This window comes from Pseudogulbenkiania sp. FW507-F1 (assembly GCF_058781125.1).
This window is the reverse complement of the sequence record NZ_JBYSWM010000014.1, coordinates 1-98,563: the sequence shown is the minus strand read 5'-3', so window position 1 is coordinate 98,563 and position 98,563 is coordinate 1. Positions and strand designations below refer to the sequence as shown.

Below are 98,563 nucleotides of genomic sequence, written 5' to 3'. Positions count from 1 at the left end.
TGAGCAGCATCTGCAGGCTGTAGAACAGCAGCAGCATGATCACCAGGTCGGGCACGCTGCGGATCAGCGTGGTGTAGCCGGTGGCGAGGCCGCGCAACAGGCGGCTGCCGGACAACTTGGAACTGGCGCCGACGAGTCCGATCAGCACCGACGCCAGCATCGACAACAGCGCCAGCTTGATCGTCATCCAGGTGCCGCTCGCAATCAGCGGGCCAAAGCCTTGCAGCAGCATGGCTTACTCCTTTACATGGTTAGCGATGGCGCGGCGGCCGCCGCCCATCCGCCATGGTGGTCATCACGCCGCAATGGCTCGACCCCGGTCAGGGGCGTGATGGCGCCCCTGACCGGGTCGATCGGCCCCGCCCGTGTGGGGCGGCGCCGCACTCGCAGCCGCGTGGAACCGCTCAGTGATAGATGTCGAAGGTGAAGTACTTCTTGGCCAGGCGCTGGTAGGTGCCGTCCTGGTGGATCGCGGCGAGTGCCTGGTTGATCTGCTGGCGCAGGTCGGCGTCGTCCTTGCGCAGGCCGATCGCGGTGCCGGTGCCGAGGATCTTGGCGTCGTTCACTTCCGGTCCGGCGAAGGCGAAGCCGTTGCCGCGCGCGGTTCTCAGGAAGCCGACGTCGGCCTGCACCGCGTCCTGCAGCGAGGCGTCGAGGCGGCCCGACACCAGGTCGGACAGCACCAGGTCCTGGTTCTGGTACGGCACCACGTTCACGCCCTTGGGCTCCCAGTGCACCTTGGCGTAGGCTTCCTGGGTCGAGCCCTGCTCGACGCCGATGCGCTTGCCGCGCAGCGACTCCGGGGTCGGCTGCAGCGGTGCGCCCTTCTTGGCGATCATGCGCACCGGCGAGTTGTACATCTTGTCGGAGAAGGCGATCTGCTCGGCGCGCTTCTCGGTGACCGACAGCGCCGACAGGATGCCGTCGAACTTCTTGGCCTTGAGCGCCGGGATCATGCCGTCGAAGTCGTTCTCGACCCACACGCATTTGGCTTTCAGTTTCTCGCAGATGGCATTGCCCAGGTCGATGTCGAAGCCGGTCAGCTTGCCGTCGGCGGCTTTCGATTCGAACGGGGCGTAACTGGCATCGACGCCGAAGCGAATGACCTTCCAGTCCTTGGCGAACACGCCGCTGGAGGCCAGGGCGAGGCAAACGGCGAGGGTGAGTTTCTTCATGGGCTATGTCTCCGTAGACAGCTGAGTGCAATGGGCCGAGGCGGGCGGCCTGGGCCGGGATACGGCCATCCGGCGTGCGCCGCGCGGCTGGCCATCATGCCGCCACTCTTGCGTTGGATCGGCTAAATGTATAGACAAATCTAAGAGCGAAGCCGGCGCGGCGCAATCGCTTTTTTGCAGAGGCCCTGCTCATCGCCAGGAGAGAAAGTGGGGTGAACACCGCGTCGGCAGGTCGCGGCTTGGCCGAAAAATTCAGACGGCATGGCGTTGGTTGGTGTTGTTTATCCTTCTTTATCAAAGATTTGACGGCGTTTTTTCCATGGTGTGGCGAAGGCGGGCTCGCCGTGCCTGCCGCGGCGGCGAAAATCGCGCATCCCTTTGTGGCTTATCTACGACAGCGCGGTCGCCGCGCCGGGTGAAATATTGTATAGACATAGTCAGATCCGACCCGGGCGGCGCCGCGGGGCGGGACAACGTGGCCCGGAATCCGGTCGCAGAGGGTGATGGACACCTTCGCGGGGCTTGACTTGGAGCGCGGCTGTGATTGAATGTATATACAACTATCGGAGCCTTTCGCCATGACCCGTCCCCCTCTGCACGGTGACAGCCTGTGGATCAACGTCCGCCTGGCCACCCTCGACCCGCGCCACCCCGCGCCCTACGGCGCGCTGGACGCGCACGCCCTGCTGGTGCGCGACGGCCGCATCGCCGCCATCGTGCCGCAGGCCTGGATCGACCTGGCCGCCTTCGCCGGCGAGGTGATCGACGGCGCGGGGCGCTGGCTGACGCCGGGGCTGATCGACTGCCACACCCACCTGGTGTACGGCGGCAACCGCGCCGCCGAGTGGGAGAAGCGTCTCACCGGCGTGCCCTACCAGCAGATCGCCGCCGAGGGCGGCGGCATCGTCTCCACGGTGTGCGCCACGCGCGCGCTGGACGAGGAGGCGCTGGCCGCGCTGAGCCTGCCGCGCCTGAAGGCGCTGATGCAGGAGGGGGTGACCACGGTCGAGATCAAGTCGGGTTACGGCCTGACGCTGGCGGACGAGCTGAAGCAGCTCGGGGCGGCGCGCCGGCTGGCGGCGGGGCTGCCGGTGGAGGTGGCGCCGACCTTGCTGGCGGCGCACGCGGTGCCGCCGGAGTTCGCCGGCGACGCCGACGGCTACATCGAGCACGTGGTGGACGTGATCCTGCCGGCCGCGGCGCAACAAGGGTTGGCCGAAGCGGTGGACGTGTTCTGCGAGGGGGTGGGCTTCAGCCCGGCGCAGGCGCGGCGCGTGTTCGACGCCGCGCGGCAGCACGGTCTCAAGGTGAAGGGCCACGTCGAGCAGCTCTCCAATTTGCACGGCGCGGCGCTGGTGGCGGAATACCACGGGCTGTCGGCCGACCACATCGAATACCTCGACGACGCCGGGGTGGACGCGCTCAAGGCCGCCGGCACCGTCGCGGTGCTGCTGCCGGGTGCCTACTACTTCCTGCGCGAAACGCAGCAGCCGCCGGTGGCCAAGCTGCGCGCCGCCGGCGTGCCGATGGCAGTGTCCACCGACCTCAACCCCGGCACCAGCCCGTTCGCCTCGCTGCGGCTGGCGCTGAACCAGGCCTGCGTGCTGTTCGGCCTGACCCCGGAAGAGGCGCTCGCCGGCGCCACCCGCCACGCCGCGCAGGCGCTGGGGCGGGGCGCCACGCACGGCAGGTTGGCCGAAGGCTGCGTCGCCGACCTGCTGCTGTGGGACATCGAACACCCGGCCGAGATCGTCTACGGCCTCGGCACCAATCCGCTGCAACTGCGCGTGTTCCGCGGTGTAATCCAGCACGAATAGGGCCCAAGCGGCGGGTCGTCGCCCGCCTCCGGCCGCCTCAGGGCGGGTATTTCGTTGGTTCGTGGCGGCCGACGGGATGCCCGCCCTGAGCGTTTTCTGCCGGTCTTCCGGTGAGACCGGCACGGCGCGTCGCTCCGCACCAGGGTGGCGCAGCTACGCCAAACCCGCCGCACGGTGCGGGGCGCACGACGCCCGTTCTGCGCTTGCTGCGTCTCTCGATTCCCTTTCCGGATTCTCTGCGCCCCGCCGTAACCCGCGCCCCGTCTGGCTTGGCGGCGGATGGCGACGGGGGCTGTCGGGTTCCGGCAACATTTTTCGCCGAAATCGCGATTTTCCACTTGTATAGACAATATGATCTCGCTACACTGAGCTCACTTGTATAGACATTTGCCGATCGCAGAGAAAACCGGACGCTGACAGAGCGCCCCCTCTGCGATGGACAGCGACCCGTTTCATACCGCGCCTGCCGGAGCAGGCCATTAGGAGGAGTCCCTACCATGACTGACCCGCGCTTTGACGCTTCCCGTGTCATCCACGCCCCCCGCGGCAGCGAAAAGACCTGCAAGAGCTGGCTCACCGAAGCCGCCTACCGCATGATCCAGAACAACCTCGACCCGGAAGTGGCCGAGCACCCGCAGAGCCTGGTGGTGTACGGTGGTATCGGTCGCGCGGCGCGCAACTGGGAGTGCTACGACAAGATTCTGGAAGTGCTGCAGCGTCTGGAAGACGACGAAACCCTGCTGGTGCAGTCCGGCAAGCCGGTGGGCGTGTTCAAGACCCACGCCGACGCCCCGCGCGTGCTGATCGCCAACTCCAACCTAGTGCCGCACTGGGCCAACTGGGACCACTTCAACGAGCTGGATAAGAAGGGCCTGATGATGTACGGCCAGATGACCGCCGGCTCGTGGATCTACATCGGCTCGCAAGGCATCGTGCAGGGCACCTACGAGACCTTCTTCTCGGTCGCCAAGCAGCATTTCGACAACAACCCGAAAGGCCGCTGGATCCTCACCGGTGGTCTGGGTGGCATGGGCGGCGCCCAGCCCTTGGCCGCCACCATGGCCGGCTTCAGCATGATCGCCGTCGAGTGCGACGAGACCCGCATCGACTTCCGCCTCAAGACCCGCTACGTCGACCGCAAGGCCACCACGCTGGATGAAGCGCTGGCCATCGTCGAAGACGCCAAGCAATCCGGCAAGGCCGTCTCGGTGGGCCTGCTGGGCAACGCCGCCGACGTGTTCGCCGAACTGGTGGAACGTGGCATCACCCCGGACGTGGTCACCGACCAGACTTCCGCGCACGACCCGATCAACGGCTACCTGCCGCAGGGCTGGACCATGGAGCAGTGGCGTGCCGCGCGTCAGAACGACCCGCAATCGATCGTGCTGCCGGCCAAGCAGACCATGGCCAAGCAGGTGCAGGCGATGCTGACGCTGCAAAGCCGCGGCGCCGCCACGCTGGACTACGGCAACAACATTCGCCAGATGGCGCTGGAAATGGGCGTCGAGAACGCCTTCGACTTCCCGGGCTTCGTGCCGGCCTACGTCCGTCCGCTGTTCTGCGAGGGCATCGGCCCGTTCCGCTGGGTGGCGCTGTCCGGCGACCCGGAAGACATCTACAAGACCGACGCCAAGGTCAAGGAACTGATCCCGGACGATCCGCACCTGCACAACTGGCTCGACATGGCGCGTGAGCGCATCAGCTTCCAGGGTCTGCCGGCGCGCATCTGCTGGGTCGGCCTGAAAGACCGCGCCCGCTTGGGCCTCGCCTTCAACGAAATGGTGAAGAACGGCGAGCTCAAGGCCCCGATCGTGATCGGCCGCGACCACCTCGATTCCGGCTCCGTCGCCAGCCCGAACCGCGAAACCGAAAGCATGCTGGACGGGTCTGATGCAGTATCCGACTGGCCGCTGCTCAACGCGCTGTTGAACACCGCCGGTGGCGCCACCTGGGTGTCGCTGCATCACGGCGGCGGCGTGGGCATGGGCTTCAGCCAGCACTCCGGCGTGGTAATCGTGTGCGACGGTACTGACGAAGCCGCCAAGCGCGTCGGCCGCGTGCTGCGTAACGACCCGGGTACTGGTGTAATGCGCCACGCTGACGCCGGCTACGACATCGCCAAGAACTGCGCCAAGGCGCAGGGCCTCGACCTGCCGATGTTGAAGTAAGCGTCACGCACACAACCCTTCTGGCGGCGTTGCGCGGCCTTGCCGTACGACTTGTACTGTCTGCGGCCGCGCAACTAGCCAGAACCGCTACGCTGAGTTGTGTGCGCAACGCATTATGCTGAGACCGTAGGATGGGTGAAGGGCTGGCCCCTCACCCGTCACAATGATTGCCCCGTATCGATGGGTTGTGCCGCGCGCCACCCATCCTGCGAATGCACGCTGCGGCCGATACGGACCGCCACGGCAGACAAGACACAAGGAAGACCCATGACCACCATCACCATCACCCCGGGCAAGCTGACGCTGGCCCAACTGCGCCTGATCGCCCGTGACGCTTCCGTGCAGCTGGCGCTGGACCCGGCCGCTCACGCCGCCATCGACGCCTCCGCCGCCACCGTGGCGCGCGTGCTGGCCGAGAACCGCACCGTGTACGGCATCAACACCGGCTTCGGCTTGCTGGCCAACACCAAGATCGCCCCGGAAGAACTGGAACTGCTGCAGCGCTCCATCGTGCTGTCGCACGCCGCCGGCATCGGCGAGCCGATGAAGGACAGCACCGTGCGCCTGGTCATGGCGCTCAAGATCAACTCGCTGGCGCGCGGCTTCTCCGGCATCCGCCGCCTGGTGCTGGAGGCGATGATCACCCTGTTCAACAAGGGCATCTACCCGGTGATCCCGCAAAAGGGTTCCGTCGGCGCCTCCGGCGACCTGGCCCCGCTGTCGCACATGAGCGCGGTGCTGATCGGCGAAGGCGAAGCCTTCGTGAACGGCCAGCGCGTACACGGCCGCGAAGCCATGCACGCTGCCGGCCTGGACCCGATCACCCTGGCCCCGAAAGAAGGCCTGGCGCTGCTGAACGGCACTCAGGCGTCGACCGCTTTCGCGCTGGAAGGCCTGTTCGCCGCCGAAGACCTGTACGTCGCCGCCGCCGTGGCCGGTGCCATGTCGGTGGAAGCCGCGCAGGGCAGCCGCCGTCCGTTCGACGACCGCATCCACCAGGTGCGCGGCCACAAGGGCCAGATCGACGCCGCCCGCCAATACCGCGCACTGCTGGGTGATGCCAGCGACATCTCCCACTCGCACGAGAACTGCGGCAAGGTGCAGGATCCGTACTCCCTGCGCTGCCAGCCGCAGGTGATGGGCGCCTGCCTGACCCAGATCCGCCAGTCGTCCGAAGTGCTGCTGACCGAAGCCAACGCCGTCTCCGACAACCCGCTGGTGTTCGCCGACGACAACGACATCATCTCCGGCGGCAACTTCCACGCCGAGCCGGTGGCCTTCGCCGCCGACAACCTGGCGCTGGCCATCGCCGAGATCGGCTCGCTGTCCGAGCGCCGCATGGCGCTGTTGATCGACAGCAACCTGTCCAAGCTGCCGCCGTTCCTGGTCAACAACGGCGGGGTGAACTCCGGCTTCATGATCGCCCAGGTGACCTCGGCCGCGCTCGCTTCCGAGAACAAGTCGCTGGCGCACCCGGCCTCGGTGGACAGCCTGCCGACTTCGGCCAACCAGGAAGACCACGTGTCCATGGCCACCTTCGCCGGCCGTCGCCTGCGCGACATGGCCGACAACACCGCCGGCATCCTCGCGGTGGAACTGTTGGCGGCCTGCCAGGGCGTGGACTTCCGCGCGCCGAACAAGGCGGCAGAGCAACTGGAATCCGCCAAGGCGCTGCTGCGTGCCGAAGTGCCGTTCTACGACAAGGACCGCTACTTCGCGCCGGACATCCAGAAAGCCGCCGCGCTGATCCAGCGTGCCGACTACAACCGCTTCGCCATCGACGGCCTGTTGCCGTCGCTGTAAGCCGTCTTTGATCTCATTCCTGTCTGGACCGTCTGGTTCGTTACATGGCCCCGCAAGGGGCCATTTTTTTGTTGGGGTGCTATTGGTGTGGGAGTAGGGGGGCTCAGCAGCTTGGGTTGAATGTAATGAAGCCCAACGACACCGCTGATGCGGAATATTGATGCTCTTCATTAAACTCGGCCCTTCTTCCCCATTCGGGTGGGTGATAGCTTGGGCTTTGCAGGCTCAGCCCAAGTAATCAGCCGGGACGCCCGGCTTCAGCCAATGACCGGCCGGCCCGGCTGCTCCAACGACAACGGCTCCCGCGGGAGCCGTTTTTGTTGCCTATTGTCCGGGCGGCGCTTCAGTGTGCTGCCTCGGCGTGTTCTTCCTTGAACATCTGGCGCAATTGCTCGCGCAGCTGCGGGCTATCCTGGTAGCCGTGCACCGCGACCGCGTGCTGTACCGCGGCGCTCAACAGCTCGTCCTCGCTGTCCGCGGCGATCGACACGGTGCATTGCGGGGTACCCGGATGCTCCCGGCAGTCTATGAATTTCCTGGCCATGGCCGTTCCTTTGCCCCCTTGGGGACGTGCGCGCCATCCTGGTGGCGACACCCCGGCTGCTGCGAATCGATTTTCACCTGTTTGCACCTGATTTATAGCACTTTTCCCATCTTCTCCCGCCTCTGCTGCGTGTCGGGGTGGCCTTTGGGCGCAAAGAGGCGAATAGTGTAGATAAGCGGAGCGGGACGATCGTGTCTGGAGAAATCTGCGCAGGGAGTAGCCTACTATGAAAGAAAAGGATTCAGAGGCAGGAAAGGGGGAGCTTATGTCGAATGGCATGAATCCTGCGCTGCGCGGGGTAAGAGCCGTCATCCGTCGTCCCTGGGTGATCGTGGCCTTGGTGGTGCTGGCGTTGATCGCCGTCGCCGCCTACCTGATCTCCGAGGAAGTCACCAGTTCGCGTTGGCAGGCGCGCTTCCTGAGCGAACTGAACCATCGCCTCACCTTCAAACTCCAGCCCGGAGCGGCGCCCGCGCGCGAGCTGCGCTATCCCAAGACCGGCCCGTACGACCAGCTGCTGGGCTATACCGCGCTGCCAGGCTTCCTGCAGCGGCTGCAAGGCCAGGGCTATGTCGTGGAGCAGCAGGCGCGCATGTCGCTCAGCCAGCGCGAGCTGATCGACTTCGGGCTGTACCCGAGCTACCGCGAGAAGATGCAAGCCGGCCTCAACGTGTCCGACTGCAGCGGCGAGCCGCTGTTTGCGGCGCGCTACCCGGAACGCACCTACCACAGCTTCGAGTCCATTCCGCCGATCCTGATGCAGTCGCTGCTGTTCATCGAGAACCGCGAGCTGCTCGACGACCGCAACCCGACACGCAACCCGGCGGTGGACTGGGGACGCTTCTCCAAGGCGGTGATCGAGCGGGTGCAGAGCGTCTTCATGTCCGACGTCGATACCTCCGGTGGCAGCACGCTCGCCACCCAGATCGAGAAGTACCGTCATTCCGAGGGTGGGCGTACCGGCAGTCCCAAGGACAAGCTGCGGCAGATGGCTTCGGCCTCGGTGCGCGCCTACCGCAACGGCGAGGACACCACGGCCGAGCGCCGCCAGATCGCGCTGAACTACGTCAATACCGTGCCGCTCAGTGCCAAGAGCGGCTACGGCGCGGTCAACGGCCTGGGCGACGGGCTGTGGGCTTGGTACGGCCGCGACATGGCCGACGTCAACCGGCTGCTGGCCGGCGACACCACGGCGCCGCTGGCCGAGCGCGCGCTGGCCTACAAGCAGGCGCTGAGCCTGATGATCGCGCAGCGCCGCCCGTCCTATTACCTGAGCGGTTCGCCGCAGCCTTTGGAGGAGCTCACCGACAGCTACCTGCGTCTGCTCGCCTCGGCCGGCGTGATCGCGCCGGCCTGGCGCGACGCGGCGCTGGCCCAGCCGCTCGCGCTGCGCGCGGGGGCGATCAGCGCGCCGCCGGTGTCGTTCCTCGAGCGCAAGGCCGCCAACGCCACGCGCACCCGCATCGCTGGCCTGCTCGGCTTGCCGCGCCTGTACGATCTGGACCACCTCGACCTGAGCGCCCAGAGCACGCTGGACCAGCCGCTGCAGCAGGTGGCGAGCACCACGCTGTACGGCCTGCGCGACCCGGACAAGGCGCGCGACGCCGGCCTGATTGCGCCGCGCTTGCTCGATACCGGCGACCCGGCCAAGGTCATCTACAGCTTCACGCTGTTCGAGCGCACGCCGGGGGTCAACCTGGTGCGGGTGCAGACCGACAACTACGACCAGCCTTTCGACATCAACCGCGGCACCAAGCTCGACCTGGGCTCCACCGCCAAGCTGCGCACCCTGGTGAGCTACCTGGAAATCGTCGCCGGACTGCACCAGCGTTACGTCGGGATGAGCCCGGAGGAGTTGAAGAAAGTCCCGGTGGCGGAGCTCGACTTCATCACGCGCTGGGCGGTCGACTACCTGAAAACGGCGCAGGACCGCAGCCTCAAGGCGATGCTGGAAGCGGCGATGGAGCGCAAGTATTCGGCCAACCCTGGCGAGGCGTTCTTCACCGGCGGCGGCATCCACACCTTCGTCAACTTCAACCCGCTCGACAACTACCGCATCCTCACGGTGCGCGAGGGCCTGCGCAATTCGGTCAACCTGGTGTTTGTGCGCCTGATGCGCGACGTGGTGCGCCATTACATGTACCAGGTGCCGGGGTCCAGCACCATGCTGCTGTCCGATCCCAACGACCCGCGCCGCATGGCTTACCTGCAGCGCTTCGCCGACCGCGAGGGGAAGGTGTACCTGCACGGCTTCTGGCAGAAATACCACGGCAAGAGCCCGGCCGAGGCGGAGGAGCTGCTGGTGCAGGGCATCCGGCCGAGCCCGGTGCGGCTGGCGGTGATCTACCGCTCGCTGCATCCCGAGGCCGGGGTGGACGCCTTCCGCCGCTTCCTGACGACGCACCTGCCCAACTCGTCGCTGGACGACAAGGACATCGCCAAGCTCTACGCCAACTACGCGATCGATCGCTTCAACCTCAACGACCGCGGCTACCTGGCCCGGGTGCACCCGCTGGAACTGTGGCTGCTGGGCTACCTGGCGCGCGAGCCCAAGGCCACGCTGTCGCAGGCGCTCGCGGCGAGCCGCGAGCAGCGCCAGGAGGTGTACGGCTGGCTGTTCAAGTCGCACAACAAGGTCGGGCAGGACCGGCGTATCCGCCAGCTGCTGGAAGAAGACGCCTTCCGCGAGATCCACAAGGGCTGGAAACGGCTGGGCTATCCGTTCGATTCGCTGGTGCCGTCCTACGCCACCACGCTTGGCGCGTCGGCCGACCGGCCGGCGGCGCTGGCCGAACTGATGGGGGTGCTGGTGAACGATGGCGTCCGCCAGCCCAGCATCCTGATCGACCGCCTGCACTTCGCCGCCGACACCCCGTACGAAGTGGCGCTGGCGTACCGGCGCAGCCAGGGCGAACGGCTGCTGCCGGTGGAAGTGGCGCAGGTGGCGCGCGAGGCGCTGACCGAGGTGGTCGAGCAGGGCACCGCCGCCCGGCTCAAGGGCGCCTTCACCGCCCAGGACGGCACGCCGCTGCCGGTGGGCGGCAAGACCGGGACCGGCGACCACCGCTTCGACACCTTCGGCAGGGGCGGGGTGCTGTTGTCGTCACGCGTGGTGAGCCGCTCGGGCACCTTCGTGTTCTTCATCGGCGACCGCTACTTCGGCACCCTGACCGCCTACGTGGAGGGACCGGAAGCCGCCAAGTACGGCTTCACCAGCGGCCTGCCGGTGCAGATCATGAAGGTGCTGGCGCCGACGCTGACGCGCCTGACCGGGCTCAACGTGCCGCTCGGTCAGTCGCCGGCCTGCCGTCACGCGCCGGCCTGAACGGAGCAAGGCCTGGCTAGAGGCGGGGCGTGGGGTTGCGGGGGATGGCCGGGCGCCGTGCGGGCAGCTATTGCATCGGCGCAGGACGCCGGCGCAGCGCTACGGCGCTCGTCACGGGCAAGAGGCGTTTAGCCGGCTTGTTTGGCTTGCTGGTATTTTTCCTCGGCATCGCGCAGGCACAGGTCCTTGCGGTATTGACTCATGTTGTCGCAATCCAGCTTGGTCGAAATGTAGATCTCGGTAGCCTGTTGCAGGCTGGTGGCGGGCTTGCCCTGTTCTTGCTGCGGCTGGGCCGGGCTGGCGGCCAGTGCCGGCCCGGCGAGCAGGGCGGCGGAGACGAGGGCGGCGGATGCATACCTGATCATGATCGGACTCCTTGTTGTTGTGACGGCCATCGGGCGCAAGACACGCCGTGACGCCACGAGCGGCGGACGGCGTAGACCATCCGGTGCCCCGAGAGCCATTCTCATTATTGACCCGATTTTCTGCCAAATCAGGGAGAGATTGTGAAGGAGGCCTCTCATGCTGGCGCGCCGGCAGGCGGGTGTCACGGAGAGGGGAAAACGGCCGCAGAGGGCGGCCGGAAAGGAGGCCGCAGAAGACGGCGGCCGAGGTGAGCGCGTGCTCGGAACTCAGAACTCGGTGTGCAGCCCAATCACCAGTTCGCTGCTGGCGCGCTCGTCGGTACTGACCTTGCTGTGCAGGTACTCGGCGAGCAGCGCGGTGCGCTTGGACAGGTTGTAGCTGGTGCCCAGTACGAACTCGTTGCGCTTCTGGTCGGAAACGTACTTGTAATTGTCGGTGTGGGTGAGCGAGAGGCGCAGCGCAAACCGGTCCGGCTTGTACTCGGCGTGCAGCGCCACGCTCTTCATGGCGGCCGGATCGGCCGGCACCACCAGGGACGTGCCGGTCAGGGCGCCGGCGGTGGCCGACAGCGTGGCGTGGTTGTACTCCAGGCCCATGGTCAGCCCGTAGAACGGGGTCAGCTTGCCGGACATCACCCAGTCGGTGGCGTGGCCGACGGCGCTGTAGGCCCCGGCCGCGCCATTGACTAGGTCCTGGCGGCTGTAGCCGGCGTGCAGGCCGTAGTTGGCGCCCTCGAAGTTGCCCCCGAGCGCCCAGGCGTTGCCGGCCGCGCTGCCGTTGCCTTTTTCGCCGGCCGCCCAGCTGGCCGCGGCGTTGAAGTGGCCGAACTTCGGCGTTTCGTACTTGATCGCGCCCTTCTGGCCGCCGGCGTCGCCCAGCCCCAGTACGCCGCCGATGCCGCGGTCCGCGCCGTGGTCGCCAACGTCGTAGAAGTTGGCGCCGTAGTAGTTGTCGCCGTAGGCGTTGACGCCGTGGCCGAGCTTGACCGCGCCGAACGCGCCGGAGAGGCCGACGAAGGTGTCGCCGGAGGCGAAGGTGTCACCGGCCTGGCCGCCGTCCAGGTGCACGTTGTTGTTCATCTGCCAGATCGCCTTCATGCCGTCGCCCAGGTCCTCGCTGCCGACGAAGTCGATTTCCGAGCCGAAGTCCTTGACGCCGTTCACATACGTGCCGTCGACGTTGCTCTTGCGTTGCAGGCCGCCTTCCATTTTGCCGATGAGGCTGACGTCGGCGTACGCGGTGGCGGACAGACCGGCCAGTGCCACGATCAGGTAGTTCAGTTTCATGTCTCCATTCCCTCTCTGCTGGTGATAGACGGCGGTCGCCCTTCCTTACCGTGCAATGGGCAAGGGGGTGCCGCCGTTTTTTTGCTTGTGGTGATTCGGAGTGGCTAACAAAACCCGGTGCAACGACGCCAAGAGGGTTCTGTTAGCGGCCCTCAGTGGGCGGCCAGGGCGGCCGGTGTCACGTCGTGCCGGCTCAGCCGCGGCAGCGCGTCGCCCTCGGCGTCGAACACGTGCAGGCGCGGCGCCGGCAGCGCGAACGGCAGCGTGTCGCCGATGGCGGCCTGCTGCTCGCTCAGCTTGGCGATCAGCGGCGTGGCGCCGAGCGGGGTCTCGAGGTAGGCGTAGCTGTGTTCGCCCAGGTGCTCGAGGTGGATGACGCGGCCCTTGAGCGGGCCTTGGCCGACGGCGATGTGCTCGGGGCGGATGCCCAGCGTTACGCTGCTGCCGGCCGGGAGCGCGCTGGCGTCGGCGGCGGCGGGCAGGGTGATGCCGCCGGCGCTGCAGGCGAGACCATCGGCGCTGGCGTGTTGCAGCGTGGCGTCGATGAAGTTCATCGACGGCGAGCCGATGAAGCTGGCGACGAAGCGGTTGCGCGGATGGTGGTAGAGCTCGAGCGGGTGGCCGACCTGGGCGATGCTGGGTACGCCGTCCTGTCCCGCCAGGGGCTTGAGCAGCACGATCTTGTCGGCCAGCGTCATCGCTTCGGTCTGGTCGTGCGTGACGTAGATCATGCTGGCGCGGCCCAAGGAGCGGTGCAGGCGGGCGATCTCGACGCGTGTCTTGACGCGCAGCGAGGCGTCGAGGTTGGAGAGCGGCTCGTCGAACAGGAACACCTTGGGCTGGCGCACGATGGCGCGGCCGATCGCCACGCGCTGGCGCTGGCCGCCGGACAGCGCGCCCGGCTTGCGCTCGAGCAGCGCGGCCAGGTGCAGCGATTCGGCGGCGGCGCGCACGCGGCGGTCGATCTCTGCCTGGCCGAGCTTGAGATGGCGCAGGCCGAAGGCCATGTTGTCGTACACCGTCATGTGCGGGTAGAGCGCGTAGCTCTGGAACACCATGGCGACGTCGCGCTTGGCCGGCGCCAGGTCGTTGACGCGCACGCCGTCGATGTGGATGTTGCCGGCGCTGGTGTCTTCCAGCCCGGCGATCAGGCGCAGCAGGGTGGACTTGCCGCAGCCGGAGGGGCCGATGAAGACGCAGAACTCGCCGGCTTCCACGGTCAGCTGGATGTCGGCCAGGATAGGGGTGTCGCCGAAGCGTTTCTGGACATTATCGAGACGAATCTGGCACATCATGCTGCTCCTGCAGAGAGACGGAGGAAGGCGGCGGAAAGCGGCGGCAAGGTCAATTCCGTGCCCGCGAGGTCGGCGTCGAAGCCGTTGCCAGCGAGCAACTGGGCGTGGCCGGCCAGCGGCAGCGTGGCGGGGCGGTCGGACAGGTTGAACACGCACTGGATGCGGTCGCCGTCGAGTTCGCGCACCAGGGCCAGAACCTGCTCATGCGGCGCCAGCAGCGTCATGCTGCCAAGCCGCAGCGCCGGATACGCGCGGCGCCATTCGATCAGATGACGGTAAAACGCCAGCGTCGAGTCAGCACGGGCTTCTTGATGGGCCACCGTGCGTTCGAGGTGCTGCGGCGACACCGGCAGCCACGGCGTGCCGTTGCTGAAACCGCCCTGGGCGCTGCTGTCCCACACCATCGGGGTGCGGCAGCCGTCGCGCCCCTTGTACTCGGGCCACATGGTCTTGCCGTACGGGTCCTGCAGCAGTTCGAACGGCACCTCGGCTTCGGCCAGCGCCAGTTCCTCGCCCTGGTACAGGCACAGCGCGCCGGGCAGCGCCAGCAGGAACGCCAGCAGCAGCCTGGCGCGCGCCTCGGGACTGCCGCCCAGCGCCTGCCAGCGGCTGACGATGCGCGGCACGTCGTGGTTGCCGAGCGACCAGCAGGCGTACGCGTCGCCGGCTTCGCGCAGGTAGTCGGCCAGCACGCCATGCAGGTACGGCGCTGCGCAGTGCTCGGTGAGCAGCGTGAACACGTACGCCATGTGCAGGTGCGCGTCGCCGCGGGTGTAGGCGGCCAGCGTCGGGTACTGCAGGTCGTCGCCGATCTCGCCGACGGTGACCGCGCCCGGGTACTGGTCGATCAGCTGGCGCAGCCGCGCCAGGAACAGCAGGTTCTCCGGCTGGGTCTTGTCGTAGAGGTGGCGCTGGTGGGTGTAGGGGTTGCTGCGCGGCGCGCCCGGGCTGTCCATCTCGGCCGGACGCGGCGGGTTGTTGCGCAGCTGCGCGTCGTGGGTGCCGAAGTTGATCGCGTCGAGGCGGAAGCCGTCCACGCCGCGCTCCAGCCAGAAGCGCGCCACGTCGAGCAGCGCGTCCTGCACCGCGGGGTTGTGGAAGTTGAGGTCGGGCTGGCTGGCCAGGAAGTTGTGCAGGTAGTACTGCTCGCGCCGGGTGTCCCACTGCCAGGACGAGCCGCCGAACACGCTCAGCCAGTTGTTGGGCGGCGTGCCATCGGCTTGGGCGTCGGCCCACACGTACCAGTCGGCGCGCGTGTTGTCGCGGTTGGCGCGGCTCTCGACGAACCACGGATGCTGGTCCGAGGTGTGGCTCAGCACCAGGTCGATCAGCACCTTGAGGCCCAGTTCGTGGGCGCGGGCCACCAGCGCGTCGAAGTCGGCCAGGGTGCCGAACATCGGGTCGACGTCGCAGTAGTCGGCCACGTCGTAGCCGAAGTCGGCCATCGGGCTCTTGAAGAACGGCGAGATCCAGATCGCCTCGGCGCCCAGGCCGGCGATGTGCGGCAGGCGGCGGGTGATGCCAGGCAGATCGCCGATGCCGTCGCCGTTGCTGTCCTGAAAACTGCGCGGATAAACCTGATAGATGACGGCGCCGCGCCACCAGTTCGGATTGTGCTTTTGCATGATGTCTTACCCCTTGACTGCGCCGGCGGTGAGGCCGGAGACGATCTGGCGCTGGCACAGCAGTACCAGCAGGATCAGTGGAACGGTCACGATCACCGAGGCGGCCATGATGGTGCCCCACGGTAGTTCGAAGCTGCTGCCGCCCGAGATCATCGAGATGGCCACCGGCACGGTGCGTTGCTCGGGCGAAATGGTGAAGGTTAGCGCGAACAGGAACTCGTTCCAGGCGCCGATGAAGGCCAGCAGCGAGGTGGCGGCCAACGCCGGCAACAACAGCGGCAGGAAGATGCGGAAGATCAGCGTGAACACGCCGACCCCATCCATCAGCGCCGCCTCTTCCAGCTCCTTGGGCAGCTCGCGCATGAAGGTGACCAGCACCCAGATGGTGAACGGCAGCGTGAAGATCAGGTCGGTCAGCACCAGCGCGCCGAGGCGGTCGTACAGGCCGAGCGCGCGCACCAGTTCGAACAGGCCGGACAGGATGGCCACCTGCGGAAACATCGACACGCCGAGGATGGTCATCATCAGCACGCCGCGGCCGCGAAACGACACCCGGCCGAGCGCGTACGCGGCCAGCACCGAGACGCCAAGCGACAGCAGCACCGCGCCGCCCGATACCAGCACCGAGTTGAGCAGGTAGGCGCCGAACGGCTGGTCCCGGAACAGGCTGGTGTAGTTGCTGAACGACGGGTGCGCCGGCCACAGCGAGGTCGAGAACAGCTCGTTGCCGCGCTTGAGCGACGAGCTGATGGTGTAGAAGAACGGGAACAGGCTGATCACCATCACCAGCGCCACCGCGACGTAATACAGCAGGGTCTCTACCGGATGCTTTTTCATCTCATACTCCTTGCATGCGGCGGCGGGTGAAGGCCATGTAGCCGGCGGTGAACAGCACGATCACCAGGAACAGCACGGTGGCCGAGGCCGAGCCGAAGCCGACCTGCTGGAAGTCCACCAGCTGTTCGCGCACGTACACCGACATGCTCTTGGTCAGGCGGCTGTTCGAGGTCATCACGTAGATCAGGTCGAACACGCGCAGCGCATCGAGCGCGCGGAACACCATGGCCACCAGCACGGCGGGCAGGATCAGGGGCAGCGTGATGTGGCTGAACACGCGCAGCCGCGGCACGCCGTCGACGCGCGCGGCCTCGTAGCAGTCGGAGGGCACCATCTGCAGCGCGGCCAGCATCAGCAGCGCCATGAAGGGCGTGGTCTTCCACACGTCGACCAGGATGATGGTGAAAAACGTCAGGTCCGGATCGGCGATGAAGGCCAGCGGATGGTCGATCAGGCCGAGGCTTTGCAGCAGCACGTTGATCACGCCGTACTGGTCGTTGAGCATCCAGCTCCACATCTTGGCCGACACGATGGTCGGGATCGCCCACGGCACCAGTACGGCGGCGCGCAACAGGGTGCGCACGCGCGACGGCGTGTTGAGCAGCAGCGCCACGCTAAGCCCGAGCAGGGTTTCCAGCGTGACCGATATCACGGAGAAGCGCAGCGTGTTGGCCACCGCGCTCCACCAGGCGGCATCGCGCAGCACGCCGTTCTCGCCGATATAGTTGTCCAGCCCGACGAACTGCAGCTGCGTCAGGTCGCCCAGCTGCGCATTGGTCAGGCTGAACCAGATGGTGCGCAGCAGCGGCCAGCCGGCGATGGCCAGCAGCACCACCAGCGCCGGCGCCACCAGCAGCCAGGCCGTGCGCTGGCGCGAGCGCTGCAGCGAGGACTCGGCGGACGACGCGCGCACGGGGGCCGCCGAGGTCAGGGTTTGACTCGTCATGGGAGACTCTCCAGGGTGATTCCAATGCGCCTGAGAAACGCTAACGTTGTCGGCATGCGTTGTGCGGACTGCGTGCGAATCTATCGTTGGGCAAATCAACGATTTGCACGCAGAGATTCGCTCAGCGAGCACTGGCCGTACCGCGTGTACGGTCTGCGGCCCCGCTCAACTTGCCTTCGCGTTTTCGTTCCTCATGCTTTTTGGAACAAGAAAAGGCCCGCGTCCCGCTGTGCGGAGAGCGATGTACGCGGGCGAAGGGGGAGAATTACTTGGCGGCGACGAAGCCTGCCGGAGCCAGCCGCTTGAGCGTGCCGTCCAGCTGCGCCAGCGCGTCGGCCGACTTGGCGTTGCCCGACAGCACGTCGTGGGCGGCGTTCCAGAACTGGTTGCTCACCTGGTTGTACTTGCTGGTGGTCACGGTGGACGGGCGCGGCACGGCGTTGGCGAAGGTGGGGTAGAGCTCGGCCATGAACGGGCTGGCCTTGATGATGTCGGGGTCCTTGTACAGGGCCGGAATGGTGGGGTTGAACGAGCCCGCGATGGCGCGGTACTTCTGCGCTTCTGCGCTGGTCAGGTACAGCAGCAGGTCGGCGGCCAGCTTGGGGTTTTTCGAGTAGCGCGACACCGCGAGCTGCCAGCCGCCCAGCGTGGCGGCATGGCGGCCGGCGTTGCCGCCCTTGGGCAGCATCATCACGCCGACCTTGCCCTTGACCGCGCTGCCGTCCTGGTTCATCACCGACCAGGCGTACGGCCAGTTGCGCATGAACACGGCGTTGCCGGACTGGAACACGCCGCGTGCCTCTTCTTCGGCAAAATTCAGCACCGCCTTGGGCGAAATGGTGCCCACCCACTTGGCGGCGGTGTCGAGCGCCTTGGCGGCGTTCGGGTTGCTGATGGTCACTTTGCCCTTGGCGTCGACGACGGTGCCGCCGTTGAAGCTCGACACCCATTCGAGCGCATTGCAGGTCAGCCCCTCGTAGGCACGCCCTTGCCAGACGTAGCCCCACAGCTTGTCGTTGCCGGCGGCGCGCTCCGCGTCCTGGATCTTCTTGGCCGCCGCGGTCATCTCGTCCCAGGTGGTCGGCGCTTTCAGGTGGTATTTGTCGAGCAGGTCCTTGCGGTAGTACATCATGCCGGTGTCGATGTACCAGGGCATGGCGACCAGCTTGCCCGCCACGGTGTTGTTGGCGACGATGCTGGCGAAGTGCTGCTTTTCCGCCCCCTTGCTGTAGGGCTTCAGGTCCAGCAGCTGGTTGGCCAGGATGCCGGGCCAGACCACGTCGATCTGCAGCACGTCGATCTTGTCCGAACCGCTGCCGAGCAGTTGCTGCAACAGAGCCAGTTGCTCGTTCGAGTCGTTCGGCGTCGCCACGAACTGCACTTCGTTGCCGGTCTTCTTGGCCCATTCCTTGGCCGAGTCCATGCACACATTCTGGCCCGGCCCCGGTGCGCCGCATTCGAGACGTAGGGTGGCGGCTTCGGCGGTGCCGGCCAGCGCCAGCACGGCGGCGGCGCTCATCAACGCGATTTTCATGACGGGTCTCTCCTCCTTGTTGTGGTCGACATCGCGTGGTGTGCCGGGGTGTGGCGCGGCTGACTCACGATGTCCTGTACCCATCTAACTGCGCTGGCGTTAATGGCAAATTTCATGGTGCGGGGTGCGGCGTTAACAATTGCAACAGGGCGGCTTCGGCCAACCTTGGCCGGTTAGCCGGCGTCCCGGGCCAACAGCCGGGCCAGTTCCGGCAGGGTGTAGGGCTTGGCCAGGAACGGCGCGCCGGCCGGCCAGTCGCTGCGCCGGGCGTGGTATTCCGGCGGCAGGCCGGAGGTCAGCACCACCGCCAGGCCGGGATGTTCCTGCTGCAGGCGGCGGTAGAGGCGCACGCCGTCGCCGCCCTCGCCCAGCATCACGTCCGACAGCACCAGCTCGGCCGCGCCGCCGGCGGCGAGCCAGTCCAGCGCCGCCGCCTCGCCGGCCACCGCGTGCACCGTGGCGCCCAGTTGCTGCAGCAGTGCCACGGCGGTGTCGCGCACGTCGGCGTCGTCGTCCACCAGCAGCACGCTCCGTGGCGGCAGCGTGGCGGGCAGCGCGGCGGGACCGCGCTCCAGGGTGCAGTGCGGCGCGGCGGGCGGCAGCCACAGCGAGATCGTGGTGCCCTGGCCCGGGGTGCTGTCGATGCCGACGTCGCCGCCGCTCTGGCGCAGGAAGCCGTACACGATGGACAGGCCGAGCCCGCTGCCCTTGCCCTGTTCCTTGGTGGTGAAGAACGGTTCCAGCACGTGCGGCAGCACCTCGGGCGGGATGCCGCGCCCGGTGTCGCGCACGGAGAGGCACAGCGCCGGGCCGGACAGCGGCGTGGCGCCGTCGTCGCGGCGCGCGACGAGGTCGAGCCGGCCGCCGTCCGGCATCGCCTGCGCCGCGTTGAGCGCCAGGTTGAGCACGGCGTTTTCCAGCTGGCCGCGGTCGACGCAGACACGCAGCCCGGGTTCGGCCTGCACCGTGACGGCGATGCCCTCGCCGACGCTGTATTCGATCAGGTCGAGCATTTCCTGCAGCATGTCGTCGAGGTCGACGATCTCCGGCGTGAGCGGCTGGCGCCGGGCGAAGGCCAGCAGCCGGCGCGTCAGCGCCGCCGCCTTGTTGGCGGCGCCGTGGGCGCGTTCCAGGCGGCGGCGCGCGTCGTCGGGCAGGTCGTCACGCTGCTCCAGCAGCTCGAGGTTGCCGAGGATCGCCACCAGGAAGTTGTTGAAGTCGTGCGCCACGCCGCCGGTGAGCTGGCCCAGCACCTCCATCTTCTGCATCTGCTGCAACTGCGCCTCGGCGACGCGGCGCGCCGAGACGTCGCGGCACACCGCCACCCAGCCGCCCTCCGGCATGGCGCGGCTGCGGAATTCCAGCACCCGGCCGTCAGGCAGGTGCAGCTCGGCGGCGCTGGCGATGCGCTCGCGACCGTCGGCGGTGTGCGCCGCGGTATCGGCCGCCACCGCCTGCCAGCGCGTGCCGGCGGGCATCGCCGTGCGCAGCGCGGGGTAGGGCAGGCCGCTGCTGAGCCGCGCCGGGTCGATGCCGAGCAGGGCCGGGAACTGCGGGTTCCACACCATCAGCGCGCCGTCGGCGTCGTACACCGAGAGGCCGTCGTTCATGCTGGCGAACACCGTCTGCAGCAGCCGGCGCTGCGCCTCCAGCCCCTGCGCCAGGCGCTGCTTTTCCAAGAGGTTGTCGCGGAACACCTGGAACGCCCGCGCCAGCTCGCCGATCTCGTCGGCGCGTTCGGTGGCGGGGGTGGCCTGCGCGGTGTCGCCGGCGGCGAGCCGGCTCATCACGCGCGAGATCGACTGCATCTGCCGCGCCACGCGCCGCACGTAGCCCGCCGCCAACAGCGCCACCAGCACGCCGACCGCCGCCAGCACGGTGAGTCCGCTGATGCCGGAGCGGATGGTGACCTGCACGCGTCGGCTGCGATTGTCGGCCAGCGCGCGCAGTTCCTGCACGTAGGCGGCGGTGCGCTGGCTGAGCTGTACCGCGTTGCTGCGGTAGAGCTGCAGCAGCAGCGCTATGCGTTCGTCGGTGGCGAGCACCTGGCGGCGCTGCTCGAACAGGTTCTGCGGCGTGCAGCAGATCACGTCCAGCTCGGTGTGGAGCCAGGGCGGCAGGTAGCGCGTCTCGCCGCGCCGCTGCATCGCCAGCAGCAGCGCTTCGGCGTCGGCTTCCAGCGCGCCCAGCGCGGCGCGGTCGCGCGCCAGCGGCACCGCCTGCAGCGTGTGCCACAACGGCAGCAGGGTCGGCGCGCTGCGCACCACGCCGCCGTGGCCGAGCTGGTCGAGCAGGTGGTCGAGGCGCAGGCGGTAGGCGTCGAGCGCCTGCTGGTGGTGGCGCTTGTCGCCGGACAACAGCAGCAGTTGCTCGAGGTCGTGTCCGGCGCCGTCCAGCATGCTGCTGACCGCGAGGCGGCGGTCGGCCTGCGGCGGCAGCGCCAGCGACAGGCGCTGGATGTCGCCCATCAGCGCCTGCAGCCGCTGCACGTCGTCGGGCAGGGTGTCGGGGGCGTAATTGTCGGCCAGGTTGGGGGCGATGGCGGCCACCTGCGACACTTTTTCCGCCAGCTCCAGCACGCGCGCCAGCTCCGGCATCACCTCCTCGCGAAAGCCGGTGAGGGTGTCGAGCGTGGTGCGCATGCCGCTGACGCCGACCAGAGTCACCGCCAGCATCAGCACGAACATCGCCGCGAACGCCGCCTGCAGCCGGGTGCGGATCGGCTGCGACCAAGCGGAGCACAACAGGCGCGAGGGGGGCGGCACGGCGGACCTCAAGGGCGGCTGACCGCGGCGCGGAACTGGTAGCCCAGGCCGCGCTCGGTGCAGATCAGTTCGGGGTGGCGCGGGTTCAGCTCGATCTTGCGCCTGAGGCGCAGGATCAGCACGTCGATGGTGCGGTCGTACACCTCGGTGTCGAGGCCGCGCGTCTGCTCCAGCAGCTGCTCGCGGCTCCACACCCGCTGCGGGTGGCGCACCAGCGTGGCCAAGAGCGAGAACTCGCCCTGGGTCAGCGCGCACGGCGTGCCGTCCGGCTGGCGCAGCTCGCGCGCGGTCAGGTCGAGCAGCCAGCCGTTGAAGGCGTAGCACTCGTGCGCCTCGCCCGGGTGGCGCTGCAGCGGGATCGACAGCTCGGTGGTGCGGCGCAGCGCGGCGCGCACGCGCGCCAGCAGTTCGCGTCCGGAGAACGGCTTGGTCAGGTAGTCGTCGGCGGCCAGTTCCAGCCCCAGCACGCGGTCGGTCTCGTCGCCCTTGCCGCTCATCATGATGATCGGCACGGCGGACTGGCCGCGCAGCTCGCGCGCCAGCATCAGGCCGTCCTCGCCCTTGAGCCTGAGGTCGAGGATCACCAGCGCGAAGCGCTGTGCCGCCAGGGCCTGGCGCATCGCCGCGCCGTCGGCTACGCCGTGCGGGGCGAAGCCGCCGTCCTCCAGCAGCGCGCCGAGCCAGTCGCGCACCTCGGTCTCGTCGTCGACGATCAGGATGCGGTGCTTGTCGTCCATGCGGGGGGCTCCTCCTTATTCATCGTGTTGTTCACGATGTTTGGCATCCCGTTTCTTATTGAGTCGGGCTTTTGTGTCCGCTGCGCGGACGACATTTCAAGCGGTGCTGACCGCCGGCAGGCAAGGGGGCTGTGTCGCCAGCCCCCTTGCAACCCCAGGCGACCCCGACGGCCCGTGAATTCCCGCTTGGCCAGGGCAGGGCAAGGCGCCGCCGAACTCCATGCGTGCAAATCCATCGCTGGGCCAATCGGAGATTGGCACGCGGAGATTTGCTCAGCGGACGCATTTGCTAACGTCAAATCGCTCAAACAGGCGGCGGCTTAAAACCTTGCCCTACCCCGTCCAAACGGCACAGGCCAACGGGGATAGGGACGAGTCGGTTTTGTCTTGGCTCCGAGTTCGATTGTAGATGCCGAGCTCTGTCGATCCTCACAGAGCATGCACTGGTTCATAACAGAAAGCGCGGCGCGATGTGTTTCAATTGTTACACGGCGCCTGGCGCCAGCCGCCGCGCCACCTCGTCGGCCAGCGCGAGGCAGCTGGTCAGCCCCGGCGATTCGATGCCGTAGAGGTTGATCAGACCCGGCACGCCGTGTTGGCGCTCGTCCTGGATCACGAAATCGGCGTCGGCCTGGTCCGGCGCGGCGAGCTTGGGGCGGATGCCGGCGTAACCCGGCTGCAGCGCGCCGTCCGGCAGCGCCGGCCACCACTGGCGGATGCTCTGGTAGAAGCAGCCCGCGCGCGCCGGGTCGACGCGGTAGTCCACCGTGTCCACCCATTCCACGTCCGGGCCGAAGCGCGCCTGGCCGGCGAGGTCGAGCGTGAGGTGGGTGCCCAGTCCGCCCGCCACCGGCAGCGGGTAGATCAGGTGCGAGAACGGCGCGCGTCCGCTCAGCGTGAAGTACACGCCGCGCGCGTAATGCAGCGGGGGAATGGAGCCCGCCGGCAGGCCGTCGATGGCCGCCGCGACGCGCTGCGCCCACAGCCCGGCGGCGTTGACCACGCGGCGCGCGTGCAGGTAGTACGGGGTGTCGCTGCCGATGGTGAGCACCAGTCCGTCTGGTTCGATGCGCCCGCCGACCACCGGCGAGGCCAGCGCCAAGAGCGCGCCGGCGGCTTCGGCATCGGCCAGCAGCGCCAGCATCAGGGCGTGGCTGTCGACGATGCCGGTGGCGGGCGACAACAGTGCGGTGTGGCCGGCGAGCGCCGGCTCCAGGTCGGCGAGCTCGGCCTGTTCCAGCCAGCGCAGGTCGCTCACGCCGTTGGCGGCGGCGCGTTGGGCGATGTGCCTCAGCCGCGGCGCGTCGCCGGCCTGGGTGGCGACCAGCAGCTTGCCGAGGCGGCGGTGCGGCACCGCGCGCGCGGCGCAGTAGCGGTACAGTGATGTGCGCCCGGCCAGGCACAGCCGCGCCTTGAGCGAGCCGGTCGGGTAGTAGAGCCCGGCGTGGATCACCTCGCTGTTGCGGCTCGAGGTGTGGTGGCCGAAGGCGGCTTCGGCTTCGGCGACGATGACTTCATGTCCTTGCAGGGCCAGCGCGCGCGCCACCGCCAGGCCGATGACGCCGGCGCCGATCACCAGGGTGTCGATGTGGTCCATGGTCGTTTCCTCAGAACCCGTTCACGATCTTGCTGCGCATCCCTGATCGGGGCTCATGTGCACTGCGTGCCAATCTATTGATTCGCTCAGCGATCGGGCGTCCTCATGTATTCCAGTACATTCCAGTTTCTGCGCTGCTTTTCACCCCGCTGAGGGCTGCTCGCGACAGATCGTGAACAGGTTCTCAATCCTGTCCGGCCAGCTGCGCGGTGGCCAGGCGGCCGAGCAGGGTGATGGCGTCGGCCAGTTGCCCGCTCCAGGGTTGGCCGAAGTTGAGGCGCAGGCAGTGGCTGAAGCGCGGCTCGGCCGAGAACAGCAGGCCGGGGGCGAAGCTGATCGACTGCGCCAGCGCGGCTTCCAGCAGCCGTGCGGTATCCACCCCCTCCGGGCATTCCACCCACAGCAGCAGCCCGCCCTGCGGCCGGCGCACGCGCGTGCCGTGCGGGAACGCCGCCAGCACCGCGTCGGCGGTGGCCTGCATCTGCTGCGCCAGCTGCTGGCGCAGGCGCTGGCTGGTGCGCGCGTAATCGCCTGCCGCGAGCATGTCGGCCAGCACCACCTGCAGCAGCGACGAGCTCACCAGCGAGCTGCTTTCGCGCAAGCGGGCCAGCGCCGCGTGGTGGCGCCCGCCGGCGAGCCAGCCCAGGCGGAACGACGGCGCGAAGCTCTTGGTGAACGAGGCGCAGTAGATCACCTCGCCGTCGCGGTCCCAGGCCTTGAGCGGGGTGGGGCGGCGGGGGCCGAAGTAGAGGTCGCCGAACACGTCGTCCTCGATGATGGTCACGCCGTGCCGGCGCGTGAGCGCCAGCAGGCGCTTCTTGTTGTCGTCCGGCATCAGCGCCCCGGTGGGGTTCTGGAAGTGCGGCACGGTGACCAGGCACCGCACCGCCGGGCCGTGGCGCAGCGCGAACTCCAGCGCCTCCAGCGACAGCCCGGCGTCCGGCGTGCAGGGAATCTCCAGCGCCTTCAGGCCCAGGCTTTCCAGCGTCTGCAGCAGGCCGAAGTAGACCGGGGTTTCCACCGCCACGGTGTCGCCGGGGCGGGTGAGCAGGCGCAGCGCCAGGCTGATGGCCTCGGTGATGCCCTGGGTCATCAGGATGTCGCCGGGGGTGAGATCGAGCTCGGCGCCGGCGGCGAGGCGGGCGATCTCGCGCTTGAGCCGGGTCTGTTCCGACTCCGCCAGGTAGGCGCCGATCAGCTCCGGCTGGCGCAGCAAGGTGTGCTGCAGGCGGCGCGCCAGCTCGGCGGTGGGGTAGAGCGCGGTGGCGGCCTCGGCCATGTGCAGCTGCAGCGCGAGGCGCGAGCCGGACAGGCGCAGCAGGTGCGAGACGCGGCTGTCGACCCGCACCAGCGCCGCCGGCGCCGGCAGCGGCGCGCTCTGCTCGGGGTGGGCCGCGCGGCGCGGCAGCGCGGCGTAGAAGCCGGCGCGCGGGCGCGCCACCACGCTCTGGCGCTGTTCCAGCAGACGATAGGCGGCGAGCGCGGTCAGGGTGTTGACGCCGTAGTGCTCGGCCAGGCGGCGCACCGCCGGCAGGCGGCTGCCGGGGACGAATTCGCCAGCGTCGAGGCGGGCCTGCAGCTCGGCGGCGATGCGCTGGTAATGCGGAGTAGCGTTCATCGTCTTGTTATATAGAACAGATTGCGCCCAGCCTAAGCTGTTTGGCGCGTTGTGTGAAGGCGGCGTCGCGCGGCGGGACTACGCTGGGGCCATCGATGACATCTGAGCGGTTAACCAACCCACGCAGCGGTCCTGGCCAGGCGCGCGACCCAGTACGGCAAATGCGCGCCCAGCGATGGATCCGCACGCGCACAGCAATGCCAAGAGGGTTGTGTTAGCGGCTCCAAGGAGCAGAACCATGACGTTTTCCCCCTGGCGCGATCTGTCGCCTTCGGCCGTCCTCGCCGCGGTGCTTGCACTGCTGGTGGGGTATTCCGGCCCTTTTCTCATCATCGTGCACGCCGCGCAGTCGGCGGGCCTGAGCGCCGCCCAGCTCGGTTCCTGGGTGTGGGCGGTGTCGATCGGCTCCGGCGTCGCCGGCTTGTGGCTGTCGCTGCGCTGGAAGGCGCCGGTGATCACCGCCTGGTCGACGCCGGGCGCGGCGCTGCTGCTGGCGGCGCTGCCCGGCGTGCCGTACCCCGAGGCGGTGGGCGCCTTCCTGGCGGCGGCGGTCATCGTCACCGCGATCGGTGCTTCCGGGCTGTTCGACAGGATCATGAAGGTGTTCCCGCCGGCGCTGGCGGCGGCGCTCTTGGGCGGCATCCTGTTCCGCTTCGTCGCCGAGCTGGCCGGGGCGGCCAGCCATGACGCGGCGCTGGTGCTGCCGATGGCGGCGGCGTTCTTCCTCGGCCGGCGGCTGTTCCCGCGCTACGCCTTGCCGCTCGCGCTGGCACTGGGGTTCGCCATCGCCGGCGTGCAGGGCCTGTTCGGCGCGCTGCCGGCGTGGCAGGGCGGCGCCGGGCCGCAGTTCACCCTGCCGGCATGGTCGTGGACGGCCTTCGTCAACCTCGCCATTCCGCTCGCGCTGGTGGCGCTGACCGGGCAGTTCCTGCCGGGCATGGCGGTGCTGGCGTCGTCCGGCTACCGCATCCCGGCGCGCTCGCCGGTCACTGCGCTCGGATTGATGTCGATCGTCACCGCGCCCCTGGGCGGACACGGCGTGGTGCTGGCGGCGATCACCGCGGCGATCTGCACCGGGCCCGAGGCGCACCCGGACCCGGCGCGGCGCTACATGGCCGGGGTGGTGTGCGGGGTGTTGTACCTCCTCTTGGGGCTGGCCGGCGGGGCGCTGGCGGCGCTGATCCTGACCCTGCCCAAGGCGCTGGTGGCGGCGGCCGCCGGGCTGGCGTTGTTCGGCACGCTGGCCTCCTCGCTCGCCACCGCGCTGGGCGACGAGCGCCAGCGCGAGGCGGCGCTGCTTACCTTCGTGGTGGCGGCCTCCGGCGTCACCATCGCCGGGCTCGGCGCCCCGTTGTGGGCCTTGCTGGCGGGCGGGACGGTCAGCGGCCTGCTGCGCTGGCGTTGGCGCCTGGCTCCGGCCTGACGCCCGCAGCATGCCGCCGCCCTGCGGCGGTGCCGCTGTCACGCCGGCCGGCATTGCCGAAGTGTTGCGTCAGGTACTGGTGCAGCCGCTGGCTGGCGGGGCTGTCGCCGGCGCCGGGCGTCTTGATCCAATAGGAATGGGCACAGCCGACTTGATGCTCGTTGAACGGCACCAGCTGCCCGAGAACCAGCTCGCTTTCCAGCATCACCGGGTCGCACAGGGCCAGTCCCAGGCCCTTGCAGGCCGCGCTCAGCGTCGATTTCGGGGAGTCGCACACCAGCCGTTCGTTGCTGCCCGGCAGCGGGTTGGCCTCCAGCCAGCGGTTCCAGCTGTGCTGCCAGATCTGCTGGTTGGGCTGTTGGAAGATCAGCAGGCGCAAGCGGCTGGTGTCGCCGCTGTGGGCGAATAGTTCGGCCACCGGCGGCGCGCAGAACGCCTGCAGGCGCACCGAGCGCAGCAGCTCGCCGTCGAAGCCCGGCCATGAACCGTCTCCCCAGCGCACCTCGCACGACACCGGCGGCATGTCCCTGTCATTCGGCCGCTCGGGCGAGCTGATGATGATCTTGTCGGCTTCGCTGATGAACTCGATCTCCCGCAGGCGCGGAATCAGCCACTGGCTGGCAAAAAAGACCGGGCAGCGAATATGCAGCACCTGTCGCGCCGTGGCCTCGTTGATCTGCCCGATGGCTTTTTCCAGCGTATCGAAGGCCTGGCTCGCCGCCGCCAACAACTGCTGTCCTGCCGGCGTCAACACGATCCGTTTCTGATTGCGGTCGATCAGTTTCTGGCCCAGCGCCGTTTCCAGTGTCTTGACTTGCCGGGACAGCGCGCTTTGCGTCAGGCCCAGCGCCGACGCGGCTTGGGTGAAGCTGAGGGTGCGGCCCACCGCCTCGAAGATTTTGAGGGCATTGAGAGACGGTAATTGTCTTTTCATTAATTTTTGTTTATTCAAATGGGATGCGTGAGGACTGTATTTTTTATGCCGGCTGTGCGTCAATTATGTACTTTTTGATTTCTATTACAAATCAGCCGCAGGATTGATTAGTGAATTCCGAAAACGCATCGATGGCGGTGAGAAAAAATCAACCTATGAGATTCGTGCACGGCCAGAGTAGAGCGCTTGTCCTTTTTGTCATGAACAGAATGACGGCGTTATGGCCCGATGGCCGGAGTGTGAAAATTGCCAATGCCGCGGCATGGCGGGAGTTGTTGCTGTTTTGCACCAAAATGCGGGCGGGTGGCGTGGCGGGGTGGAATGCAAACGTTTGTTTTGGAAGGACGGGCTGCGCCGCTCTTCTCGAGGATTTTCCAGTGAGCCGAGGTGGATGATGAAAATCACAACGCGTTTGATACTGGCGTTCCTGATCGGGGTGCTGCTGGTGATCGCGGCGGGAGGGCTGGCGGTATGGCAGCTGTCCCGGGCGCAAATCCGTATCGAAGGGTTCACGACGGACATCATGCCCAGCGTCAAGATCCTGGTCGCCGCCAAGGATGCCACGGCCAATGCCCGGGTGGCGGTGTGGAAGCACATCGCCACCGCGGACCCGGCGAAGAAGGCCGAGTACGAGAGCCAGATCCGGCAGAGTTTCAGCGCCATCGACACGCAGCTCGCGGCCTACGAGTCGCTGGTCAGCGACGCCGACGACCGCGCCGCGCTGGCGGCGGACAAGGCGACGTATGCGGCCTACAAGCAGGAGATGGACCATACGCTGGGGGCGTCGCGCAGCGGCGACACCAACGCCGCGGTCGCCTTCGCCGGCCGCGGCAAGGGCGCGGCACTGGCCGCCTCCTGGACGCAGCATATCGGTTACAACAACAGAATGGCCGTCGCCATGAAGCAGGACAACGACCGTGCCTACGCCCAGTCGTTGTGGCTGTCTTTCGGCCTGATGGCGCTGTCCGCGCTGCTGGCGCTGGTGTGGGGCGGGTTGCTGTGCCGCAACATCAAGCGCGGTCTCGGCGACCTGGCGAGCACGATGGAAACCATCAGCAGCCGGCTCGACTTCACCCTGCGCGCCCCGGCTGCGGGGCGGGACGAGATCGGCCAGGCCTCGCAGGCCTTCAACCGCTTGCTGGAGCGGCTGCAGTCCAGCCTGCGCACGCTGCAGCAAGGCGTGATGGCGGTGGCGGAATCGTCGCAGGAACTGCAGGCGGCGTCGCGCCAGGTGGCCCAGAGTTCGGACACGCAGAGCGCCTCGTCGGCGCAGATGGCCGCCGCGGTGGAAGAAATGACGGTCAGCATCAACCATGTCGCCACCCGCGCCGAGGAGGCGCAGCAGCTGGCGGGCGAGAGCGCCGGGCAGGCCGGCAACGGCCAGCAGGTGATCGGGCGTTCCGTGGCCGACATCCAGGCCATCGCCGCGACCGTGAGCGGCGCCTCGGAAGACATCGTCCAGCTCGAATCGCGCAGCCAGGACATCGCCTCTGTGGTAAGCGTGATCCGCGACGTGGCCGAGCAGACCAATCTGCTGGCGCTCAACGCCGCGATCGAGGCGGCGCGCGCCGGCGAGTCGGGGCGGGGCTTCGCCGTGGTGGCCGACGAGGTGCGCAAGCTGGCCGAGCGCACCGCCGCCTCCACCCAGGAGATCGGCGCCATCATCGCCGCCATCCAGCAGGTCTCCGGCAGCGTGGTGGGGCGCATGCAGCAGACCGTGCAGCAGGTGGAGCAGGGCCAGGAGGGCGTGCAGTCGGCGCAACAGAGCATGAGCAGCCTGCATCACGGCGCCAGCCAGAGCGCGCGCCTGGTGACGGAGATTTCCGACGCCATCCGCGAGCAGGGCATGGCCACCAACAGCATCGCCCAGCAGGTGGAAGTGGTGGCGCAAGGCGCGGAGGAAAACAGCTGCGCCGCCAGCCAGGCCGCCGCGCTGGCCGCGCGGCTGGAAGAGGTGGCGGGGAGCATGCGCCAGGAGGTCAGCGCCTACCGCGTGTGAGGGGCCCGGCGCTGGCGGGGCGGCGGCGGCGCGTGTACAGTTGAACGACTGTATACAATCCAGTGCTCCCGTTCCGTCACCCACAAGGTATCGACTCCATGTTTTCTGCCGACATCTACCTGCAGCGCCGTGCCCGCCTGCAGGCGGCGGGCCCGTCCGGCCTGTTGCTGTTCCCGGGCAACGTCGACGCACCGATGAACTACCGCGACAACATCTACCCCTTCGTGCAGGACAGCTCCTTCCGCTATTTCTTCGGCCTGAACGAGCCGGGGCTGGCCGGCGTGATCGACGCCGACAGCGGCGCGGTGACGCTGTTCGGGCGCGAGCCCGACGTCGCCGAGGTGGTGTGGACCGGGCCGCAGCCGAGCCTGGCCGAGCGCGCCGCCTCCGTCGGCGTCGCCGTGGCGCGGCCGTACGCCGAGCTGGCGGCGCTGGTGCGCGCGGCGCGCGGCGCCGGCCGCACCGTGCACTACCTGGCGCCGTACCGCGGCGAGACGCAGATCGAGCTGGGCCGGCTGCTGGCGTTGCCGCCGGACGAGCTGGGCGCCGGCGTCTCCGCCGCGCTGACCCGCGCCGTGGTGGCGCTGCGCGAGATCAAGGGCGACGAGGAAATCGCCGAGATGGAAGCGGCGCTCGCGGTGACGCACGCCATGCACCTGGCGGCGATGCGCGCGGCGCGGCCGGGCGTGGCCGAGCGCGCGGTGGTGGGCGAGATGGAAGGCATCGTGCGCCGCCACGACTGGCAGCTGGCCTACCCCAGCATCTTTTCGCGCCGCGGCGAGGTGCTGCACAACCATCACCACGACCAGGTGCTGGCGGCCGGCGACCTGGTGGTGAACGACAGCGGCGCGGCGAGTGCCAGTGGCTACGCCAGCGACATCACCCGCACGCTGCCGGTGGGCGGGCGCTTCACGCCGCGTCAGCGCGCGCTGTACGACACGGTGCTGGCGATGCAGCTGGCCGCGCTCGAGGCGATCCGCCCGGGGGTAAAGTACCTGGACGTGCACAAGCGCGCGGCGCGGGTGATGGTGGAGCGGATGACGGCGCTCGGTTTCTTCCACGGCGACGCCGACGCCATCGTCGACTCCGGCGCCTACGCCATCGCCTTCCCGCACGGCCTGGGGCACCAGATCGGCATGGACGTGCACGACATGGAGGGGCTGGGCGAGGACCTGGTGGGCTACGGCGGCGAGGTCGAGCGCAGCGCGCTGTTCGGTCTGGGCTACCTGCGTCTGGGCAAGCCGCTCAAGGCCGGCATGGTGATCACAGTGGAGCCGGGCATCTACTTCATCCCGGCGCTGATCGACGCCTGGCGGGCCGAGGGCCGCCACGCCGGGCTGATCGACTACGCGCGCTTCGACGACTACCGCGATTTCGGCGGCATCCGCATCGAGGACGACGTGCTGGTGACGGAACAGGGCTGCCGCGTGCTGGGCACGCCGATCCCGAAGACGGCGGACGAGGTGGAGGCGGCGATGGCGGGCTGAGAACCTGTTTACGATCTGCTGCGCGTCGGCGATACGGCGTTAAAAACGTCTTCGGAATGCTCATTTACCACGTGTAAACTCCGCTTCCTCAGCCGTTTTTGCCTTGTTTCGCTCTAGCTCGCGAGATCGTAACCAGGTTCTGAACCGCCTCACCGCGCTCATCGACCAAAAGGTTGGCCGAGGCCCGTATGCGGGGCTTCGGCCAACCTTTTTGTTTTCAGCGCCGCCGCGCGCGCGGCGGCGGGGAGGGCGATGCGCTTAGAGGAAGCGTACCGGCTCGCCCTGATGATCGAACGCCAGGTAGCGCGACACGTCGCCGCCGGTCTGGATGGTCTGGATCATGCGCTTGAGCGGCTCTTCGGCGTCGTCGCTGCTGGGGGCCTGGCCGTTGGCACCGCCGATGGCGGCGACGAACATGAGCTGCCAGGCCTCGCCGGTGCGCGCCGATTCCGCCTTGAGCGCGGCGAAGTTGGTGAGTTCGGCCGGGGTCTTGTCGACGCACAGCACCGGCTGCAGGATGCCGCCCTGGCCGGCGTTAAAGCGTTCGGCTTCGTGCGGGGCGTGGTCGTCGTGCAGCACCGAGCGCACGAACACGAACAGCAGGCGTTGCGGGTCGGGCTGCTGGCGTGCGGCGGCCAGCAGCGAGTCGAAATCGGTGATCTGGGTCATGACGCGGTATTCCAATACGGGCAGGGGGGAAGCTGCAGTGTAGCGCGACGGCGGCGGGTCCTTCGATACGCCCGACGAGGGGGAGGGGCTAGGCCGAACGGCGGAGGCCCGGCGCGGGGCGTCAGGGCGAATCCTCGTCGTCGATGCGGTTCTGCCGCTCCAGTTCGGCGGCCAGGATCGCCCCGGCGCTGGCGCCGGCCATCGCCGCCAGGCGCTGGCTGTCCTCCTCGGTCAGCTCGTGGGTGTCGTCGTAGCCCGCCAGCGGCGCCATGGGCGGGGGCGGCTTGGCCGGCGCCGGTACCGGCAGGATGACGTGGATCGCGCGGTGGGCGAACAGGATGCCGCGTGCCTCCAGCGCCTCCTTGACACGGCGGTAGGCCTCGCGCCGGATCACCCACTGCTCGCCGGGGCGGGTGGTGAACTTCATGCGCACGATCAGCGCCGACTCCTCGATGCGCATCACCCCCTGCGACTTCAGGGGCAGGATGAAGTGCGGCCCGAGCTCGGGGTCGGCCAGCATCTCCTCGCCGACGCTCTTGATCACCTTGCGCACCGTCTCCAGGTCGACGTCGTAGGGCAGGCGGATCTCCAGCTTCATGGTCGCCCAGTCGCGGCTCATGTTGCGCACGGTGCGGATCGAACTGTAGGGGATGGTCTGCAGCGCGCCCAGGTGGTGCCTGAGCTGCATCGAGCGGATCGACAGCCGCTCCACCGTGCCGCGCAAGTCGCCGGCCTCGATGTACTCGCCGCGGCGGAAGGCGTCGTCGAGCAGGAAGAAGATGCCGGAGATGACGTCCTGCACCAGCTTCTGCGCCCCCAGGCCGATGGCGATGCCGATCACCCCGGCGCCGGCCAGGAGCGGACCGATCTCCACCCCCAGCGCGTGCAGCAGGCTCAGGGTCAGGATGATCAGCAGCAGGAAGAACAGCAGCGTGCGCAAGGGCGGCAGCAGCGTCTCGCGCCGGCTGCCGGCGGCGGCGCCCTCGCCCTCGTCGGCCAGGGTGCTCTGCACCTCCTGCTCCGGCGGCGGCAGCTGGCGCTCGATCTGCGACAACAGCACCTCCCACACCATATAGGCCAAGAGCACGATCACCATGCTGTCGAGCAGCGACTTGAGCAGGCGGCTGATGCGGCCGTCGCCGCTCATGGTCATGGCGTCGTAGCCCAGCACGTCGGCCACGGTCAGCACCGCGACGGTGAGCATGATCAGCCTCAGCCCGCCCTGCATGATGCGGCGGAAGCGGCGCGAGCGTTGGGCGAAGGTATGGCTTTGCAGCCAGGGCAGCTGGCACAGCTTGTAGAGCGCGGCGGCGAACAGCCGGTCGATGATCGGAAACAGCAGCGTGAGCCACCATGGCCAGGACATCTTGGCGGCGTGCTGCAGGTTGCCGATGATCAGGCTGTGGCTCCACAGCAGCCAGATCGCCAGCAGCCACAGCGTCACCAGCAGCGGCCACGACTGGCTCAGGATGATGGCCAGGCCGTGTTCCCCGCCGTTGCGGTCGCGGCTTTGGAACAACTGCTCGATGGTACCGCGCTGGAGCCAGACGAAGCCCAGCGCGAACAGGTTGAGGGCGAGGCCGGTGAGCACCTTGAGCAGCCGCACCAGTTCGCCGTCCATGCCGAGCCAGGCCAGGAAATCGGTACCCTGGAAGCCGACGATATAGAGCAGGGTGAAGGTCATCACGCCGCGGTGGAAGCCGATGGCCTGCTCGCAGGCGATCGGCAGCGGGCGGATGCCCTTGGCGGTGGGGGCGAACACCGCCTGCGACAGCACGCCCACGGCACGGAAGGTCACCGTCGCCAGCAGCAGGCTGAACAGCAGCTTCGGCCGCACGTCGTTGGTGTTGCTGGTCAACAGCAGCATGCCCTGCGCGGTGATCATGAAGATGCCGACGCACAGCAGCCGGAACAGCGTGCGCAGCAGCTGGTAGCCGATGCGGCTGCCGAGCCCGCTGGCCTGTTCGCGGCCGATGGCGTTGGCCAGCGCGCGGAAGCGGCGCCCAGCCAGGTACTCGGCCAGCATCGCCACCCCCACCACCAGCACGGTGATGCCGGCAAAACGGTCCCAGCCGGCGGCGGTGATGTCGTGGTCGATCTGCTGGGCGATCAGTTGCAGCTCGCCGGCGGCGCGGCCGAGGATTTGCTGGATGATCCACAGCACGTCGGCGATCTGGTTGGTGCTGTTGAAGAGCTCGTTCAGCATGGCGGCGCGCCCTCCGCCACAGCGGCATGCCACAACGTCGCCGGATCGTGCCAGGCGGCGGCGGGGTGGGCGGCCAGCAGCGCCAGCAGGCGCGCGGCACCGTCCCAGATGGCGGCGTCGTGTACGCGGTGGTGGCTCATGATGCCGCTGGGTTCCAGGGCGTCGGCCTCGCCGCGGCGCCGCGCCGCGAGGTGGCGCGCCAGCGCCGCCGCCAGCGCCGCGTCGCCGGCGTACTGGCGGCTTCGCCAGTCGATCAGGTCGGCGTGCACGTTGACCACGGCGAGACCGGGCTGCACCCGACGCGGGCCGAGGGTGGAGAGCCCGATCAGCCCCGCCTCGGGCAGGCGCGCAATCCAGCCGGGGTGGAGGCGGTTCCAGGGCGGCACCAGCACCGGGCGGAAACGTTGGCCGAAGGCCGCCGCCAGGCGCGCCCGCCCGCCCTGCAGCGCCGCGCGCAGCGCGTCCCACTGCCAGGCGGCGCCGAGCTCGCACTTGCGCTCGCCCGGCAGGGCGTGGTCGAGGTGGGCGATGCCGTGTTGCAGCACGCCGGGCGCGTGCCGGGCGGCGAGGGCGGCGGGCAGCGAGTCCTCCAGCGCGGCCGGAATCACCGCCAGCCACAACGGCACGGCGTGGGCATCGGCCAGGTCCAGTAGCCATTGCAGCGCGGCACTGTCCGCCACCGCGTCGTCGTCGCGCCACCACAAGGTGGCCGTCCGGCCGCTCTCGCTCCAGCGGTCGAGTTCCGCGCGCAGCACGGCAAAACCATCGTCACCCGCCATGGCCGGCCTCCTCGGCCCAGCGCCGCAGCAGCCGCGCGCTCTGCTCGGCGCCGTCCAGCCTGAGCGGCAGGCGGGTGGGCGGCAGGGTCAGCGCCTGCTCGATCGCCGCCGCCAGCGCCAGCGGGGTCAGCGCGTTCTCCTCCAGCAGCGCGACGCGTCCGCGCGCGGCCAGCGCCTCGGCGCGCAGGCGCTGCTCGGTCTGGTCCTCGCCCTGGAACGGCACCAGCACCGCCGGGCAGCCGGCGGCGAGCAGGTCGAGCACGGTGTTGTAGCCGGCCTGGGAGATCGACAGCGCCGCCACCGCCAGGCGCGGCGCGAAGTCGGCGCGCAGGTCCTCGACGATCACGCCGTCCGGCGCGTCGCGCTCCAGCGCCCGACGCCGCGCCGCCTCCAGCCGCGGGCCGCACAGCAGGCGCCAGCGCCGCGCCGCGAGCCGGGTCAGCGGCCGGGCCGCCAGCGCGGTGGCGAGCAGCTCGGCGCCGACCGCGCCGCCGCCGGCCGAGACCAGCACCTCGCCGGCCGCCGCGGGGTCGTCGGACGGCGTCAGCGCGGCGCCGACGTAGCCGGTGTGGTGCACCCGCTCCGGCGGCAGCAGCGCCACCGGAAAGCTCGCCGCCAGCGGCAGGAACTCGGCGTCGCCGTGCACCAGCAGGTGGTCGAAGTCGTGCCGGAACAGCGCGGCACTCTCCGTCTGGCGCTCGGGCGAACGCCCTTGCAGCACGTCGCGCACCGAGCAGACGACGAGCGGGCGCGGCGTCATGGCGCGCGCCGCCTCGATCAGGGGAGCGAGCTCGAAGCGCAGGCGGCGTCGCCCGAACGGGTAGCTCTCGATCAGCAGCAGCGCCGGGCGCACCTGCTTCAGCGCCGCCAGCACGCGGTCGCGTCGCTCGGCCTCCAGCGCGGCGTCGAGCGGCCGGCCGTGGCGGTCGAGCAGGGTGGTGAAGCGGGCGTCGGCGCTGGTCAGCGGCGGCAGCGCGATGCGCCGGGCGGCGCCGAAATCGACCAGCGCGCTGTCCTCGCCGCCCATCAGCATGTGCACCTCCAGGCCGTGCGCCTGGCACGCCCGCGCCAGCCGCGCGGCGCGCTGCAGGTGGCCGATGCCGAGCAGGCTCTGGACGTAGAACAGCAGCTTCACGAGGCGTGCTCCCGCACGATGGCGCCCACCCGCTTGCCGATGGTCTGCAGCCCGCACAGCATGTTGCGCCGTGCCGCGGCCGACGGCGGCGCTTGCTCCGGCAGGCGCTGCAGTGCCGCCACCATCGGCGCGGTGTCGGCCAGTTGCGCCGGGTCGAGCATGGTGGTCAGCCCCAGCGCGGTCGCCTTGCGCGCGCGGATCAGCTGCTCCAGGCGCGGCTCGGTGCGGGGCACCAGCAGGGCCGGCTTGTTGAACGACAAAATCTCGCAGAAGGTGTTGTAGCCGCCCATCGCCACCACCGCGCGCGCCTGGTTCATCAGCGATTCGAACTGGGTGTCGAAGGTGGCGATCTGCACGTTGGGCAGCCGGGCGGCGCGCAGCCGGAACGCCTCCTGCTCGTGCGCCGACATGAACGGCCCCAGCATGAACAGCGCCGGCCACGGCAGCGCGGCGCCGCTCTCGTAGGCGCGCAGCACCCAGTCCACCATCTCGGCGCCGTCGCCGCCGCCGCCCGGCGTCACCAGCAGGTAGGGCTCGGGCAGCCCCTCCAGCAGGCCGGAGCTTTCATGCTCCGGCAGGTGGCGCGGCAGGTAGCCGGTGTACAGCATCTTGTCGTGGATGGCGGGGGTGATCGGCAGCCCGGTGAGCGGGTCGCCCATGTTGCGGCTGCCGTATACCCAGATCTCGTCGTAGAGGCTCTCCAGCGCCGGCAGCGCGTTCTTGGCCTGCCACTCGCGCGACAGCCGGTCGGCATCGTCCATCACGTCGCGCAGGCCGAGGATGGTGCGGGTGCGGCGCGTGGCGAGCAGGTCGAGCGTGCTGGCCACCTCGCCCTTGAGCCCGAGCGGCTCCTTGTCGACGATGAACAGGTCCGGCTCGAACACGCGCGCGGTGTGCAGGATGATCGACTCGCGCAGCGCCAGCGTCTCCTTCAGGCTGATGTGCAGCTTGAGCGGGGTGTACTCGCCGTTGTAGAGCTTGATCACGCCGGGAATGCGCACGAAGTCGACACGCGCCTTGAAGTTGAAGTGGCCGGCGATCGGCGATCCGGTCAGGATCAGCACCGTCAGCGACTTGTAGCGCTCGACCAGGGCGTGCGCGATGGCACGGCAACGGCGCAGGTGACCCAGCCCGAACGAGTCGTGGCTATAGATCAGGATGCGGCTTTTCTTCATCGCGGGATACCTTGGCAGCAGCCGGGACGGCTTCTTCCGGTATAGCCGATGCCACGACGGGCGGGCCCGGCCAGTACGCCCGCAGCAGCGCGGCGGCGCGCCCCAACGAGTGGTGCTCGCGCACGTAGTGAGGGCCGGCCTCGGCCATGGCGCGGCGCACCGCCCAGTCGTCCAGCAGCGTCGCCACCGCGGCGCTGAAGCGCTCGACGTTGCAATCGTGCACCAGCCGCCCGCTGGCGGCGTCGACGATGCCGGCCACGCCGGCGCCGTAACCGGCCACCACCGGGCAGCCGGCGGCCTGCGCTTCCAGCAGCGCCATGCCGAACGACTCGTTCACCGCCGGCCACACGCACAGCTGCGAGGCCGCCAGCCACGGCGCCGCCGCGGGCGGGTCGAGCGCGCCCAGCCGCACTGCACCGGGCAGGTCGGCGATCAGCGCGTCCAGTTCCGCCGCCGCCGCGCCGTCACCGACGATCAGCCAGTGCAGATGGCGTCCCTCCGCCAGCAGCCGCCGGTAGCACGCCGCCATCAGCCGGTACGAGGCCATCTTGTCGCCCGGGCGCAGCATCGCCACGCTGATCAGCCAGGGCCGCGCCGGGTCGAGCCCGGCTTCGCGCGCCAGCTCCCCACGCGGGCGCCGCCGCGCCAACGTCGTGGTGTCGATGAACGGCGGCAGCCGGCGCAGCACCCGCAGCGGGTTGGCCAGGATCGTCGCCAGGCCGGGCTCGTCGCGCGGGTTGACGATGAAGATGCGTGCCGCCTGGCGGATCGCCGCCACGCAGTCGGACAGGTTGTCCTGCCACAGCCCGCCTTCCTGCTGCGGCGCGTGCGAGGCCTCGCACAGCAGGTAGGGGATGCCGAGCGCGCGGCACACCGCCGGGCCGATCCAGTCCGGCGCCTTGTGGTAGAGGTGGTAGGTGAACCAGGCTTGCGGCCGCTCCTCCGGCGGACGGGCGCGATAGGCGGCGATCAGCGCCGCGGCGCGGCGTTCGGCGCGCGCCTTGAGCCGCTGTTGCTGGCGCGGATCACCGACGCCGTCGTAGCTGCGCAGGCTGGAGGCCAGCTCCACTTGCCAGCCGGCCAGGCGCAGACCGCGCAGCAACAGCCGCGCCAGCGTGCGGTCGCCGGACGGCACCGGGTGGCGCGGCGATTTCAATGGGGCGTAGAAGGCGAGACGGGGCATGCTGCCTCCGTAGCGGAAAGAGGGGTGTCAAAACAGGCCAGCAGCCGCTCGATGCCGCGTTCCATGGCGAACTCGCGGCGCACCCGCTCGGCGCCGGCCTGGGCCAGGCGCTGGCGCAGGCCGGGGTCGGCGATCAGCCGCGCCAGCGCCGCGCCGAGCGCCGCCACGTCGCCGGGTTCCACCAGCACGCCGCTGACGCCGTCCTCGATCAGCTCGGGGATGCCCGACAGCCGCGTCGACAGGCAGCACACACCCTGGCTCTGCGCTTCCATCAGCACGTTGGGCAGGCCGTCGCGGTCGCCGTCGTCGACCACCTTGCACGGCAGCGCGAAGAGATCGGCCTGGCGGTAGGCCGCCAGCACCTCTTGCTGCGGCAGCGCGCCCAGCCAGCGGATGTTGCCGGCCAGCCCGAGCCGCTCCGCCTGGCGCTTGAGTTCCGGCAGCAGCGTGCCGCCGCCGATGTGGCTCAGGCGCCAGTGCAGCCCGGGCGGCAGCGTCGCCAGCGCCGCGAGCAGGTCGTCGTAGCCCTTCTTGGCCACGGCGCGGCCCACCGACAGCAGCTCCACCGGGTGCGCCGGGTCGCTGCCGTCGCGCGCGGCCGGGGGCGGGGGCGGCGGCGGAAAGCGCGCGAAGCTGATGCCGTGGTAGACCAGATGCACCTTGCCGCGCCCCTCCGGCAACGCCGAGAGGTAGTCGTGGTTGGCGCGGGTGCAGGTGGCGAGCCACTGCATGTCGGCCAGCTTGGCGCGGATTTCCCATTCCGGCTGGGTCCACACGTCCTTGGCGTGCGCCGACGCCGCCCACGGCAGGCCGCTCAGGCGCGCGGCGTAGCGCGTCACCGAACCGGGGGTGTGGATGAAGTGCACGTAGAGCTGCTCGATCTCGGGCGGGCACTCCGCCGCCAGCACCAGCGCCTGGCCGAAACGGCGCACCCGGTTGGGGGTGAAGTCGCGCGCGAGGTCGGCGAGGAACAGCCGCCACGTCGCCCACAGCGCCGCCGGCCGGCGCAGCGCCAGCAACGCGGCACGCAGCACGCGCCACGGCTCCTGGTACAGGTACTCCGGCAGATACACCACGCGGGCGCGGATCTCGTCGTGCACCGGGTGGCGCTCCAGGTCGGTGGGGTGGCGCAGCGAAAACAGCGTCAGCGTGAAGCCGCGCGCCTCCAGCTCGCGCAGCTCCTGCGCGATGAAGGTTTCGGAAAGGCGCGGGTAGCCTTTCAGGACGACGCCGAGGTGGCGGGTTGGCATGGCGAGATCCGCTTCTTGCGAGCAACAGAGTCTCTTCCAGTATCGGCCACACGACGTAAAAAAACCGCCCTGCCGTTGCCGGCCGGGCGGTCGATCTCTCAAGGTTGGCCGAAGCCGGCGTTAATGCGCCACGCTCTTCACCAGGTCCTCCACCACCTTCTTGGCGTCGCCGAACACCATCATGGTCTTGTCCATGTAGAACAGCTCGTTGTCCAGACCGGCGTAGCCGGCGTTCATCGAGCGCTTCACCACGATCACCGTGCGCGCCTTGTGCGCCTCCAGGATCGGCATGCCGTAGATCGGGCTCGCCTTGTCCTTCTGCGCCGCCGGGTTCACCACGTCGTTGGCGCCGATCACCAGCACCACGTCGGTGTTGGAGAAGTCGGAGTTGATCTCCTCCATCTCCTGCACCTGCTCGTACGGCACCTCGGCTTCGGCCAGCAGCACGTTCATGTGCCCCGGCATGCGCCCCGCCACCGGGTGGATGGCGTAGCGCACCTTCACCCCGGCCTCGTGCAGCAGCTCGGCGAACTCCTGCAGCGCGTGCTGCGCGCGCGACACCGCCAGGCCGTAGCCCGGCACGATGATCACGCTGTCGGCGTTGCTCATCAGGAAGCCGGCGTCCTCGGCCGAGCCCGACTTGTAGTTCTTCGGACCCGAGGCCGCGGCGCCGCCGACGGCCGCTTCGGCGCCGAAGCCGCCCAGCAGCACGCTGACGATGGAGCGGTTCATCGCCCGGCACATGATGTACGACAGGATGGCACCGGACGAACCGACGCAGGCGCCGGCGATGATCAGCACCGGGTTGTTCAGCGTGAAGCCGATGCCGGCCGCCGCCCAGCCCGAGTACGAGTTCAGCATCGACACCACCACCGGCATGTCGGCGCCGCCGATCGGGATGATCAGCGTCACGCCCAGCACTAGCGCCACCGCCACCATCGCCAGGAAGGCGGCGTGGCTGTCGCTGACGAAGTAGACGATGCCGAAGCCCACCATGGCGATCGCCAGCAGCAGGTTCAGCAGGTGCTGGCCGCTAAACGACACCGCCTTGGAGCCGAACTTGCCCGACAGCTTGCCGAACGCCACCACCGAGGCGGTGAAGGTGATCGCGCCGATGAAGGCGCCGATGAACAGCTCGACCTTCTGCACCGGGGTATGCTCCACCCCGCTGTGGAAGATCGCCGCCACCGCGATCAGCACCGCCGAGAGGCCGACCAGCGAGTGCATCGCCGCCACCAGCTCCGGCATGCCGGTCATCTCGACGGTCTTGGCACGCCACGCCCCGATCACCGCACCGCCGGCGATGGCCGCGCCGATCAGCGCCAGCACCGGCTTGTCCATGATCAGGAAGGTGGTGACCACGGCGATCAGCATGCCCACCATGCCGTACAGGTTGCCGCGCAGGGCGGACACCGGACTGGACAGCCCCTTCAGCGCGAGGATGAACAGCACCGCCGCGATCAGGTAGAGAATTGCAGAGATATTTTCCATGGCGGCTCCTTACTTTTTCTTCTTCTTGAACATATCGAGCATGCGCTGGGTCACCAGGAAGCCGCCGAAGATGTTGATGCTGGCCAGGAAGATGCCGATGGCGCCGAGCACGGACGTCAGGGTGATGGCCTCACCGTTGATGTCCACCACCTGCAGCAGCGCCCCGACCACGATGATGCCCGAGATGGCGTTGGTCACCGCCATCAGCGGGGTGTGCAGCGCCGGGGTGACGTTCCACACCACGTGGTAGCCGACGAACACGGCCAGCACGAACACGGTCAGACTGGTGATGAAAGGATCGATCATGATGCTCTCCTGGAAGGTCAGGCCCGCGTCGCGGCCGGCTGGGCGGCGGCGGACGGGGAGGAAGGTTGGCCGAAGCGCACCGCGCCGTCGTGGGTGATCAGCGTGGCGGCCAGCAGGTCGTCTTCCAGGTTGAGGGTGAAACCGTCCTTGCTCAGCATCAGCGACAGGAAGGTCAACAGGTTGCGCGCGTACAGGCTGGAGGCGTCCGCCGCCACCAGCGCCGGCAGGTTGGTGATGCCGACCACGGTCACGCCGTTGTCGGTCACGCTCACCTCGCCCGGCACCGTCAGCGCGCAGTTGCCGCCGGCTTCCGCCGCGATGTCGATGATCACCGAGCCCGGCTTCATCGCCCGCACCACCTCGGCGCTGATCAGCTGCGGCGCCTTCTTGCCCGGGATCAGCGCGGTGGTGATGATGATGTCCGCGGCCATGGCGTGCTTGGCCACCAGCTCGGCCTGGCGGCGCTTGTAGTCGTCCGACATCTCCTTGGCGTAGACGCCGTCGCTGGCCGCCTTCTCCTCGTCGGTCATCGGCACCTCGATGAACTTGGCGCCGAGCGACTCCACCTGCTCCTTGGTGGACGGACGCACGTCGGTCGCCTCCACCACCGCGCCCAGGCGCTTGGCGGTGGCGATGGCCTGCAAGCCCGCCACGCCCACGCCCATGATCAGCACGCGCGCCGGCTTCACGGTGCCGGCGGCGGTCATCAGCATCGGCATGAAGCGCGGGTAGTAGTGCGTGGCCAACAGCACCGCGCGGTAGCCGGCGATGTTGTTCTGGCTGGAGAGCACGTCCATGCTCTGCGCGCGCGTGGTGCGCGGCAGCAGCTCCATGGCGAAGGCCGACAGCTTCTTCGCCGCCATCGCCGCCAGGTGCGGGTTGGCGTAGGGGTTCATCAGCGAGACGACGGTGGCGCCGGTCTTGAACTCGGCGATCTGGTCGGCCTCGGGCGGACGCACCTGGAGCACGATGTCGGCGTTGGCGAGCGCGCTGGCGCGGTTCTCCGCCAGGCTGGCGCCGGCGTCGGCGTAGGCCGCATCGGGGACGGCGGACAGGCGTCCGGCCCCCGACTCGACGACCACGGTGTGACCCATGGCGACGAGTTTTTTCACCGTTTCCGGTGTAGCGGCCACGCGCGCCTCGCCAGCCAGACGTTCGGCTGGAATTGCGATCTGCATGGTCAGTTCCTCAGTTGTGTGAAAAGCGTTAGTAAAGACGGCAAACGGCTGTTATCCCCGAAGATTAAACAGCCGTTCGTTTTATCTTTATGTATTTATTTGTTATTAAGCGTAGCGCTTTTATACTTTTGCGACAAATTTTGCGGAAAACTTGTCCACTGTCAATGCGACTTTAGATGTCCCGGATTGCACTGACATGTCCTGCTCCGCTGTCAATCCGACTCCAGGCGTCACCCCAGCATGTCGTAGGCGAACTTGCCGATCAGCCCGGTCACCAGAATCAGGAACAACACCCGCACCAGCCCGGCTCCGCCCTTGATGGCAATGCGGCTCCCTACCTGGGCGCCGACGATGTTCGACAGCGCCATCGGAATGCTCACCGCGTACAGAATGTTGCCGGTGGTGACAAAAAACGACAGTGCCGCGATATTGGTCGCCAGGTTCACCACCTTGGCCGCGGCCGAGGCGTGCAGAAAGTCGAAGGCGAAACAGCGCACGAACAGGAAAATCAGGAACGTCCCGGTGCCCGGCCCGAAAATGCCGTCGTAGAAGCCGATGCCGCCGCCGATCAGCAGCGCCAGCCGCTTCTCCCGCGCGGTGACTGCCGTCGGCTTGTGTAGCCGTCCCAGATCCTTCTTCTTCAAGGTATACAGCGCCATCGCGATCAACAGCACCAGCACCACTGGTTTCATCACCTGCTTCGGCACGTGGCTCGCCGCGGTGGCGCCGGCGAACGACAGCAGGAAGGCCGCGCCGGTGGCCGGCAGAATCAGGCCCCACGCCATCCTCACCCGTTTGACGAAGCTGCGCGTGGCGCTGGCGGTACCGAACACCGAGGCGAACTTGTTGGTGCCCAGCAGCGTGGCCGGAGCCTGCGTCGGCAAACCGTTGAACAGCGCCGGCAGCTGGATCAGTCCACCGCCACCGACTGCCGAATCGATCATGCCGGCAAAAAACGCCATCAGGCATAGAAAAACCATTTCCATTGGGCTATTTCTTCTATTTGTTGCGCCGCACAAGCCATGATGACAGTAACTTTTTGTCACACGAGCTGTAAAGCAGGGTTTACGATTAAGGGAAAACGCGAGACCGTAAAGCATAATCGATTCCAACGTTTTTCACGTTGGGGCGGCAAGGAGCCGCTTGTCATGCCGCCCGTCATCCCGATCGAGGTACCGAAGTGACCATGCCGTTATGGCCCTATCCGCTGGTATTCGCCCATCGTCTGGGCGGGGCGCTGGCACCGGAAAACACCCTGGCAGGCTTGTTGATCGCGGCACGGCTGGGGGTGCGCGCGGTGGAGTGCGACGTCAAGTTGTCGGCCGACGGCGAGCCGTTCCTGTTGCACGACGACACCCTGCAGCGCACCACCAACGGTGCCGGCCCGGCCCGCGCGCTGACGTTGGCGCAGCTGCGCGAACTGGACGCCGGCAGCCGCTTCCACGCCGCCTTCGCCGGCGAAGCGTTGCCGCTCCTGGAGGAGCTGGCCACGCTGTGCCGCAGTGGCGGCATCCAGGTCAACCTCGAGATCAAGCCCTGCCCGGGGCGCGAGGCCGAAACCGGGCGCGTGGTCGCCCGCGCGGCGCGGCGGCTATGGCAGCGCGCCGCGGTGCCGCCGCTGCTGTCGTCGTTCTCGGCCGAGGCGCTGCACGCCGCCCGCATCGCGGCACCGGAGTTGCCACGCGGCCTGCTGTTTGACACGGTGCCGGCCAACTGGCGCGCCCAGCTTGACGCCGTCGGCGCCCTGGCGCTGCACTGCCACCACGCCAGCCTCAACCTGGCGTTGGTCGAATCCATCCACAGCGCCGGCTACGCCGTCATGGCCTACACCGTGAACGACGTCATGGAAGCGCGGCTGCTGCAGTCCTGGGGGGTCGACATGCTGTGCACCGACCGCCCGGACCGATTGGGAGAACTGCAAAGCCGGGTCTAGCCCATCCCATGAGGTGGCGGCGCCTTCGCATCTTGAGTGCTGGCGGACGGCGTGCGAATTTATCGCTGAGCAAATCCCTGCGTGCCAATCTTCGATTGGCTCAGCGAGAGATTTGCACGCCGTCATTCGCTCGGCGATACGGAATCCTCAGGTACGGCATGACCATTCCGGTTACTGTGCTCCGCCAGCACTCAACCTGCCTTGGCTCGCGCACCCACTGGAACGGACTTTCAGTCCATCCCCAACCCCGCATAGCGCCTCTCCCACTCGGCGGCGAAAGCCTGGCGCTCGGCCGCGCTCATCGCCAGCCCGCACTTGCTGCGGCGCCACAACACGTCGTCCGGCTGGAGCGCCCACTCCTCCCTGATCAGGTATTCCACCTCGCGCTGGTACAGGCCGCCGCCATGGTCGGTGCCGAGGTCGGCCAGCGCCGTCGCTTCTTGCAGCAGCCGCTCGATCAGGCTGCCGTGGCGTTGCAGCAGCGCCGTCAGCAGGGTGGCCGGCAGCCAGGGATAACGCTGCGCCAGCTGGTGCCGGTAGGCGCTCAGCGTCAGCGTCGGCAAGACGCCGCCGGGCAGCGCCGGGGGCGGCTCGTCCGGCAGCTCCAGGTCGAAGTGGCCGGCCAGCCGTGTCAGCGCGGCGCGCGCCAGCTGGCGATGCGTGGTGAGCTTGCCGCCAAACACCGACAACAGCGGCACGTCGCTGCCGTCGAGTTCCAGATGGTAGTCGCGCGTCACCGCCGTGGCGCTGGGCGAGCCGTCGTCGAACAGCGGCCTCACCCCGGCAAAGCTCCACACCACATCCTGCGGCCGGATCGGGCGCACGAAATACTCGTTCACCACGCGGCACAGGTAGTCGATCTCCTCCGCGCTCGCCGCCAGCGTCGCTGGGTCGCCGTCGAACGGCACGTCGGTGGTGCCGATCAGGGTGTAGTCGCCGCCGTACGGCAGCACGAACACCACGCGGCGGTCGCCGTTTTGCAGCAGGTAGGCGTGCTCGCCCTCGTAGCAGCGCGGCACCACGATGTGGCTGCCCTTGACCAGCCGCAGCCGGGAGCGTCCGGCGTGGCCCAGGGTGGTTTCCAGCACCCGTTCCACCCACGGTCCGGCGGCGTTGACCAGTGCGCTTGCCGTCACCGTGCGCGGCGCGCCGGAAGAATCCACCAGGCGCGCCAGCCAGCCCCCCTCGCTGCGGCAGGCGCCTTCCAGGCGGGTGCGGGTCAGCACGTCGGCGCCGTATTCGCGCGCCTGCATCGCGTTCAGCACCACCAGCCGGGCGTCGTCGACCCAGCAATCGGCGTAGCTGAAGCCGGTATGGTAGCGCGGGCGCAGCGGCGCGCCGGCCGGGTGCTGCGCCAGCGTCAGGCGCTGGCTGGCCGGCAGCTGCTCGCGGCTGCCGAGGTGGTCGTACAGCAGCAGCCCGAGGCGGATCATCCACACTGGGCGCAGCGCCTTGTGATGCGGCAGGATGAAGGTCAGCGGGCGGATGATGTGCGGTGCCATCGCCAGCAGCACCTCGCGCTCCGCCAGCGCCTCGCGCACCAGGCGGAACTCGCCGTACTCCAGGTAACGCAGGCCGCCGTGGATCAGCTTGCTCGACGCCGACGAGGTATGCGCCGCCAGGTCGTCCTGTTCCACCAGCAGCACCGAGAGCCCGCACTGGGCCGCCAGGTTGGCGATGCCACAGCCGTTGATACCGCCCCCCACCACCAGCACATCGTAATGATCTCGCATCGTTGCCCCATCCCGTTTGGCTGTCCTGCTTTCAGCATACGACATGGTGCCGGCGCAAGGAGGGCGGCGGTGGTCTATAGCCCGGCACATGGGTCGCCAGCCCCACCGCGATCCGATGCCACAACCAGGTAAAAATTTGTTCGGCATCTACTCATTCGGCATGGTAGGCGGTGTTTTTCCGGTAGAATATCGGGCACCATGGCACCCGCTGCGTCCCGGTGCCATTCCGGCTCATGCCCACTAACCCGACCCTAGTCCGACAACACCATGTGGAATGCTACCCGCCTGCGTCTGGCAGCGGCTCTCGTCGTGCTGGCCACCGTGCTGGCCCTGCCAGCCTACTGGCTGCGCCTGGAGCACAGCCACGACGTCTTGCGGGCGCAGGCGTTGCAGCAGAGCGCCCGGCACGCCGAGCAGATGGCGGCCGCGCTGGCCGACAGCCAGGCCGGCGCGCTGGCCAACGTCGACTTCGCGTTGCAGGGCCTGCGCGCGGAATACCTGGTGGCGCCCGAGCAGGTGGCGCAGCACGCCAGGCAGATCATCGCCACCTTCCCGGCCGGCATGCTGAGCCAGATCGCGGTGATCAACGCCGACGGCTACCTGACCTTCTCCAGCCTGAACGACTCGCTGCACGTCTACCTGGGCGACCGCGACCACTTCAAGGTGCATGCCATCAGCCGCACCGACCAGATCTACATCAGCAAGCCGGTGCTGGGGCGGGTGTCCCAGGCCTGGAGCATCCAGTTCTCGCGCCCGATGTACCGCGACGGCAAGTTCGCCGGGGTGATGGTGTTCTCGATTGCGCCGGACTTCTTCATCAACCGTTTCGGCGCGCTGCGCTTGGGGCCGAACGACACCTTGGCGCTGTTGCGCAGCGACGGCCGCTTCCTGGCGCGCAATCGGCTGCAGGACAAGGCGATGGGGCAGCCGTTCGACTTCAACGCGCCGTTCCGCGGCCCGTCTCCCGCCGCGCATGGCAGCTTCCGCCTGACTTCCACGCTCGACCACGTGCCGCGCATCCATGCCTGGCAGCTGCTGGAGGTGTTCTCGCTGATCGCCGTGGTCGGTTTCGACGAGCGCGCCGTGCTGGCACCGGTCGAGCGTACCATCGCCGCCAGCCGCGAACAGAGCACGGTGGGGGCGCTGCTGCTGGCCGGCTGCGCCGCGGCCCTCGCGCTGCTGCTGTTGCGCCTGGCGCGTCAGCAGCACGCGCTGGACGAGAGCGAGGCGCGTTATAGCGGCCTGTTCGAGAACAACGCCGCCATCAAGCTGCTGGTCGACCCGGCCGGCGCCCGCATCGTCGACGCCAACCCCGCCGCCGCCGAGTTCTACGGCTACCCGCGCGAGGTGCTGGCGCGGATGCGCCTGCCGCAGCTGATCACGCTGCCGGCCGAGGCGCTGCAGCGGGAAATGGAGCGCGCGCTGTGCGGCGAGAGCGGCCGCTTCAGCTGCGTCCACCACCTCGCCAACGGCGAGCAGCGCCAGGTCGAGGTATACACCGGACCGGGCCCATTGGACGGCCGCAACCTGCTGCATTGCATCGTGCACGACGTCAGTTCCCGCCACGAACTGGCACGGCGGCTGCGGCACTGCGAGGAACAACTCCAGGCCCTGTTCGACAGCGTGGCCATGGGTGTCGCCGTGATCGACGCCGACGGCGCGGTGAGCGCCGCCAACCCGCTGGCGCGGCGCCTGCTGGGGCTCGACGAGGCGGGCTGGATGCGGCCCGAGCGCTGGCTGGTGCACCCGGACGGCACGCCGCTCGCCGCCGCTCAGGCGCAAGGACTGGCGGCGGTGCGCGACGCGGCCCCGCTCGAGCACGAACAGCTCGGCATCGCCAGCCATGGCGCCGAACCGCAGTGGCTGTCGCTCAGTGCCCGCCCACTCGGCGGCGACGTCCAGGGCCGGACACCCGCGGCGCTGCTGGCATTCAGCGACGTCTCGCCGCTCCTGGCCGGCCAGGCGGCGCAACGGCTGGCGCAGTCGGTGTTCGACGCCGCCAGCGAAGGCATCATGGTGACCGACCTCGACAGCGTCATCGTCACGGTCAACCACGCCTTCAGCCTGCGCAGCGGCTACAGCGCCGACGAGATCGTCGGCCATACCCCCGCCATGCTGGCCTCGGGCTGGCACGACGAGGCCTTCTACCGGACGCTGTGGCAACGCCTGCGCCAGGACGGCCATTGGGAGGGCGAGATCAACAACTGCCGCAAGAACGGCACGGTGCAGGCCGAGTGGCTGAAGATTTCGGTGCTGGCCGACGAACAGGGCCGGCCCAGCCACTACGTCGCACTGTTCAGCGACATCTGCCCCGAGCGGCAGCGCCAGCAGGCAGCCTGGCAGCAGACCCACTGCGACACCCTGACCGGTCTGCCCAACCGCACCCTGCTGCTGGCCCGGACATCGCGCGCCATGGCGCGCGCCGAGGCACACGGCCAGCGCGTCGCGCTGCTCTATCTCGATCTGGAACGCTTCCAGCCGATTGCCGCGCGCTACGGCGAAGCAGCCGGCGAGCAGCTGCTGCGCCAGGTCGGGCGGCGTTTGGAGAATGGCTTGCGCCCGCAGGATTGCGTGGCGCGGCTGGGGTGTGACGAATTCGCGGTCCTGCTGGCCGACCTGCCGCAGGACGCCACCGCCATCGCCGAACGGGTGGAGCCGCTGCTGGCGCGGCTGGCTAATCCGTTCATGCTGGGCAAGCACCGTGTCGAGATCGCGCTGCGCGTCGGCGTCGCGGTGTATCCCGGCGACGGCAACGAGCCCGCCCACCTGCTTGCCCGTGCCGAGTTGCTGTCCCGTTCCGGCACCCCGGGTGCCCCGTTGCTGCTGGCGTCGGGGAGCCCGCCGGGCCGAGGGGGCTTACTTGCCGATGCAGAAGCGGCTGAAGATCACCCCGAGTAGATCGTCCGGGGTGAATTCGCCGGTCACTTCCGACAGCGCGTGCTGCGCCAGGCGCAGCTCCTCGGCGAACAGCTCCACCTGCTGCCACACCGTCTCGGCCAGCGCCAGGTGCTCGGCGGCACGGCGGATGGCGTCGAGGTGGCGTTCGCGCGCCAGGAACACCCCTTCGCTGGCGCCACGGTAGCCGATCATCTCCAGCAGCTTGGCGCGCAGCAGCTCCACCCCGGCCAGGGTGCGCGCCGACAGCCGCACCACCGGATGGCCGTCTTCTTCGGCCAACCCCGGCACTTCGCCCGACAGGTCCACCTTGTTGAACACGAACACGCGCGGCAGGCGTTCCGGCAGCTTGGCCAGAATGGCGCTCACTTCGGCGCCCACCCCCTCGCGGCTGTCCACCAGCACCAGCACCAGGTCGGCGCGCTGCACCGCCTGCCAGGTGCGCTCGATGCCGATCTTCTCCACCACGTCGTCGGTGTCCCTGAGGCCGGCGGTATCGATCACGTGCACCGGCACGCCGTCGATGACGATCTCCTCGCGCAGCGTGTCGCGCGTGGTGCCGGCGATGTCGGTGACGATGGCGACGTCGTCGCCCGCCAGCGCGTTCAAGAGCGACGACTTGCCGACGTTGGGCTGCCCCACCAGCACCACGTGCATGCCCTCGCGCAGGATCGCGCCCTGGCGCGCCGTGGCCTGCACCTGGGAGAGCCGGGCGCGCACCCCGCCGAGCTTGCCGCGCGCGTCGGCGGCCTCGAGAAAGTCGATCTCCTCGTCCGGAAAGTCGAGCGTGGCCTCCACCAGCATCCTGAGCGTGATCAGCTCGTCCACCAGCTGGTGGATCTCGTGCGAGAACGCGCCCTTGAGCGATTTGAGCGCACTCTTCGCCGCGGTCTCGCTGGACGCGTCGATCAGGTCGGCCACGCTCTCGGCCTGCGCCAGATCGAGCTTGTCGTTGAGGAAGGCGCGCTTGGTGAACTCGCCCGGCTCGGCCAGCCGCGCCCCCAGCTCGAGGCAGCGCGAGAGCAGCATGTTGAGCACCACCGGCCCGCCGTGGCCCTGCAGCTCCAGCACATCCTCGCCGGTGAATGAGTTCGGGCCGGGGAAGTACAGCATCAGGCCGTTGTCGATGGCCGTGCCGTCGGCGGCGACGAAGTCGCTGTAGGTGGCGTAGCGCGGCTGCGGGGTCTTGCCGCCCGAGATGGCCTGGGCAAACGGCAGCAAACCACGGCCGGAGACGCGGATGACGCCGACGCCGCCACGGCCGGGAGCGGTGGCGATGGCGCAGATGGTGGTCGGAGTGTAGGCAAGCGACATGGTGGCGATCCTGCGGCAAAGGCGGAAAAGACGGAAAAATCTGGCTGAAACGGTCTCTGAGCCTATTTCATTAGGCGGCTGCGCCTTTGCATCTTGAGCGCCGGCAGTGCGCGGAATCCTCATGTACTGTGTGTACATTCCGGTTCCTGTGCGCTGGCTGCCCTCAACCTGCTTGGGCTCGCTCGCCTCCTGAAATAGACTTTTGTTTAGACCGTTTCGGGCAAGTTTTTCTCTGGCTGGCCACGCCCAGCGTGCCAGGAAAAAAGCCCGGCCATCAAGGCCGGGCTCGTCATCGGGAGTGCAAAGCGGCTCAGGACTGCAGCGCCAGCTTCTTGGCCTTCTCGATCTGCTTGTTGATGTACCACTGCTGGGCGATCGACAGCACGTTGTTCACCACCCAGTACAGCACCAGACCGGCCGGGAAGAAGAAGAACATCGCCGAGAACGCCAGCGGCATGATCTTCATCATCTTTGCCTGCATCGGGTCGGCCGGCGGCGGGTTCAGGAAGGTCTGCAGGAACATGGTGATGGCCATGATCGCCGGCAGCACGTAGAACGGGTCCGGGCGGGCCAGATCGTTGATCCACAGCGTCCACGGCGCCTGGCGCAGCTCGACCGAAGCCAGCAGCGACCAGTACAGGCCGATGAACACCGGAATCTGGATCACCATCGGCAGGCAGCCGCCGAGCGGGTTGACCTTCTCGCTCTTGTACATCTCCATCACCGCCTGCTGCATCTTCATGCGGTCGTCGCCGTACTGCTCCTTCAGGCGTTCCAGACGCGGCGCCAGCGCCTTCATCTTGCCCATCGAGCGGTACGAGGCGGCGGTCAGCGGGTAGAACAGCGCCTTCACGGTCAGCGTCAGCAGGATGATTGCCCAGCCCCAGTTGTTCACCAGCGCGTGCAGCTTGGTCAAAAGCCAGAACAGCGGCGAGGCGAAGATGTGCACCCAGCCGTAGTCCTTGGCGTACTCCATGCCATCGGCCACCTTGGTGATGATGTCGAACTCTTCCGGACCGGCGTACAGCGGCACGGTGATCGAGCGGCTGGCACCCGGCGCGATGGCCGGCAGATCCACCAGAGTGGCGGCCGAGAACAGGCCGTTGCTGCCCTTCAGCTCGAAGCGGCACGGCTGGCCGGCGGCGCACACGCTCTGGCCGCCCAGCGGCTTGATGATCCAGGCGCTCATGAAGTAGTGCTGCAGCATCGACACCCAACCGTTGTCGGCGCTCTTGACGTAGTCACCCTTGCCCTTGGTCAGATCGTCGAACGACACCTTCTGGAACTTGCCGTCGGTGGTGTACACCGCCGGGCCGGTGAAGGTGCTGGCAAAGCGGCCTTCGCCTTCCGGCTTCTGGCCGTCGCGCAGCAGGCGGAAGTAGGCGGTCGGGGCGACCGGCGCGCTGCCGCTGTTGCTGATGTCGTAACGCACGTCGATGTCGTAGGCGCCCTTCTTGAAGGTGTACACCTTGCTTACCTTGACGCCGTTGGCTTCCGGCGCGGTCAGCTTCACTTCCAGCTTGTCGCCGTTCATCTGGTAGCTGGTCTTCTCGGCCGTGAACACGGTCTTGTGCGTCGGCAGCGCCGGGTTGGAGGCAGCCACCAGACCGGTCTGCGCCACGTACACGCGGCCGCCCTTGTCGGTGAACAGCTCGAACGGCTTGCTGGCGTCCTCGGCGGCGTTGTGCTTCAGCAGATCCAGGCGACGCAGGTCACCCCCCACGGTGTCGATCTCCGCCTTGTAGAGGTCGGTGCTGACCGTGATGCGCTGGCCCGACGTCAGCTTGGCGGCATCGGCCGGCTGGGCTGCCGCGCTCGGGGCGGCCGGGGCTCCCGGCGCACCCGCCGTAGTCTGGCTCTTGGCCAGCTGCTGCGGGGTCGGTTTGGGCGCAAAATACTCCTGCCAGAGCAGCAGGATGCTCATGGACAGAACGATGAAAATGATCAGTCGTTTGGAATCCATCTCTCGTTACCGGGAAAGGTGGTCAGGGAACCGGGTCGTAGCCGCTGCCACCCCAGGGGTGACAGCGCGAAATACGCCGAACAGCCAGCCAGCCGCCTTTGCAGGCGCCATGTTTCTTCACCGCCTCGATCGCGTAGCCGGAACAGGTCGGCACATAGCGGCAGCGCGGCGCGAGCCACGGGCTGATGGCGACCTGATAGCAACGGATCAGGAAGATGAAGAGGCGTGACATCGGGCTAGTTTACCAAAGAGTGAGGACAACGCCGTGACAGCTTCGGTGCGCGTCTCGCGGTCGAACACGAGGCGGGAACGCACCACGTAATCGAAGGAGCCGAGCGTCTGCTGGTTCAGGCGGAACCACTCTCGAACGGTGCGCTTGATGTAATTACGGCGATACGCCCGCTTGGCGACCTTCTTGCCGACCACGAGACCGAGTCGCGGGCGGTTAAGGCCGTTGGGGCGGGCGTATACCTGAAAATAGGGATTGCTGCGCGCTTGCCGCAAACTAAAAACGGATGAAAATTCATCCGTTTTCAACAGCCGGTGCGCACGGCGAAAGCGAAAGGCCAAAACTTACACGGCCAGACGCTTGCGACCCTTGGCGCGGCGGGCGGCCAGAACGGCGCGACCACCACGGGTCTTGGAGCGTACGAGGAAGCCGTGGGTGCGCTTGCGGCGCGTGGTCGAAGGCTGGTAAGTGCGTTTCATGATTCGGTGTTCCTATTTCGAAACGAGGAAATAAACGCGTGATTTCACAAGAAAACCCCGGCTTTGTCAATCGCTAATTTTTTCTCTCCCTGTGGATAACTTTCCGGAAAACTATTAGAATGTCAAAACTTAGCGCCCCCCACCCGCTGCGTAAGAATTGAACAGAAACCTTCCCCCTGCGGGCAAGGTTAGCCGCTCCGGCTGGGAGGATGCGCCTCTGCGCCATGCCGAACACTGACCGCCGCGCCGCCCACGAGGCCCTGGCACGGCGGTATCTCCCGCCTTCGCGACAACGGACAACGGCGGGATTTTTTGCTTTTTATTGCGTGTACTTAATGACCGAACTGGATCAATTCTGGCCTGCGTGCCTCGCTCGCCTCGAGGGCGAACTGTCTTCACAGCAGTTCAACACCTGGATCAAGCCGCTGGCCGCCGAACTCACCGAGGACGGCGTGCAGCTGTTGGCGCCCAACCGCTTCATCATGCAGTTCATCAAAGACCGTTTCCTCGGTCGCATCGAGGAACTGGCGGTGGAGCTGATGGGCGAGGTGCCGGTCGAACTGCGCCTGGGCAGCCCCAATGCCGCCCCGGCGATGGTGCCGGCCAAGCCGGCCGCGCCGAGCGGCAAGAGCGCACCGGCCGGCGGCGCGGCCCCGGCCGTGGCCACCCCGGCCAAGCAGGCGGCGGTCAAGGCCATCGGCGGCGGGCACGAAAGCACCCGGCTCAACCCGGCGTTCACCTTCGACACCCTGGTGACCGGTAAAGGCAACCAGCTGGCGCGCGCCGCGGCGATGCAGATCGCCGAGAACCCGGGCGACCAGGCCTACAACCCGCTGTTTGTGTACGGCGGCGTCGGCCTCGGTAAAACCCACTTGATCCAGGCCATCGGCAACCACGTCTACCAGAAGAACCCGCAGGCCAAGATCCGCTACATCCACGCCGAGCGCTACGTGGCCGACATCATGCGCGCCTACCAGCACAAGGCCTTCGACGAGTTCAAGCGCTACTACCACTCGCTCGACCTGCTGCTGATCGACGACATCCAGTTCTTCGCGGGCAAGAACCGCACCATGGAAGAATTCTTCTATGCCTTCAACGCCCTCTTGGAAAGCGGCAAGCAGGTCATCATGACCTGCGACACCTACCCCAAGCAGATCGAAGGCATGGACGAGCGCCTGATCTCGCGCTTCAGCTGGGGGCTGACGGTGGAAATCCAGCCGCCGGAGCTGGAAATGCGCGTGGCCATTCTGATGAAGAAGGCCGAGGCCGACAGCATCAAGCTCGACCACACCGTGGCCTTCTTCATCGCCCAGAACGTGCGCTCCAACGTGCGCGAACTGGAAGGCGCCTTGAAGCGCGTGGTGGCCTACGCCCGCTTCACCAACCAGAGCATCTCGCTGGAGCTGGTCAAGGAAGCGCTCAAGGACATCCTCGCCGCCGGCAACCGCCAGGTGACGGTGGACGCCATCCAGAAGACCGTGGCCGAGTACTACAAGATCAAGCTGGGCGACATGCACAGCAAGAAGCGCAGCCGCGACATCGCCCGGCCGCGCCAGATCGCCATGGCGCTGGCCAAGGAGCTGACCCAGCTCTCGCTGCCCAACATCGGCGACGCTTTCGGCGGGCGCGACCACACCACGGTGCTGCACGCCTGCAAGACCATAGCGGAGATGCGCGGCAGTGACGCCGACATCGGCCACGATTACGATACCCTGCTGCAAATGCTGCGCAACTAAAAAAACTTTCGGGAGCCCGGAACATGCTGATTCTGCAAGCTGAACGCGATGCCCTGCTGAAACCGCTGCTGGCGGTGACGGGGATTGTCGAGCGTCGCCACACGCTGCCTATCCTGTCCAACGTGCTGATCGAGAAAAAGGACGGCGCGGTGGGCTTTCTGGCCACCGACCTGGAAATCCAGATCACCACGGCCAGCGCCGAAACGCTGCCGGGCGAATCGTTCCGCCTGACCACCTCGGCCAAGAAGCTGCAGGACATCCTGCGCGCCATCCCCGGTAACTCCACCGTGTCGCTGGAGCAGCAGGACAACCGCCTGACGCTGAAAGCCGGCAAGAGCCGCTTCAACCTGCAGACGCTGCCGGCCGAAGACTTCCCGCTGCTGTCCGTCAACGGCACACCGGAAGCCACCTTCAGCCTGCCGCAAAAAGAGCTCAAGCGCCTGATCTCGCAGGTGCAGTACAGCATGGCAGTGCAGGACATCCGCTACTACCTCAACGGCCTGTTGATGCAGACCGACGACAACCAGGTGCGCCTGGTGGCCACCGACGGCCACCGCCTGGCCTTCGCCGCCGCCGAAATCGACACCTCGTTGCCCAAGGCCGAGGTGATCCTGCCGCGCAAGACCATCATCGAGCTCTACAAGCTGCTGCAGGATAGCGACGAGCCCATCACCATCGAGGTGCTGGCCAACCAGGTGCGCTTCACCTTCGGCTCCACCGTCATCATCAGCAAGGTGGTGGACGGCAAGTTCCCCGACTACAACCGCGTCATCCCGCTCGACAACGACAAGCTGTTCCTGATCGACCGGCTCACCTTCCTGCACGCTCTGCAGCGCGCCGCCATTCTCGCCAACGAGAAATTCCGCGGCGTGCGCCTGGTGCTCAAGCCGGGCAGCCTGTCCATTCTGTGTACCAACAGCGAACAGGAAGAAGCCGAAGAAGAGCTGGAAATCGACTACGGCGGCGGCGAGCTGGAGATCGGCTTCAACATCAACTACCTGCTGGACGTGCTCACCAACCTGCCGGCCGAAACGCTGCAGCTGGCCTTCGGCGACGCCAACCGCAGCACGCTGGTGACCATTCCGGACTACAGCCAGTTCAAGTACATCGTGATGCCGATGCGCATCTAACGCGGTTTCGGCCGGCCTCGGGCATCACCAGGTTGGCCGAAGACGAAGGCGGGGGCCTCCCCCGCCGGTGACACCTGCCACACGACAGAGAAGGTTTTATGAGCGAACAGGAATACGGCGCAGACAGCATCAAGGTTCTCAAGGGTCTGGATGCCGTACGCAAGCGCCCGGGCATGTACATTGGCGATACCTCGGACGGCACCGGCCTGCACCACATGGTGTTCGAGGTGCTGGACAACGCCATCGACGAAGCGCTGGCGGGTCACGCCGACACCATCAAGGTCACCATCAACCCGGACAACTCCATCTCGGTGGAAGACAACGGCCGCGGCATCCCGACCGACATCCACCCGGAAGAAGGCCGCTCCGCCGCCGAAGTGATCATGACCGTGCTGCACGCCGGCGGTAAGTTCGACAGCAACAGCTACAAGATCTCCGGCGGCCTGCACGGCGTCGGCGTCTCCGTGGTCAACGCCCTGTCCGACTGGCTGCGCCTGAAAATCTGGCGTGACGGCAAGGTGCACGAAATGGAATTCCGCCGCGGCGAAGCGGTGGCACCGCTCACCGTCACCGGCCACAGCACCTATCGCGGCACCGAAGTCACCTTCCACGCCAGCGAAGAAACCTTCGGCAAGATCGAATTCCACTTCGACATCCTCGCCAAGCGCATTCGCGAACTCTCGTTCCTGAACCAGGGCGTGGCCATCACCCTGATCGACAAGCGCACCGGCAAGGAAGAAAACTTCGCCTTCTCCGGCGGCGTGGCCGGCTTCGTCGAGTACATGAACCGCAACAAGACCGCCCTGCACCCCAAGGTGTTCCACGCCATCGGCGAAAAGGAAGGCATGACGGTCGAAGTGGCAATGCAATGGAACGACTCCTACCAGGAATCGGTGCAGTGCTTCACCAACAACATCCCGCAGCGTGACGGCGGCAGCCACCTCACCGCGCTGCGCCAGGTGATGACCCGTACCCTCAACGGCTACATCGAACAATCCGATACCGCCAAGAAGGCCAAGGTCGACACCTCCGGCGACGACATGCGCGAAGGCCTGACCTGCGTGCTATCCGTCAAACTGCCGGACCCGAAATTCTCCAGCCAGACCAAGGACAAGCTGGTCTCCAGTGAGATCGGCCCGGTGGTCAACGAAGTAATCAGCGACGCGCTGAAATCCTTCCTGCTGGAAAACCCCAACGACGCCAAGATCATCGTCGGCAAGATCGTCGACGCCGCCCGCGCCCGCGAAGCCGCGCGCAAGGCGCGCGAGATCACCCGCCGCAAGGGCATCATGGACGGCCTCGGCCTGCCCGGCAAACTGGCCGACTGCCAGGAAAAAGACCCGGCCATGTCCGAACTCTACCTGGTCGAGGGTGACTCCGCCGGCGGCTCCGCCAAGCAAGGCCGCGACCGCAAGTTCCAGGCCATCCTGCCGCTCAAGGGCAAGATTCTCAACGTCGAGCGCGCCCGCTTCGACAAGATGCTGGCCAGCCAGGAAGTCGCCACGCTGATCACCGCGCTCGGCTGCGGCATCGGCAAGGACGAATACAACCCGGACAAGCTGCGCTACCACCGCATCATCATCATGACCGATGCCGACGTGGACGGCGCCCACATCCGTACCCTGCTGCTCACCTTCTTCTATCGCCAGACGCCCGAGCTGGTGGAGCGCGGCCACATCTACATCGCCCAGCCGCCGCTGTACAAGGCCAAGCACGGCAAGCAGGAGCGCTACCTCAAGGACGACTACGAGCTCGACCAGTACCTGCTGCAACTCGCGCTGGAAAAGGCCGAACTGATGCCGGCCGAAGGCGAAGCCGCCCTCTCCGGCGACACGTTGGCCGAAGTGGCGCGCCAGTTCCTGCTCGCCCGCGCCGTGATCGAACGCGAAAGCCGCGTGGTTGACCCGCTGGTGCTGCAAGCCATGCTGCGCGTTGGCCGCCTGTCGCTCGACACCGAGCATGCCGCCCGCGACGCCGTCGCCGTGCTCAGCGCCGCGCTGCCGCCCGAATTCATCCGCCTCGACCTGCTGCATGACGAGAAGAACGACGGCTGGATGATCAAGATCACCCGCAAGCTGCACGGCAACGTGATGGTGACCGTGCTCGACCAGGACTTCCTCGACTCTGGCGACTACGCCGAACTGGCCAAGACCGGCGACCTGCTCAAGGGCCTGCTGCGCGAAGGCGCCACCGTCAAACGTGGCGAAACCGTCAAGCCGGTGGCCGACTTCGGCGAAGCGCTCGACTGGCTGCTGGCCGAAGTGCGCAAGGGCATGAACATCCAGCGCTACAAAGGCCTGGGCGAGATGAACCCGGAACAGCTGTGGGAAACCACTATGGACCCGACCGTGCGCCGCCTGCTCAAGGTGAAGATCGAAGACGTGATGGGTGCTGACGACGTGTTCACGACCCTCATGGGAGATAACGTAGAGCCGCGACGTGCCTTTATTGAGGGGAATGCCCTGATTGCGCGGAATATTGATGTGTAAGCAAACTGTGAGTCAGCACAGTTTGTGAAAAAATCAGCACAGAATGAAAGAATCTAGTATTTGCTAGATGTTACGAAGCCCCAGCAGAAATGTTGGGGCTTTTTCTTATACACGTTTGCTGATTCAGTAAAAAAACCATGCACTTGTATGAGGAGGTCCTGCCAGAAATGGCTAGGCCTTTATTTTCTAATAAAATTTAGAGATAAAATTAGTCGTTTTTTGTGATGTTAAATTTTTTCCTTATTAAAATAGAGGCCTTTGATCTGTCGCTTAGTGACGCAACTGCAATTAATGGACCTACTAATGTTGAAAACAAAATACATACAAGCCAAGCTGTCAAGAAATTGAGCGAAGCATATGAAATTCTCAGTGATATATCTCGATATTTAATTAAAATTGATATTGTTTTAATGAGCGAGCTTAGTGAGCCAAGTAAACTAATTGCAATCACAATTACTGTTGCGTATACAATTGGAAGTGATAATTTTTTTATGCTTTCAATATCATCTTCTGTTGCTGAAAATTCTTTGATCGATGTTTTTTTTGATATTTCTGGGTACAGTATTGCCAGCCATGCCCCCATGGCTGCGATAATAATAGATGCCGTAGTCCGTAGGGCGTCAAATAGTGGCCATTGATCCTTAAATGGAACCGATGGGGCATACATATAAACGCTGGCGGCAAATAATATAGAGATGGCAAGAGCTATTGTGCTAAATCGCAACATTTTCAAGCTGCCCCGCACTGACATTGTTTTCATTTCGGGCAGCCAAAGCAAAATCACTTAATGGTGCTTCAAGTGCTGATAATAGGCTTTCCCTGTTTTTTATTATGAGTTGAGATAAATCGCCAAGATTATAAATGCCGGCTTGAGAGGTTTTTAGATTATGCTCTTCAATGGTTGATTTTACCAAGGAATCACCTAGCCAGTGAATTTTGTTGGCGTGGCCAGTGAATATAAACCCATAGTTTATTTCAATATTCTTGCTTGTCTTTTCTTCATAGTCTGCAATAAGTTGAGAAATCTCTGCTTTCGAAAAAGCTGTTTCAACAGAATAGGACATGGCGATGTCGTTATGACTCAGTTTTTTCTGGCCGAGTCCAACATAACTCATTAATGTATCTAATGTAGACTTGTCTCTTTCAGTTGTAGTGCTAGTTACCGATTTTACGCAAAATTTTCTGATGTTATTAGAATTGTTTTCAATGAATGATATTTTCCCCTTCTCTCGAAGAGGTTGTGAGATAAGCTGAGGTATTACAATGATGTCACGGCCTTTAATATCGGTAATGACCGATTTTATTGTTCCATCCTCTTGAATTTTATGGCTTACAGGACTTGAATGCCATTGTAAAAACCCTTTCATATAGTTGATGAAGTTCTTGTGGCCGTTTAGTACTTGTGACTTAAATTTTACTGTCGCGATGAGATTGCGTGTTGGTATAATCCAAAAATATGTTGGAAACCCTGGTATGTCGTCAGGCTCATGAGCCGAAACTGAGACTTGAGCCTCCCCAACTTTGCTGCCCGACTTAACTACTGGCACTCCACCCGTTGAGCTTGGTATGCGATTCCATGTTGTAATAAAATAATCCTTAGTTGCTTTATCAAAGTCAATATCAAAACAGTAGGTTTGGAGGAGATCATTAAGATTTTCTTCAGATATTTTATTGGTTGTTGTGTTTGCGAAGTCCAATGCTGAAACCCATTGATGAAATTCGTCAATAGTTTTGCTAAAGCCATCAAATAAAGGTGCTTTTCCAAAAGGGAATAGGCCACATTGACTTACGTTGTAGAATTGCAATGTGATAGGATTTTTTGCCATGTTTTATTTTATTTATGTAAGTGTTGATTTGTTTTTTAGGAAGGGATCTGGCCGTTTCCACTGAATATCATATTGATATGATGGAGAGGGTTTCAGTGGTTACTTCCTGTTAAGTTATTTACTTCTCTAAGTAATCCCTGTGCGGTTAGCTCCTCATGCAGCTGCTCTGGTGTAAGAGGCGGATTCCGCCGATGTACCATTTGATGGCAGTTCGCACAGAGAGGTATAAGATCTCGTATTGGGTCGATTATGTAATCCTCCCCAATAGAAGATACTGGGACACGGTGATGCACTTCGATAAATCCTTCACCGAGGCGGCCATAAAATTGACCAAAATCGAAACCGCAAGCATGGCAAAATGCGCCATGAGCAATAATGGCCGCAGCTCGATTGGCAGGACTGCGCTCATAACGATTTACCTCTACGCGGATGAGTACACCCTCAGGCAAACCTTGTGCCATTGGACTTTCTACGCAGTCTTGCTCGACAGGAAGTAACGACAAAAGCATTGCTAAGGCTGCAGCACTAGTATCCTCCGCATCAGTTTGGGGGGTTGTTTGATCTGTTAGTCTTGAGCAGGTGAGCTCAAAGCTCATCCAGTTCCCATTTGGTAAGTTATCAGGGGGAGTCTCTCTTCCGTCAACTTTAGGTAGGCAACGTACTCCGACCTGGCTGAACGTAGCGGCAAGTGCGGAGAATTCGGCCCGCTTGCTCGTTGAAGAAGCACAAATGGCACGAAGCAACCCTGCTGCGAAGGTATCAGGGACAAAGATAGCATCTACTGAACGCCAGCCGGAAATGATGTCAACTCGAAAACCGTTTGGTGAATCAATCCCGTCGACACGCAGGGAAGCTAGGATGCCTTTGTTTAATCTAGTCCCTTGTATCAGTTCCAGTCCGAAGCGAGAGCCAAGACGTTCTACAAGAAGTTGTGCATCAAACATCAGACTCTTCCGCTACATCCGGCATATCATCGACGAGTTGGCGCAGCAAGCGCGACACCTCAAAGCGCATTTCTTCGAACTTCCGCTTGGTGTCATCACTAATACACCCCAACTCAGCAGCACTTAAGGCCCAAAGAAGAGAGTCCAAGCCTTGAATAGTTACACCAGAGTGCCGATTGGGTAAGTACACCTTGTGGTAATAGGGGTGACTTGTATTAATCTGCACGCCTTGGTTGCCAGCAATATAGGCAGGTTCAAATAATAGACCATTTAGGATGTCGGGGACTGTTTTGATGTGGACTTGACCCGGAACATCAGGATCCACCAGCTTGATCCGGATCTTGGCCTTACCTTCTTTATTCTGGATGATCCCTTCACCTGTACGGGGATCAAACTCTTCAAGATTAGCCGTCTTAAGGGCATCAGCTTTGGTATGAATAGCCGTATTGGAAGGACCATGTAGTAAGGCAGCCGCACCGGCCGCGTTTACTGCTTGCCCTGTTCGATAGCGCCGCTCGGCTTCTCGTCGCGGACCAGGAAGGAATTTGTCCCGCAACCAGTCGTAAATCTCATTTGCTAGTAAAATTCGAGATTTCTTGATGTCGACCTGAAAAGCGTCATCGAGTGAGTGGTCAAATGACAGTTCTACACGGCACAGGGTAAAGTGTGGCTCTTTTCGGTACATCTGCATCCAGTCTGGGCCGTGGATGAGTCTATTCTGGCGGTATACGAATATGCCTTGCATATCGTTACCAAGCAGGGCATCACGAGCTAATTCTGAATCAGAAAATTCATCTTTACGAGGTAGGACAAAAGCCCTTACAAGAAAGCTAGTCTTTCCCCCATTTTCAAGCTCCAGCGTTACCTCCTTGGATGCAATCGGCTCACCACTTTCTGAGATGCAGAAAGGATCCCATGCGGTCACTTTCTCACCTTGAAGGAGAATCTCTACCGTCTTTTCTCGATCATCATTGTTGTCAAGAAAGCGCTGGTAAACCATGGAGATATGGAAGCGTAGGCGGTCGGTATACCGTTTTAAAGCTTTTTTTGCCGCAGCTCCACTTTGATTTCGATAGTCACCGAGAAGTCGGTCAACTTTTTCCCACAAAACCAGTGTGCCAGAACCACCGGAGGTGGTTCTGTCTAACAGAGTCAACTCTTCCTGTGTGGGAGGAACAAGTCCGATACTCCATCCCTGATCGGGTACTAAATCTAGATCCCAGAAGGCTTTTAGAGTCTCCCCTCCATTGCTTGGACATGAAATGACAGACAGTCTACGGCAGAATGCTGTTGAGGCCGTTTTGAGTCCTAAGCCAAATTTTCCAAGACTGGCCGGATCATCGCGCTTTTTTGAGCCGTAGCGCATCGCATTTATCAGACCATCGCGATCCATACCTCGTCCATTGTCGGCGACACCAACAACGATATTTCCTTTGAGGTCCATGTTTACCATGATACTGACGGTATATGCATCGGCAGCAATACTGTTGTCGATAATGTCCGCAATGGCTGTATTAAATTCATAACCTGTATCTCGCAGGCCCTCAATAACTCGTGAAGGGTCAGGTTCACATGGGATGAAATTGTCAGTTTTTTTCATTTTTGGCCATTTATTTCAGGTTAATTATTTTCCAACCACCACGTAGTTTGAGGACATCATTCCCATCTGCAATGGGGTCTTGGGCGCGCGTCAGGTGAACATGACGCCGCCCATCTTTATCCAGCAAAAGTTCAAGCTGATCACCAGCCTTAGCATTCTTGGCTCTGAGATACTCTGTCATCCAAGTAAGCCGATATTCATTTCGGGTCCCTCCAAATTTTTTGTTATTGTAATAAATGAATTCAAATTGCCATTTCGTGGTACGATCTTCTTCGTAAAAATGCAGAGAAATCCGAGGGTTCTTTTCCGCGGCGTTCAACTCTGGGAAAAAGGACAATACGCTTGGTGTTTTCGGAATAAGAATCCCGGCTTGATGGGCACCTGTTTCCCCTGTATCATTGGCGCTAAGCGTTTTGGATATTTTTTTGAGGATGGTCATTCTAGAATTCCGTTACTCATAAGAGGTGAGATTTGTAGTGCTCTGGCAATGTCTGTCACATCGAATATTCCCTCATGCCCGATGACGGCACTGCTGGCCAGTCCGCGCTTGAGCTTGAGTCGATCTACCACCACCTCTTCCACCGAGTCTGCAAAGAATAGATGGTGGACCGTGACTGGACGGGTTTGTTTCCGGCGATAGGCCCGAGCGGATGCCTGGTCCTCAAGGGCTGGATTCCATTCAGGGTTGTAATGAATGACATGGTTAGCTGCGGTAATGTTTAGGCCAACGCCAGCTGCCTTCGGATTTAGGGAGAGAAAGCCAGGACCATTATGTTTAGAGAAACGATCTACCAGAGGCTGACGTTGGGTGACCGGCTGCCTGCCATCGATAAAGCCATGCCAGACCCCTTGGAAATGCTTGGGAATGTCAGCGATAAACAGATCGGTCATTTCTGTGTAGCTGGTAAATAATAGAGCCTTCTCACCACGGGCAAAGATCTCCTCAAGAATTTCCAGTAGCCGCATGTATTTGGGCATACCCTTGGCGGGCTCTGGCCAGTCGATACCAAGCAACTGTGGATGAGTACAGTATTGCCGCAGCTTGCCCAGTGCTACGAGAGCACCACTACGGCCATATTCCACTTCAATGGCCTGGCGAATATTCTCATATTGCTCGGCCATGGTCCGTGTCATCGATATGGCTTGTAATACATCAATTCGGGAAGGTAGGTCAGTGGCCACATCAACAACCCGGCGACGTAGCAGAAAGGGTGCAACTAGAGGGGCGAGTCGGGTTGCATCTTCATGGCTGTCATCATAGGACGTTTCGAAGTCACTACATTTCCCAAGAAGACCAGGTAAGGCAAAGTCGGCAATTGACCAGAGATCCGTCAATCGGTTTTCCACGGGAGTGCCCGTGACAGGCAAGGAAACGCGGCGGGTTAGACTCTTTACGGCCAGAGTGCGTTGGGCTTCCGGGTTTTTGATATTTTGGGCTTCATCGAGTACTACCACATTCCAGTTAAGGGAAGACAGGACTATTTGATCCCGAGTGGCTGTTTCATAAGAGGTAATCACAATATCAAACCTCTTAAATGCCAAAGGGGTGCCAGAGCGCTGGGCACCGGCATGCACTAGAATCTGGAGTCCAGGGGCAAACTGAAGGATTTCTCGGCGCCAGTTCTCAAGAAGGGTTGCGGGGCAGATCACAAGGTTCGGCCCACGTGCTGACTGTTTTTCGAGCAGAAGAAGAGCGATGACCTGTAAGGTTTTGCCTAGTCCCATCTCATCGGCCAAGATGCAGCCGAGTGACTCGCTGGCGATGGACTGAAGAAAAGCAACCCCAGTTTCCTGGTAATCGAACAGCTTGGCATTGAGTCCCAATACGTCGACTCTTGGTAGGGCTATCCGTGATGCATTCGTTAGCAGTGATCGATCTTGCAATATGAGAGGCAACTGATCCGCCATGTGGCGTAACCATACCAGTTGTCCGACATTGATCGTGCCCGGCAGGACGATGCCCTTTTCAGCCAAAACTTCGGTTAGGCTAGCGTAAACTTCTTGGTCCATTGGGTACCATGTGGTCCCAACGATAATTTGGTCAGAGGGAGAGCTATCCAGCCGGATTCGGCTCCCATCGATCATGCTGGCAAGATATAGGCAGATGCCTGTCTCCACCGAACCTTCTATTACCAGCTCTATCTCAAGTGGGAAACGAGAGAATGTCATGAAGACCAAGTCATCCCCTGGTCGGGCAACCGGATTGCCATTGACCTCGCTTCGTCCTTCGAACTGACATTCCCAGATAGTGATGGCATCTACAGCGTAGGCCGGCATGCAATCACTGACTAGGTGTACATAGCTTCCATCTGGACCTAATGCCCAGTACATCCGCGAATTTGTCACAGCCTTGTCCGATTTCCCGCTTTGGTCTCACGAGCGGCTAACTTTTTGACCCTAGGGCGGGATGCCGAATCATAGAGCTCATGCGGCCCGGTGGAGCATCCCATCTCCTGATACAAGTAGGACTCGTAATCTCGGTGGAGATTTGCCTGAAGTGATGCTGGACGATTATACCAAAGACATTGTGGGCAAACCAAGTTAAGCCTCACACAGGCTGGCAACTCACTGCTGGTGCCATTGCGGCAAAGGAAGGCATCCTTTCTCACTGATTTCAGATGATGGCATATTGCTTAGCAGCCAGACTTGAACCAAGTCAATCAAGTGGGAAGATTCCGGTGAGCGTTGCCAAGCACGTACCGCACATTCCCAAACAACTAGGCAGCGCCATCCCCGCTGTTGTAATTGCGATTGGTTGCGCTGATCACGCAGTTGGTTACCTTGGATCTTAGCCTGCCAGAATAGTTGGTTACTGGAGGGAGGCTTAAAGAAGTGGCAGGCGTGTCCGTGCCAAAAACAGCCATTTACGAACAAGACGGCCCTGAACTTCGGGAATACCATGTCAGGCTTGCCTGGGAGATCTTTGACATGGAGGCGGTATCGAAAGCCCTGCGCATGTAGTGCTTTGCGCAAAGCCAGCTCGGGCTTGGTGTTCTTGCTCCGGATACCGGACATCATCCGGCTCCGGGTTGCCTTGTCTACTATGTCGGCCACTATGCCAGATGCTGCCAGGATGCGGGATCAATGCCTGCACGGCGCATGAAGAAAGGGTAGGCCGTCTCGATGACTTGGTCCCCAAACCGGGAGAAAAGCTGTGTCAGGATGCTCTCTGCCTTGCTTGCTTCTGCATCGCTGAACAAAGGCAGGCCTGTTCCAGCCTGCAGCATGTCTTCTGCCCGGTCTTCCGGATGAAACAGCAAATCCAGCTTTTCCATGTCAGCAAACCAGGACTGCATTGCCTGCTCATCTTGTCCGGTCAGGTCGGGGATACGGTTAACGCACTGCATAGACGACCTCGCTTTCCTTGTGATCAATTGCGGCGGTTTTGGCATTCAACATATCAGGACTTACCGTTTTGAAGTCCTGCCCTTGGATAAACGGTTTCATTGCATTTGCAACAGCTTTGAACACCGGCATTACGACAGAGTTGCCGAATTGCTTGTATGCCCGGGTATCGGAGACCGGAATCACAAACGTATCGTCCAGCCCCATCAGCCTTGCGCACTCGCGGGGGGTGAGGCGGCGCGGGTTCTTGCCGGGGCCCTGCTCGATCAGGATTTCAGAACCGTCCTTGTAGTAACGGGCGGACAGTGTCCGTGCCACGCTCTCCTGGCCAACCAGTCCAAAGCCGAAACCGTTGCCTTTGGCTCGGTGCTTCTCGGCGTAGTTTTGGAGGTATTGCCACAGTTTCGGGGTCAGGGTGTATTTGGAGTTGACCTGCCGGCTCTCGTGGTCGAAGTAGCGGTTGCCATCCTGTACCAGGTACGGTTCGCTGCCGTCCGTCCGGTGCAGGATGTCTTTCATAGTCTTGGTGCCTTTAGGCGGCAGGAAAACGTCGTCCCAGTTGAATGGCATAGCGTCACGGAAGCCGACAATCACAATCCGTTCGCGATGCTGCGGTACAAAGTGTTGGGCGTCGAGGATGCGGTAATGGATGTGGTAGCCGAGGTCTTCGGTCAGCGTGCGGCGGATGACGTCGAAAGTCCTCCCCTTGTCATGTGACATCAGGTTTTTCACGTTTTCCAGCAGGAAGGCGCGAGGGCGCTTGGTTTGCAGGATACGTGCCACGTCAAAGAACAGCGTGCCCTGCGTTTCATCGGCAAAGCCGTGGGCACGGCCCAAGGCATTCTTTTTGGACACCCCGGCAATCGAGAACGGCTGGCAGGGAAACCCTGCCAGCAGTACATCGTGATCAGGTATGTCTGTGGCCGCGACCATGGTAATGTCGCCGTTCAGCTCATGACCATCGCGGAAATTCGCCGCATAGGTTTTCTGCGCGTAGCTGTCCCATTCGCTGGTAAATACGCATTCACCGCCGATATGCTCGAAGGCCTTGCGGATGCCGCCGATGCCCGCAAACAGGTCGATAAATCGGAATTCTCCGGAGTGTGTTTGTGGCCCGAACGGCTGGAGTAGGTGTTTCAGACTATCTACCACATACGGCTTAGGTTCTGTTTCGCCAGCTACCCAGCGGCGGATGGTGCTCTGGTCGGTGCCGAGTCGCTGGGCGAGCTCCGTCTTGCTGTAGTACTTGAGGGCTTCGTTCAGATACTGCTGGATGAGGTCTGTGTGAGGTTTCATGTTCTTCTCTGGGAATTTTCCGTGCATTATGGCAGGAAATTTCCCTTTTTCCTGGCCCTTGATAACACTTGGTATGGAATTGGGCTTTCTATGGTGTGCTACCCCCACAAAGGTTGAGTAAAACCATAGGTCGTACCTCGATTGCATGGCTAAGCAAGTGCAACCAGACGAGGACAAGGCAATCAATGCGGCCTGTCCTTTCAGCCATCCACCAATTCATACCATGCCGGGCTCCAGCGGCCTCCATGGCTGATAACCCAGCTCGCGAAGCCCTTGGTGTCGTGCCAGAGCAGGCCGCAGTGTTGGGCAATGTAGAGCTGCTTGGCATAGAGGTTCGGTAGAGGGCGTTCGTACTGGTCGAACTGCAGTTGCTCGGCGTGGGGTGAGCGGTATAGGGCGGTTTGGTAGCGGTCTGTCCAGGGCCAGATGATGTCAGGGGGGGGCGTCGTTCTGGCTGAGTCCGAACAGCTGTAGCGGGGCGGTCAGGTCGATCAGGCCAGCCAGAGGCTTGGCGAGGGCTTGGTCATCAAGAAATTTCTCGAATTGGATGGCCAGTTGTGTGGGCTGCTGGCTGAGGGTGGCTTGCCCTATCACGATTGAGAAGGGCAGCCCGTTCTGGTCGCCGTCGATGTAGCACGCGATATGGCGGCATTGGGTGAACAGCTCAGTAACGGTTAGGGTGGAGCCGGGGCGAGTGATCCGGTGCTGAGGGCTCAATACCATGGCGTGCTTCCTTTCTCTTTTCTCCATCAAATTGCTGACCATCGAGGGCCGTTCATCCATCTGATGCTGTCTGCTCCAGTGAGGCTGTCTGTGTCGGTCTGATCTGCTGGCGGACGCTAGCAGGCGGTCGGCATCGTCATCCGGGTTCCGGCAAGTTCTGTCGGATGATTGGTTTCAGCGGCATCCCTCTCCATGGCAAATGACTTGCTAAAAGCATAAATGCATTTTTACGCAATTAGACGTAAATAGTCAATAATGACTTTATACGCCCTATGTGAAGGTGGCGATGGCGATGACCATTGGAAGCACTATGGTCAAAGCAACAAGTAAAGCCGGAACACCAAAAGGATCGCTGTCAGTCATCGTTGGACGGAATATGCAAAAACGACGACAGGCACTCGGTCTTACTCAGAGCCAGCTGGCTGAGATGCTTGGTGTCGAGATGGAAACCGTTTCGCGGTATGAGCGGGGTATTGTTGCCCCTTCTTTCCCTCAGCTCGAGAAGGTCTGCGACGTATTGCAAATCCAGTCATGGACGCTGTTCTCGGATGGAACGGAGGTGCCCAATGCCGAGGGTGGGATTGGCGAGCTATTGCAGTCACTGCATAGCCGTGACCGGGAATTTGTCGTGTCCTTCGTGAAGAGCTATGTAGAGCACCACAAACCGAAAAAGCCCGGTGGGGCTGCTTCCTAGCAAGTGGCCGGCAAGCCAGTCAACACGCAGAGCATGACGGCACATGGGGTACATGGTGGTCGCGCCGTCCCCGCCTTAAGCGCCTGTTTTTTATAGCCGGGCCGGCGCGGCGGCAGGGGGCGTGTTACCATTTGCGCCGCGCCGTTTTTATTGCTTTGCAGCATGCGGCGGCGCACCGCTGCTGCTGCAGCACCATTGCCATGATGCGGCCAGCGTTGGCCGCCCTTTCTGTCGTCTTCCCGCCTTGTCGCCGGTCGCGGCGTAACCTGTTTCCTGCCGCCGCACGGCGCTTCCCATGATCATTCTGAAAAACGTGGCCTTGCGCCGTGGTACCAAAGTCCTGCTCGACAACGCGTCGGTGACGCTCAATCCCGGCGAGAAAGTCGGCTTGGTCGGCCGCAACGGCGCCGGCAAATCCTCGCTGTTTGCGGTGCTGAACGGCTCGCTGCACGAAGACGGTGGCGATGTGTCGATCCCGTCGCAGTGGCGCATGTCGCAGGTGGCGCAGGATATGCCGGAAACGGCGCAGACGGCGACCGAGTTCGTGGTCGAGGGCGATACCACCCTGCTCGCCGCGCAGCGAGAGGTGGCCGAGGCCGAAGCCGGCGAAGACTACATGCGCATGGCGCACGCCTATACCGCGCTCAACGATGCCGGCGCCCACGACGCGCCGGCACGGGCGCAGGCGCTGATTCTCGGGTTGGGGTTCAGCGTCGCCGAGCTGCAGCAGCCGGTGAACAGCTTTTCCGGCGGCTGGCGCATGCGGCTGCAACTGGCGCGCGCGCTGATGTGTCCGTCCGATCTGCTGCTGCTGGACGAGCCGACCAACCACCTGGATCTGGACGCGCTGGTGTGGCTGGAGGCGTGGCTGAAGCAGTACGCCGGCACCATGGTGGTGATCAGCCATGACCGCGAATTCCTCGACGCCGTCACCAATGTGACGCTGCACGTCGACAACGCCAAGCTGGTGCGCTACGGCGGCAATTACAGCAAGTTCGAGGACATGCGTGCCGAACAGCTGGTCCTGCAGCAGGCGGCGCAGGCCAAGCAGCAGGAAAAGATGGCGCACCTGCAGAAGTTCATCGACCGTTTCAAGGCCAAGGCCAGCAAGGCGAAGCAGGCGCAGAGCCGCGTCAAGGCGCTGGAACGGATGGAGAAGATCGCGCCGGTGCTGGCCGATGCCGAGTTCCAGTTCGAATTCAAGGAGCCGCAGAGCCTGCCCAACTCGATGCTGTCGATGAGCGGCGCGGTGTTCGGCTATCCGGCGGCGGAGGGCGCGCCGGAAGACACGCCGCCGACGGTGATCGTGCGCAACGTGAACCGCACCGTGCTGGCCGGGCAGCGTATTGGCATTCTCGGTGCCAACGGCCAGGGCAAATCGACGCTGGTGAAAACCGTGGCTGAGGCGCTGCAGGCGGTCGGCGGCGAGATCATTCGCGGCAAGGGGCTCAATATCGGCTACTTCTCGCAGCAGGAGCTGGACGTGCTGCGGCCGGAGGACGATCCGCTGCAGCACATGTTCCGTCTGGTGCGCGACACCCCGGCGGCGATGCGGCCGCCGGCCAATGATTGTCGCGAGCAGGGGCTGCGCAATTTTCTCGGCACCTTCAACTTCAGCGGCGACATGGTGAAGCAGGCGGTCGGCAGCATGAGCGGCGGCGAGAAGGCGCGGCTGGTGCTGTGCATGATCGTGTGGCAGCGGCCGAACCTGCTGCTGCTGGATGAACCGACCAACCATCTGGATCTCGCTACCCGCGAGGCGCTGAGCGTGGCGCTGAACGAGTTCGAAGGCTCGGTGATGCTGGTCAGCCACGACCGGGCGCTGCTGCGCGCGGTGTGCGACGAATTCTGGATGGTGTCGCGTGGCGGGGTCAGCGATTTTGCGGGTGATCTGGACGATTACCAGGTCTACCTGCTGGAAGAGGCCAAGCGCCGGCGCGAAGAGGCGGCCGGCAAGCGTTAAGCCGGCCCGTCTGTGCGTTACCACCTTTCGGCCAACCTTGTTCAAGGTTGGCCGAAAGGTTTTGGGTGGCGACGGAGAAAAGGGGATAGATTTATTTCTAACAGCCAGACGGATAGCTGAGGGCCGCTGCCGGCGGCGATGTGCCTTCCCCCGTCGCCGTATCGTGGCATGATGTCTTTTTCCCCTTCTTTACGAAAACAACATGAAGCGCTTTGCCAATCTGTTCGCTGTGGCGGCGCTGGGCGTCTGTCTGCACGCCCAGGCCGATACGCCCAAGGCCGGGGTGGTGGTGATGCACGGCAAGGGCGGCTCTCCCTCTAAATATGTGTCTGACCTGGCCGCCTCGCTCGAGCGCGACGGGTTTCTGGTGGCCAATCTGGACATGCCCTGGTCTGGCCGGCGCGAGTACGACGTGGACGTCACCACTGCCGAAAACGAGGTGGAAGCGGCCTTGACGGCGTTGCGGCAGAAGGGTGCCGGCAAGGTGTTCGTGGCGGGGCATAGCCAGGGTGGGGTGTTTGCGCTGTATTTCGGCGGCCGGCACCACGTCGACGGCGTGGTGGCCATCGCGCCGGGCGGCAACGTCGGCAATGCCACCTTCCGTGAGGCGGTGGGGCCGTCCGTGGAGCAGGCGCGCCAGCTGGTGGCGCAGGGCAAGGGGCAGGAGAAAGCCCGGTTCCGCGATTACGAGGGCGGCCGGGGGACCTATGCCGTGGCCTCCACGCCGGCGGCCTATCTGACCTGGTTCGAGCCGGAAGGGGCGATGAACCAGACGCTGGCGATGCGCGGCATCAAGGCGGATACCCCCGTGCTGTACATTGCGCCCAGCAACGATTACCCGGCCCTGGTGCGGGTGAAACACGAGATGTTCGGGCTGCTGGCCAAGCACCCGCTGACCAAGATGGTCGAGCCTGCTTCCAGTCACCTGAACGCTCCTTCGGCCTCGGTGCAGGAGATCGAGCGCTGGATTGCCACGGTTTCCAAACAGTAAACGCCCCCGACGCTAGCGGCCGGCCGGGCCGGTCGCCGTTGGGGTGTCTCTCCCGTGCGGCAGTCGCTTGGTCTTCGATGGCTGTCTGCAAATCGCATTGCGTTGCCCTTGCCACCATCTAACATGGAACAAACTCCAACAATTCGGGAGGGGCGGCGATGGGTATCAACCGGCGGGATTTTTTGCGTGTCGGCTCGGGTGGCTTGCTGCTGGCTGGCGGGGGTTTGCTGGTGCCGGCCTGGGCCAAGGGCGCGAAGTTGCTGCAACCGGCGGCGCTGCCGGATGGCGCGCGCGAGTCGGCCTTGCTCGAGGCCCTGCCCGGCAAGGTGCCGCTGATCAAGCGCAGTTACCGTCCTCCCAACTATGAAACGCCGCCGGAGTACTTCCGCGAGGTGTTCACGCCCAACAAGGCGTTTTTCGTGCGCTATCACCTGGCCAACATTCCCGAGGTGGAGGCGCGCAGCTGGCAGCTGCGCATCGGCGGCGAGGTGGAGAGCCCGCTGGTGCTGACGCTGGACGAGCTGCGCCGCTTCGAGACGGTGGAGCTGGCGGCGGTGTGCCAGTGCTCGGGCAACCGGCGCGGCCTGTTTCAGCCGCACGTGCCGGGGGTGGAGTGGAGCTACGGCGCGATGGGCAACGCGCGCTGGCGCGGGGTGCGCTTGCGCGACCTGCTGAACAAGGCCGGGGTGAAGAAGGGCGCGCTGGAGCTGGTGCTCGACGGCGCCGACGGCCCGGTGCTCGACAAGACGCCGGATTTCGTCAAGAGCCTGCCGCTGTGGAAGGGGCTGGACGAAAACACCCTGATCGCCTTCGAGATGAACGGCGAGCCGCTGCCGCACTGGAACGGTTTCCCGGCGCGGCTGATCGTGCCGGGCTGGACCGCCACCTACTGGGTCAAGCACCTGTCTTCGATCAACGTGGTGTCGGCGCCGTTCGACGGCTTCTGGATGAAGAGCGCCTACCGCGTGCCGGTGGGCAAGTTTCCGGTGGTGGAGCGCTTTCTGTCGCAGGAGACGGCGGCCAACACGCCGATCACCGAGATGGTGGTGAATTCGCTCATCACCAGCGTGCGCGACGGCGAGCGGTTGCCGCTGGGCAAGCCGCTGGAGCTGGCCGGCATTGCCTGGGATGCGGGCTATGGCATCCGCCAGGTGGAGGTTTCCACCGACGGCGGCATGAGCTGGCGCAACGCCGAGCTCGGCACCGATCACGGCCGTTTCTCCTTCCGTCCCTGGCATTACCGCTTCCAGCCGCGCCACAAGGGCCGCTATACGCTGCTGGCCAAGGCCACCAACCGCATCGGCCAGACCCAGACCTTCGAACTGATCGCCAACCCGGCCGGGTATCACCACAACCTGGTGCACCAGGTGGCGGTGGACGTCGTGTGAGGGGCCCGCCATGAACAAGACACTCTACGCGCTGCTGTTGCTGCTGCCGGGCCTGGCGCTGGCCGACGAGAGCGCCGTCAAACTGCGGCAAGGCAGCAACCAGGACGTGGTCGCCCGCAATTGCGCGGTCTGCCACAGCCTGGACTACATCCAGATGAACTCGCGTTTTCTCGACCGCAAGGGCTGGGAGGCGACCGTCACCAAGATGGTCAAGGTGATGGGGGCGCCGATCAAGGAAGAAGACGTGCCCCTGATCCTCGATTACCTCGATCAGCAGTACGGCAAGCCGAAGTAGGCGGTGCCGGCTGGGCCCATGCGGCGGCGTTCCGGTGTCGGGTTCCCTGCGCCGGGACCGACGCGGGCTTCGTGCTGCCGAGCCGGGACAAGGTACACGAGGTGTTCGACAGCGTCGCCGCCTGGCGGAAGGATCAACTCTTCGTCTCGATCTGACAGGCCTGCGCCCCCCGGCGCGGATCGGGGCGAGCCCCTGGTCGGGAGAACATCCATGCCTGCATGGCTCATCTTCGCCATCATCGGCACGCTCGGCGGCGTGGCCGCCGGCTTGTTCGGGGTGGGCGGCGGCATCGTCATCGTGCCGGCGCTGATTTACTGGGCGGGGTTCTCGCAGCACGTGGCCACCGGCACGTCGCTGGCGGTGCTGCTGCCGCCCATCGGGCTGGCGGCCGTCATCGAGTATTACCGGCACGGCAACGTCGACGTGCGCGCCGCCGTCATTCTCGCCGCCACCATGTTTCTCGGCGCGTGGCTGGGCGCCTATTTCGCCAACCGCATGGCGGGGCCTCAGTTGCGCCTGCTCTTTGGCGTGTTCATCACCGGGCTGGGCGTGTACCTGGTGTACGGCGCCTGCAAGCGGCTGGGCTGGCTCTGAACGGAGCGCGCTGGGCCTGACGTATCGGGGCCGATTCACTATGGTGAAGAAACAGGCGCCGTCCGGGCTCGCGTGCCCCGATGCCGTTCTTCCTGTGGGAGAAAAACATGGGCCAAGCCGTTCCGTTCCCCCGCGCCGACGTCGTGCGCAATCCCCACCTCAACCAGGGCACCGCGTTTAGCGCCGAGGCGCGCGAGCGGCTGGGGCTGAGCGGGTTCTTGCCGCCGCGCATCGAAACGCTGGACGAACAGGCGGCGCGGGCGCTCGACATGGTGCGCGCCCAGGCCGGCCCGATCGAACGCTATGTCTACCTTTCCGCTCTCCAGAACGAGAACGAAACGCTGTTCTACCGGGTGGTTGTCGACAACCTGGCGGAATGCCTGCCGCTGATCTACACCCCCACGGTTGGCCAGGCCTGCCTGGAGTGGAGCCGGCGTTACCTGGCCCCGCGCGGGCTGTACCTGACGCCGGAACACCAGGGGCAGATCGCCGACATCCTGCGGCGCTGGCCGCAGCACGACATCGACATCATCGTGGTGACCGACGGCGGCCGCATCCTCGGGCTGGGCGATCTGGGCGCCAACGGCATGGGGATTCCCATCGGCAAACTGGCGCTGTATACCGCCTGTGCCGGCGTGCCGCCGTCGCGCTGCCTGGCGGTGACGCTGGATGTGGGGACGGACACGGCCTCTCTTCGCGAGGACCGGTTCTATCTCGGCCGGCGCGTGCCCCGGCTCGCCGGGGAGGCCTACGACAGCCTCGTCGACGAGTTCGTCGGCGCGGTGCGCCAGGTGTTTCCCGGGGCGGTGCTGCAGTTCGAGGATTTCAACAACGCCAACGCGTTCCGCCTCTTGGTGCGCTACCGCGACCAGCTGTGCTGCTTCAACGACGACATCCAGGGCACCGGCGCCATGGGGCTGGCCGGGCTGTACGCCGCCGGCCGGATGACGGGACGCACGTTGGCCGAAGAACGCCTCCTGTTTCTCGGTGCCGGCGAGGCGTGCCTGGGGATCGGGTCGCTCGTGATCAAGGCGCTGCAGCATGCCGGGGCCGAGCTGGCGCAAGCGCGCTCGCAGTGCCTGTTTGTCGACTCGACCGGCCCGGTGGTGGCGAGCCGCCGCAATCTGCCGCCGCACAAGCGCGCCGTGGCGCAGGACCGCGCCGCGCAGCCCGACCTGGTGGCGACCATCCGGGATTTTCGGCCGACCGTGCTGATCGGCGCCACCGGCTGCGGCGGCCTGTTCACCCGGGCGGTGCTGGAGGCGTTGGCGGAGGTCTGCCAGCGGCCCGTGGTGTTCGCCCTGTCCAACCCGACCGCCAAGGCGGAGTGCACCGCCGAGCAGGCGTACGCCTGGAGCGCCGGCCGCGTGATCTTCGCCAGCGGCAGCCCGTTCGAGCCGGTGACCGTGGCGGGGGTGTCGCATGCGCCGGGGCAGGCCAACAACGCCTATATCTTTCCCGGCTTCGGACTCGGGCTGATCGTCTCCGGCGCCCGCCGCGCCAGCGACGAGATGTTCTTCGCGGCGGCCAGCGCCCTGGCCGGCCAGGTCAGCGCCGACGATGTGGCCGCCGGGCGCATTTTCCCGCGCCAGGCGCAGCTGCGCGTCGTGGCGCAGGCGGTGGGCACTGCTGTTGCCCGGGTGGCGTACGAGCAGGGCGTGGCGACGCAACCCCGGCCGGATGACCTGGACGCGGCGGTCAGCCAGGCGATGTGGCAGCCGCGCTACGCGGCCACGGTGTGAGCCGGGTGGCGCAGGGCGGGCCGGCCAGCGGCTAGCGCGCCAGCCCCGGGTAGAGCCTGGCCGCCAGGGCCAGCAGCAGCAGGAAAACCAGCAGCATGATGCCGAAGCTGGTGGCGTCGCCGTAGACGCTATGCCCGCCCACGATCATCGCCCCGCGCAGCGCGTCCACCAAGTAGGTGAGCGGGTTGAAGACGGCGATGCCGCGCAGCCAGTCCGGCATGATATCGAGCGGATAGATGGCGTTGGAGGCGAAAAACAGCGGCATGGTGAGCAGCTGGCCGATGCCCATGAAGCGCTCGCGCGTCTTGACGATGCAGGCGATCACCAGCGAGAAGGTGGAGAAGATGCACGAGCCGACGAACACGGCGGCGGCCACGGTGACCATCGGCAGCGGCTCCCAGCGGATCGCCACGTGCAGCGCGATCGCCACCAGGTACACCACCGCCGCCTGCACCAGCCCGCGCAGCCCCGCCGCCACCGCCTTGCCGAACACCAGGGCGCTGCGCCGCGCCGGGGTGACCAGGAGCTTGTGCACGATGCCGAGATCGCGCTCCCAGATGATGGCGATGCCGTAGAAGATGGCGCTGAACAGGATGCTCTGCGCCAGGATGCCGGGGGCCATGTAGTCGAGGTAGCGCAGGTTGCCGGTGGGGATGCCGCGCACGTGGCTGAACACCTGGCCGAACACCGCCAGCCACAGTACCGGCTGCACCGCGCGCGACAGCAGCTCGGTGGGGTCGCGCCTCAGTTTGCGCACCTCGGCGTCGGTCACGGCGGCACTTTCGTAGAGCCAGTTGAGCATGCGGCTTACCCCAGGCGTTGGATGGTGCCGCGGCTTTGGCGGATGCCGCGGTAGTAACCTTCCTGCTCGATGACGGCGCCGCTGAAATGCGCGAATACATCGGCCAGATCGGCCTCCGGCCCGACTTGCGCCTTGAGTCCGTCGGGCTTGCCGATGACCGCCAGCCGGCCCTGATGCAGGATGGCGAGTTCGTCGCACAGCACGTCGGCCTCTTCCATGTCGTGGGTGGTGATCAGGATCGTCATGCCCTGGGCCTGACGCAACTGCTGCAGCCGCTCCCACACCGTGCGGCGCGCCACCGGGTCGAGGCCGATGGTCGGTTCGTCGAGAAACAGGATTTCCGGGTAATGCAGCGTGGCCTGGGCCACTTCGAGGCGGCGGATCATGCCGCCGGAAAAGGTGCGGACCAGCTTGTGCGCCACCGTGTCGAGGCCGGCAAAGGCCAGCGCCTCGTGCACGCGCGTCTTGAGCTGGATGCCGTGCAGGCCGTACAGGCGGGCCGACAGGGTCAGGTTCTCGGTGGCGGTCAGGGCGCCGTCGGCCGACAGCAGCTGGGGCACGTAGCCGATGCGCCGCCGCACTTCGATCGGGTCGGCCGCGACGTCGAAACCGGCCACCGTGGCGCTGCCGGAACTGGCCTCGAGCAGGGTGGTGAGAATCTTGATGGTGGTGCTCTTGCCGGCGCCGTTGGGGCCCAGCAGGCCAAAGATCTGTCCGCGCGCCACGCTCAGGTTGAGCCGGTCGAGCGCCGTGACGTGGTTGAAGCGTTTGCTCAGGTCAACCGTGGCAATCGCGATGGAGTTGTTGGTAGCGGCCATGATCCATGCTAGCACCGAATCGGCGCGGCATTGCCGGATGCCGCCCGGCCCGGCGAAGCGGGGCGCGGGTGGTCGTCGTGCGGTGGCGGCGCGGGGGCGGCGCGGGGGTTCAGGTCACCGAGGCGCGCTGGTGGAATTCGGGGCGATCCCAGCTGCCGCTGTCGAGGATGTCCTTGAGCGTGTCCACCGCGTCCCAGATGTCGGCGTAGCCGAGGTAGAGCGGGGTGACGCCGAAGCGCAGCACTTCCGGCTCGCGGTAGTCGCCGATCACGCCGCGCGCGATCAAGGCCTGCATCACGGCGAAGCCCTGCGGGTGGCTGAAGCTGACGTGGCTGCCGCGCCGGGCGTGCTCGCGCGGGGTGACCAGGGTGAGCGGGTGGTCGGCGCAGCGCTGTTCCACCAGCTCGATGAAGAGGTCGGTGAGCGCCAGCGACTTGTCGCGTACCGCCGTCATGTCGGCCTGCAATGCCACGTCCAGGCCGCATTCGATCAGCGACATCGAGACGATCGGCTGGGTGCCGCACAGGAAGCGGCGGATGCCGCTGGCGGGCTGGTAGTCGGTGGCCATGGCGAACGGGCGCTGGTGTCCCCACCAGCCCGACAGCGGCTGCCAGAAGCGGTCCTGGTGGCGCGCCGCCACCCAGATGAAGGCGGGCGAACCGGGGCCGCCGTTGAGATATTTGTAGGTGCAGCCGACGGCGAAGTCGGCCTCGGCGCCGTTGAGGTCGACCGGCACCGCGCCGGCGGCGTGCGCCAGGTCCCAGAGGGTGAGGATGCCGTGGCGGTGCGCCAGCACGGTGGTGGCAGCCATGTCGTAGAGGTAGCCGGTGCGGTAGTTGACGTGCGACAGCAAGAGCACCGCCACATCGTCGCCCAGCGCCGCCTCCAGCGGCGTGGCGTCGTCGATCAGGCGCAGCTGGTAGCCCTGCTGCAGCAGGTCCATCATGCCCTGGATCATGTAGAGATCGGTGGGGAAATTGTCGCGTTCGGACACGATCACGCGGCGCTCGGGGTGGTCCTGCTGCTGGATGCGCAGGGCGGCGGCAAGCGACTTGAAGAGGTTGAGCGAGGTGGTGTCGGTGACCACCACTTCGCCGCCGTTGGCGCCGATCAGGCGTGCGAGCTTGTCGCCCAGGCGCGCCGGCAGGTCGAACCAGCTGGCGGTGTTCCAGCTGCGGATCAGGCCGACGCCCCATTCCTGGTCGATGACCTCGGCGCTGCGCGCGCGAGCCGCCTTGGGCAGCACGCCGAGCGAGTTGCCGTCGAGGTAGATCACGCCGGGTGGCAGCTCGAAATGCTGTTTGAGCGCGGCCAGCGGGTCGTGCCGGTCGGCGGCGAGGCAGGCTTCACGGGTATGCATGGTGGGTCTCCTTGTGGGGCGAGGCTGAGAACTAATGCTAGCACCGGAGGCTTTGGCCAAAATTGCAAGTTCGACTTGTCGATGTGCTATTTTTCGCAGAATATTCGAAGAAATAGTGCTAAACGATTGGATATTGCAGATGCAGGTCGATTCGATAGATTGGCGCATTCTTGCTGCGCTGCAGCAGAACGGCCGGCTCAGCAATCAGGACCTGGCCGACAAGGTGGCGCTGTCGCCGTCGGCCTGCCTGCGCCGGGTGCGCACGCTGGAAGAGCACGGCCTGATTCGCGGCTACCACGCCGAACTCGACGCGCAGCAGCTGGGTTTCGAGCTGGAGGCCATCGTGCACGTCACGCTGGACCGCTCGCGCGAGGAGTGGCACGAGCAGTTTCTGGAGCAGATCGCGGCGCTCGACGAGATCGTCGCCGCCTACGTGGTGAGCGGGCCGACCAACTACGTGCTGCACGTGCGCACGCGCCATCTCACGGCGTTTTCGAATTTCGTGGTGGAGAAGCTCAACAAGATTCCGGGCATGCGCGACATCTGCTCCTATATCGTGATGAAGAAGGTCAAGGACCGGCTCGGGCAGTTACCGCTGGGACGGGGCGACTGAGGCGGCGCATTTGACCGTATTGAACCGCGCCGTAATCATTTAATCGCCTCCCATTTACCCTAGATAGGCTCCTTTGTCTTTATCTGGGGGTTTATTTGATTGTCATGAATCGAGAATATAAATGCGTTCGCCATTTATATTGAAAAGCCGCCCGTCATTTTCCTTCCCATTCGGCCGGTATTTCCTGATGCCGCTTTGTTGATCTCTCCTTCCTTTCACGGTTTCCAGTGAGTCAAACCCGGCCTAGGCCACCTCAATCGGGCTGCCTCTGTAGTTCCGGGGCGAGCTTTAAATGTCTTCGTCATCCATATCAAATAGCGAATGCCAAATAGCACAATCAACTCAGCATTGATCTGCTTTTGTCATAGAGGGGTCATATTGATCTGAAAAAATGGAGGCCTTATTGGGTGCCTTGGCAGTTCTTTTTTATCTGTGCCTTTATGTCAAATACGTATTTGGCCATTGTCTGCTTCCGGGGGTATTACGCAAAATGAATCTCCGTCATCGGATCACGCTGCTGATTGTCTTGGCCTTCCTGGCCATTGCATCGATTGGCGGCTACAGCATCCTGCAATCGCGCAACAACGCCGCCGAGGTCAAGGTGGTGACCGAGGGCGTCGTGCCCAGCGCCCTGGCTTCCGCCGATCTGGTGGCACTGCTCAAGGATGTGCAGCTGGCCACGATCACGCTGGTCACCGCGCCGGACGACAACACCGCGGCCCAGGCCAAGGACAAGCTGACGGCACAGAAAGTGCGCCTGAAAGCCGGGCTGGAGCTGCAATTCCGGCAGGCCAGCAGCACCACCCAGCAAGGCCTACTGCAGCAGGCCCAGGAGGGTCTGGACGACTACTTCGCAGCGGTGGACGAGACGATGCAGTTCAAGCTGGCGGGCCAGAAGGACCTGGCCGAGGCCAGCCTGTTCGCCAGCGTGGCCCAGTACCAGCGGGCCATGGAACAGATCATCGGCACCTTGAGGATCGAGAAAAACCGCACCAAGGACGAGGCGATTGCTGCCTTGAATGAAAACCTGTCGGATACCGTGATGGCCATCGCCGGTGTCAGCGTCCTGGCCGCGCTGGTGCTGGCCGCTGCCGGCGCCTTGCTGTACCGCCAGATCACCCGGCCGATCAGCCGCATGCAGGCGATGATGAGCGAGATCGCCACGAGCCAGGATTTCACCCGCCGCGTGCCGGTCGACCGCATGGATGAAATCGGCCATTCGATCGTGGCGTTCAACAGCATGATCACCAAAATTCAGGAAAGCTCGGAATTGCTGCAGCAAAAGACGGCCGACATGCAGGCCATGCTGCAGAACATCCCGCAGGGCATTCTGACCATCGTCGATGGCAACAAGGTTCACCCGGAGTTTTCTGCTTATCTGGAAACGATTTTCGAGACCAAGGCTATCGCCGGTCGCAACATGATGGATCTGGTCTTTGCCAACACCCATCTTGGCGCCGATGCGCTGTCGCAGCTCGAGGCCGTCGGCGGGGCGTGCATCGGCGAGGATGTCATGAACTTCGCCTTTAACGAGCACCTGCTGGTCGGCGAAATTGAAAAGACCATGGCGGATGGCCGGGTGAAGATTCTCGATCTGAGCTGGTCGCCGATCACCGATGACACCGACACCATCGTGCGCCTGATGCTGTGCGTGCGCGACGTGACCGAGCTGCGCAAGCTGGCGGCGGAGGCCAACGAGCAGAAGCGCGAGCTGGAGATCATCGGCGAAATCCTTGCCGTCACCCAAGAGAAGTTCCACGACTTCATCGCCGGTGCGATCAAGTTCCTCGACGAGAACGAACTGCTGATCCGCCAGCATCCGGAGCACGACGCCGAGGCGATCGCGCAGCTGTTCCGCCACATGCATACCATCAAGGGCAATGCCCGGACCTACGGGCTGCAGCACCTGACCAACATCGTGCACGAGGCCGAGCAGACCTACGACGAGCTGCGCAAGCCGCGCCCCGCCATCGCTTGGGATCAGGTCATGTTGCTGGACGAGCTGGCCGGCGTGAAGGCCATGGTCGAGTGCTATGCACGCATCAATGAAGTCAGCCTGGGGCGCAAGGGGCCGGGCCGGCGTGGTGGCGAGCGTTATCTGATGGTGGATCGGGAGCATATCCAGCAGGCCATCCAGCGCCTGGAAAAGATCAATACCCGCAACCTGCACGAGTTGGTGGCGGCTCGCGATGCGGTGCGCAAGGCGCTGCGTCTCTTGGGCACCGAGCCGATCAGCGAGGTGCTGGGCGGCGTGTTGGAGTCGCTGCCGGCACTGGCGCAGGAACTCGGCAAGGCCGCACCGGTGGTGAAGATCGAAGACAACGGCTATGTGGTGCGCAACCAGGCCGGCAGCCTGCTCAAGAACGTGTTCATGCACCTGATCCGCAATGCCATGGACCACGGCCTGGAAACCCCGGCGGTGCGACTGGCGCAGGGTAAGCCGGGGGCGGGCCTGATCCGCCTGAGGATGAGCGTTGCCGGCGGCATGTTGCACCTTCGTCTCAGTGACGACGGGCGTGGCCTGGCACTGGCCCGCATCCGCCAGATGGCCATCGAGAAGGGACTGATCGCAGCCGACGAGCCGCTCGGTGACGAGGACATTGCGCGCCAGATTTTCCGTCCGGGATTCTCCACCGCGGAGAAGGTGACCGAGGTGTCGGGGCGTGGCGTCGGCATGGACGCGGTGAACGACTTCGTCAAGCGTGAGCATGGCCGCATCGAGATCCGTTTCCTCGACGACGCCGTGGGTACCGATTTCCGCCAGTTCGAGATCGTGGTGTGCCTGCCGGAGAGCCTGGCCGAGCATGTCGAGGGCGACGAGGTGCTGCTGGTGGAGCGCGCGCGTCAGGAGCCGGCTGCCACAGGAAACACGGAAGGGGCCGAGCAGGGGGCGCACGAGGCGGAGCCCGGCAAGGGCAAGCTGCGCGTGGTCTGAGGCGGGGTGCCGTCGGTGGGCAAGGGTGGGCTGGTTGAATCAGGAGCAGGGTTGGCAGATGAAGAACGATAGGCTGGTCGTCAGCAAGGTGCTGGTGTTGGACGATGTGGAAGCGCATTTCGAGCACCTGAAGGCCTTCTGCGAGGAGTGCGGGCTGGTGGGTATCCGCCCGCAGCAGCGCGATGCGGCCAGCGTGATGGCCATCCTCCGCTCCAATGTCGATCTCGGCGGCATCATGCTGTACGAGCATTTCGGCGGCTCGGCGGGTCAGGGCCTGGCGCTGGCGCGGGAAATCCATGCAGCGCGCCCGGAGTTGCCGATTTTCCTGCGCCGCGACGTCGTGGCCAGCATGGCCGGGCTGGACGAGAAGACAGCGGCGATGTTCCGCTGTGCCTACACCCTGGCCGACCTGCAGCAGCTGCGTTCCTCGCTCGAGGTCTCGATCTTCAGCCGCGTCTACCCCAACGAACTGGTGCGCGGCATCACCGACTTCACCCGGGCCTCGTTGGAAACATTGTTTTCCCACTGCGACATCGATACCGAGACGCCTTATCTGGTCAAGGACCGCCTCATCTACGGCGAAGTTTTCACGCTGATCGCCATCGAAAGCGACTGGTGCCGCGGCTACATGATGTTCCAGGCCTCGGAGGAGGCCGCACTGGAGCTGCTGCGCCGCGCCGGGGGGCAGGAGGGCGAACACTGGACCTTCCGCGAGCTCAACAATGTGCTGGGTGAGCTGACCAACTTGGCCTGGGGCTCGTTCAAGAACCGCTACGTCGGCCATGAGAACCGCAGCGAGCGCTTTCAGACGCAGGTACCGATCATCATCAACCACCAGCGCGGCTTCATTTCCTTCGGCTCGGAAGACCCGCAGCTGTGCCTCAAGTACCTGCTACGCGAGCGTCATCGTCCCGAGGCGGCACCGGTACCGATCTTCCAGCGCTTCGTCTTCAACCTGAACTGGTCGCCCGACGAGTTCCGGGAAAACCCTTCGGTCGAGTCGCTGGTGGATGCCGGCGAGCTCGAGCTGTTCTGATCATTGCTTATGTCATTTTGAAAAGGATATTCCATGGCACAGATTCTGGTAGTCGATGATTCCAGTACCGTCCGCAACGAGGTGGCGGATTTTCTGAAGTCGCAGGGCCTGGCGGTCGCCACCGCAGTGGACGGCAAGGACGGGCTGGACAAGCTCAAGGCGGATGCGTCGATCAAGCTGGTGGTCAGCGACGTGAACATGCCCAATATGGACGGCCTGACCATGGCCGAGAAAATCCGCAGCGAGCAGAAGAATATCGCCGTCAACATAATCATGCTGACCACCGAGAACAGCCCGGCAATGAAGGAGCGTGGCAAGGCCGCCGGCATCAAGGGCTGGATCGTCAAGCCGTTCAACGGTCCTGGCGTGATCGCGACACTGAAGAAGCTGGCCAACTGAGGAGCGGCCGGGCCGCAGAGGGTGAGGGATGGATTTATCGCTAAACACGTTCCTGCTGGTGGTCGTGGGGATGGTGCTGGGCGCGGCCGCCCTGGGGTGGCGCGCCGCAGTCGGGCAGCGCTTGGCCCGCAAGGAGATCGCGCAGCGCGACGAGCTGATCCGCGAGCTGTCCGGGCGCATGGCTGCCGACGAGCTGGCAGCGCACCAGGCCACGTGGCGCGCCGAAGCCGACGCGCTGCGCCAGCAACTGGCGCAGCAGACCGCGGTGCATGAGGCGGCGCTGGCCCTGGCGGCCGAGCAGGCCGCCGTGGAATGCGACGGCCGCCTGTCGCAGCTGACCCAGGAGCATGCCCGGCAGCTGGCCAGGGTGCGGGCGGAACTGACCGCCGATCAGGCGTCCCTGCAGCGCGACATCGAACTGCTGTTGGGCATCGTCCGGACCGTCGAGCGCTGGCACGACGAGATGCAGACCATTTTGGGCAACAACCGGGAACTCAAGGAACAGAACGAGGAATTTGCCCGCATCGTGAAGAACGTGGTGATGCTGGCGCTCAATGCCGCCATCGAGGCGGCCCGTGCCGGCGAGCACGGGCGCGGCTTTGCCGTAGTGGCGGACGGCGTGCGCGATCTGGCGCTGACCTCGGCCAAGCTGTCGCAGGACTACAAGTGCAATCTCGACAAGAACGATCTCATCACCACCACCACGTTCCAGGACATGCAGGCGAGCGGCAACATGATCCGCACCGCCGTGTTCGGCATCCGGGCCAAGGCCGAGAAGATCCAGTCGACCATCGCCAGCGCGGACCTATCGGCATGATGACCGCCAAGGCAAGCGCCGCGATGGATTGGTTGTTCGAGAAGGCTATCCGCGACCACTGTGTCCTCGGCGGTGGGGCGAGCTGCACCGTGACCCGCAAGGCGGAGGGGGCCGTGGCGGCCGAGGGCAGTCAGCGCCAGCTCGTGGTGCTCAACATGTCGTCCTACCTGTTCCGCATCGTGGCGCTGTTCGATTTCGACAACACGGCGGCCACCACGGCGCATCTGACCGGACAGGGGCGTGGCGGCGACAGGCCCCTGGACGATCAGGCCCAGTTCGACGTCTACGCCGAGTTCGTCAACATGGTGTGCGGTGCCGTCAACCGTGGGCTGTGTGCCGAGTTCCTGCATGCCGGCATGTCGACGCCGTTCAGGCTCGAGAGCAGCTGCGCCCGCTACCTGTCTGTCCTGAAACCGACGCGGGTGCAGTCCTTCGAGGTGGCGGTGGACGACGGCATGCGCTTCGACGTCACGGTCTGTGTGTGCCTGGCCAGTGGCGCCACGCTGGATTTCGATGTTGACCGCCGCGAGCCGGAGGTAGAAGCGGCGGGTGAACTCGAGCTGTTCTGAGGGGCATGGCGGGCCGGCCGCGCACCCCGAGGGCTTGGGTGCGCTGGGGTTCTGCGCTACATTGATGCCAACGGCGTGTCGTGCCGTTTTGCCGTCGGCTGACTTGCCGGGGGCGTTCGATCGGGTTCGACCATACTGCAATCGGAAGAAGGGAAGTGAACCATGCGCAAATTCGTGATGATGGCCCTGTTGGCCCTGGTTTCGGCCAACGTGGCCCTGGCCGGCGACGCCGCGTGCGAAGCCAAGGCGGCGGAGAAGAAGCTGGCGGGTGCCGCCAAGGCCAGTTTCCTCAAGAAGTGCGAGAAGGACAGCAAGGGCATGGCAGCGCAGTCGAGCTGCGAGGGCAAGGCCGCCGAGAAGAAGCTGGCGGGCGCCGCCAAGAGCAGTTTCATGAAGAAGTGCGTGAAGGACGCCGGCGCCAAGTAAGCCGGCAGCGCGTGGCGTATCAGCCGAGCCCGTCCGTTGTGGACGGGCTTTTTATTGCACGGACGGCGGGGCGCGTGCCGCCGGATGCCTTCACTTGTGGGGGAAAGCGGGCTAGCTTTAAAGAATATCAAGGGGCAACCATTCGCATAGCGCACGGCCCGCGCCCGTCATCCGTCGGCGTCCGGCGGCCGGGTCATGGCCGACTTTGGAGGAGGACGATCATGTCGATCTCTACCACCTTGCAGGACTGTCTGAGCCGCAAGGGCAGTCAGTACGATATCGTGCATCACGCGCACACCCATTCCACCAGCGAAACCGCCCAGGTGGCGCACGTGCCGGGCGACCGCCTGGCCAAGACGGTGCTGCTGGCCGACGAGCGCGGCTATGTCGCGGCGGTGCTGCCGTCCACCTTCCGCCTGGACATGTCGGAGCTGAGGGACGCCACCGGACGCGATCTGGAACTGGTCCGGGAGGCCGAGTTGTCGGCGCTGTTCCAGGACTGCGAAATCGGCGCGGTGCCGCCGGTGGGCATGGCCTACGGCATGCAGACCTACCTCGACGAGAGCCTGGCGATGCAGCCGGACATCTACTTCGAGGCGGGCGATCACGAGGACCTGATCCACATGCGCACCGAGCAGTTCCTCAACTTGATGGACAAGGCGGAGCGGGGCAGTTTCGCCCACCGCTGGAGCACGTGACGGAGCCGGGCCGGCGCGGGCGACGCCAGTGCGCCGGCGCCGGCCCTAGCGTCAGGGAGCACGCATGGGAAAAGCCATCATCACGCCGCGCAACAACGGCCCGTATCTCATCAAGGGCGAATTCACGATCGTCACCCAGGGCGGCCGGGAGATCGCCGTCGAGGGGGACCAGGTCTGGCTGTGCCGCTGCGGCCACTCCAGGAACAAGCCGTTCTGCGACGGTTCGCACAAGGCGGCCGAATTCAAGAGCGATCTGGACGAGCCGTCGTAGCGGCGCCCGTGGACGGCACCGGCGCGGCAGACAGCAAAAAAGGTTGGCTTCGGCCAACCTTTATTAGCGCTAGCGGGACGACCCCGGGGTTAGGGCGCCAGTCGCGACTTCTGCCACTGGCCGGCATCGTTCAGCGTGTACACCACGCGGTCGTGCAGCCGGCTGGGGCGGCCCTGCCAGAATTCGATGCGGTCGGCGGCCACGGCGAAGCCACCCCAATGCGGCGGGCGCGGCACGTGCAGCGGGTACCTGGCGCCGAACAGCGCGGCACGCTTGATCAGCTCGGTCTTGGAGGCAATCTCGCTGCTCTGTTCCGAGGCCCAGGCGCCGAGGCGGCTGGCGTAGGGGCGGCTGTGGAAGTAGCTGTCGGACACCTCCGGCGCCACCGTCACGGCCTTGCCTTCGATGCGCACCTGGCGTTCCAGCTCGGGCCAGAAGAAGGTCAGCGAGACCCAAGGGTTGGCCGTCAGCTGGCGTCCCTTGCGGCTGTGATAGTTGGTGTAGAACACGAAGCGGCCGTCCTCCACCCCCTTGAGCAGCACGATGCGCGCGCTGGGGCGGCCGTCGCCGCCGACGGTGGCCAGGTGCATCGCGGTCGGCTCGTTGACCTTGGCGGTGATGGCTTCGTTGAGCCAGAGCGTGAACTGCGCGACGGCGTCGGGCAGGCAGTCGTCCGGCGACAGTTCCTTCTGGGCGTAATCGTGGCGGATATCGGCGAGCTTCAGCGACATGGCGTCCTCCTGTGGGGCGCTATCTTACTCCCTTGGCCGGGGCAGCGGGGAGTGGGTGTGGCTGCGCCGGACTGCCCATCCGGCTTGCTTGGCCGACGGCTGAGGTGACACCGGCTCCTCCGCCGTGGGGAGTAGGGACGGGAACACTGGTTTAGGCTAGAATAAGCCATTTAACCTGCGGCCTTTCCGCTCATGCACCTGGTTGCTTTCGGACTCAATCATCAAACCGCGCCGTTGTCGGTCAGGGAGAAGCTCGCTTTCCCGGCGGAGGTATTGCCGGGAGCGCTGGAGAGCCTGGTCCATTCCGACGCCGCGGGCGAGGCGGCCATCGTCTCCACCTGTAACCGCACCGAGATCTACTGCGCGAGCCACAACCCGCAGGCGGCGCTGGAGTGGCTGTCGCAATTCCACGGCCTGCCGCTCGACGAACTCGTCCCCTACCTGTACCAGCTCGACGCCGCCGCCGCCGCGCGCCACGCCTTCCGCGTCGCCTCGGGGCTGGATTCGATGGTGCTGGGCGAGACGCAGATTCTCGGTCAGATCAAGGACGCGGTGCGCGCCGCCGAGCAGAGCGGCACGCTCGGCACCCAGCTCAACGCGCTGTTCCAGAAAACCTTCGCCGTGGCCAAGGAAGTGCGCAGCAAGACCGCGGTCGGCGCCAACTCGGTGTCGATGTCGGCGGCGGCGGTGAAGCTGGCCGAGCAGATCTTCCCCACCATCCGCGAGCTCAAGGTGCTGTTCATCGGCGCCGGCGAGATGATCGAGCTGGTGGCCACGCACTTCGCCGCGCGCAACCCGTCCTGTATCACCGTGGCCAACCGCACGCTGGAGCGTGGCGAGAAGTTGGCCGAACGCTTCGGCGGCAACGCCATCACCCTGTCCGACCTGCCCGAGGCGCTGCCGCGCTACGACGTGGTGGTGACCTCCACCGCGAGCCAGCTGCCGATCCTGGGCAAGGGCCTGATGGAGCGCGCCATCAAGATCCGCCGCCATCGCCCGGTGTTCATGCTCGACCTCGCCGTACCGCGCGACATCGAGGCCGAGGTGGGCGAGCTGGACGACGTCTTCCTCTACACCGTGGACGACATCGCCAGCGTGGTCGAGGTCGGCCGCGAAGCGCGCCAGCTGGCGGCGGAAGAGGCCGAGACCATCATTCAGGCGCGCGTGCAGGAATTCGTCGAATGGCTCAAGCGGCGCGAGACCGTGCCCTTGATCCGCGGCCTGCGCGACGAGGCCGAGCGCGTGCGCCGCCACGCGCTGGAGGCGGCGCACAAGCAGCTGGCGCGCGGCGACGACCCGGCCAAGGTGCTGGAAGCGCTGTCGCAACAGCTCACCAACAAGCTGATGCACCCACCGACCCAGGCACTGTCCGCGGGCCACGGCCCCGAGCATGACGCGCTGGTGCACGCCATCACGCGTCTTTACCGTTTACACCCGGAGTCGTAATGAAACCGTCGATTGCGACGAAGTTGAGCCAGCTGGCGGACCGGCTGGAAGAAGTCACCCATCTGTTGGCGAGCGAAGCCGCCACCCGGGACATGGACTCGTTCCGCAAGCTGACGCGCGAACACGCCGAACTCACGCCGGTGGTCGAAACCTACCAGGCCTATCGCCAGTGCGAGAGCGACCTCGCCACCGCCACCGAGATGCTGGCCGACCCGGACATGAAGGAGTTCGCCCAGGCCGAGATCGACGAAGGCAAGGAGCGCATGGCCAGCCTCGATGTCGAGCTGCAGAAGCTGTTGCTGCCCAAGGACCCCAACGACGAGAAGAACATCTTCCTCGAAATCCGCGCCGGCACCGGCGGCGACGAGGCGGCGCTGTTCGCCGGCGACCTGTTGCGCATGTACACGCGCTTTGCCGAGCGCAACCGCTGGCAGGCCGAGATCGTGTCGTCGTCCGAGTCGGACCTCGGCGGCTACAAGGAAGTGATCGTGCGGCTGGTGGGCTTTGGCGCCTTCTCGCGCCTCAAGTTCGAATCGGGCGGCCACCGCGTGCAGCGCGTGCCGGCCACCGAAACCCAGGGCCGCATCCACACCTCGGCCTGCACCGTGGCGGTGATGCCGGAGGCCGAGGAAATCGCCGAGGTGGTGCTGAACCCGGCCGACCTGCGCATCGACACCTTCCGCGCCTCCGGCGCCGGCGGCCAGCACATCAACAAGACCGACTCGGCGGTGCGCATCACCCACCTGCCCACCGGCATCGTCGCCGAATGCCAGGACGGCCGCTCGCAGCACGCCAACAAGGCCAGCGCGATGCAGGTGCTGGCGGCGCGCATCTACGACATCCAGCTGCGCGCGCAGCAGCAATCGGTGGCCGCCGAGCGCAAGAGCCTGATCGGCTCGGGCGACCGCTCCGAGCGCATCCGCACCTACAACTACCCGCAGGGCCGCATCACCGACCACCGTATCAACCTGACGCTGTACAAGCTCGACCAGGTAATGGACGGCGACCTGTTCGAACTCACCGACGCGCTGATCGCCGAACACCAGGCCGAGCTTCTGGCCGCCATGGGCGACTGAGTCGCATCTCCTGCTTTACCGCCACGCGGGCCGCCTTCGGGCGGCCCGTTTCGTTTGGGGGCAGGCTTGCCTTTTTAAGTGCCATATATTATATATTTGTATATATTGTTTTCGAATGGCGCACAAAGGAGCGAGTGATGAAGCAGAACATCGGCAGGATCGAACGCGTGGTACGCATCGCGGCGGGGCTGGGCATCGTCAGCCTGGCGCTGGTCGGGCCGCACAGCCCGTGGGGCTGGCTGGGGCTGATTCCGCTCGCCACCGGCCTGGTCGGCTGGTGCCCGCCGTACGCGCTACTCGGCATCAACACCTGCAAGTGCCGCCACTAGCCGTTGCTTCCGTCCTGTCCGCCGCCGCCCTGCGCGGCGGTTTCCATTTGCACAGCAAGAATCGGATCGTCATAAGACGCCACCTTCTCTACACTGGCGTTTTGCGAGGACATCCCGATGAATCTTCCGAGTCGTTATTCCGGGCGTCGCCGTCGGCGCGCCGTGACCGTCGTGGCGGAGGTGCGCCATGGCTGAGCGGCGCGACTGGCTGTGGCTGGTGTTGCTGGCCGCGATGTGGGGCGGCTCGTTCCTGTTCATGCGCGTGGCGGTGCCGGAGCTGGGGCCGTTCCCGCTGATCGCGCTGCGCCTCAGCGTGGCGGCGCTGGCCTTGCTGCCCTTGCTGCTGTGGCAGGGCGGGATCGCGCTGTGGCGCCAGCATTGGCGCGCCATCGCTATCGTCGGGGTGTTCCTGTCGGCGCTGCCGTTCTGCCTGATCGCCTGGGCCACGCTCAGCCTGCCGGCCGGGGTGGCCTCGGTGCTCAACGCCACCACGCCGCTGATGACCGCGCTGTGGGCGATGCCGCTGGCGGGCGAGGCGATGACCCGGCAGCGCGCCGCCGGGCTGGCGCTGGGGCTGGCCGGGGTGCTGGTGCTGACGCTGGGACGCGGCGCCGCGTTCGGCCTGGACAGCGGGATGCCGGTGCTGGCGATGCTCGGCGCCACCGCCTGCTACGGCTGGTCCGGCCACATGGCCAAGCGCTGGCTGCCGGGCCTGCCGCCCCTGGTGACCGCGACCGGCAGTCTGGCCTCGGGCGCCGTATTGCTGTTGCCGCTGGCGCTGGTCACCTGGCCGCCGGTCGTTCCGCAGGGCAAGGTGTGGGGCGCGGTGCTGCTGTTGGCGCTGGCCTGCACGGCGTTGGCCTACGTGATCTTCTACCGCCTGATCGAGAAGCTTGGCGCCACCCGCGCCAGCAGCGTCACCTACCTGGTGCCGGTGTTCGGCGTGTTGTGGGGGGCGATGTGGCTGGGCGAGGCGGTGAGCGCGGCGATGCTGGGGGGCGGGGTGCTGATCCTGGCCGGGGTGCTGCTATTAGGCTGGCGACGGCGCGGCTGAAATCCATCCCGGTAGGCGGCTGCGCCTGCGCATCGTGAGCGCCGGCGATGCTCGGAATCCTCATGGACTCCGTGTCCATTCCGGTTCCTGTGCTTCGGCGGCACTCGACCGGCTTTGGCGCGCTCGCCTCCTGGGGGCGGGTTTTGACGGCTTCGGCCAACCTTTTCACCCAACGGGGGGCTTCGGCTCCCCGTTTTTCGTTTGTGGCGCCAGCGTGTCGCTCCAGTCCGATCAAATGTCGCCAGAGTTCGCTGGGCCGGGGGCCGATGCCGCTACAGTGACGCCACTACCCCCTCCGCCGGGTGACGGCGGTGCCACCGGGCGCCGCGTGGATGGCCGTCGCAACGGCCCGCGGGTCGGAACAGGACCGATTCTTTATCACGGAGCTAGGACATGAAACTGGATATCAAACCGCTGGTGCTGTGCCTCTCTTCGCTGCTGGCGCTGCCGGCCTTGGCCGCGGAGCCGGAAAGCTGCCGCAACGTGCGTTTTGCCGACGTCGGCTGGACCGACATCGCCGCCACCACCGGGCTCGCGACGGTGGTGTTCAAGGGGCTGGGCTACGTCCCGAGCAAGACCATCGCCTCCGAGCCCATCGTGTTCGCCGGCCTGAAGAGCAAGCAGCTGGACGTCTACCTCGGCTACTGGGACCCATCGCAGACCCCGGCCATCACCCCGTTCGTGCAGAGCAAGTCGCTGCAGGTGCTGCCCGGCGCCAACCTCGACGGCGCCAAGTACACGCTGGCGGTGCCGAGCTACGCCGCCGAGCGCGGCCTGAAGACGTTTGCCGACATCGCCAGATTCCGCAAGGAACTGGACGGCAAGATCTACGGCATCGAGCCCGGCAGCCAGGGCAACGCCCAGATCAAGAAGATGATCGACAGCAACGAATTCGGCCTGAAGGGCTTCAAGCTGATCGAGTCGAGCGAGGCCGGCATGCTGGTCGAGGCCACCAAGGCGTTCCGCCAGAAGCGCCCGATCGTGTTCCTGGCCTGGGAGCCGCACCCGATGAACTTCCTGATGAAGCTGACCTACCTCTCCGGCGGCGACAAGCAGTTCGGCCCCAACTACGGCGGCTCCAAGGTGTACACGGTGCTGGCCAACGACTACCAGCAGCGCTGCCCCAACGCCGGCAAGCTGGTCGGCAACTTCAAGTTCACCCTCGACATGGAAAACCGCGTGATGGACCCGATCATGAACAAGGTCGACCCGGCCAGCGCCGCCAAGCAGTGGCTGCAACGCAACCCGCAGGTGCTGACCGCCTGGCTCGACGGCGTCACCACCTTCGACGGCAAGCCCGGACTGGACGCCGTGAAGAGCTATCTGGCGCAGTAAGCCGGCCCCCGATTCCCGCAGAAAGGACACAGCATGAACCATGACGTCATCGTCACCTGCGCGGTGACCGGCGCCGGCGACACCGTCGGCAAGCACCCGGCCATCCCGGTCACCCCGCGCCAGATCGCCGACGCCGCCATCGAGGCGGCCCGTGCCGGCGCCACCGTGGTGCACTGCCACGTGCGCAACCCGGACACCGGCAAGCCCAGCCGCGACCCGAAGCTGTACCGCGAGCTGGTGGACCGCATCCGTTCCTCCGGCGTCGACATGATTCTCAACCTGACCGCCGGCATGGGCGGCGACCTGGAGATCGGCGCCGGTGAAAAACCGATGGAGTTCGGCCCCGGCACCGACCTGGTGGGCGGGCTGGAACGGCTGATCCACGTCGAGGAGCTGTTGCCGGAGATCTGCACGCTCGACTGCGGCACGCTCAACTTCGGCGACGGCGACTACATCTATGTCTCGACCCCGGCGCAGCTGCGCGCCGGCGCCAGGCGCATCCAGGAGCTGGGCGTGAAGCCGGAGCTGGAGGTGTTCGACACCGGCCACCTGTGGTTCGCCAAGCAGCTGTTGAAGGAAGGCCTGCTCGACGACGCGCCGCTGTTCCAGCTCTGCCTCGGCATCCCCTGGGGGGCGCCGGCCGACACCACCACCATGAAGGCGATGGTCGACAACCTGCCGCCGGGGGCGAACTGGGCCGGCTTCGGCATCGGCCGCATGCAGATGCCGATGGTGGCGCAGGCGGTGCTGTTGGGCGGCAACGTGCGCGTCGGCCTGGAGGACAACCTCTACCTCGACCGCGGCGTGTTTGCCTGCAACGGCTCGCTGGTGGAGCGCGCCATCGACCTGGTGCAGAAGCTCGGCGCGCGCACGCTGACGCCGGAAGAAGGCCGCCAGAAGCTGGGGCTGAAGAAGCGCGGCTAGCTCTTGTAGGTTGGGCCGCCAAGCCCAACAGGGTTGCGTCCGGATCGTTGGGCTTAGCAGCCCAACCTAGCCAAGCCCAACCGACCTACATCCAACTTACCCATGTTCAAGCTACAGGGGATGTTCATGTCTGTAATCACCAAAATCCAAACTTTTGCCGCGCTCGGCGTCGGCGTGATCGGCAGCGGCTGGGTGGCGCGCGCGCTCGCCAACGGCCTCGACGTGGTGGCCTGGGACCCGGCGCCGGGTGCCGAGGCGCAACTGCGCGCCAACGTCGCCAACGCCTGGCCGGCGCTGGAGCAGGCCGGCCTCAAGCCCGGCGCCTCGCCGGCTCGGCTGCGCTTCGTCGCCACCATCGAGGAGGCGGTGGCCGACGCCGACTTCATCCAGGAGAGCGCGCCGGAGCGGCTGGAGCTGAAACTGGAGCTGCACGCCCGGGTGTCGGCTGCGGCCAAGCCGGGGGCCATCATCGCCTCGTCCACCTCGGGCCTCTTGCCGTCCGAGTTCTACCGCGACGCCGTGCACCCGGAGCGCTGCATCGTCGGCCACCCGTTCAACCCGGTGTACCTGTTGCCGCTGGTCGAGGTGGTGGGCGGGGAGAAGACCTCGCCGGAGACCATCGAGGCCGCCAAGGCGATCTACGCCGGCCTCGGCATGCGGCCCTTGCACGTGCGCAAGGAGGTGCCCGGCTTCATCGCCGACCGCCTGCTGGAAGCCTTGTGGCGCGAGGCACTGCACCTGGTCAACGACGGCGTGGCGACTACTGGCGAGATCGACGACGCCATCCGTTTCGGCGCCGGCCTGCGCTGGGCCTTCATGGGCACCTTCCAGATCTACACCCTGGCCGGCGGCGAGGCGGGCATGCGCCACTTCATGCAGCAGTTCGGGCCGGCGCTGCAGCTGCCGTGGACCTATCTGCCGGCGCCGGAGCTGACCGACGAGCTGATCGAACGCGTGGTCGAGGGCACGGCGGAGCAGCAGGGCGAGCGCTCGATCAAGGCGCTGGAGCGCTACCGCGACGACTGCCTGCTCGGCGTGCAGGCGGCGGTGGCGGCGGCCAAGGCGCGTCACGGCCTGAATCCGGAGGAATGAGATGAGCGCGCTGACGCTGTACCGCGACGAGGTCCGCGCCGAGTGGGTCGACTACAACGGCCACCTGCGCGACGCCTTCTACCTGCTGCTGTTCAGCTACGCCGCCGACGCGCTGATCGACGCCATCGGGCTCGACGCGGCGGAGCGCGAGCGCAGCCGGCGCTCGGTCTACACGCTGGAGGTGCACCTGAACTACCTCTCCGAGCTGAAGCAGGGCGAGGCGGTGCGGGTGGACTGCCAGCTGCTGGCCCACGACAGCAAGCGCCTGCACGTCTACTTCACGCTGCATCGTGGCGACGAGGCCGAGCCGGTGGCCGCCAGCGAGCAGATGCTGCTGCACGTGGATACCGAGCGCGCGTGCTCGGCACCGTTCGGTGCGGTGGTGCTGGCCAGGGTCGAGACGCTGGCGGCGGCACATGCCGGCCTGCCACGCCCGGCCTACGCCGGCCGGGTGATCGGGCTGCCGCGGCGCGTCGGCACGGAGGGCGGGCCGAGATGAGCGTACCCGTTCCCAACGAGCCCTTGTGGCAGCCCAGCGCACCGTGCCGGCTCGACGCCTTCCGCGCCGAGGTGGCGTGCGAGCAGGGCATCGCGCTCGACGACTACGACGCGCTGTACGAGTGGTCGATCCGCGAGCCGGCGGCGTTCTGGCAGGCGTTGTGGCGCTTCGCCGGGGTGCGTGCGATGCGCGAGGCCGACACGGTGCTGGAGCACGGCGAGCGCATGCCCGGCGCGCGCTGGTTCGTCGGCGCGCGCCTGAACTTCGCCGCCAACCTGCTGCGCCGGCGCGACGACGGCGTGGCACTGGCGTTCTATGGCGAGGATCAGGTGCGCGCGACCTGGAGCTGGTGTCGGCTCTACGACACCGTGTCGCGCCTGGCCCAGGCCTTGCGCGCCCAGGGCGTCGGCCCCGGCGACCGGGTGGCCGGCCTGGTGCCGAACATGCCGGAGACGGTGGCGGCGATGCTGGCCACCGCCAGCCTGGGCGCGGTGTGGAGCAGCTGTTCGCCCGATTTCGGCGTCGAGGGCGTGCTCGACCGCTTCGGCCAGATAGCCCCCAAGGTGCTGTTCGCCAGCGACGGCTACCGTTACAACGGCAAGGCGATCGACGTGCGCGCCAAGTTGGCCGAACTGGCCGGCGCGCTGCCGGGGCTCGAACGCGTGGTGGTGTGGAACTACGTCGGCGGCGTGCCGGAACTCGGCGGGATGGCCAAGGCGGTGACGTGGGACGACTTCGTCGCAGCGTACCCGGCCGGCGACATCGACTTCGTGCCGATGCCGTTCGAGGCGCCGCTCACCATCCTGTATTCGTCCGGCACCACCGGCCAGCCCAAGTGCATCGTGCATGGCGCCGGCGGCACGCTGCTGCAGCACCTGAAGGAACACATGCTGCACGGCGACCTCGCGGATGGCGACCGCCTGCTGTACTACACCACCTGCGGCTGGATGATGTGGAACTGGATGGTGTCGGCGCTGGCGGTGGGGGCGACGCTGGTGCTGTACGACGGCGCGCCGCTGCTGAACGACGCACCCGACGTGCTGTGGCGCATCGCCGAGGCGACGCGGCTGACCCATTTCGGCACCAGCGCCAAGTATCTGTCGGCGCTGGAGAAGGCCGGCGTCGCGCCGGGCGAGCGCTACGACCTCACCAGCCTGCGTTTCGTCTACTCCACCGGTTCGCCGCTGTTGCCGGCCAGCTACGACTACGTCTACCGCGCCATCAAGCCGGACGTGGCGCTGTGCTCGATCTCCGGCGGCACCGACATCGTGTCCTGCTTCGCGCTCGGCTGCCCGGCCAAGCCGGTGTATCGCGGTGAGCTGCAGGCGCGCGGGCTCGGCATGGCGGTCGAGGTGTGGAACGAGGCCGGGGCGCCGGTGGTGGGGGAGAAGGGCGAACTGGTGTGCACCAGGCCGTTCCCGTCGATGCCGCTCGGCTTCTGGAACGATGCCGACGGAGCCAAGTACCGCGCCGCCTACTTCGAACGCTTCCCCGGTGTCTGGGTGCACGGCGACTGGGCCGAGCTGAGCACGCGCGGCGGGCTGATCATCCACGGCCGCTCCGACACCGTGCTCAATCCCGGCGGGGTGCGCATCGGCACCGCCGAGATCTACCGCCAGGTGGAGACGGTGCCCGAGGTGCTGGAGTCGCTCGCCATCGGCCAGGACTGGCAGGGCGACGTGCGCGTGGTGCTGTTTGTGCGGCTGGCCGCCGGGCTGACGCTGAGTGATGAGCTGCAGCAGACGATCCGCGTGCGCATCCGCCGCCACACCACGCCGCGCCACGTGCCGGCGCGCATTGTCCAGGTGGCGGATATCCCGCGCACGCAAAGCGGCAAGCCGGTGGAGCTGGCGGTGCGCGAGGTGGTGCACGGCCGGCCGGTGAAGAACGTGACGGCGCTGGCCAACCCGGAGGCGCTGGAACTGTTCCGCAATCTGGCCGAGCTGGCGGTGTAGGGCGGATGCCCCTGACTGAGCAAGGTAGCGCAGCGTTGCGAAGGAATACGGGGCGATCCGCCGACACTCCGCTATATACCTCGTCGGTATGTGCGTGTGTCGAATGCGCCGCTGATTCGTGGCGCACCGGCTTGGCGGAACGCCCCGTAGGCGGGGCTTCCACCCTACGGTCAGGGTGCCGCGCGCGCGGCGCTCTCTTCGTGGCGGTCGTGGCTCGGCGTCACCCCATAGCGCTGGCGGTAGGCGCGCGCGAAATAGGTGGCCGAGTCGAAACCGCACGCCACGCCGATCTCCATCACGCTCATCCCGGTCTGGCGCAGCAGCTCGCGCGCCCTCTCCAGCCGCAACTTCAGGTAGAACGCGCCCGGGGTATCGTCGAACTGGGCGCGGAACAGCCGCTCCAGCTGGCGCCGCGTCACCCCCACCGTCTCGGCCAGCTCGTCCGCCGTCAGCGGCGTCTCGAGATGCCGTTCCATGGCGCCAATGGCGTTCACCAGCTTGCGGTTGTGCACGCCGTAGCGCACCGCGATCTGCAGGCGCTGGTGGTCCGACTTGGCACGGATGCGGCCCAGCACGAACTGCTCGGACACCTGCATCGCCAGCTCGGCGCCGTGGCGGCGGCCGATCAGCTCCAGCATCAGGTCGATCGAGGCGGTGCCGCCGGCCGAGCTGATGCGCGCGCCGTCGATCTCGAACAGCTCCTGGGTGACGTTGAGCGCTGGGTAGTGCTCGCGAAACGCCGCGATCGCCTCCCAGTGCAGCGTCAGCTTCTCGTGCCGGAACACCCCGGCCTCGGCCAGCACGAAGCAGCCGGTGTCGATGCCGCCCAGCGTCGCACCCTGCCGCGCGAGCTGGCGCAGCCAGGCGGTCAACGCCGACGTGGCGTGCGCCAGCGGGTTGAAGCCCGCCACCACGAACAGCGTGCGCACCGCTCCCGCCCCGCTGCAGGCGCCCTCCGCCGCCAGCGACATGCCGTTGCTGGCGCTGACCGCGCCGCCGTCCAGGCTCAGCAGGTGCCAGCGGTACAGCGCCGGATGGAAGCGGTTGGCGACGCGCAGCGGCTCGATCGCCGACAGCAGGCCGAGCATGGAGAATTCCGGCAACAGCACGAAGTGGACGTCTTCGGGGACGGCGGTCGGCGGAGTCGGGCAAGGGGCGCTCATCGGGCGGGGCGGCTCGGTTGGGGGGTGACACAGCATAGCGCATGCGCGACACGGCGCCGAGTCCGGCGCCGGGAGCCCTCCCGACCGGCATGACGCGTGGCACGAATTCGCATTCTCTCCATGTTTGCGTAAGGTTTAGCCGATATCATTGAACCTCGCCCGGTGCGTCGAGGCTGGTCCGGGCGTCTGCGCGTTTTCCTTTTTCCCAGCCCCAGACAGCGAACCGACACGATGAGCCCGACCCCCGCCGAATCCACCCC

Annotated in this window: 83 protein-coding genes and 1 pseudogene; 38 read left to right on the top strand and 46 right to left on the bottom strand. The window is 65.5% G+C overall.

Annotated elements, in window-relative coordinates; all coding sequences use genetic code 11:
• Positions 1-232: ABC transporter permease subunit (locus AC3WG5_RS11230; RefSeq protein WP_492568725.1), on the bottom strand; the 232-nt coding region annotated here is incomplete at its 3' end.
• A 172-nt stretch (positions 233-404) separates the two neighbouring features.
• The gene (locus AC3WG5_RS11225) at positions 405-1,175 is read right to left on the bottom strand and encodes an ABC transporter substrate-binding protein (protein WP_492568724.1); all 771 of its coding nucleotides are present in this window, start codon (positions 1,173-1,175) and stop codon (positions 405-407) included.
• A gap of 578 nt (positions 1,176-1,753) precedes the next feature.
• Between AC3WG5_RS11225 and hutI the strand changes: the two genes are divergently transcribed.
• From hutI to hutH, 3 genes are all read left to right on the top strand, one after another.
• The gene (hutI, locus tag AC3WG5_RS11220; RefSeq protein WP_492568723.1) at positions 1,754-2,992 is read left to right on the top strand and encodes an imidazolonepropionase; all 1,239 of its coding nucleotides are present in this window, start codon (positions 1,754-1,756) and stop codon (positions 2,990-2,992) included.
• A 497-nt stretch (positions 2,993-3,489) separates the two neighbouring features.
• Positions 3,490-5,160 (top strand): urocanate hydratase, encoded by a 1,671-nt coding sequence (hutU, locus tag AC3WG5_RS11215; RefSeq protein WP_492568722.1) that lies wholly within the window; start codon positions 3,490-3,492, stop codon positions 5,158-5,160.
• Between the two features lie 267 nt (positions 5,161-5,427).
• On the top strand, positions 5,428-6,963 hold the full coding sequence (gene hutH, locus AC3WG5_RS11210; protein ID WP_008955455.1) for a histidine ammonia-lyase: 1,536 nt from the start codon (positions 5,428-5,430) through the stop codon (positions 6,961-6,963).
• Between the two features lie 343 nt (positions 6,964-7,306).
• Here the strand turns inward: hutH and AC3WG5_RS11205 are convergent, their stop codons facing one another.
• Positions 7,307-7,507 (bottom strand): DUF1059 domain-containing protein, encoded by a 201-nt coding sequence (locus tag AC3WG5_RS11205; protein ID WP_492568721.1) that lies wholly within the window; start codon positions 7,505-7,507, stop codon positions 7,307-7,309.
• 265 nt (positions 7,508-7,772) lie between these two features.
• On the opposite strand from AC3WG5_RS11205, the gene AC3WG5_RS11200 reads away from it, so the two are divergent.
• Entirely contained in the window at positions 7,773-10,832 is a 3,060-nt protein-coding gene (locus AC3WG5_RS11200) for a transglycosylase domain-containing protein (RefSeq protein ID WP_492568720.1), read from the top strand.
• A 128-nt stretch (positions 10,833-10,960) separates the two neighbouring features.
• Here AC3WG5_RS11200 and AC3WG5_RS11195 read toward each other — a convergent pair whose 3' ends face one another.
• The 11 genes from AC3WG5_RS11195 to AC3WG5_RS11145 all read right to left on the bottom strand — a co-directional run bounded on the left by AC3WG5_RS11195 (position 10,961) and on the right by AC3WG5_RS11145 (position 25,438).
• Entirely contained in the window at positions 10,961-11,197 is a 237-nt protein-coding gene (locus tag AC3WG5_RS11195) for a hypothetical protein (RefSeq protein ID WP_294867865.1), read from the bottom strand.
• A 267-nt stretch (positions 11,198-11,464) separates the two neighbouring features.
• Entirely contained in the window at positions 11,465-12,484 is a 1,020-nt protein-coding gene (locus AC3WG5_RS11190; RefSeq protein WP_492568719.1) for a porin, read from the bottom strand.
• A gap of 152 nt (positions 12,485-12,636) precedes the next feature.
• Positions 12,637-13,776, bottom strand: a complete 1,140-nt coding sequence (locus AC3WG5_RS11185) for an ABC transporter ATP-binding protein (protein ID WP_492568726.1) — start codon at positions 13,774-13,776, stop codon at positions 12,637-12,639.
• On the bottom strand, positions 13,776-15,404 hold the full coding sequence (locus tag AC3WG5_RS11180; protein WP_492568718.1) for an alpha-glucosidase family protein: 1,629 nt from the start codon (positions 15,402-15,404) through the stop codon (positions 13,776-13,778). Before AC3WG5_RS11180 ends, AC3WG5_RS11185 begins: the two co-directional genes overlap by 1 nt.
• A gap of 6 nt (positions 15,405-15,410) precedes the next feature.
• Positions 15,411-16,241 carry a carbohydrate ABC transporter permease gene (locus AC3WG5_RS11175; protein WP_492568717.1) on the bottom strand — a complete coding sequence of 277 codons (831 nt, stop codon included), beginning with the start codon at positions 16,239-16,241 and terminating at the stop codon, positions 15,411-15,413.
• A gap of 1 nt (position 16,242) precedes the next feature.
• Positions 16,243-17,187, bottom strand: coding sequence for a carbohydrate ABC transporter permease (locus AC3WG5_RS11170; RefSeq protein WP_492568716.1), 945 nt, complete (start codon positions 17,185-17,187; stop codon positions 16,243-16,245).
• A gap of 265 nt (positions 17,188-17,452) precedes the next feature.
• Positions 17,453-18,721: an ABC transporter substrate-binding protein gene (locus tag AC3WG5_RS11165; protein ID WP_492568715.1), complete on the bottom strand. Its 1,269-nt coding sequence runs from the start codon at positions 18,719-18,721 to the stop codon at positions 17,453-17,455.
• A gap of 173 nt (positions 18,722-18,894) precedes the next feature.
• Positions 18,895-21,486, bottom strand: coding sequence for a hybrid sensor histidine kinase/response regulator (locus AC3WG5_RS11160; protein ID WP_492568714.1), 2,592 nt, complete (start codon positions 21,484-21,486; stop codon positions 18,895-18,897).
• 8 nt (positions 21,487-21,494) lie between these two features.
• Entirely contained in the window at positions 21,495-22,223 is a 729-nt protein-coding gene (locus AC3WG5_RS11155; protein ID WP_492568713.1) for a response regulator, read from the bottom strand.
• A 484-nt stretch (positions 22,224-22,707) separates the two neighbouring features.
• Positions 22,708-23,820 (bottom strand): NAD(P)/FAD-dependent oxidoreductase, encoded by a 1,113-nt coding sequence (locus AC3WG5_RS11150; protein ID WP_492568712.1) that lies wholly within the window; start codon positions 23,818-23,820, stop codon positions 22,708-22,710.
• A 184-nt stretch (positions 23,821-24,004) separates the two neighbouring features.
• On the bottom strand, positions 24,005-25,438 hold the full coding sequence (locus AC3WG5_RS11145) for an aminotransferase-like domain-containing protein (protein WP_492568711.1): 1,434 nt from the start codon (positions 25,436-25,438) through the stop codon (positions 24,005-24,007).
• Positions 25,439-25,676: 238 nt separating this feature from the next.
• Between AC3WG5_RS11145 and AC3WG5_RS11140 the strand changes: the two genes are divergently transcribed.
• The gene (locus tag AC3WG5_RS11140; RefSeq protein WP_492568710.1) at positions 25,677-26,861 is read left to right on the top strand and encodes a benzoate/H(+) symporter BenE family transporter; all 1,185 of its coding nucleotides are present in this window, start codon (positions 25,677-25,679) and stop codon (positions 26,859-26,861) included.
• Here AC3WG5_RS11140 and AC3WG5_RS11135 read toward each other — a convergent pair.
• Positions 26,818-27,795, bottom strand: a complete 978-nt coding sequence (locus AC3WG5_RS11135; protein ID WP_492568709.1) for a LysR family transcriptional regulator — start codon at positions 27,793-27,795, stop codon at positions 26,818-26,820. The two genes, AC3WG5_RS11140 and AC3WG5_RS11135, sit on opposite strands and share 44 nt — an antisense overlap.
• A 391-nt stretch (positions 27,796-28,186) precedes the next feature.
• Here AC3WG5_RS11135 and AC3WG5_RS11130 point away from each other — a divergent pair, with 391 nt between their 5' ends.
• Entirely contained in the window at positions 28,187-29,794 is a 1,608-nt protein-coding gene (locus tag AC3WG5_RS11130) for a methyl-accepting chemotaxis protein (RefSeq protein WP_050773245.1), read from the top strand.
• 98 nt (positions 29,795-29,892) lie between these two features.
• Positions 29,893-31,281 (top strand): aminopeptidase P family protein, encoded by a 1,389-nt coding sequence (locus tag AC3WG5_RS11125; RefSeq protein WP_492568708.1) that lies wholly within the window; start codon positions 29,893-29,895, stop codon positions 31,279-31,281.
• A 258-nt stretch (positions 31,282-31,539) separates the two neighbouring features.
• Here AC3WG5_RS11125 and AC3WG5_RS11120 read toward each other — a convergent pair whose 3' ends face one another.
• The 11 genes from AC3WG5_RS11120 to AC3WG5_RS11070 form a co-directional block, all read right to left on the bottom strand.
• Positions 31,540-31,950: a hypothetical protein gene (locus tag AC3WG5_RS11120; RefSeq protein WP_014088847.1), complete on the bottom strand. Its 411-nt coding sequence runs from the start codon at positions 31,948-31,950 to the stop codon at positions 31,540-31,542.
• 121 nt (positions 31,951-32,071) lie between these two features.
• A complete protein-coding gene (locus AC3WG5_RS11115) occupies positions 32,072-34,156 on the bottom strand; it encodes a mechanosensitive ion channel family protein (RefSeq protein ID WP_008955479.1) in 2,085 nt (694 codons plus the stop codon).
• Complete coding sequence (locus AC3WG5_RS11110; protein WP_492568706.1) at positions 34,150-34,935, bottom strand: polysaccharide deacetylase family protein; 786 nt, start codon at positions 34,933-34,935, stop codon at positions 34,150-34,152. The genes AC3WG5_RS11115 and AC3WG5_RS11110 overlap by 7 nt, the downstream gene beginning before the upstream one ends.
• Complete coding sequence (locus AC3WG5_RS11105; protein ID WP_492568705.1) at positions 34,925-36,070, bottom strand: glycosyltransferase family protein; 1,146 nt, start codon at positions 36,068-36,070, stop codon at positions 34,925-34,927. The genes AC3WG5_RS11110 and AC3WG5_RS11105 overlap by 11 nt, the downstream gene beginning before the upstream one ends.
• On the bottom strand, positions 36,067-37,245 hold the full coding sequence (locus tag AC3WG5_RS11100; RefSeq protein WP_008955482.1) for a glycosyltransferase family protein: 1,179 nt from the start codon (positions 37,243-37,245) through the stop codon (positions 36,067-36,069). The genes AC3WG5_RS11105 and AC3WG5_RS11100 overlap by 4 nt, the downstream gene beginning before the upstream one ends.
• Positions 37,217-38,428, bottom strand: coding sequence for a glycosyltransferase family 4 protein (locus AC3WG5_RS11095; protein WP_492568704.1), 1,212 nt, complete (start codon positions 38,426-38,428; stop codon positions 37,217-37,219). Before AC3WG5_RS11095 ends, AC3WG5_RS11100 begins: the two co-directional genes overlap by 29 nt.
• Complete coding sequence (locus AC3WG5_RS11090) at positions 38,398-39,678, bottom strand: glycosyltransferase family 4 protein (protein WP_492568703.1); 1,281 nt, start codon at positions 39,676-39,678, stop codon at positions 38,398-38,400. Before AC3WG5_RS11090 ends, AC3WG5_RS11095 begins: the two co-directional genes overlap by 31 nt.
• Before the next feature lie 120 nt (positions 39,679-39,798).
• The gene (locus AC3WG5_RS11085) at positions 39,799-41,169 is read right to left on the bottom strand and encodes an NAD(P)(+) transhydrogenase (Re/Si-specific) subunit beta (protein WP_014088853.1); all 1,371 of its coding nucleotides are present in this window, start codon (positions 41,167-41,169) and stop codon (positions 39,799-39,801) included.
• A gap of 9 nt (positions 41,170-41,178) precedes the next feature.
• A complete protein-coding gene (locus tag AC3WG5_RS11080) occupies positions 41,179-41,475 on the bottom strand; it encodes a proton-translocating transhydrogenase family protein (protein WP_014087153.1) in 297 nt (98 codons plus the stop codon).
• 17 nt (positions 41,476-41,492) lie between these two features.
• Positions 41,493-42,653, bottom strand: a complete 1,161-nt coding sequence (locus tag AC3WG5_RS11075) for a Re/Si-specific NAD(P)(+) transhydrogenase subunit alpha (RefSeq protein ID WP_492568702.1) — start codon at positions 42,651-42,653, stop codon at positions 41,493-41,495.
• 230 nt (positions 42,654-42,883) lie between these two features.
• Positions 42,884-43,639, bottom strand: a complete 756-nt coding sequence (locus tag AC3WG5_RS11070; RefSeq protein WP_492568701.1) for a sulfite exporter TauE/SafE family protein — start codon at positions 43,637-43,639, stop codon at positions 42,884-42,886.
• A 200-nt stretch (positions 43,640-43,839) separates the two neighbouring features.
• On the opposite strand from AC3WG5_RS11070, the gene ugpQ reads away from it, so the two are divergent.
• A complete protein-coding gene (ugpQ, locus tag AC3WG5_RS11065) occupies positions 43,840-44,586 on the top strand; it encodes a glycerophosphodiester phosphodiesterase (RefSeq protein ID WP_008955795.1) in 747 nt (248 codons plus the stop codon).
• Between the two features lie 230 nt (positions 44,587-44,816).
• On the opposite strand, the gene glpD is transcribed toward ugpQ, so the two are convergent.
• Complete coding sequence (glpD, locus tag AC3WG5_RS11060; RefSeq protein ID WP_492568700.1) at positions 44,817-46,319, bottom strand: glycerol-3-phosphate dehydrogenase; 1,503 nt, start codon at positions 46,317-46,319, stop codon at positions 44,817-44,819.
• Between the two features lie 267 nt (positions 46,320-46,586).
• Between glpD and AC3WG5_RS11055 the strand changes: the two genes are divergently transcribed.
• Positions 46,587-49,217, top strand: a complete 2,631-nt coding sequence (locus AC3WG5_RS11055) for a sensor domain-containing diguanylate cyclase (RefSeq protein WP_492568699.1) — start codon at positions 46,587-46,589, stop codon at positions 49,215-49,217.
• Here AC3WG5_RS11055 and mnmE read toward each other — a convergent pair.
• The 5 genes from mnmE to rpmH form a co-directional block, all read right to left on the bottom strand.
• Positions 49,176-50,528 (bottom strand): tRNA uridine-5-carboxymethylaminomethyl(34) synthesis GTPase MnmE, encoded by a 1,353-nt coding sequence (mnmE, locus tag AC3WG5_RS11050; protein WP_492568698.1) that lies wholly within the window; start codon positions 50,526-50,528, stop codon positions 49,176-49,178. The genes AC3WG5_RS11055 and mnmE overlap by 42 nt on opposite strands.
• A gap of 310 nt (positions 50,529-50,838) precedes the next feature.
• Positions 50,839-52,491 (bottom strand): membrane protein insertase YidC, encoded by a 1,653-nt coding sequence (gene yidC / locus AC3WG5_RS11045; protein ID WP_294866528.1) that lies wholly within the window; start codon positions 52,489-52,491, stop codon positions 50,839-50,841.
• A 22-nt stretch (positions 52,492-52,513) separates the two neighbouring features.
• Positions 52,514-52,723 (bottom strand): membrane protein insertion efficiency factor YidD, encoded by a 210-nt coding sequence (gene yidD / locus AC3WG5_RS11040; RefSeq protein WP_008955800.1) that lies wholly within the window; start codon positions 52,721-52,723, stop codon positions 52,514-52,516.
• A complete protein-coding gene (gene rnpA, locus AC3WG5_RS11035; RefSeq protein WP_081455972.1) occupies positions 52,699-53,061 on the bottom strand; it encodes a ribonuclease P protein component in 363 nt (120 codons plus the stop codon). Before rnpA ends, yidD begins: the two co-directional genes overlap by 25 nt.
• A gap of 3 nt (positions 53,062-53,064) precedes the next feature.
• Complete coding sequence (rpmH, locus tag AC3WG5_RS11030; protein WP_008955801.1) at positions 53,065-53,199, bottom strand: 50S ribosomal protein L34; 135 nt, start codon at positions 53,197-53,199, stop codon at positions 53,065-53,067.
• Between the two features lie 335 nt (positions 53,200-53,534).
• Here rpmH and dnaA point away from each other — a divergent pair, with 335 nt between their 5' ends.
• From dnaA to AC3WG5_RS11010, 4 genes are all read left to right on the top strand, one after another.
• Entirely contained in the window at positions 53,535-54,935 is a 1,401-nt protein-coding gene (dnaA, locus tag AC3WG5_RS11025; RefSeq protein ID WP_014085475.1) for a chromosomal replication initiator protein DnaA, read from the top strand.
• A gap of 23 nt (positions 54,936-54,958) precedes the next feature.
• Positions 54,959-56,065, top strand: a complete 1,107-nt coding sequence (dnaN, locus tag AC3WG5_RS11020) for a DNA polymerase III subunit beta (RefSeq protein WP_008955803.1) — start codon at positions 54,959-54,961, stop codon at positions 56,063-56,065.
• Positions 56,066-56,163: 98 nt separating this feature from the next.
• Positions 56,164-58,554, top strand: coding sequence for a DNA topoisomerase (ATP-hydrolyzing) subunit B (gyrB, locus tag AC3WG5_RS11015; protein WP_492568697.1), 2,391 nt, complete (start codon positions 56,164-56,166; stop codon positions 58,552-58,554).
• A 224-nt stretch (positions 58,555-58,778) separates the two neighbouring features.
• The gene (locus AC3WG5_RS11010; RefSeq protein ID WP_492568696.1) at positions 58,779-59,192 is read left to right on the top strand and encodes a hypothetical protein; all 414 of its coding nucleotides are present in this window, start codon (positions 58,779-58,781) and stop codon (positions 59,190-59,192) included.
• 75 nt (positions 59,193-59,267) lie between these two features.
• Here AC3WG5_RS11010 and AC3WG5_RS11005 read toward each other — a convergent pair whose 3' ends face one another.
• From AC3WG5_RS11005 to AC3WG5_RS10965, 9 genes are all read right to left on the bottom strand, one after another.
• Positions 59,268-60,380, bottom strand: a complete 1,113-nt coding sequence (locus AC3WG5_RS11005) for a hypothetical protein (protein ID WP_492568695.1) — start codon at positions 60,378-60,380, stop codon at positions 59,268-59,270.
• A gap of 92 nt (positions 60,381-60,472) precedes the next feature.
• Positions 60,473-61,324: an HNH endonuclease gene (locus AC3WG5_RS11000; protein ID WP_492568694.1), complete on the bottom strand. Its 852-nt coding sequence runs from the start codon at positions 61,322-61,324 to the stop codon at positions 60,473-60,475.
• On the bottom strand, positions 61,317-62,924 hold the full coding sequence (locus AC3WG5_RS10995) for an ATP-binding protein (RefSeq protein ID WP_492568693.1): 1,608 nt from the start codon (positions 62,922-62,924) through the stop codon (positions 61,317-61,319). Before AC3WG5_RS10995 ends, AC3WG5_RS11000 begins: the two co-directional genes overlap by 8 nt.
• A gap of 10 nt (positions 62,925-62,934) precedes the next feature.
• Positions 62,935-63,363 carry an EcoRII N-terminal effector-binding domain-containing protein gene (locus AC3WG5_RS10990; protein ID WP_492568692.1) on the bottom strand — a complete coding sequence of 143 codons (429 nt, stop codon included), beginning with the start codon at positions 63,361-63,363 and terminating at the stop codon, positions 62,935-62,937.
• The gene (locus AC3WG5_RS10985) at positions 63,360-65,201 is read right to left on the bottom strand and encodes a DEAD/DEAH box helicase (RefSeq protein WP_492568691.1); all 1,842 of its coding nucleotides are present in this window, start codon (positions 65,199-65,201) and stop codon (positions 63,360-63,362) included. Before AC3WG5_RS10985 ends, AC3WG5_RS10990 begins: the two co-directional genes overlap by 4 nt.
• A 288-nt stretch (positions 65,202-65,489) precedes the next feature.
• Complete coding sequence (locus AC3WG5_RS10980; RefSeq protein WP_492568690.1) at positions 65,490-65,978, bottom strand: very short patch repair endonuclease; 489 nt, start codon at positions 65,976-65,978, stop codon at positions 65,490-65,492.
• Positions 65,978-66,271 carry a hypothetical protein gene (locus AC3WG5_RS10975; RefSeq protein WP_492568688.1) on the bottom strand — a complete coding sequence of 98 codons (294 nt, stop codon included), beginning with the start codon at positions 66,269-66,271 and terminating at the stop codon, positions 65,978-65,980. The genes AC3WG5_RS10980 and AC3WG5_RS10975 overlap by 1 nt, the downstream gene beginning before the upstream one ends.
• The gene (gene dcm / locus AC3WG5_RS10970) at positions 66,258-67,565 is read right to left on the bottom strand and encodes a DNA (cytosine-5-)-methyltransferase (RefSeq protein WP_492568687.1); all 1,308 of its coding nucleotides are present in this window, start codon (positions 67,563-67,565) and stop codon (positions 66,258-66,260) included. Before dcm ends, AC3WG5_RS10975 begins: the two co-directional genes overlap by 14 nt.
• Before the next feature lie 432 nt (positions 67,566-67,997).
• Positions 67,998-68,348: a hypothetical protein gene (locus AC3WG5_RS10965; protein WP_492568686.1), complete on the bottom strand. Its 351-nt coding sequence runs from the start codon at positions 68,346-68,348 to the stop codon at positions 67,998-68,000.
• Between the two features lie 226 nt (positions 68,349-68,574).
• On the opposite strand from AC3WG5_RS10965, the gene AC3WG5_RS10960 reads away from it, so the two are divergent.
• The 7 genes from AC3WG5_RS10960 to AC3WG5_RS10930 all read left to right on the top strand — a co-directional run bounded on the left by AC3WG5_RS10960 (position 68,575) and on the right by AC3WG5_RS10930 (position 75,955).
• The gene (locus tag AC3WG5_RS10960) at positions 68,575-68,982 is read left to right on the top strand and encodes a helix-turn-helix domain-containing protein (RefSeq protein WP_492568685.1); all 408 of its coding nucleotides are present in this window, start codon (positions 68,575-68,577) and stop codon (positions 68,980-68,982) included.
• 295 nt (positions 68,983-69,277) lie between these two features.
• Complete coding sequence (locus tag AC3WG5_RS10955) at positions 69,278-70,945, top strand: ABC-F family ATP-binding cassette domain-containing protein (RefSeq protein WP_492568684.1); 1,668 nt, start codon at positions 69,278-69,280, stop codon at positions 70,943-70,945.
• A gap of 202 nt (positions 70,946-71,147) precedes the next feature.
• Complete coding sequence (locus tag AC3WG5_RS10950) at positions 71,148-71,936, top strand: alpha/beta fold hydrolase (protein ID WP_492568683.1); 789 nt, start codon at positions 71,148-71,150, stop codon at positions 71,934-71,936.
• 158 nt (positions 71,937-72,094) lie between these two features.
• Complete coding sequence (locus tag AC3WG5_RS10945; RefSeq protein WP_492568682.1) at positions 72,095-73,324, top strand: molybdopterin-dependent oxidoreductase; 1,230 nt, start codon at positions 72,095-72,097, stop codon at positions 73,322-73,324.
• A 10-nt stretch (positions 73,325-73,334) separates the two neighbouring features.
• Entirely contained in the window at positions 73,335-73,619 is a 285-nt protein-coding gene (locus tag AC3WG5_RS10940) for a cytochrome c (RefSeq protein ID WP_492568681.1), read from the top strand.
• Between the two features lie 210 nt (positions 73,620-73,829).
• A complete protein-coding gene (locus AC3WG5_RS10935) occupies positions 73,830-74,213 on the top strand; it encodes a sulfite exporter TauE/SafE family protein (protein WP_492568680.1) in 384 nt (127 codons plus the stop codon).
• Positions 74,214-74,320: 107 nt separating this feature from the next.
• Entirely contained in the window at positions 74,321-75,955 is a 1,635-nt protein-coding gene (locus AC3WG5_RS10930) for an NAD-dependent malic enzyme (RefSeq protein WP_492568679.1), read from the top strand.
• A 31-nt stretch (positions 75,956-75,986) separates the two neighbouring features.
• On the opposite strand, the gene AC3WG5_RS10925 is transcribed toward AC3WG5_RS10930, so the two are convergent.
• From AC3WG5_RS10925 to kynU, 3 genes are all read right to left on the bottom strand, one after another.
• Positions 75,987-76,757: an ABC transporter permease gene (locus AC3WG5_RS10925; RefSeq protein ID WP_492568678.1), complete on the bottom strand. Its 771-nt coding sequence runs from the start codon at positions 76,755-76,757 to the stop codon at positions 75,987-75,989.
• Positions 76,758-76,762: 5 nt separating this feature from the next.
• The gene (locus AC3WG5_RS10920) at positions 76,763-77,575 is read right to left on the bottom strand and encodes an ATP-binding cassette domain-containing protein (RefSeq protein ID WP_482583652.1); all 813 of its coding nucleotides are present in this window, start codon (positions 77,573-77,575) and stop codon (positions 76,763-76,765) included.
• A 109-nt stretch (positions 77,576-77,684) separates the two neighbouring features.
• Positions 77,685-78,935, bottom strand: a complete 1,251-nt coding sequence (gene kynU, locus AC3WG5_RS10915; RefSeq protein ID WP_492568677.1) for a kynureninase — start codon at positions 78,933-78,935, stop codon at positions 77,685-77,687.
• 139 nt (positions 78,936-79,074) lie between these two features.
• Here kynU and AC3WG5_RS10910 point away from each other — a divergent pair, with 139 nt between their 5' ends.
• From AC3WG5_RS10910 to AC3WG5_RS10870, 9 genes and pseudogenes are all read left to right on the top strand, one after another.
• The gene (locus AC3WG5_RS10910; protein WP_492568676.1) at positions 79,075-79,548 is read left to right on the top strand and encodes an Lrp/AsnC family transcriptional regulator; all 474 of its coding nucleotides are present in this window, start codon (positions 79,075-79,077) and stop codon (positions 79,546-79,548) included.
• Between the two features lie 490 nt (positions 79,549-80,038).
• Positions 80,039-82,483 carry an ATP-binding protein gene (locus tag AC3WG5_RS10905; protein WP_492568675.1) on the top strand — a complete coding sequence of 815 codons (2,445 nt, stop codon included), beginning with the start codon at positions 80,039-80,041 and terminating at the stop codon, positions 82,481-82,483.
• 58 nt (positions 82,484-82,541) lie between these two features.
• A complete protein-coding gene (locus AC3WG5_RS10900) occupies positions 82,542-83,519 on the top strand; it encodes a chemotaxis protein CheX (RefSeq protein WP_482583647.1) in 978 nt (325 codons plus the stop codon).
• A 33-nt stretch (positions 83,520-83,552) separates the two neighbouring features.
• On the top strand, positions 83,553-83,918 hold the full coding sequence (locus AC3WG5_RS10895) for a response regulator (protein WP_482583646.1): 366 nt from the start codon (positions 83,553-83,555) through the stop codon (positions 83,916-83,918).
• A 541-nt stretch (positions 83,919-84,459) separates the two neighbouring features.
• A pseudogene (locus AC3WG5_RS10890) lies at positions 84,460-84,735 on the top strand (methyl-accepting chemotaxis protein); the annotation flags it as partial.
• Entirely contained in the window at positions 84,732-85,304 is a 573-nt protein-coding gene (locus AC3WG5_RS10885) for a hypothetical protein (RefSeq protein ID WP_492568674.1), read from the top strand. The pseudogene AC3WG5_RS10890 and the gene AC3WG5_RS10885, both read left to right, overlap by 4 nt.
• A 162-nt stretch (positions 85,305-85,466) precedes the next feature.
• Positions 85,467-85,730 (top strand): hypothetical protein, encoded by a 264-nt coding sequence (locus AC3WG5_RS10880; RefSeq protein ID WP_008955823.1) that lies wholly within the window; start codon positions 85,467-85,469, stop codon positions 85,728-85,730.
• 221 nt (positions 85,731-85,951) lie between these two features.
• Positions 85,952-86,428 carry an aminoacyl-tRNA deacylase gene (locus AC3WG5_RS10875; RefSeq protein WP_294866460.1) on the top strand — a complete coding sequence of 159 codons (477 nt, stop codon included), beginning with the start codon at positions 85,952-85,954 and terminating at the stop codon, positions 86,426-86,428.
• 64 nt (positions 86,429-86,492) lie between these two features.
• The gene (locus AC3WG5_RS10870) at positions 86,493-86,699 is read left to right on the top strand and encodes a CDGSH iron-sulfur domain-containing protein (RefSeq protein ID WP_008955825.1); all 207 of its coding nucleotides are present in this window, start codon (positions 86,493-86,495) and stop codon (positions 86,697-86,699) included.
• An 89-nt stretch (positions 86,700-86,788) separates the two neighbouring features.
• Here the strand turns inward: AC3WG5_RS10870 and pdxH are convergent, their stop codons facing one another.
• Entirely contained in the window at positions 86,789-87,430 is a 642-nt protein-coding gene (pdxH, locus tag AC3WG5_RS10865) for a pyridoxamine 5'-phosphate oxidase (protein WP_492568673.1), read from the bottom strand.
• 192 nt (positions 87,431-87,622) lie between these two features.
• Between pdxH and hemA the strand changes: the two genes are divergently transcribed.
• From hemA to AC3WG5_RS10820, 9 genes are all read left to right on the top strand, one after another.
• Positions 87,623-88,876, top strand: coding sequence for a glutamyl-tRNA reductase (gene hemA / locus AC3WG5_RS10860; RefSeq protein ID WP_014085503.1), 1,254 nt, complete (start codon positions 87,623-87,625; stop codon positions 88,874-88,876).
• A complete protein-coding gene (gene prfA / locus AC3WG5_RS10855; RefSeq protein WP_294866453.1) occupies positions 88,876-89,952 on the top strand; it encodes a peptide chain release factor 1 in 1,077 nt (358 codons plus the stop codon). Before hemA ends, prfA begins: the two co-directional genes overlap by 1 nt.
• 137 nt (positions 89,953-90,089) lie before the next feature.
• On the top strand, positions 90,090-90,281 hold the full coding sequence (locus AC3WG5_RS10850; protein WP_008955829.1) for a YgaP family membrane protein: 192 nt from the start codon (positions 90,090-90,092) through the stop codon (positions 90,279-90,281).
• Between the two features lie 187 nt (positions 90,282-90,468).
• A complete protein-coding gene (locus AC3WG5_RS10845) occupies positions 90,469-91,335 on the top strand; it encodes a DMT family transporter (protein WP_482583640.1) in 867 nt (288 codons plus the stop codon).
• Between the two features lie 393 nt (positions 91,336-91,728).
• Positions 91,729-92,670, top strand: a complete 942-nt coding sequence (locus tag AC3WG5_RS10840) for a choline ABC transporter substrate-binding protein (protein WP_492568671.1) — start codon at positions 91,729-91,731, stop codon at positions 92,668-92,670.
• A 33-nt stretch (positions 92,671-92,703) separates the two neighbouring features.
• Positions 92,704-93,594: a 3-dehydrocarnitine:acetyl-CoA trimethylamine transferase CdhC gene (gene cdhC / locus AC3WG5_RS10835; protein ID WP_492568670.1), complete on the top strand. Its 891-nt coding sequence runs from the start codon at positions 92,704-92,706 to the stop codon at positions 93,592-93,594.
• Positions 93,595-93,720: 126 nt separating this feature from the next.
• The gene (locus AC3WG5_RS10830; RefSeq protein ID WP_492568669.1) at positions 93,721-94,686 is read left to right on the top strand and encodes an L-carnitine dehydrogenase; all 966 of its coding nucleotides are present in this window, start codon (positions 93,721-93,723) and stop codon (positions 94,684-94,686) included.
• A gap of 1 nt (position 94,687) precedes the next feature.
• Positions 94,688-95,185: a thioesterase family protein gene (locus tag AC3WG5_RS10825; protein ID WP_492568668.1), complete on the top strand. Its 498-nt coding sequence runs from the start codon at positions 94,688-94,690 to the stop codon at positions 95,183-95,185.
• Positions 95,182-97,140 carry an acetoacetate--CoA ligase gene (locus AC3WG5_RS10820; RefSeq protein WP_492568667.1) on the top strand — a complete coding sequence of 653 codons (1,959 nt, stop codon included), beginning with the start codon at positions 95,182-95,184 and terminating at the stop codon, positions 97,138-97,140. Before AC3WG5_RS10825 ends, AC3WG5_RS10820 begins: the two co-directional genes overlap by 4 nt.
• Positions 97,141-97,310: 170 nt before the next feature.
• Here the strand turns inward: AC3WG5_RS10820 and AC3WG5_RS10815 are convergent, their stop codons facing one another.
• Entirely contained in the window at positions 97,311-98,303 is a 993-nt protein-coding gene (locus tag AC3WG5_RS10815; protein WP_492568666.1) for a GlxA family transcriptional regulator, read from the bottom strand.
• Positions 98,304-98,563: the final 260 nt, after the last annotated feature.

Bases quoted from the DNA above. Each gene is read 5' to 3' on its own strand.
- AC3WG5_RS11225 (WP_492568724.1), bottom strand. From the start codon at position 1,175: ATGAAGAAACTCACCCTCGCCGTTTGCCTCGCCCTGGCCTCCAGCGGC.
- hutI (WP_492568723.1), top strand. From the start codon at position 1,754: ATGACCCGTCCCCCTCTGCACGGTGACAGCCTGTGGATCAACGTCCGC.
- hutU (WP_492568722.1), top strand. From the start codon at position 3,490: ATGACTGACCCGCGCTTTGACGCTTCCCGTGTCATCCACGCCCCCCGC.
- hutH (WP_008955455.1), top strand. From the start codon at position 5,428: ATGACCACCATCACCATCACCCCGGGCAAGCTGACGCTGGCCCAACTG.
- AC3WG5_RS11205 (WP_492568721.1), bottom strand. From the start codon at position 7,507: ATGGCCAGGAAATTCATAGACTGCCGGGAGCATCCGGGTACCCCGCAA.
- AC3WG5_RS11200 (WP_492568720.1), top strand. From the start codon at position 7,773: ATGTCGAATGGCATGAATCCTGCGCTGCGCGGGGTAAGAGCCGTCATC.
- AC3WG5_RS11195 (WP_294867865.1), bottom strand. From the start codon at position 11,197: ATGATCAGGTATGCATCCGCCGCCCTCGTCTCCGCCGCCCTGCTCGCC.
- AC3WG5_RS11190 (WP_492568719.1), bottom strand. From the start codon at position 12,484: ATGAAACTGAACTACCTGATCGTGGCACTGGCCGGTCTGTCCGCCACC.
- AC3WG5_RS11185 (WP_492568726.1), bottom strand. From the start codon at position 13,776: ATGTGCCAGATTCGTCTCGATAATGTCCAGAAACGCTTCGGCGACACC.
- AC3WG5_RS11180 (WP_492568718.1), bottom strand. From the start codon at position 15,404: ATGCAAAAGCACAATCCGAACTGGTGGCGCGGCGCCGTCATCTATCAG.
- AC3WG5_RS11175 (WP_492568717.1), bottom strand. From the start codon at position 16,241: ATGAAAAAGCATCCGGTAGAGACCCTGCTGTATTACGTCGCGGTGGCG.
- AC3WG5_RS11170 (WP_492568716.1), bottom strand. From the start codon at position 17,187: ATGACGAGTCAAACCCTGACCTCGGCGGCCCCCGTGCGCGCGTCGTCC.
- AC3WG5_RS11165 (WP_492568715.1), bottom strand. From the start codon at position 18,721: ATGAAAATCGCGTTGATGAGCGCCGCCGCCGTGCTGGCGCTGGCCGGC.
- AC3WG5_RS11155 (WP_492568713.1), bottom strand. From the start codon at position 22,223: ATGGACGACAAGCACCGCATCCTGATCGTCGACGACGAGACCGAGGTG.
- AC3WG5_RS11150 (WP_492568712.1), bottom strand. From the start codon at position 23,820: ATGGACCACATCGACACCCTGGTGATCGGCGCCGGCGTCATCGGCCTG.
- AC3WG5_RS11145 (WP_492568711.1), bottom strand. From the start codon at position 25,438: ATGAACGCTACTCCGCATTACCAGCGCATCGCCGCCGAGCTGCAGGCC.
- AC3WG5_RS11140 (WP_492568710.1), top strand. From the start codon at position 25,677: ATGACGTTTTCCCCCTGGCGCGATCTGTCGCCTTCGGCCGTCCTCGCC.
- AC3WG5_RS11135 (WP_492568709.1), bottom strand. From the start codon at position 27,795: ATGAAAAGACAATTACCGTCTCTCAATGCCCTCAAAATCTTCGAGGCG.
- AC3WG5_RS11130 (WP_050773245.1), top strand. From the start codon at position 28,187: ATGATGAAAATCACAACGCGTTTGATACTGGCGTTCCTGATCGGGGTG.
- AC3WG5_RS11125 (WP_492568708.1), top strand. From the start codon at position 29,893: ATGTTTTCTGCCGACATCTACCTGCAGCGCCGTGCCCGCCTGCAGGCG.
- AC3WG5_RS11120 (WP_014088847.1), bottom strand. From the start codon at position 31,950: ATGACCCAGATCACCGATTTCGACTCGCTGCTGGCCGCCGCACGCCAG.
- AC3WG5_RS11115 (WP_008955479.1), bottom strand. From the start codon at position 34,156: ATGCTGAACGAGCTCTTCAACAGCACCAACCAGATCGCCGACGTGCTG.
- AC3WG5_RS11110 (WP_492568706.1), bottom strand. From the start codon at position 34,935: ATGGCGGGTGACGATGGTTTTGCCGTGCTGCGCGCGGAACTCGACCGC.
- AC3WG5_RS11100 (WP_008955482.1), bottom strand. From the start codon at position 37,245: ATGAAGAAAAGCCGCATCCTGATCTATAGCCACGACTCGTTCGGGCTG.
- AC3WG5_RS11095 (WP_492568704.1), bottom strand. From the start codon at position 38,428: ATGCCCCGTCTCGCCTTCTACGCCCCATTGAAATCGCCGCGCCACCCG.
- AC3WG5_RS11090 (WP_492568703.1), bottom strand. From the start codon at position 39,678: ATGCCAACCCGCCACCTCGGCGTCGTCCTGAAAGGCTACCCGCGCCTT.
- AC3WG5_RS11085 (WP_014088853.1), bottom strand. From the start codon at position 41,169: ATGGAAAATATCTCTGCAATTCTCTACCTGATCGCGGCGGTGCTGTTC.
- AC3WG5_RS11080 (WP_014087153.1), bottom strand. From the start codon at position 41,475: ATGATCGATCCTTTCATCACCAGTCTGACCGTGTTCGTGCTGGCCGTG.
- AC3WG5_RS11075 (WP_492568702.1), bottom strand. From the start codon at position 42,653: ATGCAGATCGCAATTCCAGCCGAACGTCTGGCTGGCGAGGCGCGCGTG.
- AC3WG5_RS11070 (WP_492568701.1), bottom strand. From the start codon at position 43,639: ATGGAAATGGTTTTTCTATGCCTGATGGCGTTTTTTGCCGGCATGATC.
- ugpQ (WP_008955795.1), top strand. From the start codon at position 43,840: ATGCCGTTATGGCCCTATCCGCTGGTATTCGCCCATCGTCTGGGCGGG.
- glpD (WP_492568700.1), bottom strand. From the start codon at position 46,319: ATGCGAGATCATTACGATGTGCTGGTGGTGGGGGGCGGTATCAACGGC.
- AC3WG5_RS11055 (WP_492568699.1), top strand. From the start codon at position 46,587: ATGTGGAATGCTACCCGCCTGCGTCTGGCAGCGGCTCTCGTCGTGCTG.
- mnmE (WP_492568698.1), bottom strand. From the start codon at position 50,528: ATGTCGCTTGCCTACACTCCGACCACCATCTGCGCCATCGCCACCGCT.
- yidC (WP_294866528.1), bottom strand. From the start codon at position 52,491: ATGGATTCCAAACGACTGATCATTTTCATCGTTCTGTCCATGAGCATC.
- yidD (WP_008955800.1), bottom strand. From the start codon at position 52,723: ATGTCACGCCTCTTCATCTTCCTGATCCGTTGCTATCAGGTCGCCATC.
- rpmH (WP_008955801.1), bottom strand. From the start codon at position 53,199: ATGAAACGCACTTACCAGCCTTCGACCACGCGCCGCAAGCGCACCCAC.
- dnaA (WP_014085475.1), top strand. From the start codon at position 53,535: ATGACCGAACTGGATCAATTCTGGCCTGCGTGCCTCGCTCGCCTCGAG.
- dnaN (WP_008955803.1), top strand. From the start codon at position 54,959: ATGCTGATTCTGCAAGCTGAACGCGATGCCCTGCTGAAACCGCTGCTG.
- gyrB (WP_492568697.1), top strand. From the start codon at position 56,164: ATGAGCGAACAGGAATACGGCGCAGACAGCATCAAGGTTCTCAAGGGT.
- AC3WG5_RS11010 (WP_492568696.1), top strand. From the start codon at position 58,779: ATGTTAAATTTTTTCCTTATTAAAATAGAGGCCTTTGATCTGTCGCTT.
- AC3WG5_RS11005 (WP_492568695.1), bottom strand. From the start codon at position 60,380: ATGGCAAAAAATCCTATCACATTGCAATTCTACAACGTAAGTCAATGT.
- AC3WG5_RS11000 (WP_492568694.1), bottom strand. From the start codon at position 61,324: ATGTTTGATGCACAACTTCTTGTAGAACGTCTTGGCTCTCGCTTCGGA.
- AC3WG5_RS10995 (WP_492568693.1), bottom strand. From the start codon at position 62,924: ATGAAAAAAACTGACAATTTCATCCCATGTGAACCTGACCCTTCACGA.
- AC3WG5_RS10990 (WP_492568692.1), bottom strand. From the start codon at position 63,363: ATGACCATCCTCAAAAAAATATCCAAAACGCTTAGCGCCAATGATACA.
- AC3WG5_RS10985 (WP_492568691.1), bottom strand. From the start codon at position 65,201: ATGCCGGCCTACGCTGTAGATGCCATCACTATCTGGGAATGTCAGTTC.
- AC3WG5_RS10975 (WP_492568688.1), bottom strand. From the start codon at position 66,271: ATGCAGTGCGTTAACCGTATCCCCGACCTGACCGGACAAGATGAGCAG.
- dcm (WP_492568687.1), bottom strand. From the start codon at position 67,565: ATGAAACCTCACACAGACCTCATCCAGCAGTATCTGAACGAAGCCCTC.
- AC3WG5_RS10965 (WP_492568686.1), bottom strand. From the start codon at position 68,348: ATGGATGAACGGCCCTCGATGGTCAGCAATTTGATGGAGAAAAGAGAA.
- AC3WG5_RS10960 (WP_492568685.1), top strand. From the start codon at position 68,575: ATGGCGATGACCATTGGAAGCACTATGGTCAAAGCAACAAGTAAAGCC.
- AC3WG5_RS10955 (WP_492568684.1), top strand. From the start codon at position 69,278: ATGATCATTCTGAAAAACGTGGCCTTGCGCCGTGGTACCAAAGTCCTG.
- AC3WG5_RS10950 (WP_492568683.1), top strand. From the start codon at position 71,148: ATGAAGCGCTTTGCCAATCTGTTCGCTGTGGCGGCGCTGGGCGTCTGT.
- AC3WG5_RS10945 (WP_492568682.1), top strand. From the start codon at position 72,095: ATGGGTATCAACCGGCGGGATTTTTTGCGTGTCGGCTCGGGTGGCTTG.
- AC3WG5_RS10940 (WP_492568681.1), top strand. From the start codon at position 73,335: ATGAACAAGACACTCTACGCGCTGCTGTTGCTGCTGCCGGGCCTGGCG.
- AC3WG5_RS10935 (WP_492568680.1), top strand. From the start codon at position 73,830: ATGCCTGCATGGCTCATCTTCGCCATCATCGGCACGCTCGGCGGCGTG.
- AC3WG5_RS10930 (WP_492568679.1), top strand. From the start codon at position 74,321: ATGGGCCAAGCCGTTCCGTTCCCCCGCGCCGACGTCGTGCGCAATCCC.
- AC3WG5_RS10925 (WP_492568678.1), bottom strand. From the start codon at position 76,757: ATGCTCAACTGGCTCTACGAAAGTGCCGCCGTGACCGACGCCGAGGTG.
- AC3WG5_RS10920 (WP_482583652.1), bottom strand. From the start codon at position 77,575: ATGGCCGCTACCAACAACTCCATCGCGATTGCCACGGTTGACCTGAGC.
- kynU (WP_492568677.1), bottom strand. From the start codon at position 78,935: ATGCATACCCGTGAAGCCTGCCTCGCCGCCGACCGGCACGACCCGCTG.
- AC3WG5_RS10910 (WP_492568676.1), top strand. From the start codon at position 79,075: ATGCAGGTCGATTCGATAGATTGGCGCATTCTTGCTGCGCTGCAGCAG.
- AC3WG5_RS10905 (WP_492568675.1), top strand. From the start codon at position 80,039: ATGAATCTCCGTCATCGGATCACGCTGCTGATTGTCTTGGCCTTCCTG.
- AC3WG5_RS10900 (WP_482583647.1), top strand. From the start codon at position 82,542: ATGAAGAACGATAGGCTGGTCGTCAGCAAGGTGCTGGTGTTGGACGAT.
- AC3WG5_RS10895 (WP_482583646.1), top strand. From the start codon at position 83,553: ATGGCACAGATTCTGGTAGTCGATGATTCCAGTACCGTCCGCAACGAG.
- AC3WG5_RS10885 (WP_492568674.1), top strand. From the start codon at position 84,732: ATGATGACCGCCAAGGCAAGCGCCGCGATGGATTGGTTGTTCGAGAAG.
- AC3WG5_RS10880 (WP_008955823.1), top strand. From the start codon at position 85,467: ATGCGCAAATTCGTGATGATGGCCCTGTTGGCCCTGGTTTCGGCCAAC.
- AC3WG5_RS10875 (WP_294866460.1), top strand. From the start codon at position 85,952: ATGTCGATCTCTACCACCTTGCAGGACTGTCTGAGCCGCAAGGGCAGT.
- AC3WG5_RS10870 (WP_008955825.1), top strand. From the start codon at position 86,493: ATGGGAAAAGCCATCATCACGCCGCGCAACAACGGCCCGTATCTCATC.
- pdxH (WP_492568673.1), bottom strand. From the start codon at position 87,430: ATGTCGCTGAAGCTCGCCGATATCCGCCACGATTACGCCCAGAAGGAA.
- hemA (WP_014085503.1), top strand. From the start codon at position 87,623: ATGCACCTGGTTGCTTTCGGACTCAATCATCAAACCGCGCCGTTGTCG.
- prfA (WP_294866453.1), top strand. From the start codon at position 88,876: ATGAAACCGTCGATTGCGACGAAGTTGAGCCAGCTGGCGGACCGGCTG.
- AC3WG5_RS10850 (WP_008955829.1), top strand. From the start codon at position 90,090: ATGAAGCAGAACATCGGCAGGATCGAACGCGTGGTACGCATCGCGGCG.
- AC3WG5_RS10845 (WP_482583640.1), top strand. From the start codon at position 90,469: ATGGCTGAGCGGCGCGACTGGCTGTGGCTGGTGTTGCTGGCCGCGATG.
- AC3WG5_RS10840 (WP_492568671.1), top strand. From the start codon at position 91,729: ATGAAACTGGATATCAAACCGCTGGTGCTGTGCCTCTCTTCGCTGCTG.
- cdhC (WP_492568670.1), top strand. From the start codon at position 92,704: ATGAACCATGACGTCATCGTCACCTGCGCGGTGACCGGCGCCGGCGAC.
- AC3WG5_RS10830 (WP_492568669.1), top strand. From the start codon at position 93,721: ATGTCTGTAATCACCAAAATCCAAACTTTTGCCGCGCTCGGCGTCGGC.
- AC3WG5_RS10825 (WP_492568668.1), top strand. From the start codon at position 94,688: ATGAGCGCGCTGACGCTGTACCGCGACGAGGTCCGCGCCGAGTGGGTC.
- AC3WG5_RS10820 (WP_492568667.1), top strand. From the start codon at position 95,182: ATGAGCGTACCCGTTCCCAACGAGCCCTTGTGGCAGCCCAGCGCACCG.
- AC3WG5_RS10815 (WP_492568666.1), bottom strand. From the start codon at position 98,303: ATGAGCGCCCCTTGCCCGACTCCGCCGACCGCCGTCCCCGAAGACGTC.